Annotated in this window: 109 protein-coding genes, 1 tRNA gene and 3 pseudogenes (2 of these 113 running past the window's edge); 44 read left to right on the top strand and 69 right to left on the bottom strand. The window is 66.7% G+C overall.

The annotated features are described in order from the left end of the window. The 8 genes and pseudogenes from ACOI2T_RS10395 to argS form a co-directional block, all read right to left on the bottom strand. Nucleotides 1-60 carry the 5' end (the start) of a PadR family transcriptional regulator gene (locus ACOI2T_RS10395; protein WP_409506442.1) on the bottom strand. 543 nt of this gene lie to the left of the window's left edge, so only the first 60 of its 603 coding nucleotides appear in the window; its start codon is at nt 58-60; its stop codon lies off the left edge, out of view. Continuing rightward, a complete protein-coding gene (locus ACOI2T_RS10390) occupies nt 48-758 on the bottom strand; it encodes a DUF8817 family protein (protein ID WP_409506441.1) in 711 nt (236 codons plus the stop codon). The genes ACOI2T_RS10395 and ACOI2T_RS10390 overlap by 13 nt, the downstream gene beginning before the upstream one ends. 89 nt (nt 759-847) lie before the next feature. Further along, nucleotides 848-2,881, bottom strand: coding sequence for a transcription termination factor Rho (gene rho, locus ACOI2T_RS10385; RefSeq protein WP_409506440.1), 2,034 nt, complete (start codon nt 2,879-2,881; stop codon nt 848-850). 326 nt (nt 2,882-3,207) lie between these two features. Then, on the bottom strand, nt 3,208-4,155 hold the full coding sequence (gene thrB / locus ACOI2T_RS10380; protein WP_409506439.1) for a homoserine kinase: 948 nt from the start codon (nt 4,153-4,155) through the stop codon (nt 3,208-3,210). 11 nt (nt 4,156-4,166) lie between these two features. Beyond that, a complete protein-coding gene (thrC, locus tag ACOI2T_RS10375; RefSeq protein ID WP_067858684.1) occupies nt 4,167-5,261 on the bottom strand; it encodes a threonine synthase in 1,095 nt (364 codons plus the stop codon). After that, nucleotides 5,258-6,576: pseudogene (locus ACOI2T_RS10370) on the bottom strand (homoserine dehydrogenase). Before ACOI2T_RS10370 ends, thrC begins: the two are co-directional and overlap by 4 nt. Beyond that, complete coding sequence (lysA, locus tag ACOI2T_RS10365) at nt 6,573-7,997, bottom strand: diaminopimelate decarboxylase (protein WP_409506438.1); 1,425 nt, start codon at nt 7,995-7,997, stop codon at nt 6,573-6,575. Before lysA ends, ACOI2T_RS10370 begins: the two are co-directional and overlap by 4 nt. Further along, nucleotides 7,994-9,646, bottom strand: coding sequence for an arginine--tRNA ligase (gene argS / locus ACOI2T_RS10360; protein ID WP_409506437.1), 1,653 nt, complete (start codon nt 9,644-9,646; stop codon nt 7,994-7,996). The genes lysA and argS overlap by 4 nt, the downstream gene beginning before the upstream one ends. Before the next feature lie 105 nt (nt 9,647-9,751). Here argS and ACOI2T_RS10355 point away from each other — a divergent pair. After that, a tRNA-Arg gene (locus ACOI2T_RS10355) sits at nt 9,752-9,824 on the top strand. A gap of 174 nt (nt 9,825-9,998) precedes the next feature. On the opposite strand, the gene ACOI2T_RS10350 is transcribed toward ACOI2T_RS10355, so the two are convergent. Then, nucleotides 9,999-10,340 (bottom strand): ASCH domain-containing protein, encoded by a 342-nt coding sequence (locus ACOI2T_RS10350; RefSeq protein WP_421876481.1) that lies wholly within the window; start codon nt 10,338-10,340, stop codon nt 9,999-10,001. A 35-nt stretch (nt 10,341-10,375) separates the two neighbouring features. Then, the gene (locus ACOI2T_RS10345; protein WP_409506435.1) at nt 10,376-11,797 is read right to left on the bottom strand and encodes a GNAT family N-acetyltransferase; all 1,422 of its coding nucleotides are present in this window, start codon (nt 11,795-11,797) and stop codon (nt 10,376-10,378) included. A gap of 436 nt (nt 11,798-12,233) precedes the next feature. On the opposite strand from ACOI2T_RS10345, the gene ACOI2T_RS10340 reads away from it, so the two are divergent. Next, nucleotides 12,234-12,380, top strand: coding sequence for a hypothetical protein (locus ACOI2T_RS10340; RefSeq protein WP_409506434.1), 147 nt, complete (start codon nt 12,234-12,236; stop codon nt 12,378-12,380). A 367-nt stretch (nt 12,381-12,747) separates the two neighbouring features. On the opposite strand, the gene ACOI2T_RS10335 is transcribed toward ACOI2T_RS10340, so the two are convergent. From ACOI2T_RS10335 to ACOI2T_RS10310, 6 genes are all read right to left on the bottom strand, one after another. Next, entirely contained in the window at nt 12,748-13,041 is a 294-nt protein-coding gene (locus ACOI2T_RS10335) for a hypothetical protein (protein ID WP_409506433.1), read from the bottom strand. Nucleotides 13,042-13,050: 9 nt separating this feature from the next. Beyond that, complete coding sequence (locus tag ACOI2T_RS10330) at nt 13,051-14,223, bottom strand: WXG100 family type VII secretion target (protein WP_421876478.1); 1,173 nt, start codon at nt 14,221-14,223, stop codon at nt 13,051-13,053. 90 nt (nt 14,224-14,313) lie between these two features. Continuing rightward, nucleotides 14,314-14,619, bottom strand: coding sequence for a site-specific integrase (locus ACOI2T_RS10325; RefSeq protein WP_409506431.1), 306 nt, complete (start codon nt 14,617-14,619; stop codon nt 14,314-14,316). 840 nt (nt 14,620-15,459) lie between these two features. Beyond that, nucleotides 15,460-15,759, bottom strand: a complete 300-nt coding sequence (locus ACOI2T_RS10320; RefSeq protein ID WP_409506430.1) for a methyltransferase family protein — start codon at nt 15,757-15,759, stop codon at nt 15,460-15,462. Nucleotides 15,760-16,003: 244 nt separating this feature from the next. Beyond that, entirely contained in the window at nt 16,004-16,255 is a 252-nt protein-coding gene (locus ACOI2T_RS10315; protein WP_085145927.1) for a hypothetical protein, read from the bottom strand. 116 nt (nt 16,256-16,371) lie between these two features. Next, a complete protein-coding gene (locus ACOI2T_RS10310) occupies nt 16,372-17,583 on the bottom strand; it encodes a hypothetical protein (protein WP_409506429.1) in 1,212 nt (403 codons plus the stop codon). A 255-nt stretch (nt 17,584-17,838) separates the two neighbouring features. On the opposite strand from ACOI2T_RS10310, the gene ACOI2T_RS10305 reads away from it, so the two are divergent. Continuing rightward, nucleotides 17,839-18,996 carry a hypothetical protein gene (locus tag ACOI2T_RS10305; protein ID WP_409506428.1) on the top strand — a complete coding sequence of 386 codons (1,158 nt, stop codon included), beginning with the start codon at nt 17,839-17,841 and terminating at the stop codon, nt 18,994-18,996. 17 nt (nt 18,997-19,013) lie between these two features. Here the strand turns inward: ACOI2T_RS10305 and ACOI2T_RS10300 are convergent, their stop codons facing one another. From ACOI2T_RS10300 to ACOI2T_RS10290, 3 genes are all read right to left on the bottom strand, one after another. Further along, a complete protein-coding gene (locus ACOI2T_RS10300) occupies nt 19,014-19,235 on the bottom strand; it encodes a hypothetical protein (RefSeq protein ID WP_067858739.1) in 222 nt (73 codons plus the stop codon). Between the two features lie 76 nt (nt 19,236-19,311). Then, the gene (locus ACOI2T_RS10295; protein WP_409506427.1) at nt 19,312-19,983 is read right to left on the bottom strand and encodes a DUF899 domain-containing protein; all 672 of its coding nucleotides are present in this window, start codon (nt 19,981-19,983) and stop codon (nt 19,312-19,314) included. 26 nt (nt 19,984-20,009) lie between these two features. Beyond that, entirely contained in the window at nt 20,010-20,891 is an 882-nt protein-coding gene (locus ACOI2T_RS10290) for an LLM class flavin-dependent oxidoreductase (RefSeq protein ID WP_409506448.1), read from the bottom strand. Between the two features lie 298 nt (nt 20,892-21,189). Here ACOI2T_RS10290 and ACOI2T_RS10285 point away from each other — a divergent pair, with 298 nt between their 5' ends. Then, nucleotides 21,190-21,549, top strand: a complete 360-nt coding sequence (locus tag ACOI2T_RS10285; RefSeq protein ID WP_409506426.1) for a hypothetical protein — start codon at nt 21,190-21,192, stop codon at nt 21,547-21,549. An 83-nt stretch (nt 21,550-21,632) separates the two neighbouring features. Further along, a complete protein-coding gene (locus ACOI2T_RS10280; RefSeq protein ID WP_067858747.1) occupies nt 21,633-22,046 on the top strand; it encodes a VOC family protein in 414 nt (137 codons plus the stop codon). Between the two features lie 3 nt (nt 22,047-22,049). Here ACOI2T_RS10280 and ACOI2T_RS10275 read toward each other — a convergent pair whose 3' ends face one another. After that, complete coding sequence (locus tag ACOI2T_RS10275; protein WP_409506425.1) at nt 22,050-22,475, bottom strand: DoxX family protein; 426 nt, start codon at nt 22,473-22,475, stop codon at nt 22,050-22,052. A gap of 140 nt (nt 22,476-22,615) precedes the next feature. Between ACOI2T_RS10275 and ACOI2T_RS10270 the strand changes: the two genes are divergently transcribed. Genes ACOI2T_RS10270 through ACOI2T_RS10260 form a run of 3 tightly spaced genes read left to right on the top strand, consistent with a single transcriptional unit; the run spans nt 22,616 to nt 25,472 of the window. Beyond that, entirely contained in the window at nt 22,616-23,923 is a 1,308-nt protein-coding gene (locus ACOI2T_RS10270) for a sensor histidine kinase (protein WP_409506424.1), read from the top strand. Then, complete coding sequence (locus ACOI2T_RS10265) at nt 23,911-24,555, top strand: response regulator transcription factor (RefSeq protein ID WP_067858756.1); 645 nt, start codon at nt 23,911-23,913, stop codon at nt 24,553-24,555. The genes ACOI2T_RS10270 and ACOI2T_RS10265 overlap by 13 nt, the downstream gene beginning before the upstream one ends. Before the next feature lie 32 nt (nt 24,556-24,587). Then, nucleotides 24,588-25,472 carry a DUF4097 family beta strand repeat-containing protein gene (locus ACOI2T_RS10260; RefSeq protein ID WP_067858758.1) on the top strand — a complete coding sequence of 295 codons (885 nt, stop codon included), beginning with the start codon at nt 24,588-24,590 and terminating at the stop codon, nt 25,470-25,472. A gap of 1 nt (nt 25,473) precedes the next feature. On the opposite strand, the gene ACOI2T_RS10255 is transcribed toward ACOI2T_RS10260, so the two are convergent. Then, a complete protein-coding gene (locus tag ACOI2T_RS10255) occupies nt 25,474-26,223 on the bottom strand; it encodes a sulfite exporter TauE/SafE family protein (RefSeq protein ID WP_409506423.1) in 750 nt (249 codons plus the stop codon). A gap of 82 nt (nt 26,224-26,305) precedes the next feature. On the opposite strand from ACOI2T_RS10255, the gene ACOI2T_RS10250 reads away from it, so the two are divergent. After that, nucleotides 26,306-27,079: an AraC family transcriptional regulator gene (locus tag ACOI2T_RS10250; protein ID WP_409506422.1), complete on the top strand. Its 774-nt coding sequence runs from the start codon at nt 26,306-26,308 to the stop codon at nt 27,077-27,079. Nucleotides 27,080-27,081: 2 nt separating this feature from the next. Here ACOI2T_RS10250 and ACOI2T_RS10245 read toward each other — a convergent pair whose 3' ends face one another. Both ACOI2T_RS10245 and ACOI2T_RS10240 read right to left on the bottom strand, forming a co-directional pair. Continuing rightward, on the bottom strand, nt 27,082-28,098 hold the full coding sequence (locus tag ACOI2T_RS10245; protein WP_409506421.1) for a nitronate monooxygenase: 1,017 nt from the start codon (nt 28,096-28,098) through the stop codon (nt 27,082-27,084). Next, complete coding sequence (locus ACOI2T_RS10240; RefSeq protein WP_409506420.1) at nt 28,098-28,622, bottom strand: GNAT family N-acetyltransferase; 525 nt, start codon at nt 28,620-28,622, stop codon at nt 28,098-28,100. Before ACOI2T_RS10240 ends, ACOI2T_RS10245 begins: the two co-directional genes overlap by 1 nt. A gap of 55 nt (nt 28,623-28,677) precedes the next feature. Here ACOI2T_RS10240 and ACOI2T_RS10235 point away from each other — a divergent pair, with 55 nt between their 5' ends. Beyond that, complete coding sequence (locus ACOI2T_RS10235; protein WP_067858771.1) at nt 28,678-29,061, top strand: VOC family protein; 384 nt, start codon at nt 28,678-28,680, stop codon at nt 29,059-29,061. A gap of 9 nt (nt 29,062-29,070) precedes the next feature. Here ACOI2T_RS10235 and ACOI2T_RS10230 read toward each other — a convergent pair whose 3' ends face one another. The 3 genes from ACOI2T_RS10230 to ACOI2T_RS10220 are packed head-to-tail and all read right to left on the bottom strand — an operon-like array spanning nt 29,071 to nt 31,308. Then, nucleotides 29,071-29,541, bottom strand: a complete 471-nt coding sequence (locus ACOI2T_RS10230; protein ID WP_067858774.1) for an Rrf2 family transcriptional regulator — start codon at nt 29,539-29,541, stop codon at nt 29,071-29,073. Nucleotides 29,542-29,582: 41 nt separating this feature from the next. Continuing rightward, a complete protein-coding gene (locus ACOI2T_RS10225) occupies nt 29,583-30,248 on the bottom strand; it encodes a pyridoxamine 5'-phosphate oxidase family protein (RefSeq protein WP_409506419.1) in 666 nt (221 codons plus the stop codon). 55 nt (nt 30,249-30,303) lie between these two features. Continuing rightward, the gene (locus ACOI2T_RS10220; RefSeq protein WP_409506418.1) at nt 30,304-31,308 is read right to left on the bottom strand and encodes a zinc-binding alcohol dehydrogenase family protein; all 1,005 of its coding nucleotides are present in this window, start codon (nt 31,306-31,308) and stop codon (nt 30,304-30,306) included. A 130-nt stretch (nt 31,309-31,438) separates the two neighbouring features. Between ACOI2T_RS10220 and ACOI2T_RS10215 the strand changes: the two genes are divergently transcribed. After that, the gene (locus ACOI2T_RS10215; protein WP_409506417.1) at nt 31,439-31,819 is read left to right on the top strand and encodes a winged helix-turn-helix transcriptional regulator; all 381 of its coding nucleotides are present in this window, start codon (nt 31,439-31,441) and stop codon (nt 31,817-31,819) included. Here the strand turns inward: ACOI2T_RS10215 and ACOI2T_RS10210 are convergent. Genes ACOI2T_RS10210 through cysD form a run of 4 tightly spaced genes read right to left on the bottom strand, consistent with a single transcriptional unit; the run spans nt 31,816 to nt 35,972 of the window. Beyond that, on the bottom strand, nt 31,816-32,412 hold the full coding sequence (locus tag ACOI2T_RS10210) for a cysteine hydrolase family protein (RefSeq protein ID WP_409506416.1): 597 nt from the start codon (nt 32,410-32,412) through the stop codon (nt 31,816-31,818). The genes ACOI2T_RS10215 and ACOI2T_RS10210 overlap by 4 nt on opposite strands. Before the next feature lie 53 nt (nt 32,413-32,465). Then, a complete protein-coding gene (locus tag ACOI2T_RS10205; RefSeq protein ID WP_085145911.1) occupies nt 32,466-33,194 on the bottom strand; it encodes a 3'(2'),5'-bisphosphate nucleotidase CysQ in 729 nt (242 codons plus the stop codon). After that, nucleotides 33,191-35,041: a sulfate adenylyltransferase subunit CysN gene (cysN, locus tag ACOI2T_RS10200; protein ID WP_207626396.1), complete on the bottom strand. Its 1,851-nt coding sequence runs from the start codon at nt 35,039-35,041 to the stop codon at nt 33,191-33,193. Before cysN ends, ACOI2T_RS10205 begins: the two co-directional genes overlap by 4 nt. Before the next feature lies 1 nt (nt 35,042). Then, nucleotides 35,043-35,972, bottom strand: a complete 930-nt coding sequence (gene cysD, locus ACOI2T_RS10195) for a sulfate adenylyltransferase subunit CysD (protein WP_067858792.1) — start codon at nt 35,970-35,972, stop codon at nt 35,043-35,045. 349 nt (nt 35,973-36,321) lie between these two features. Here cysD and ACOI2T_RS10190 point away from each other — a divergent pair, with 349 nt between their 5' ends. Together ACOI2T_RS10190 and ACOI2T_RS10185 are read left to right on the top strand one after the other, a co-directional pair. Next, complete coding sequence (locus tag ACOI2T_RS10190; protein ID WP_479681027.1) at nt 36,322-37,407, top strand: IS110 family RNA-guided transposase; 1,086 nt, start codon at nt 36,322-36,324, stop codon at nt 37,405-37,407. A gap of 593 nt (nt 37,408-38,000) precedes the next feature. After that, a complete protein-coding gene (locus ACOI2T_RS10185; protein WP_479681027.1) occupies nt 38,001-39,086 on the top strand; it encodes an IS110 family RNA-guided transposase in 1,086 nt (361 codons plus the stop codon). A 426-nt stretch (nt 39,087-39,512) separates the two neighbouring features. Here ACOI2T_RS10185 and ACOI2T_RS10180 read toward each other — a convergent pair whose 3' ends face one another. From ACOI2T_RS10180 to ACOI2T_RS10170, 3 genes are all read right to left on the bottom strand, one after another. Beyond that, nucleotides 39,513-40,844, bottom strand: a complete 1,332-nt coding sequence (locus ACOI2T_RS10180; RefSeq protein ID WP_409506515.1) for an MFS transporter — start codon at nt 40,842-40,844, stop codon at nt 39,513-39,515. A gap of 68 nt (nt 40,845-40,912) precedes the next feature. Further along, complete coding sequence (locus tag ACOI2T_RS10175; protein WP_409506503.1) at nt 40,913-41,929, bottom strand: phosphotransferase family protein; 1,017 nt, start codon at nt 41,927-41,929, stop codon at nt 40,913-40,915. After that, nucleotides 41,923-43,038, bottom strand: a complete 1,116-nt coding sequence (locus ACOI2T_RS10170; protein WP_409506504.1) for an Rv3169 family protein — start codon at nt 43,036-43,038, stop codon at nt 41,923-41,925. Before ACOI2T_RS10170 ends, ACOI2T_RS10175 begins: the two co-directional genes overlap by 7 nt. Nucleotides 43,039-43,111: 73 nt before the next feature. Here ACOI2T_RS10170 and ACOI2T_RS10165 point away from each other — a divergent pair, with 73 nt between their 5' ends. Both ACOI2T_RS10165 and ACOI2T_RS10160 read left to right on the top strand, forming a co-directional pair. Continuing rightward, a complete protein-coding gene (locus ACOI2T_RS10165; RefSeq protein WP_409506505.1) occupies nt 43,112-43,663 on the top strand; it encodes a TetR/AcrR family transcriptional regulator in 552 nt (183 codons plus the stop codon). A gap of 89 nt (nt 43,664-43,752) precedes the next feature. Further along, nucleotides 43,753-44,142 (top strand): PaaI family thioesterase, encoded by a 390-nt coding sequence (locus tag ACOI2T_RS10160; RefSeq protein WP_409506516.1) that lies wholly within the window; start codon nt 43,753-43,755, stop codon nt 44,140-44,142. Between the two features lie 64 nt (nt 44,143-44,206). Here ACOI2T_RS10160 and ACOI2T_RS10155 read toward each other — a convergent pair whose 3' ends face one another. The 5 genes and pseudogenes from ACOI2T_RS10155 to ACOI2T_RS10135 form a co-directional block, all read right to left on the bottom strand. Then, on the bottom strand, nt 44,207-46,123 hold the full coding sequence (locus ACOI2T_RS10155) for an ArnT family glycosyltransferase (RefSeq protein ID WP_409506506.1): 1,917 nt from the start codon (nt 46,121-46,123) through the stop codon (nt 44,207-44,209). A 25-nt stretch (nt 46,124-46,148) separates the two neighbouring features. After that, nucleotides 46,149-47,432, bottom strand: coding sequence for a bifunctional glycosyltransferase family 2/GtrA family protein (locus tag ACOI2T_RS10150; protein ID WP_409506507.1), 1,284 nt, complete (start codon nt 47,430-47,432; stop codon nt 46,149-46,151). A gap of 55 nt (nt 47,433-47,487) precedes the next feature. Then, nucleotides 47,488-49,338 carry a glycosyltransferase family 39 protein gene (locus ACOI2T_RS10145; RefSeq protein WP_409506508.1) on the bottom strand — a complete coding sequence of 617 codons (1,851 nt, stop codon included), beginning with the start codon at nt 49,336-49,338 and terminating at the stop codon, nt 47,488-47,490. Nucleotides 49,339-49,360: 22 nt separating this feature from the next. Then, a pseudogene (locus tag ACOI2T_RS10140) lies at nt 49,361-51,009 on the bottom strand (sensor histidine kinase). Then, on the bottom strand, nt 50,987-51,691 hold the full coding sequence (locus ACOI2T_RS10135) for a response regulator transcription factor (RefSeq protein WP_067859624.1): 705 nt from the start codon (nt 51,689-51,691) through the stop codon (nt 50,987-50,989). Before ACOI2T_RS10135 ends, ACOI2T_RS10140 begins: the two are co-directional and overlap by 23 nt. 188 nt (nt 51,692-51,879) lie before the next feature. On the opposite strand from ACOI2T_RS10135, the gene ACOI2T_RS10130 reads away from it, so the two are divergent. Then, nucleotides 51,880-52,314 carry a hypothetical protein gene (locus ACOI2T_RS10130; protein ID WP_409506509.1) on the top strand — a complete coding sequence of 145 codons (435 nt, stop codon included), beginning with the start codon at nt 51,880-51,882 and terminating at the stop codon, nt 52,312-52,314. Here the strand turns inward: ACOI2T_RS10130 and ACOI2T_RS10125 are convergent. From ACOI2T_RS10125 to ACOI2T_RS10115, 3 genes are all read right to left on the bottom strand, one after another. After that, nucleotides 52,311-52,550, bottom strand: a complete 240-nt coding sequence (locus ACOI2T_RS10125; RefSeq protein ID WP_133060197.1) for a hypothetical protein — start codon at nt 52,548-52,550, stop codon at nt 52,311-52,313. The two genes, ACOI2T_RS10130 and ACOI2T_RS10125, sit on opposite strands and share 4 nt — an antisense overlap. Nucleotides 52,551-52,711: 161 nt before the next feature. Further along, nucleotides 52,712-52,966: a hypothetical protein gene (locus ACOI2T_RS10120; protein WP_067859570.1), complete on the bottom strand. Its 255-nt coding sequence runs from the start codon at nt 52,964-52,966 to the stop codon at nt 52,712-52,714. A gap of 84 nt (nt 52,967-53,050) precedes the next feature. Beyond that, nucleotides 53,051-53,296 carry a hypothetical protein gene (locus tag ACOI2T_RS10115; protein ID WP_067859580.1) on the bottom strand — a complete coding sequence of 82 codons (246 nt, stop codon included), beginning with the start codon at nt 53,294-53,296 and terminating at the stop codon, nt 53,051-53,053. A 123-nt stretch (nt 53,297-53,419) separates the two neighbouring features. Here ACOI2T_RS10115 and ACOI2T_RS10110 point away from each other — a divergent pair, with 123 nt between their 5' ends. Genes ACOI2T_RS10110 through ACOI2T_RS10095 form a run of 4 tightly spaced genes read left to right on the top strand, consistent with a single transcriptional unit; the run spans nt 53,420 to nt 58,891 of the window. Continuing rightward, complete coding sequence (locus tag ACOI2T_RS10110) at nt 53,420-54,397, top strand: oligopeptide ABC transporter permease OppB (protein ID WP_067859583.1); 978 nt, start codon at nt 53,420-53,422, stop codon at nt 54,395-54,397. A 1-nt stretch (nt 54,398) separates the two neighbouring features. Further along, a complete protein-coding gene (locus ACOI2T_RS10105; RefSeq protein ID WP_409506510.1) occupies nt 54,399-55,322 on the top strand; it encodes an oligopeptide ABC transporter permease OppC in 924 nt (307 codons plus the stop codon). Further along, nucleotides 55,319-57,175: an oligopeptide ABC transporter ATP-binding protein OppD gene (locus ACOI2T_RS10100; RefSeq protein ID WP_409506511.1), complete on the top strand. Its 1,857-nt coding sequence runs from the start codon at nt 55,319-55,321 to the stop codon at nt 57,173-57,175. Before ACOI2T_RS10105 ends, ACOI2T_RS10100 begins: the two co-directional genes overlap by 4 nt. 39 nt (nt 57,176-57,214) lie before the next feature. Next, entirely contained in the window at nt 57,215-58,891 is a 1,677-nt protein-coding gene (locus tag ACOI2T_RS10095; protein WP_409506512.1) for an oligopeptide ABC transporter substrate-binding protein OppA, read from the top strand. On the opposite strand, the gene ACOI2T_RS10090 is transcribed toward ACOI2T_RS10095, so the two are convergent. After that, a complete protein-coding gene (locus ACOI2T_RS10090) occupies nt 58,881-60,125 on the bottom strand; it encodes an alpha/beta hydrolase (protein WP_409506513.1) in 1,245 nt (414 codons plus the stop codon). The genes ACOI2T_RS10095 and ACOI2T_RS10090 overlap by 11 nt on opposite strands. Before the next feature lie 102 nt (nt 60,126-60,227). On the opposite strand from ACOI2T_RS10090, the gene ACOI2T_RS10085 reads away from it, so the two are divergent. Then, nucleotides 60,228-61,442 carry an acyl-CoA dehydrogenase family protein gene (locus ACOI2T_RS10085; protein WP_409506514.1) on the top strand — a complete coding sequence of 405 codons (1,215 nt, stop codon included), beginning with the start codon at nt 60,228-60,230 and terminating at the stop codon, nt 61,440-61,442. A gap of 96 nt (nt 61,443-61,538) precedes the next feature. Here the strand turns inward: ACOI2T_RS10085 and ACOI2T_RS10080 are convergent, their stop codons facing one another. Continuing rightward, complete coding sequence (locus tag ACOI2T_RS10080) at nt 61,539-62,735, bottom strand: integrase core domain-containing protein (RefSeq protein WP_409506544.1); 1,197 nt, start codon at nt 62,733-62,735, stop codon at nt 61,539-61,541. A 132-nt stretch (nt 62,736-62,867) separates the two neighbouring features. On the opposite strand from ACOI2T_RS10080, the gene ACOI2T_RS10075 reads away from it, so the two are divergent. After that, nucleotides 62,868-64,220: an LLM class flavin-dependent oxidoreductase gene (locus ACOI2T_RS10075; protein WP_409506517.1), complete on the top strand. Its 1,353-nt coding sequence runs from the start codon at nt 62,868-62,870 to the stop codon at nt 64,218-64,220. Nucleotides 64,221-64,229: 9 nt separating this feature from the next. Here ACOI2T_RS10075 and ACOI2T_RS10070 read toward each other — a convergent pair whose 3' ends face one another. The 3 genes from ACOI2T_RS10070 to ACOI2T_RS10060 all read right to left on the bottom strand — a co-directional run bounded on the left by ACOI2T_RS10070 (nt 64,230) and on the right by ACOI2T_RS10060 (nt 69,746). Further along, a complete protein-coding gene (locus ACOI2T_RS10070) occupies nt 64,230-66,863 on the bottom strand; it encodes an AAA family ATPase (protein ID WP_409506518.1) in 2,634 nt (877 codons plus the stop codon). After that, nucleotides 66,860-68,011 carry a metallophosphoesterase family protein gene (locus ACOI2T_RS10065; protein ID WP_409506519.1) on the bottom strand — a complete coding sequence of 384 codons (1,152 nt, stop codon included), beginning with the start codon at nt 68,009-68,011 and terminating at the stop codon, nt 66,860-66,862. Before ACOI2T_RS10065 ends, ACOI2T_RS10070 begins: the two co-directional genes overlap by 4 nt. A 100-nt stretch (nt 68,012-68,111) precedes the next feature. Further along, on the bottom strand, nt 68,112-69,746 hold the full coding sequence (locus ACOI2T_RS10060) for a PucR family transcriptional regulator (protein ID WP_409506520.1): 1,635 nt from the start codon (nt 69,744-69,746) through the stop codon (nt 68,112-68,114). A gap of 311 nt (nt 69,747-70,057) precedes the next feature. On the opposite strand from ACOI2T_RS10060, the gene ACOI2T_RS10055 reads away from it, so the two are divergent. From ACOI2T_RS10055 to ACOI2T_RS10030, 6 genes are read left to right on the top strand one after another with little or no spacing between them, the layout of a single operon-like run. Next, on the top strand, nt 70,058-71,464 hold the full coding sequence (locus ACOI2T_RS10055; protein ID WP_409506521.1) for an aspartate aminotransferase family protein: 1,407 nt from the start codon (nt 70,058-70,060) through the stop codon (nt 71,462-71,464). A 15-nt stretch (nt 71,465-71,479) separates the two neighbouring features. After that, nucleotides 71,480-72,679 carry a M24 family metallopeptidase gene (locus ACOI2T_RS10050; protein WP_409506522.1) on the top strand — a complete coding sequence of 400 codons (1,200 nt, stop codon included), beginning with the start codon at nt 71,480-71,482 and terminating at the stop codon, nt 72,677-72,679. Nucleotides 72,680-72,687: 8 nt separating this feature from the next. Then, the gene (locus tag ACOI2T_RS10045; RefSeq protein WP_409506523.1) at nt 72,688-73,779 is read left to right on the top strand and encodes a class II histone deacetylase; all 1,092 of its coding nucleotides are present in this window, start codon (nt 72,688-72,690) and stop codon (nt 73,777-73,779) included. Then, a complete protein-coding gene (locus ACOI2T_RS10040; RefSeq protein WP_409506524.1) occupies nt 73,763-75,319 on the top strand; it encodes an APC family permease in 1,557 nt (518 codons plus the stop codon). Before ACOI2T_RS10045 ends, ACOI2T_RS10040 begins: the two co-directional genes overlap by 17 nt. Further along, nucleotides 75,316-76,206, top strand: coding sequence for a pyridoxal 5'-phosphate synthase lyase subunit PdxS (gene pdxS / locus ACOI2T_RS10035; RefSeq protein WP_421876453.1), 891 nt, complete (start codon nt 75,316-75,318; stop codon nt 76,204-76,206). Before ACOI2T_RS10040 ends, pdxS begins: the two co-directional genes overlap by 4 nt. A 13-nt stretch (nt 76,207-76,219) precedes the next feature. Continuing rightward, the gene (locus ACOI2T_RS10030; RefSeq protein ID WP_409503086.1) at nt 76,220-76,726 is read left to right on the top strand and encodes a SixA phosphatase family protein; all 507 of its coding nucleotides are present in this window, start codon (nt 76,220-76,222) and stop codon (nt 76,724-76,726) included. A gap of 3 nt (nt 76,727-76,729) precedes the next feature. Here the strand turns inward: ACOI2T_RS10030 and ACOI2T_RS10025 are convergent, their stop codons facing one another. After that, nucleotides 76,730-77,290 carry a DUF3558 domain-containing protein gene (locus tag ACOI2T_RS10025; protein ID WP_409503087.1) on the bottom strand — a complete coding sequence of 187 codons (561 nt, stop codon included), beginning with the start codon at nt 77,288-77,290 and terminating at the stop codon, nt 76,730-76,732. Further along, entirely contained in the window at nt 77,287-77,880 is a 594-nt protein-coding gene (locus tag ACOI2T_RS10020) for a DUF3558 domain-containing protein (RefSeq protein ID WP_067850982.1), read from the bottom strand. The genes ACOI2T_RS10025 and ACOI2T_RS10020 overlap by 4 nt, the downstream gene beginning before the upstream one ends. Nucleotides 77,881-77,998: 118 nt before the next feature. Between ACOI2T_RS10020 and ACOI2T_RS10015 the strand changes: the two genes are divergently transcribed. From ACOI2T_RS10015 to ACOI2T_RS10005, 3 genes are read left to right on the top strand one after another with little or no spacing between them, the layout of a single operon-like run. After that, a complete protein-coding gene (locus tag ACOI2T_RS10015) occupies nt 77,999-79,735 on the top strand; it encodes an ABC transporter ATP-binding protein (RefSeq protein ID WP_409503088.1) in 1,737 nt (578 codons plus the stop codon). Next, the gene (locus tag ACOI2T_RS10010; protein ID WP_409503089.1) at nt 79,732-81,624 is read left to right on the top strand and encodes an ABC transporter ATP-binding protein; all 1,893 of its coding nucleotides are present in this window, start codon (nt 79,732-79,734) and stop codon (nt 81,622-81,624) included. Before ACOI2T_RS10015 ends, ACOI2T_RS10010 begins: the two co-directional genes overlap by 4 nt. A gap of 36 nt (nt 81,625-81,660) precedes the next feature. Next, a complete protein-coding gene (locus ACOI2T_RS10005) occupies nt 81,661-83,823 on the top strand; it encodes a molybdopterin-containing oxidoreductase family protein (RefSeq protein ID WP_409503090.1) in 2,163 nt (720 codons plus the stop codon). Here ACOI2T_RS10005 and ACOI2T_RS10000 read toward each other — a convergent pair. After that, entirely contained in the window at nt 83,820-84,338 is a 519-nt protein-coding gene (locus ACOI2T_RS10000; protein ID WP_409503091.1) for an ATP-binding transcription factor AbmR, read from the bottom strand. The genes ACOI2T_RS10005 and ACOI2T_RS10000 overlap by 4 nt on opposite strands. 70 nt (nt 84,339-84,408) lie before the next feature. Next, nucleotides 84,409-84,612 carry a hypothetical protein gene (locus tag ACOI2T_RS09995; protein ID WP_067850974.1) on the bottom strand — a complete coding sequence of 68 codons (204 nt, stop codon included), beginning with the start codon at nt 84,610-84,612 and terminating at the stop codon, nt 84,409-84,411. Nucleotides 84,613-84,729: 117 nt separating this feature from the next. On the opposite strand from ACOI2T_RS09995, the gene ACOI2T_RS09990 reads away from it, so the two are divergent. Continuing rightward, complete coding sequence (locus tag ACOI2T_RS09990) at nt 84,730-85,644, top strand: AIM24 family protein (RefSeq protein ID WP_409503092.1); 915 nt, start codon at nt 84,730-84,732, stop codon at nt 85,642-85,644. After that, nucleotides 85,641-87,212 carry a class I adenylate-forming enzyme family protein gene (locus ACOI2T_RS09985; RefSeq protein ID WP_409503093.1) on the top strand — a complete coding sequence of 524 codons (1,572 nt, stop codon included), beginning with the start codon at nt 85,641-85,643 and terminating at the stop codon, nt 87,210-87,212. The genes ACOI2T_RS09990 and ACOI2T_RS09985 overlap by 4 nt, the downstream gene beginning before the upstream one ends. Here the strand turns inward: ACOI2T_RS09985 and ACOI2T_RS09980 are convergent. From ACOI2T_RS09980 to ACOI2T_RS09960, 6 genes and pseudogenes are all read right to left on the bottom strand, one after another. Beyond that, nucleotides 87,209-88,459, bottom strand: a complete 1,251-nt coding sequence (locus tag ACOI2T_RS09980) for an MFS transporter (protein ID WP_409503094.1) — start codon at nt 88,457-88,459, stop codon at nt 87,209-87,211. The genes ACOI2T_RS09985 and ACOI2T_RS09980 overlap by 4 nt on opposite strands. After that, on the bottom strand, nt 88,456-89,553 hold the full coding sequence (locus ACOI2T_RS09975) for a PLP-dependent cysteine synthase family protein (RefSeq protein ID WP_409503095.1): 1,098 nt from the start codon (nt 89,551-89,553) through the stop codon (nt 88,456-88,458). Before ACOI2T_RS09975 ends, ACOI2T_RS09980 begins: the two co-directional genes overlap by 4 nt. Nucleotides 89,554-89,649: 96 nt before the next feature. Then, nucleotides 89,650-90,003, bottom strand: a complete 354-nt coding sequence (gene lpqS, locus ACOI2T_RS36415) for a putative copper homeostasis (lipo)protein LpqS (RefSeq protein ID WP_479681030.1) — start codon at nt 90,001-90,003, stop codon at nt 89,650-89,652. Between the two features lie 17 nt (nt 90,004-90,020). Further along, nucleotides 90,021-92,234 (bottom strand): heavy metal translocating P-type ATPase, encoded by a 2,214-nt coding sequence (locus tag ACOI2T_RS09970; protein WP_409503096.1) that lies wholly within the window; start codon nt 92,232-92,234, stop codon nt 90,021-90,023. Nucleotides 92,235-92,245: 11 nt separating this feature from the next. After that, nucleotides 92,246-93,126: pseudogene (locus ACOI2T_RS09965) on the bottom strand (hypothetical protein). A gap of 8 nt (nt 93,127-93,134) precedes the next feature. Further along, nucleotides 93,135-93,341 (bottom strand): heavy-metal-associated domain-containing protein, encoded by a 207-nt coding sequence (locus tag ACOI2T_RS09960; RefSeq protein WP_067850963.1) that lies wholly within the window; start codon nt 93,339-93,341, stop codon nt 93,135-93,137. Between the two features lie 75 nt (nt 93,342-93,416). On the opposite strand from ACOI2T_RS09960, the gene ACOI2T_RS09955 reads away from it, so the two are divergent. Both ACOI2T_RS09955 and ACOI2T_RS09950 read left to right on the top strand, forming a co-directional pair. Beyond that, complete coding sequence (locus ACOI2T_RS09955) at nt 93,417-94,133, top strand: response regulator (RefSeq protein ID WP_067850961.1); 717 nt, start codon at nt 93,417-93,419, stop codon at nt 94,131-94,133. Further along, nucleotides 94,130-95,230: a HAMP domain-containing sensor histidine kinase gene (locus ACOI2T_RS09950; RefSeq protein WP_409503097.1), complete on the top strand. Its 1,101-nt coding sequence runs from the start codon at nt 94,130-94,132 to the stop codon at nt 95,228-95,230. Before ACOI2T_RS09955 ends, ACOI2T_RS09950 begins: the two co-directional genes overlap by 4 nt. Here ACOI2T_RS09950 and ACOI2T_RS09945 read toward each other — a convergent pair. The 5 genes from ACOI2T_RS09945 to ACOI2T_RS09925 form a co-directional block, all read right to left on the bottom strand. Beyond that, the gene (locus tag ACOI2T_RS09945) at nt 95,227-95,889 is read right to left on the bottom strand and encodes a DUF305 domain-containing protein (protein ID WP_409503098.1); all 663 of its coding nucleotides are present in this window, start codon (nt 95,887-95,889) and stop codon (nt 95,227-95,229) included. The genes ACOI2T_RS09950 and ACOI2T_RS09945 overlap by 4 nt on opposite strands. A gap of 64 nt (nt 95,890-95,953) precedes the next feature. Next, entirely contained in the window at nt 95,954-97,069 is a 1,116-nt protein-coding gene (locus tag ACOI2T_RS09940) for an adenylate/guanylate cyclase domain-containing protein (RefSeq protein WP_409503099.1), read from the bottom strand. A 4-nt stretch (nt 97,070-97,073) separates the two neighbouring features. Further along, entirely contained in the window at nt 97,074-98,357 is a 1,284-nt protein-coding gene (locus ACOI2T_RS09935; protein ID WP_409503100.1) for a GAF domain-containing protein, read from the bottom strand. A 44-nt stretch (nt 98,358-98,401) separates the two neighbouring features. Continuing rightward, nucleotides 98,402-99,181 carry an acetoin reductase gene (locus tag ACOI2T_RS09930; protein ID WP_067850951.1) on the bottom strand — a complete coding sequence of 260 codons (780 nt, stop codon included), beginning with the start codon at nt 99,179-99,181 and terminating at the stop codon, nt 98,402-98,404. Between the two features lie 24 nt (nt 99,182-99,205). Continuing rightward, a complete protein-coding gene (locus tag ACOI2T_RS09925) occupies nt 99,206-100,252 on the bottom strand; it encodes a 2,3-butanediol dehydrogenase (protein ID WP_409503101.1) in 1,047 nt (348 codons plus the stop codon). Nucleotides 100,253-100,392: 140 nt separating this feature from the next. On the opposite strand from ACOI2T_RS09925, the gene ACOI2T_RS09920 reads away from it, so the two are divergent. The 3 genes from ACOI2T_RS09920 (at nt 100,393) to ACOI2T_RS09910 (ending at nt 103,899) form a co-directional block, all read left to right on the top strand. Beyond that, the gene (locus ACOI2T_RS09920) at nt 100,393-102,222 is read left to right on the top strand and encodes a flavin-containing monooxygenase (RefSeq protein WP_409503102.1); all 1,830 of its coding nucleotides are present in this window, start codon (nt 100,393-100,395) and stop codon (nt 102,220-102,222) included. A 488-nt stretch (nt 102,223-102,710) separates the two neighbouring features. Further along, complete coding sequence (locus ACOI2T_RS09915) at nt 102,711-103,418, top strand: polysaccharide deacetylase family protein (RefSeq protein WP_409503103.1); 708 nt, start codon at nt 102,711-102,713, stop codon at nt 103,416-103,418. Then, nucleotides 103,411-103,899 carry a DNA-deoxyinosine glycosylase gene (locus tag ACOI2T_RS09910; protein WP_409503104.1) on the top strand — a complete coding sequence of 163 codons (489 nt, stop codon included), beginning with the start codon at nt 103,411-103,413 and terminating at the stop codon, nt 103,897-103,899. Before ACOI2T_RS09915 ends, ACOI2T_RS09910 begins: the two co-directional genes overlap by 8 nt. Here the strand turns inward: ACOI2T_RS09910 and ACOI2T_RS09905 are convergent. Next, a complete protein-coding gene (locus ACOI2T_RS09905) occupies nt 103,896-104,162 on the bottom strand; it encodes a ribosomal protein L7/L12 (RefSeq protein ID WP_067850941.1) in 267 nt (88 codons plus the stop codon). The two genes, ACOI2T_RS09910 and ACOI2T_RS09905, sit on opposite strands and share 4 nt — an antisense overlap. Nucleotides 104,163-104,216: 54 nt before the next feature. On the opposite strand from ACOI2T_RS09905, the gene ACOI2T_RS09900 reads away from it, so the two are divergent. Next, on the top strand, nt 104,217-104,411 hold the full coding sequence (locus tag ACOI2T_RS09900; RefSeq protein ID WP_409503397.1) for a hypothetical protein: 195 nt from the start codon (nt 104,217-104,219) through the stop codon (nt 104,409-104,411). Then, nucleotides 104,360-105,640 carry an HNH endonuclease signature motif containing protein gene (locus tag ACOI2T_RS09895; RefSeq protein WP_409503388.1) on the top strand — a complete coding sequence of 427 codons (1,281 nt, stop codon included), beginning with the start codon at nt 104,360-104,362 and terminating at the stop codon, nt 105,638-105,640. Before ACOI2T_RS09900 ends, ACOI2T_RS09895 begins: the two co-directional genes overlap by 52 nt. Before the next feature lie 6 nt (nt 105,641-105,646). Here the strand turns inward: ACOI2T_RS09895 and ACOI2T_RS09890 are convergent, their stop codons facing one another. After that, entirely contained in the window at nt 105,647-106,468 is an 822-nt protein-coding gene (locus tag ACOI2T_RS09890) for a DUF6597 domain-containing transcriptional factor (RefSeq protein ID WP_409503105.1), read from the bottom strand. A 26-nt stretch (nt 106,469-106,494) separates the two neighbouring features. Here ACOI2T_RS09890 and ACOI2T_RS09885 point away from each other — a divergent pair, with 26 nt between their 5' ends. After that, nucleotides 106,495-106,962, top strand: a complete 468-nt coding sequence (locus ACOI2T_RS09885) for a VOC family protein (protein ID WP_409503106.1) — start codon at nt 106,495-106,497, stop codon at nt 106,960-106,962. On the opposite strand, the gene ACOI2T_RS09880 is transcribed toward ACOI2T_RS09885, so the two are convergent. From ACOI2T_RS09880 to ACOI2T_RS09860, 5 genes are read right to left on the bottom strand one after another with little or no spacing between them, the layout of a single operon-like run. Further along, nucleotides 106,959-107,693, bottom strand: coding sequence for a sulfite exporter TauE/SafE family protein (locus tag ACOI2T_RS09880; protein WP_409503107.1), 735 nt, complete (start codon nt 107,691-107,693; stop codon nt 106,959-106,961). The genes ACOI2T_RS09885 and ACOI2T_RS09880 overlap by 4 nt on opposite strands. Then, the gene (locus ACOI2T_RS09875) at nt 107,680-108,570 is read right to left on the bottom strand and encodes a polysaccharide deacetylase family protein (RefSeq protein ID WP_409503108.1); all 891 of its coding nucleotides are present in this window, start codon (nt 108,568-108,570) and stop codon (nt 107,680-107,682) included. The genes ACOI2T_RS09880 and ACOI2T_RS09875 overlap by 14 nt, the downstream gene beginning before the upstream one ends. A 10-nt stretch (nt 108,571-108,580) precedes the next feature. Then, nucleotides 108,581-109,276, bottom strand: a complete 696-nt coding sequence (locus tag ACOI2T_RS09870) for a fumarylacetoacetate hydrolase family protein (protein ID WP_409503109.1) — start codon at nt 109,274-109,276, stop codon at nt 108,581-108,583. Further along, nucleotides 109,273-110,520, bottom strand: coding sequence for an MFS transporter (locus ACOI2T_RS09865; protein ID WP_409503110.1), 1,248 nt, complete (start codon nt 110,518-110,520; stop codon nt 109,273-109,275). The genes ACOI2T_RS09870 and ACOI2T_RS09865 overlap by 4 nt, the downstream gene beginning before the upstream one ends. Continuing rightward, a complete protein-coding gene (locus ACOI2T_RS09860; protein WP_409503389.1) occupies nt 110,504-110,908 on the bottom strand; it encodes a RidA family protein in 405 nt (134 codons plus the stop codon). The genes ACOI2T_RS09865 and ACOI2T_RS09860 overlap by 17 nt, the downstream gene beginning before the upstream one ends. A gap of 142 nt (nt 110,909-111,050) precedes the next feature. Here ACOI2T_RS09860 and ACOI2T_RS09855 point away from each other — a divergent pair, with 142 nt between their 5' ends. Genes ACOI2T_RS09855 through ACOI2T_RS09845 form a run of 3 tightly spaced genes read left to right on the top strand, consistent with a single transcriptional unit; the run spans nt 111,051 to nt 112,985 of the window. Further along, on the top strand, nt 111,051-112,070 hold the full coding sequence (locus ACOI2T_RS09855) for a LacI family DNA-binding transcriptional regulator (protein ID WP_409503390.1): 1,020 nt from the start codon (nt 111,051-111,053) through the stop codon (nt 112,068-112,070). 29 nt (nt 112,071-112,099) lie between these two features. Then, nucleotides 112,100-112,537 carry an HIT family protein gene (locus tag ACOI2T_RS09850; RefSeq protein ID WP_409503111.1) on the top strand — a complete coding sequence of 146 codons (438 nt, stop codon included), beginning with the start codon at nt 112,100-112,102 and terminating at the stop codon, nt 112,535-112,537. 4 nt (nt 112,538-112,541) lie between these two features. Next, entirely contained in the window at nt 112,542-112,985 is a 444-nt protein-coding gene (locus ACOI2T_RS09845; protein WP_067850919.1) for a nitroreductase family deazaflavin-dependent oxidoreductase, read from the top strand. Here the strand turns inward: ACOI2T_RS09845 and ACOI2T_RS09840 are convergent. After that, on the bottom strand, nt 112,982-113,085 hold the 3' portion of the coding sequence (locus ACOI2T_RS09840; protein ID WP_067850917.1) for an LLM class flavin-dependent oxidoreductase. 946 nt of this gene lie beyond the right edge of the window; 104 of the gene's 1,050 nt are visible here — the last part of the coding sequence; its start codon lies off the right edge, out of view — the gene reads right to left on this strand; the stop codon is at nt 112,982-112,984. The two genes, ACOI2T_RS09845 and ACOI2T_RS09840, sit on opposite strands and share 4 nt — an antisense overlap.

The raw sequence follows: 113,085 nt of genomic DNA, 5'->3' as shown, positions 1-113,085 counted from the left end.
GCGGGTCCGCACGACGCCGAGCACGAGCAGCCGGACGGTCGGCGCGGCTACCCCAGCCATCGCTCAAGGTCCGTGATCGCTTGCAGTTCGGTCGCCGCACCCTCACGTTCGTCCGGCGTCAGGTGCATCGAATCCAGTTCGGCGCGAACGGAATCCGCGGTCGCACTGTCCCCCAATACGATGGCCAGCTCGATCCGGTCCGCGAGTGCCCTGGCCAGGTCAACCCGCGGTGCGCTGTCCCGGTATCTGCGCAGCGCCGTGTCGAGGGCCCGCGCGGCGAGTACGTCGTCGTCCTTGAAATCACGGAAGATAGCGACATTGTCGAGGGCTCTGGCCAGGCCCGACAGGCTGCGCGCGCCGCCGTAGGTGATATCGGCCTCGTCGTGCCGGATGAACACGAGGCAATTCCCGGACGGGTCGTACAGGTTGAACCTGGACTGCCCGGGGCGCAGGCGGGCGATCCGCGGCAGTCCGGTGATGGGTAGGCGCCCGTAGTGCCTGCGCAGGCCGTCGCTGAAGGTGGCGTGGAAGCCACGCACGTCGTCGACGAAGATCACGCAACCACCGGACAGTTCCTCGGCCGGATTCAGGCTGGGCGCCGGTTCTTTGAAGTGCACGTTGATGTCGGCCAGCGCGAATGCCAGGTACAGGTACGGCTTGGTCTGCTGGTCGGACGTGTCGAAGCCGAGCGCCCGGTAGAACTCGACGGTCTGGTCCCGGTCGGTACAGGGCAGCAGCGGAATCGTCGTGGTGGCCATGAGGTCCATGGTAGTCAATGTTGAGTAGTATGGCTCGGATACGCAAAAGGCCCCCGCCGAAGCGAGGGCCTTGCGTGGCAGTCGACGTGTCAGTCGACGTCCATCGAGCCGGGCGCGGTCTTGGAGACCTGTACCAGGAACTCGTAGTTGTTCTTGGTCTTGCGCAACTGGCTCATCAAGAGATCGATGGCCTGGTGCGAGTCGAGACCCGAGAGAACACGGCGCAGCTTGTGCACGATCGCGAACTCGTCCGGCGACAGCAGGAGCTCGTCCTTACGGGTGCCCGACGGGTTGACGTCGACGGCCGGGAACACGCGCCGCTCGGCGATCTTGCGGTCCAGCTTGAGCTCGGCGTTACCGGTGCCCTTGAACTCCTCGAAGATCACGGTGTCACCGGTCGAGCCGGTCTCGACCATTGCCGTGGCGATGATCGTCAGCGAGCCACCGTGCTCGATGTTGCGTGCCGCACCCAGGAACCGTTTCGGCGGGTACAGCGCGGTCGAGTCCACACCACCGGACAGGATGCGGCCCGAGGCGGGCGACGCGTTGTTGTACGCACGGCCCAACCGGGTGATCGAGTCCAGCAGCACCACGACGTCCTTGCCCTGCTCAACCAGGCGCTTGGCCCGCTCGATGGCCAGCTCGGCGGCCTGCGTGTGGTCTGACGGCGGCCGGTCGAAGGTCGAGGCGATGACCTCACCCTTGACCGAGCGCTGCATATCGGTGACCTCTTCGGGGCGCTCGTCGACGAGCACGACCATGAGGTGGCATTCCGGGTTGTTGCGGGTGATCGCGTTGGCGATGTCCTGCATGATCGTCGTCTTACCGGCCTTCGGCGGGGAGACGATCAGGGCGCGCTGACCCTTACCGATCGGCATGATCAGGTCGATCACGCGGGTCGTGAGCCGCTCCGGAGTGGTCTCCAGGCGCAGGCGCTGGTTCGGGTACAGCGGTGTGAGCTTGCTGAACTCGGGCCGCTTCTTGGCGTCCTCGACCGATCCGCCGTTGACGGTGTCGAGCCGCACCAGCGGGTTGAACTTCTGGCGCGGATTCTGGCCGGTGTTCTCACCTTCGCGGGGCACGCGGACCGCACCGGTGACCGCGTCACCGCGGCGCAGCCCGTTCTTGCGGACCATGTTCATCGACACGTAGACGTCATTCGGCCCGGCGAGGTAGCCCGAGGTGCGGACGAACGCGTAGTTGTCCAGGACGTCGAGGATGCCCGCGACGGGCTGGACGACATCGTCCTCACGAATCTCGGTGTCGCCACCGCCTTCGCCGCCGCGTTCGCCACGGCGCCTGCGGTCGCGGAACCGACGGCCACGCCGGCCCTGGCGGCCCTCGCCGTCGTCATCGGCATTGCCGCCGCCGCGGTTCTGGTCGGACTGCTGATCCGACTGATCGCCCGAGGATTGCCGGTCCTGCTTGTCCTGCCGGTCTTGCTTGCCCTGGTCGTCTTTGCCCTGGTCGTCCTTGTTCCGGTCGCCCTTGGCCTGATCGTCCCGGCGCCGGTCACCCTTGTTGCGGGTCTCCTGCTTGGGCTGATCTTGCGCGACGTCCTGCTTGGCTTCCGGCTCAGCGGTCGCGGCCTTGGCCTCGACGGTCTTGGCCGGCTCGGCCTCCGCGGCCTTGGCCGGCTCCGGCTCGGCGGTCTTGGCCGGCTCCGGCTCGGCGGTCTTCGGCTGCGCGTCGGCGCCCTTCGCGTCCTCCTTGGTGGCCTCGCCACCGGCCGGAGCCCCGGCCTGGCGGGACGAGCCACGCCGCTCACGGCGACGGGGGGCGGGCTGCTCGGCAGCCTCGGCACCGGCGTCTGCAGGCGCATCGGTGGCCGCCGGGCTGCTGGCCTCAGCGGTCCGGCCATTGGTTTCGCCGCGGTGGGCGCGAATGGCTGCGATCAATTCACTCTTGCGCAGACCGGACGCACCTTCAACACCGATTTCCTTGGCGAGCGCGCGCAGCTCCGGCAGCACCATCGTCGACAGCGACGCAGGCCGGGCGCTCGAAGCGCGCGGCGCGGTGTCCGACTTGGTGGCAGCGGGCGCAACGCTGTCTGTTGTCACGGCATTGGACAAGTCACCGGTGTCATTGGCGTTGTCAGCCGTGAAGAGGTCCGTATCTGTCACGGATTTCCTTTCTTTCCCTCGCTGATTTCGTCGTGCGAGGGCTCCCCAAAGGTCAATGCGCATTCAGCCGAACCGCTGAACGCGTGGTTCACGCCGTCGCCTGCGCAACGGCGATCGCCAGGGTTCACCGTCAAACGGCGAACCGTCAGTCCACGAGTGAAACACAAGAAGATTGGGTGGTCGTCCTGGTGTCGACGCAGGCAGAGACCCTGCGATTGCTGGACGAGAGCGAGAATAACCCGCTTCGGTGCAGGAATCAAGCAACGTCAATTGCTCCGCGCGTTGTGTTTGCGCGCACACTCCTCGTGCATACCCACCCCGGGCGGTCAGTTCCGGGCCGCCACACCTGAAGTCCAGCGTACGGCGGAACCGACCGACATCTCACTGACGGTGAACCCGTTGGCGGTGCCGAACTCCAGGGCCTCGGCAGGTAGTCCCACCTGCGCGCTCATCCCCAGAACCGAGGGACCCGCCCCCGAAAGCACCGCTGCAATGCCACAACGACGCAGAATCCCCAGATATTCCGCCGAGGCCGGCATCGCGGCCGCGCGCTGGGGCTGATGCAGGACATCCTGCGTGGCGGCCATCAGCAGATCCGGCCGTTCGGTCAGCGCGACCACGAGCAGGGCCGCACGGCTGACGTTGAACCGCGCGTCGACGTGGCTGACCTGTTCCGGCAGCAGCACCCGGGTTTCGGCGGTCGACGACCGCTGCTGCGGCACGGCGGGGAACAGTCGGATGTCGGGATGCAACCGCACCGGCGCGGCCGAGTAGCGCGCTCCGCCGTCCTCCCCCGCGTCGGTCCACGAGACCACGGCGCCGCCGAGCACCGCGGCCGCGGCGTTGTCCGGATGCCCCTCGAACTCGCCGGCCAACTGGATCAGCTGGGTGTCCGTCATCGGCTCCGAACCAGCTTGTGTCACAAGGCCGTTGACCGCAGCCAAGCCGCCCACCACGGCGGCCGCCGACGAACCAAGGCCGCGCGAATGCGGAATGTCGTTGCGGCAACGCACAATCAGCCCGGGAGCCCAGTACCCCGCCGCCCGCAGGCCGGCCTCGATCGCACGCACCACCAGATGCGTCGCGTCCAGGGGCACCTGCCCGGCACCCTCGCCTTCGACCTCCACCCGGAGTCCGGATTCTGTTGTCTCGACGACGATCTCGTCATACAGGCTCAGCGCCAGGCCGAGGCTGTCGAACCCCGGACCGAGGTTCGCACTGGACGCGGCGACGACGGCGGTGGCCGTGATCCCGACGGGCAGAGTGTGTGTCACCAGACTCTCCGCTAGACCAGGCCGAGCTTGGCGACGACGGCCACCGGATCCACCGGAACCGGCGTGACGGCCGGCATGCCCTTGAGCGCGGTGTCGGGATCCTTCAGACCGTTGCCCGTGACGGTGCACACCACGGTCGAGCCGCGCTTGACCCAGCCGTCCTCGACCGACTTGAGCAGGCCCGCGATGCTGGCCGCCGACGCCGGTTCGACGAACACGCCCTCGGTCCGCGCCACCAGGTGGTAGGCCGCCAGGATCTCCTCGTCGGTGGCCGCGAGGAACCGCCCCTCGGACTGCTGCTGAGCCTCGACCGCCGAACTCCACGAGGCAGGCGATCCGATGCGAATGGCGGTCGCGATGGTCTCGGGTTCCTTGACGGGCTCGCCGAGCACCAGCGGGGCCGCGCCTGCGGCCTGGGTCCCGAGCATGCGCGGCAGCCGGTCGGTGAGGCCGTCGCGGTGGTACTCGGTGTAGCCCTTCCAGTACGCGGTGATGTTGCCCGCGTTGCCGACCGGGAGCGCATGCACGTCGGGCGCGGTGCCGAGCGCGTCGACGATCTCGAACGCCGCGGTCTTCTGGCCCTCGATGCGGTACGGGTTGACCGAGTTCACGAGCGCGATGGTCGGGAAGTCGGCGGTCATCTTGCGCGCGAGTTCGAGACAGTCGTCGAAGTTGCCGTCGATCTGAATGATCTTGGCGCCGTGCATGACCGCCTGGGCCAGCTTGCCCATCGCGATCTTGCCCTGGGGAATCAGCACCGCACACGTGATTCCGGCACGCGCTGCGTAAGCCGCGGCCGAGGCCGAGGTGTTGCCGGTCGATGCGCACAGCACGGCCTGCTGCCCGCGGGCCAACGATTCGGTGACCGCGACGGTCATACCCCGGTCCTTGAACGAACCCGTCGGGTTAAGTCCTTCGACCTTGAGATGCACTGTGCAGCCGGTGTATTCGCTCAACCGCTTGGCGTGGATGAGTGGCGTACCGCCCTCCAGCAGGGTGATCGGCGTCCAGTCGTCACCGACCGGCAGCCGGTCGCGGTAGGCCTCGATCAGGCCGGGCCAGGGCTGGTGCACCCGGGCAACTTGACCGGCCTTTGTTGAACTCATGCGCTCGTTCCTTCCATGCGGAGCACGCTGTTGATGGTCTGCACCACGTCGAGATCTGCCAGCGCCTCGACGGTCTCCGACAGCGCTGCGTCGGTGGCCTCGTGGGTGACCACGACGATGCGCGCGCCACACGGCTGGCCACCTTCGTCGACCATGCCTTCCTGGCGCACCTCGGAGATGCTGACCTCACGCTTGGCGAATTCGGCTGCCACAGCGGACAGGACGCCCGGCCGATCGGAGACGTTCATGTTGACGTAGTAGCGGGTGGGGATGAAGCCGATGGGCGCGATCGGCAGCTTGGCGTACTTCGACTCGCGCGGCCCGCGGCCACCCTGCACCCGGTTGCGGGCGGCCATCACGACGTCGCCGAGCACGGCCGACGCGGTCGGAGCGCCGCCTGCGCCCTGGCCGTAGAACATCAGCGGCCGGCCGCTTCGGCTTCGACGACGACGGCGTTGAACGCACCGTTGACCGCGGCTAGTGGATGCGACAGCGGGACCAGCGCCGGATACACGCGTGCCGAAACCCGTTGCTTGCCTTCGTCGGTGGTGAGCCGCTCGCAGATCGCGAGCAGCTTGATGGTGCAGCCCAGTGCACGTGCCGAGACGAAGTCCGCGGCGGTGACCTTGGTGATGCCCTCGCGGTACACGTCGTCGGCGGTCACGCGGGTGTGGAATGCGATCGAGGCCAGAATCGCCGCCTTGGCCGCGGCGTCGTAGCCCTCGACGTCGGCGGTGGGGTCGGCCTCGGCGTAGCCGAGCGCGCTGGCGTCGGCCAGCGCCGCCTCGTAATTGGCTCCGGTGCTGTCCATCTCGGACAGGATGTAGTTCGTGGTGCCGTTGACGATGCCGGCCACCCGCAGCACGGAGTCACCGGCCAGCGACTGGGTCAGCGGGCGGATGACCGGGATGGCCCCGGCCACCGCGGCCTCGAAATACAGGTCCACACGGGCCTTTTCGGCGGCCTGCGCCAACTCACCGGTCGACTGCGCCATCAGGGCCTTGTTGGCGGTGACGACGGACTTGCCCTGCTCGAGCGCGGCCAGGATGGCCTTGCGGGCGGGCTTGACCGGCCCCATCACCTCCACGACGATGTCGACGTCGTCACGCGACACCAGGCCCGCGATGTCGTCGGTGAGCAGATCTGTTGGCACGCCGCGATCGTCGGAGACCCGACGGACACCGATGCCGCGCAGCTCCAGCGGTGCCCCGATGCGGGCGGCCAGGTCGGCGGCGCTCTCGTTGATGATGCGCACCACTTCGCTACCGACGTTACCCAGGCCCAATACCGCTATGCCGATGGGCTTTTCACTCATTGACCACTCACCTCCAGGCTCAAAAGATCGTCGACGGTCTCCCGTCGCAGTACCAGCCGCGCCTTGCCGTCCTTCACCGCCACCACGGCGGGACGGCACAGCAGGTTGTAACGGCTCGACATCGAGTAGCAGTACGCACCGGTCGCGGCCACCCCGAGCAGATCGCCCGGCGCGATGTCATCGGAGACCCAGGTGTCGCGAACGACGATATCGCCGCTCTCGCAGTGCTTTCCGACAATCCGCGCGAGAGCGGCCGGCGCATCGCTGACGCGCGAAACCAGCCGGGCGTCGTACTCGGCCGCGTAGAGCGACGTGCGGATGTTGTCGCTCATGCCGCCGTCGACGCTCACGTACCGGCGATGTGCGGTCGGGCTCACGGCCACGTCTTTGACGGTGCCCACCTCGTAGAGCGTGATGGTCCCCGGCCCGGCGATCGCCCGGCCCGGCTCGACGACGAGCTTGGGCGCGGGCAACCCGACGGCGGCGGACTCGTTGCGCACGATGGCGAGCAATTTGTCGGCGAGCTCTTGCATGGGCGGCGGGTCATCGTGAGGAAGGTACGAGATGCCCAGGCCCCCACCGAGATCCACGATCGAAATCTGTGCCGTCTTCTCCACGCCGAACTCGGCGACCACGTCGCGCAGCAGACCGATCACCCGGTGCGCGGCGAGCTCGAACCCGGCCACGTCGAAGATCTGCGAGCCGATATGGCTGTGCAGGCCGACGAGCCGCAGGTTGTCGGTGGCGAACACCCGGCGTACCGCGTCCATCGCGGCACCGGTGGCCAGTGACAGCCCGAACTTCTGGTCTTCGTGCGCCGTCGAGATGAACTCGTGCGTATGGGCCTCCACGCCGACCGTGACGCGCACCAGCACGTCCTGCACGACACCGGCCTGCCCGGCGATCGCGTCGAGGCGCTCGATCTCGATCTCGGAGTCCAGCACCACGTGGCCGACGCCGGCCTTGACCGCCATGGTCAGCTCTTCGACGGACTTGTTGTTGCCGTGCACCGTGATTCGCTCCGCCGGGAAGCCCGCGTGCAACGCGACGGCCAGCTCGCCCCCGGTTGCCACGTCGAGCGCGAGACCTTCCTCGTTCACCCAGCGCGCGATCTCGGAGCACAGGAACGCCTTGGCCGCGTAGTGCACGTATTCACCGCCGCCGAAGGCTGCCGCGATATCGCGGCAGCGGGACCGGAAGTCGGCCTCGTCGATGACGAACAGCGGCGTGCCGAACTCGGCCGCCAGATCCGTGACCGAGACTCCGGCGATCGACACCACGCCGTCGGCACCGCGAACCAGGTTGCGCGGCCACACATTCGGCGCCAGCAGCAGGATCTCGTCCGGAGTCTGCGGTTTGGCGGGGGTTGCGGTGTGGTGAACTTCCTCGGCATGCCGGGGACCGGCGGGGTGCGCGTTCACATCCGCTCCGGGGCGGTGACGCCGAGGATCGCCAGACCGTTGGCGATGACCTGACGGGTGGCCTGGCACAGGGCAAGCCGCGCTCCATGCAGATCGCCCGGTTGCTCGTCACCCTGCGGCAGCACCCGGCAGGAGTCGTAGAACCGGTGGTAGTCGCCGGCCAGATCCTCCAGGTAGCGGCACACGCGGTGCGGTTCGCGCAGTGCGGCAGCCGTCTTGAGCACCCGGGAGAACTCGCCCAGGTTGCGGATCAGCGTGCCCTCTTTGTCGTGCGTGAGCAGGTCCAGCTTGTCGGTGCTGGCGGCCACGCCCAGACCAGCGGCATTGCGGGCCAGCGCCGACAGCCGGGCATGTGCGTACTGCACGTAGTAGACCGGGTTTTCGTTGGACGCACTCGACCACAGCGCCAGGTCGATGTCGATCGGGGTGTCCACCGACGAGCGAATCAGCGCGTACCGTGCGGCATCCACGCCGATGGCCTCGACCAGGTCGTCGAGCGTGATGACCGTGCCCGCCCGCTTGCTCATCCGCACCGGCTGACCGTCGCGCACGAGGTTGACCATCTGCCCGATCAGCACCTCGACCGTGTTCGGGTCGTCGCCGAGGGCCGCCGCGGCCGCCTTGAGCCGCGCGATGTAGCCGTGGTGGTCGGCGCCCAGCATGTAGATGCACAGGTCGAAGCCGCGCTGGCGCTTATCCAGGTAGTAGGCGAGGTCGCCGGCGATATAGGCCGGGTTGCCGTCGCTCTTGATGACGACGCGGTCCTTGTCGTCACCGAACTCGGTGGTGCGCAACCAGGTCGCGCCGTCCTTCTCGTAGATGTTGCCGGTCTCGCGCAGCTTGGCGATCGCCTGCTGTACCCGGCCGGACGTGTGCATCGAATCCTCGTGCGTGTACACGTCGAAGTCGGTGCCGAACTCGTGCAGCGACTCCTTGATGTGGGTGAACATCAGGTCGACGCCGATCGCGCGGAACGTCTCGCGCTGCTGCTCGTCGGGCAGGCTCAGCGCGTCCGGCGCCTTGGCCAGCACCTGCTGCGCGATGTCGACGATGTAGGCGCCGGCATAGCCGTCCTCGGGGGTCGGCTCGCCCTTCGCCGACGCGATGAGCGAGTTGGCGAACCGGTCGATCTGCGCGCCGTGATCGTTGAAGTAGTACTCACGCGTGACCTCGGCGCCCTGCGTGGCCAGCAGCCGCCCGAGGGCGTCACCCACAGCGGCCCAGCGGGTGCCACCGATGTGGATCGGGCCCGTGGGGTTGGCCGAGACGAACTCCAGGTTGACGTTCTGCCCCTTGAGCGCGTCCGACGCGCCGTACCCGGCCGCCGCGTCCAGCACGTTCGTGACGATGACGCCCTGCGCGGACGCCTCGATGCGCAGGTTGACGAAGCCGGGGCCGGCGACATCGGCCGCGGCGATGCCGTCGGCGGCGGCGAGCGCGGTCGCCAGCCAGCCCGCGAGTTCACGCGGATTGACCCCGACCTTCTTGGCGACCTGCAGCGCCAGGTTGGTCGCGTAGTCGCCGTGCTCCGGGTTGCGTGGGCGCTCGACCGTCACGGTCGCGGGCAACGCGGCCGTGTCCAGGTCATGTTCGGTCAGCACTGCCGCAGCAGTGGCCTTGAGCAGCTCAGCAAGGTCGGCGGGGGTCACGAGGGTCCATCCTATGGTCTGGGGTGCTCACGCCCCGAATCCGTATTCGCCGCCGAATGCGCTACGCTATCCACGCCCAATCGGCGCAGCTGGTTTATCCATCGCGCCCCCGTAGCTCAGGGGATAGAGCGTCTGCCTCCGGAGCAGAAGGCCGCAGGTTCGAATCCTGCCGGGGGCACTTTCATTTTTGCAGGTCAGGCTACGTTTTTCAGATAATCCGGGTGCCGACCGTGCGATAACGGATTCTTCCCAATGGTCGGCCAGCAAAGCGCGGCGCGTGTAGCGCTCACCCCAGACTGGTCCGACATGCGTTTCGATGAGGTCAACCTGCCGCAACGACAGGTGCACGCCGTCACGATGGGTCAGTTGGCTCGACATAGGCAAAGCTCTGCGGAGGTACGCCGGAGGGCAGAAGCTCACGAATAGGGGCGGGCTCCTCAAGTCGGATCACATTTCCAATTCGGATGCCCGATCCAACGCTGCTTCCCGCGTAGTACCGGTCGAAGTCGGCCCGGTCTATACAACCGACGCTCGCGAATCGACGCCAGAGGTTGCGAGGTGACGCGGTGACAGTTGCATCTACCTCGAAGCAGCCGATTATCCGCTGAACTGGTGCTGTGGCGTACACCCACACCACGGACACGTCGCTGGCTAGCGGCCGTTTGCGAAACTCGACCTTCTTCCGGCCGTCCATGATGGCCTCCGCATACCGCGGATGGACAGACATCACTACCTGTCTGCCAGTTGCTGGTGAACCCATTGGGTGCCATCCTCCCTCACCTTTTGAACAGTTTGTGGTGGTGCCCTGAGCACGCGGTTGGACACTAGTTCGGCCAGTGTCCACGGCGGATCGATAACCCGATCCTGGCGGAACAAGATAACGAGTACTTGCGATGGGTGCCGGGCAAGCGCCTCAATGTCGGTCGCGCTGTAAACCGTCCGTCCACCGACCAGATTCAACGCTTCCTCGGGTGAAGACGTGCGGTGCGTGTCCTCCACAACGCCAATCACCTCGACCGTCTGGAACCCGGAACGGTAGAAGAGAATTACGTCACCCTGCTGTATCTGCTTGGTTGACGCGTTACATAGGTATGCCTTTCGTAAAGCGTTTCCCCAGGGGCGGGTGGTCTGTCCGGTAATTCCGGGTAGCGCGAGCTGACCACCAGCTCCGAATGAAGCGCGTTCGGGGAACAGCTGGTTGTGCCAATTGTTCTGAATCGGTATGACAAACACCGATGCGCCGCTTGCAACCGCTGGCGGCCCATGGCGAACGTGGAAGTCGAGAGGGCTCAGCGACGCCTCTCGCGGCCGGAAGACCTTGACCAATACAACTTCACCCCTCGCCGACTGGCCGCCGTCGAAATATCCAAACAAGCCGAGGAAGTCAATCAAGCGTTGGTGGTGGTCCCAGACCTCAACGTAGGCGCTCCCTACGTCGTGGTCGTGGTGGGACTGCAAGACAGCCTTGAGTAGAAGCTCCCCATAGTGGTTGCCCGAATATGACGGTGCCACTTTGAAAGTAGAGATCTTGGTGACCGGCATGGCCAAGCCGTAGCTACCGTCCTCCTCGTTGATCTTCAGAATTGCTATCGCCGCATAGGTCCCGTCGTCTTCTTCGACGACGTAGCACTCTCGGTTCGCCGAATCCCCCTGCACTTTGGCAATCCAATCGTCGAACTCTGGATAGTCGCCACGGATGCTCTCGAAGATTTCTTGGTCGAGATCCAGCGCGTAGGACGGCACCTCCTTGACCCGGGGCGGAGGAGGGGCGACGGTCGGCTCGAGGCCTTCGAGCATCGCGACAGCATCAGCAAGCGTCAAGACACGCTCGCCAACACCAATACGCTTGGCCCTACGCCGAAGACGGCCATCATCGCTTACTAGAAAGTTGACGGCGTTCGAGTACAGCGCAGCGAGGATTCGGCGGTCGCGATGATCATTACTGTCAGGCACAACAGGGCCGAGCTCAATGTCGATCTGCGAGCTGATCGGTGATTCGACCAGCATGTCGAACTTGTTCAGTTCCGCCATCCGCTGTTGGACGCGGACGGGATCCTTGCCCTCTGCCAGTTCGTCTCGACTAGCAGGGTGTACGAAAACGCGGTGGCCCTGCTTCATCGCCAAGCGCATGAAAGTGGCGGCAGGACCCATGCCCGCTTCCATTTGGCCAGCGAATGGCTCTAACGCGATAAAAGCGTTTGTATCCAGGAGAAAGCGCATGGGTGATGGTGCGCCACCTGCACTGCCGCCCCCATCCGCCACGTTCCGGATTATCACCCCCTGGCGATTCCTTCGTGCGCTGACACGCCCCGCAGCCTGGAAGGCGTTTGCCCGCGTGGAGACAATTACTATTCCAAAACTCAAGTCCTCGTAGCCAGCACAATCTGCTGTGCGTGCCGTGGAAGTGCGCCCCCTGGACGGCTTCCCCCGGGGTACCGCTGTCACACCCAAGTTTCTGGACGGAACGCCGATAGCATTTGCCCCTATTTGCACCGCCCTGCGCGCGATGGGGCGGATGATGGTTTGTGTGAGTTTGAGCCGGAAGGTCTACGCGGAGCTGCCTCGATACCCAAGCGAGAAGGCGTTCGTGGACGCGACGCTGGCGGAACTGGAACCCTATTTCCACATTGACCGGGAGGTCGTGCTCGAGCACTGGACGAGCAAGCGGCTGAAGGTTGACGCCGTAATGCGGCCGCGTGAGCCGCAAGCGTGGAAAGACGAGAGTCCATCTTGATGTCCCTGAAAGCTGAGGCAGTGGCCGACCAGGGGGCGACATTCCAATATCAAGCTTTGGACCCTGGCGCGGGTTCGGCGGCCAGGCGACGGCGACACCGGCATCTGCTTCGAATACGCAAGTCCACGAGGCCGTCGCTCGCACGGGGTCGAAGGTGACAATTCCTTCTCCGTAGCCGGGCCTGTGGCCAGATCGGTGAAAAGACCGCGTTCGACGGCAATGAGGCCGACGCGCGAGGGCCACAAACCAGGGCCGGGCGGGTGCCCTGTACCGCACCAGTGACCCGGCGCAAGCTCAGCAAGAACTACCGACAGCACGCCAAATCCGTACGGAAACGGCGTCGATATCGACGATAAGTCCGATGCGACTAGCGGAACCACATGAACGCGGTTGACGGGCTGTCAAGTATCGCAAGAACAGCCCACGTCACCGAAAAGGACACCAAGCCACCGATAATCGGCCACGACGTGGCATCGCGTTTTCGCACAACGAGATACGCGGCGATGATGATAGAAACGACACCCGCAAGAAGCGCGCCCAAAGTGATGGAGTAGGTCAATCCGCCGAGAATGAGCATCACGAGAACACAAAGAATGTAGAGACCGATACCTGCCAGGACACCCAGACCTAACTGGCCGATGGTCGTCAGTCTGCGCCTCATAGCTCCACCTTAATGCCCGCCCAGCACGACACCTTGGGGCAGCGCTTCATACCCCTTCGATTGCACAACGTGGGTCGCGACTCGATCTATGTACGGTTGCCAAACGACTTCGGCCAGAGCTGTGTAACCCACGCGAGCACCGGCAGAGAACGGATTTTCACCCGATCCCGGCCCCTCGGTGATGTAACCGCGAATATCAAGATGCAACTGTCCGGCTTCTTCCGACCATCGGAAGTGGATCGTACTTCCGTCACCATCAGCATGGCCTGGCAGAGTGGCGAATTCGATGTCTATAGCATCCTCGGTCCGACTTACCTCTGTTACCTTCACGGGAAGATTGGCCGCTTTGACGCCAGCGATTCGCATTTCCAGCGGGTATTCGTCGCCAACCTTCGGGAATTCTTTCGGCGCTCCGCCTATCGGAAAGTTGCAGTTGAAGCACCGATTCAACTCATTCCAAACGTCATCCAACGAAACCAATGTCCCTGCACTAACGATATTTCCGTTTGCGTCTCGCACATTGACATTGGCCGTGTAGTCGTTGTTGTACTCCCACGGCTTCTGCGGCAACGGAAATTGCGGCGACTGTGGCATTGTGTTAAAGCTGACTGCCTGCACCGTGGAGCCGTCGCCTTCACCGTCGAACCGAATCCCGTCCAGCTCAACAGCTTTCGCTGCCAGTCGTTCTCCAACAAGGGCATCAGTGGCAGCGAGCTGCTCGGCGTTCCATCGGATGTCTTCGGCGTGTTCGGTGGTGGCGGTGTGACGAGCCGCCATCGTGAACACGTCAACACGGCGAGTGTCGGTGACAGTGAGATCCTCACCAACCGAAAAGCCATCGGCTTCGGCGTGAGCGATTGCCTCTTGCGCCTTGCGCTGTGCTGCTTGGATGTCTTGGCTGCCGTTTTCAGCGATCGCGGCAGCTTCTCGAAGCACTCCGCTTTGGGTGCGAACTACCGCAACATCGGCGGTCACACGGTCCAGCGCGGCATCTTTCGCGTTGCCCTCCCAGGTTGTCCCGCCCGGTGAGGCAATGTTCTGGCGGTGCTGCTCGAACACGTTCTCTGACTCGGTGGCCGACGCGCGCCAGCTCGCCGCCGCGTTGGTCAAATCGTCGGTATCCCAGTTCTCGATTTCCGAGCGCGACGGCAAACCAGCCGCACCGGTAGGCACAGCGCTCACACGCTTACCCCGGAGTTTGCCTCGAGCTGACCTACCACCGATCCCCCTCGTTCGCAGATTTGCTGAGATGAACGGTACCAAGCCCTACCGCTAGATGTCATCGGTGACAGCAGCGATCGAGTCGGCGGCCTCAGCGACGATGTCAGCAGCAGCCGCGATCTCAGCCAACGCACTGGCGCTCAAGTTCGCCGCAAGCTTTTTGCCACTGTCGTCATAGGAATGCTGATAGAGCAATGCGGCTTTGACTGTCGAATGCCCCAACCGCTTCATGTTCTCAGCCAGCGTCGCACCAACTTGCGCGTGATTCGATCCGGCGAACCGACGTAAGTCGTGTGCGGTCAAGTCCTCGCGACCAACATCTTTCGCGGCCTTCTGAAAGATGTCTTTGCTGAACACAGGTCATTCAAGTGGCACCTACCCCTGGCGGGCTCGAACAACAACGCGTCCGGACTCTTGCTCAGGTACCGGCTCAGGTCGATAAAGTTCCGTTGAATGTGTGGCGGAATGTCGACATGACGCGGTTCTTTTGTTTTCGTCGGCCCTAAGAGACAATTGCCGCCGCGATGAGTGACACCGCCCGCGATGAAAACCACCGTGCAATCGGCATCGAGGTCTTTGCGCCGTAGCTCTGTCGCTTCACGATGCGCAGGCCGCACCAACCCGCCCACAGGACAAGTGCCTTGAATCGCTCATAGCGCGGTCCGGCACCCCAAAATAGCCTCTGACCAGGCCTTAGCGCCCGCTCCCTGGCAACAGAAATATGCCTACTCCCCCGGCTTGAACCCGATAAACCATCGATGTCGGCCCGACCAGATGCGTGACATTGACGTCGCGGAAGCCGGAATCGCCAAGCCACCGCAGATACTCGGCGTCGTAGACCATGAGCGCCCCTCCGTCGACGAACGACAGCCGAGACTGCAATCCGAACGACGAGACGTACTCGGTGAAGACGGGGCCGGCCGCGGCCAGGTCGTAGTGTCGTAGTTACGCCGCTCAGGTGTCGATGGGTCAGCGCGACGCGGACCGCCAGCGCACGCTGCGCCCCCCGATATCGGCGGACGTACTGAAACCTGAAACGCTTCCACGGGGACCGCGCGGCGATCAACGTCGCTTCGGCTGTCGAGATACCGGTCATCCCGGACAGGAATTGCCGAAGCGCATCGGGGTCCCGGTAGAGCGTGGCGAAGAACTCGTTGTCGCTGCTCCCTTCCTCGGCGGCGGGTTTTCCGGTGCTCATCAGTCCGCCGAGCCCCGACCAGGGGTCGTAGAGACGCCTACTCGACAACTCCATGAGCCCACCGATGTAGCTGGGCTGTTGCGGTCCAGGAACAGACTTGCCCGCAACGAGTTCGAGTACCGGCCGTTGCGGTCGCACTTGAGCAGCCCGAGCGCGACGAGACAGTCGAGTAGTGCGGCAGTGGCCCGCGGATGCCAGCCGAGCCTGCCCATCAGTTCCTTGGCGGTGGCCGGGCCCTGGGCCAGATCGGTGAAGAGACCGCGTTCGACGACAACGAGAACGACGCGTGAAGACCACAAACCCGTGCCCCTGCCTCATGACCTGTGCCGACACCGATGACCCGGCGCGAAATAACGCGCGCATACGATCTCCCGGTGAATGACACTGTCATTCAACATGATTCGCGCACTACGAGAAAGCGTTGCTCGCCTTAGGGTTTGAGCAACCTGCGACGTAAACACGCTTCAGCCAAGGCGTTTCGCATATCTCGACCCGCCTTGGTCAGCCGTCAGTTGTCGCCGTGTGAATGTTCACACCCGGCGCTCAGTGCGGTACCGCAAACCCCTCTGGCGTCGTAAAGGTGAACGGCGGCTTGGCCACTGACGTTTCCGGCTCGGTTGCCGCAGTTGATTTCGTTACCGTCGCTCCAGTCTCCATCGGAGCCTGGCTCCAATTCTGCGTTCCGGCAGGTGTCTGGCTCATCAGCACGCCGAGCACCGCCATCGCCGCAGCTGCCGTCAGGCCGATGCCGGCCGACACTGCCCTGAACTGCCTGCGTTTTCTGTTCGAATCCACCTCTGACCACTTCCACTCGGTCTCGGGTCAACCGCACCGGATCGGGCGGTCCCAATGTGTGGAATCAATTACGCCGCGCGGTTATTCCATCCGTGTGGTGAGAAATTTCTCAGCGCCTATGCCGCTTCGTCCAGCATGGCCGTGACATCCGGTTCTCGCGCCGACCACGTTCGTGGGCGCAACAACACCAATGCCCCGCACCGAGCGCTGACTGTCGGCTCCATCGCGACGAAGCGGGCGATGCCGTGCATCTGTATGGCGACCCTGGCCTTGGCCTGACGGTAGCCGAGCCGGACGCCGCCGGCGGTCAGCACCAACAGCCCGGCGAGGCCGGGCAGGGCTGCGATGGCCAGCGCCATCAAGGTCGGGGATTCCAGCAGTTTGCGGGTGATGTCGCCGATGAACGACGACACCCGGGACAGCACCGACTCGCTCGGTTCGTGCGGTGCGACGGCGGGCGGCGGCGTCTCCGCGGCAGGGAATATCGCTTCGGGCGCGGACGCGGCGATCGATGCCGCATCCAACGGGGAAGCGCCGGGCGCCGGTTCGCCGAACTTCGAGGCCAATGCGTCCTGAACCGATGGCGACAGCACGACGCCGATTCGCGCCAGGCTGTCCACCACGGGTTCGACACCGGCGATCGAGAACAACATCGCAAGATCGCGTTGCAGGTGTAGGAGCGGGACGACCACAACCTCGGCGAGCAGGTACGTCACTGCGGCGAGGACATGTGCGATCGGTGCCGCCACTGCCTGGACCCCCAACAAGGCCAGATAGGGCACGGCCATCGCATATGCCGCAGCCGGCACGGTCTCGGTGGCAGGCAGGCTCGGAGTGTCGTCAGGCGGCGCGGCGGTACTGCCCGCGGATTGTGTTTGAGCGGCCGGAGCGGCTCCAGAGCCCTCCGACTCGTTTGACTCCGACGTGGCCGTGTTCGAGTCGGAATCCGAGTTGGCCGAACCCGCGTCCGCATCGGCAGTGACGGACTCCTCGTCCGTCGCGCTGGTGGTCGCCGAAGGCTGTTCGGTTGTCGACGTTTCGGTCGATCCGCCTTCTTCGGCGAGCGGCGGGTCCCCGGGTTCACGACCGGAGCCGACGGTGCTCTCGACACCTTCGACAGCGTTTCGTTCCGCCGCGGCGGCGCTGTCTTCGGCGCTGTCGGCGGCAGTTGGCTCCAGCGATGCTGCGGTTGCATCGGAACCGGTTGTCGATGACGTTAATTCGGGTGAGCCACTGGGGGTTTCACCGCCTGCGGTGACACTGCCGTCAATACTTGGTTCTGCGAACGCGATCGCCGGGGTGCCGATCATGACTCCGACTGCGAGCACGCATGTATACGCGACGACTCGGATATGCGACGGATTCATGATCACTACCCCATCGCTTGACGCACTGCGAATTTCGCCAAGTGTGGCACCACGCGGGTTCGTGAGTGGACGCCTTTTTCGAAATGCCTTTCGGTCGTTTTTCTACGCAAGGACATCGGAGGGCGTCCGTCGCGAATCTGCCCTTTTGTCCATTGCTTTCGTCCCGCGCACTTCGTAGGTTCGGCGTATCCGTCTCGCATGAGGGGGCGAGATCGCATGTTCGAACGGTTGCCGCGCGATACGCGACGCTGCGCCAACACATCACGTCGCGCCGGGGCCATCGGCGTCGATGTCAAGATGTCCGGCGGAATACTCGGGCTGCAGCGCCTGGCCGGAAATCGCGCCACCGCGGACCTGCTGCACGTACAGCGTCAACCGGTGATCGAAGTCGAGGGCATTCTCGATCCCCAGCAGGTCACCGGCGCGATTTTCTACTACAAACAGAAACCCAAGCGCTACACCAAGGAAGTCATCAACCAGATCCAAGTCGCGGTCGGCACCCCGCCGAAGGATGAGATGGATGCCGCCGACGTGCAGGCAGTCGCCGAATGGCAGCGCACGAAAGGCAGCGAATTCGAGCCACACCTCAAGGTCGACGGCATGGCCGGTCCCCGCACCTTGCCGCGCATGTTCCAGGGCGGTCTCGGGGTCAGCGCCCGGATCACCGTCTACGTCGGAGAGATGAAAACGATTCTGGACAAGTGGGACGAACTCAAGACCCCCGAAGCGCGGCGACTGGCGTTGAAGGCTGAGATCAACAAACATCTCGGTGAAGTCGGAGTACCCGACGTCGAGCTGACCACGGGTGAGGGCAACGAGTTCGACAGCACCACGTGGACGATCTTCATCAGGGCGTCGGCCTTCAAAGAACTGCCCACCGAGCCGGCTGAGCGCGATCGTCACACCACCGCACTCACTTCGACCCTCTATCACGAAGCCCGGCACGCCGAACAGGCGTTCCGCATCGCGGCGATGCTCGCCGGCCGCGGGCTGACCGAAGGCCAGATCTATTGGCAGACCAGCACGAAGAAGGACGTCATCAAGGAAGCCCTCAAGCCGGAGAACCAACTCAAGCCAGGCACGATGGAAGCGGCGATCGCCGAGGGCTGGTACGACTCACAGAACGGCGCAGACTCCCCCAAGACCCATCAGGTCTATGCCGAGTTGAACGCTGCGGCAAAGGCATTCGAAGCCGCAGAGGCGGCGAAGGATGCCAACCCCACGCCGGAGAACCAGCGCAGGTACGAGGCAGCCGTCGAACGCTTCAAGGCCGCCGAGGCGGCCTACTACGACCTACCGCAGGAAAACGATGCCTTCCGCATCAGCGACGAGATCGTCATGAAATTCCAGGCGCTGAAGAAGGCGAGCAAGTAACCGGGTTGACGCCGGCCCTACTTGAACCACTTGCCGGGCTTGTCCCAGTGCCCTGGCGGCGGGACGAACGGCAGGTGGCTGATGTGGCCCGGGGACGGCACGAAGTGTCCTGGCGGCGGCACGGGCTCCCACCACCATGGCTCATCGGCATTGGCCTGACCTGCACCGATTCCGACGGCGGCGAAGCCGAGCGCACCGACGGTGGCGGCTGTCGTGGCGATCTTCTTCACGAAATTCATCTCTAGCTCCTCATCAGCCGAATTGCGGCCTCTATCTATCTATCGTTCTACTCCTCGCGAGCGTTAAACAGCCAGGTCAGTAGGAGTCGTGAAGCCGCATCCACTCGTAGGGCGGTTGCTGTGGCCAGCCCTTCGGCGAGTCCTCCCAGGTCTCCTGTCGCCCGTACGGCGTGAGGTCGAGCAGGTCGAACACCACCATGAACGGTTCCTCGCCGCGGTTGTAGGTCGACCAGGTGTGAAACACGCGTGCGCCGTCACGCAGGAACACGCTGATGGCGTGACGTTCCTCACCGTCGACCGTGACGTGGAAATCCTCGTTGAAGGTCGTCGCTCCGGAGGACACCCACGGCAGCGCCCATCCCATACGGTCGCGAAACGCCAGCAGCTTGCCCATCGGTGCCCGCGACACCAGCACGAACGACGTGTCCTTGGCGTGCAGGTGTGACAGCGGTCCGATGTGGTCGGCCATCATCGAGCAGCCGTCGCAGCCTTGGTCCCAGTCGGGCCCGAACATGAAGTGCTGCACGATCAACTGCCGCCGCCCGTCGAACAGATCGAGCAGCGACAGCGGTCCGCTCTCGGTGTCGAACACGTAGTTCTCGGTGATCTCGACCATCGGCAGGCGCCGTCGCGCCGCGCTGACCGCATCCTTCATGCGCGTCAGTTCCTTCTCGCGGACAAGAAGTTTCGCGCGTTGCTCCTCCCACTCGGCGCGGGAGACGATCGGCGGAAGCGGGGTGGCAGCCATGCTCTCAGCCTGCCATCGCCCCACCGTCAGGCGAAGATCTTCACGACGTCGGCGACGCGGCGCAACTGGTCGATGTTGGCGCTCGTGGGGATGAGATGCACCTCGTCGGTGCCGATGTCCTCGAACTTGCCCAGCACCTCGACCAGTTCGTCCTCGCTGCCGGCCCAGCCGGTAGTGAGAGCCATGGCGTCGACGTACTCGGCGGGAATCCAGTTCATGTACCGACGCAGATGGCGGTGCACCTGCGCGCGCGCCTCGTCGGGTGCACCGAGCGCGAACCAGAACGACGTGGCCAGGTGCGGCTTCGGTTTACCGGCCTCGGCCCACGCCGCTCGTGCGATGTCGAACAACTCGCCCTGCTTGTCCAAATCCAGGTCCAGGGTCGTCCCCGCCACGCCGTCCGCCCACGCGGCCGCATCCCGCACGGTCTTGGGTCCGATGGTTCCGATCTGCAGCGGCGGTCCGCCGGTCTGCACGGGCGGTGGGCCCACCGGCAGCGTCGAATCGGTGACCTTCTCACCTGCCCACACGCGCTTCATCACCGCGACCCGCTCGGCCAGTCCCTGTCGGGTCTGCGTGGCGGGGTCGGCTCCGACGGCCCGGTAGTCCTCCTCACGGCCGCCGATTCCGATGCCGACCGTCAACCGGCCGCCGCTCAGCAGATCGCCCGTGGCGAGGCCCTTGGCCAGCATGACGGGGTCGTGCAGCTGGGGCACCACGACCGTCGTCACCAACCGGACCCGATCGGTCCAGGCCGCCAACGCTCCGAGCAGGGTGAGGCTGTCGGGGTTGTCGAACGCGATCCGCTCACCCCAGCACAGCGAGGAGAACGGACCTCCATCGATGACGTGCGCCCAGGCTCGCAAAGTCGCGGCATCCAATTGTGGTTCCATCACCGGCATCGTCATCCCAACCCGCACGAAGTGATTCTGGCACGGCCCGTGACAGGCCACGTGTGGCAAAAGTTAATCGTCGGATCGCGCGGCTGAGACGTCGGCGCGCTCGACGCGGTCGGCCGCAGCCGGGTCACAGATCACAATTTCCCAGGTCAACTCGATCTTTCGAGCCGATGGATGCGTGCCGCCGTCCGCGGCGACGCTTTGTCGGCGCATGACCGGAAAAGACGCGTAGTAAAAACTTCAGCAAACTGGTGTGTTTAGGTATACAGTCCACTCAAGTCAGCTTTTCAGCCGAGGGACACAGACCATGAACAAACTCAGCGTGGGCGCTTTGGCCGCCGGGGCACTCGGGGGCGCTATCGCATTCGCCGCACCGGCTTCCGCTACGGACTGCTCCAAAGTCATCGACAAGATCAACAGCCCGAAGGGCTACACGCCGAACTCGACAGAATCTTGGACTTGCGCGGTCCAGATTCAGGCCAACGCTTGGGAGCAGTTCCCCGGCCAGCTCAGAGAAGACTGGCAGAACTATCCCACTAAACTCGAAACCAGCTGGAAGAGCTTCCCCAGCGAACTCGAGACGAACTGGAGAGAGTTCCCCGACAAGCTCAGGGATGGCTGGACCCCCGGCGATGAAGGCGCCGAGGCCGCCGACGCACCGGAGTAATCCGACCTTTCCCCTCATCAGTGGTGATCCGCCCCTGCGGGTCACCACTGATGCGTTTTGGGGCACGGTGGCAGCATGAGCGGATGGCGATTGCAACGTCTTCCATCGCGCACGTCCGGCTCACGGTCACCGACATCGAACGGTCGCGGCAGTTCTACGAAAGCGTCTTCGGCTGGCCGGTTCTGCTCGAGCTTCCCGAGAACGCCAACGCGACCATCCGGGAGCGGTTGAGCTTCCTGTTCGGCGGCGTGATCTATGACCTCGGAGGCACGTTGATCGGGCTTCGACCGGTCGCCGAGGATCGCTTCGATGAGGACCGAACGGGCTTGGACCACTTGGCCTTCCGGGTCGGAAGCGTCGCGGAACTCAACGACGCCGCACGCCATCTCGACGATCTGGGCGTCGCGCACGGACCGGTCAAGGACATCGGGCCGTCCTACATCCTCGAGTTCCGCGACCCCGACAACATCGCGCTCGAGCTGACGGCGCCGAAATGAGATTCAGCGCCGCAACCCCAACACTTTGAGCAGTTCGGGGCGACGCAGCAGCAGCCCGATCCACATCAGGGTGCCGAGGTAGACCGCGAACAACGTATGGCTGAACAGCGGAGCTTCGACACGCATGTTCGCGGTGACGGCGCCACCGAGGTAGGCCGTGAGGCCCAAGGCCCCGAGCACCGCGGTGCGCGGGACCGCGTAGACGACGACACAGACCGCCAGGACGATGCCCATCACGAGCGCCTGTTCGACCGGGAAGCCGAGCGATGCCGTACCGGCTTCGACCTGCTGAGGCAGGGTGAGTTTGCCGACGGCGTCGAACACGAGAAACGCGCCGACCAGCACGCTGATCCCGATTCCGATTCGACGGCTCGACGACTTGCCTGCACCGACCTTGTCGTCGGCTCGCGGTGCGGTCAGAACGGTCATGGCGTACTCCTAGGGCGTGGTGAAGCTGACGGTGGGTAGACCGGCGACGACGGGGAAACTCATCGGGGGGTGGTTATCCCCCACCAGGTTCGCGGGAAAACGCTGTGTCGCCGGGCGCGCCGACTTCGTAGGTTGAAGGCATGGTCGCAATCAGCGAAACCGGCCCACCGGCCGCTCCCGCCCCTGCCGAGCCCCTGGCGAAGCCCCGCAACATCGGCGTCGTACCGACGGCCTCGCTGATCACGGGAGCCGCCCTGGCCCTGGTGTGGTTCTGGATTCCGTTGTCCATCTTGATCATCGGGCTGTCATCAATCCCCTCAGTGATCGGATTCGTGCTCGCCGCAATCGTCTTCATCTACCTGATGCGGGGTGTCGAGTGGGTCGAGCGGTCTCGCAGTGAGGCGGTTTTCGGCTTGGAGATCGGTATTCCGCCGCGCCGGCTGTCGCACTACACGGGCTTGCAGCGCTGGGCGCATCAACAGTGGCTCGACATCAGTAGTGCACGATTCTGGAAGGGCGTCGCCCACCACTATCTGCGGATGCTCTACGACATGCTGGCCGCCGGTATCGCGTTCGGGTTGCTGTTGTTCGCGTTCGTGGGGCCGGCCGCGGCCACCGCGATCCGCCAGAGTGACGGCGATGCCGGTCTGATGTTCGTCTCACCGCCGATTGCCTGGCTGTTGGCGATCGTCGCAGTCGCGGCTGCCGCGGCCATCCTGGTCTTCGCGCCCGCCCTGGATGCCGCAATCGACCGGTGGCTGCTGTCCCCCTCTCCCACCGCGGCACTCCAATATCAGGTCAGTGCACTCGCCGACGCACGGCAAGGCGCCGTGTCCTCGGCCCAAACCGAACGCCACCGCATCGAACGCGATCTGCACGACAGCGTGCAGCCCCGCCTCGTGTCCCTGGCGATGACGATCGGGCTGGCACAGACCAAGCTGGACTCTGATCTGCCCGCCGCGAAATCGCTGATCGCCGAGGCTCACGACGACGCCAAGAGCGCACTGGTCGAGCTGCGAAATGTGGTGCGCGGCATCGCCCCCACCATCCTGGCCGACCGCGGTCTGGACGCGGCGTTGTCCTCGGTGGTGCAGCGTGCCGAAACCTCCGGAGTGCCAACAACATTGCATGTCGATCTGCCGCGCAGGCTGCCCGACGAGGTGGAATCGGTCGCCTACTTCGTGGTGGCCGAGGCGCTGACCAACATCGCCAAGCACGCCGAGGCCACGCAGGCGGTGGTGACGGTTCGGCTCGACGATGCCGCCAACGTGCTGCACGTGTCGGTGTTCGACGATGGTAGGGGCGGCGCGGTGATCGATGCCGGCGAGAACGCAACCGGCCTGCGCGGTTTGGACGAACGGGTCCGGGCCGCCGGTGGATCGTTCGGGGTGACGAGTCCGGTGACCGGGCCGACGATCGTCACGGCGGTGCTGCCATGCGCGTCGTAATCGCCGAGGATTCCGCCCTGTTGCGGGCGGGTATCGAGCGCATCCTCGCCGACGCCGGCCATGAGGTGGTCGCCGGTGTTCCCGACGCCACCAACCTGCTGCGGCTCGTCAACGAGCACCGGCCCGACCTGGCCATCCTCGACGTCCGGATGCCGCCGACGTTCACCGACGAGGGCATCCGGGCCGCAGCCCTGCTGCGCAGCCAGAACCCCGAATCGCCGGTCCTGGTGCTCTCCCACTACGTGGAAGAACGCTACGCAGCCGATCTGATCGCTTCGGACACCAAGGGATTCGGTTATCTCCTGAAGGATCGGGTCGCGGATGTGCCTGCCTTTCTCGACGCGGTCGAGGTGGTGGGCGGCGGCGGAACCGTGCTCGATCCCGAGGTGGTGTCACAGATCTTGGTTCGTTCCCACCGACGCAGCGCACTGGATCAGCTGACCCCGCGCGAGCAAGACGTTCTGCAGTTGATGGCCGAGGGCAAGACCAACTCGGCGATTGCCACCGCCCTGCACATCTCGGTCGGTTCGGCCGAGAAACACATCGCATCGATCTTCACCAAATTGGATCTCGCCCCCGACGAGAGCGAGAACCGCCGCGTCCTGGCGGTCCTGCGTTACCTCGAGACGTAGCCGAAATCTCCATTCCCGGAAGGATTTCCATCATGACCACCATCACCACCCCGCCGCCTGTCGCCCCGCCGCCTCAACTCACCCCGGGTGGGCGCACCGCGTTCCGGCTGTTTCTGATCGCAGCGGCCGCGCTGGTGGTCGTCGCAACACTGGCCGGGCTCGGCGTCGCGGCGTGGGGCGTCAGCGCCCTGCGTGTCGTCACCGATCACCAGGCCCTGCCTGCCACCATGCGCACGCTGGTCATCGACACCGCGCAGGTGCCCGTCGCGATCCGCATCACGGCCGACCGCGAAACCCGCGAAGCCAAGGCCGATCTGCGTCTGGTCAACACCACCCGCAGTGGCGAGCACCGGCTCGCGGTGAGCACCACCGGTGGCGAAGCCCGAATCAGCATCTCCGGCAACCCCTCTCCCATGCTGGAATGGGCCCGCGGCGGTGAGATCGTCATCTCGCTGCCGCCCGAGCAGGCGCGCAGGCTCACCGTGCGCACCGAACAGGAGATCGGCGCGGTGTTCGCACAGGCCGATGTCGATCAGCTCATCGCGCGCACCACCGACGGCGCGATCATCCTCAGCGGCGCGGCCCGGCGTATCGAAGCCCACACCGTCAACGGTGAGATCGTCTCCCGCGATCCAATCGCGGTCACCGAGGAGTTCAGCGCGACCACATCCGATGCGGACATCACCGTCGATTTCCGCGATGCCGCCCCGCGCACGGTCAATGCGATCAGCCGCGACGGCACCGTCGTGATCGGCCTGCCAGAACCCGGGCCGTACCTCGTGCGCGCCCAGTCGGGATCCTCCACCAGGGTGCGGGTGCCCGAAACCACCAATCCCGACAACGCTGTTGGTGAGATCACCGCGCGCTCCGACAACGGCGAGGTCGTGGTGGAGGAAGTCGGACTCGATCGCGGCTAGGTCAGCTCAGCGCCGCCGCTGCCATCGCGAGGGTCACCGCGGCGATCAGGCCAAGGTAGACCCGAGCGTGGACGGCGTCGGGCATCCCGATTCTCGTCCGTCGCAGGATGACGATGACGGGCGTGGCGCCGAGCAGTAGTGCCGCCGCGGACGTGATGTCGACGGATGCGACCAGTGGCACCACCGCAGGGGCGGTGATCGCGAGCGTGAGCGGATTGGCCAGCGCCGTAGCCGATTCCATCGACCGACCGGCCCGCCGCAGCAACGGCACGGTGAGAACGCTTCCCCCGACGCCGAGAAAGGCTGCGACAGCGCCGACCGGAAGGCCGTAGCGCGCACTGACAGTGCGGGGTTCGGCCCGAGCGGCCGCAGGCCGAACGAAGCCGGGGCGAATAACGGCGTCGGCGAGAGTCAGGGCGAGGTAGGCCACGAAACCCCACTGGGCCACCACGGCGGGCACAAGTCGGGCGGCGATGCCACCGACCAGCCCGCCCACCGCAAGTAATGCCACCAGGCCGCTCCCGCCGCGCAGACCGGCCAGGATCTCTCGGCGGGTGGACGCCGTGGCGATGGCCGCGCCGACGAATACGACGACCGCCGAAGTTGCGACCGCGGTGCGCATCGCGTCGTCTCCGAGTTCGGAATCGGCCCAGACGATCACGGGAACCGTGACGAAGCCGCCGCCGAATCCGAACAGCACGGTGGTCACGCCGGACAGAGCGCCGACCACGGCCAGGATCCAGAAACCCACCACTCGAGTCCACCGGATGCACGAGGGACCGACAATCGAAGGTAGGAATGATCTTTTCGACTTTCGGCCATAGAGTCGTGCCATGCGCAATGTGACGGCCGATGACTACGACGCGGCTGACCGCGCGGTACTACCGGTCGGCACGGACTATCCGGACGGGTTCGTCCTCGACTGGCATTCCCACCGTCGCGCCCAGTTCCTCTACAGCGCCACCGGGGTGATGGTGGTCGAGACACGTGACGGCACCTGGACCGTGCCCACCGATCTCGCTGTTCTCATACCGCCCGGCGTGCGGCACTTGATGCGCACACAAGACGTGAGCACCAGAAGCCTTTACATCGAACCCGCGGCGGTGCCGTGGTGGCCAAGCCGGTGCACCGTGGTGCAGGTGACGCCGTTGCTTCGCGAGCTGCTCCTCGTCGCAGTGGATTTCGACGTGGACTACGACCCGGCGGGTCGCGAAGGCGCCGTCACCAGTCTGTTGTTGCACGAGATCGCCGCCCTGTCACCGCTGGCCCTGCATGTGGCGCTGCCCGCGGCACCGGATCTGGCCCTGCTGTGCCGGGAGTATCTGGGCTCACCGGATGTGCGGATCGGCAACGCGCAGTGGGCCGCCCGGCTGAATCTCAGTGAGCGCGCGTTCAATCGGCGCTTCCGGGCCGAGACCGGCACCAGCCCCGCGATCTGGCGCCGCCGCGCGCGGCTGCTGGCCGCCGTACCGATGCTGCGCAGTGCCTCGGTGACCGATGTCGCGGGCCGGCTCGGTTATGCGACGCCTGCCGCGTTCACGGCGGCGTTCACATCGGAGTTCGGGCTGCCGCCGTCGCGGATGTCGCGGCGGGGACAGCTGGGATGAACTCAGGTGAGTGCGCCGATGATGTCCTTGACCGAACCCGTGCGAATGTTGCGCCACCCGGTACCCGCCCAGACGTTGGTGGCCTGCGGGTCGCCTGCAGTCACGGACGCCTTGCGCACCGGGCTCGTCAAATAGTGGATCTCGGGATAGCCGAACGGCGCCTGTTCCTCGTGCTCGATGACGAACCGGTTGCGCAAGCCGCGCGCATAGCGTCCGGAAAAAGCCCTCGTCACAACGGTTTCGGTGAACTCGGCACTCTGCAGCGCGGCACGGTGCACGGGACTGCTGCCCGCCTCGTCGGCCAGCAGGAACGCGGTGCCGAGTTGCGCCGCCACCGCACCGGCGGCCACTACGCCCGCGACATCGGCGGCCGTCACCAGCCCGCCGGCCGCCGCGACCGGGACGTCCACGGCCGCCAGCACCTCGGCAAGTAGCTGATCCAGCGGCTGCGTCGCAGGCGGCGCGGCCGGGTCGAACGTGCCGCGATGACCGCCCGCCGCGGGCCCCTGGACGGCGAGGGCGTCGACGCCACGATCCACCGCCAGCCGCGCCTCGTCCGGCGTCGTCACGGTGCCCACCGTGGTGATCCCGGCGTCGCGCAGCCGCGAAATCTCCTCGGCCGTCGGCAAGCCGAACGTGAACGACACCACCTCGGGCCGCAGATCCCCGACCACCTCGAGCTTCGCCGACCATGCGTCGTCGTCGTAGCGCGGCTCGCCGAGCGCGACACCGTAGCGGTCCGACTCACCGGCCAATGCGCGCGCGTAGGCCTCGATCCCGTCGGGTGTGCCCGCACTGGGCTGGGGCGCAAACAAATTCACGCCCAACGGCTCGGACGTCAGACCGCGGGCCGCCGAGATCCGATCGGCGAGTGCGTCAGCAGTGAGGTAGCCCGCCGCGATGAACCCGAGCCCACCCGCATTGCTGCCCGCCGCGGCGAGTTCGGGCGTCGACGGCCCGCCGGCCATCGGTGCCACGATCACCGGCCGCGCCAGGCCCCGCAGGTCGAATCCACTCATCACCGCACCGCCTTTCCGAACAGGAGCACATCCTGGGGCTCCTCGCTGATATTGGGAAACACTGCGTAGCGCGCGAGCCTTCCTTCCAGTGACAAACCGCACCGCCGCAGCACACCCGCCGAGCCCGCATTGTCGACATGACAGTAGGCGGACACGCGGTACACCGACGGGTCGCGCCTCTCCTCGTCGAGCACCATCGACACCGCCTCCGTCATCAAACCCTGACGCCAGTACGACCGGGCCAGGCAGTAGCCCAGTTCGACCGCGTACGGCTGCACGCGTCGACTGCCGCACAGGCCGACGACCTCGCCACCGACCTCGATCAGCCACGTCCGTTCCGCACCGACGTTGAACAGCGACGTGATGACCCGCCTGGTCTCCGCGACATCGGGGTGCGGGCGCCACGACAGATAGCGGGTCACCTCGGGGTCGGAGGCGATGCGGGCGAACAGTGCTTCGGCGTCATCGACGACCGGTGCCCGCAGCCTCAGCCGTGGACCGGTCAGGGTTTCGACGGTCGGCATGGCCCTCATCCTGCACCTTGCCGACCGCGACGAGCCAAGGGTTTACTGGCTACATATGGCAATCACCTTCAACCACACCATCGTCGCCGCCAAGGATCGGCAGGAGTCCGCGGTCTTCTTCACCGAATTGTTCGGGCTGCCCAGCCCGCGCGAATTCGGCCCGTTTCTCGCCGTGACGCTCAACCACGGCGTCACCCTGGACTACGCGCAAGCGTCCCCCGACGAGGAGATCCGTCCGCAGCACTACGCATTCCTGGTGTCCGAAGACGAGTTCGACGCGATCTACGGCAGGGTCCGCGACTGGGGTCTGCAGCACTGGGCCGATCCGCGCGGTACGCGGCCGGGCGAGATCAACCACAACGACGGCGGGCGCGGGGTGTACTTCCAGGATCCCTCGGGCCACTACCTGGAGATCATCACCCGGCCGTACGGCGGCTGAGCGAGCGGGCTAACCGTGCCCGCGCTGCTCTTCCTGACTGAGGTATGCACCCGCCAATTTCGCCACGTGCGACGGCAACTTGCCGCATGCCACGTCGGCCAGGCTGGTTTCCTCAAGCACTGAACGCATGCTGGCCCGCAGTGCCCGCCAAACATCGGTCAGTGCCGCGGTCGGGCCCGAATACGGCAGGTCCCCCAGGCCGATGTCGCGCACGCTGGCCAGCGGACCGTCGATGCAGCGCAGCACATCGGCGATGCTGATCTCCTCCGCAGCACGAGCCAGCTCATATCCCCCGTCGCGACCCCGGTGGCTGCGAACCAGCCGATCGGTGCGCAAGTCGGAGAGGATGTCGACGAGGAACTGCGACGGTATGCCCTGAGCCTTGGCCAGATCGTCGGTTTTCACCAGATCGCCGTCGCCGACGGCGGCCAGCTGGACCATGGCTCGGACGGCATACTCCGCCTTCGCCGACATCCGCATAGGCCCGATTCTGCCAGCCGGGCCACGCGGGCAGCCCAGGGCTACCGCGACGGCGTGTTCCGCAGGGGCCCCGTCATGGCTCGCACCGACGCCGGTACCGGCGTCCCCGCCACGACATCCGGCGCCGCCCGAGGTGCTCCGTACTGCACCGTCAACGGCACCACACCGGCCCATGCGCCCGCGGCGATGTCCTCGTCAGGGTCTTCCGGCCACCCGTCGCTGACCTTGAGCGACCAGTTGTCCGCGCCGATCGGCAGGCGCATCGCCATCGTGGCGGCCAACTCCTTGCGGGTGCTGGCCCGCAACTCGGCGACCCGCCCGGGGATGAAGGAGTCGGTGAGGGTTTCGAGGTATCCGACCTTGTGGTCGTCGGGGATGCGCTCGAACGAGCCGAACAGGACGGCACTGCGGTAATGAAACGACGACTCGAAGCTGCTGCGCGCCACCACGACACCGTCGAGCGCGGTCACCGACACCGCGGCGGGCACGCCGTCGGCGAGTGCGCGCAGCCATGGCGAGCCCGTGGACCCGTGGATCACCAATTCGTCTCCGACGCGGGCGAATCCGGTCGGGAACACGACGGGGTGATCGTCGCGCACGAGCGCGATGGTGGCCAGTGGGGTGCTGTCGAGCAGCTCGTCCAGTTGGCTTCGCGAGGTGCTCTGCTTCTCGTCGAGCCGGGTGATGCGCGTGGAAGGCTGCGTCATGAATCGCTCCGCATGGCGTGATTCTGCCAGGCGGGTCAGCCGGCCGCCCACCGGTTTATTTGCCGCGCGTCACCACCACTTTGCCCACCATGCGCCCGGACTCCACCTGACCGTGCGCCTCACGAAGCCCGGCCGCGTCGAAGCCTTCGACCGCGTTGGTCAACGTGCTGCGCAGCGTCCCCGCGTCGACCAGATCGGCGGCCGCGCCGAGCATTCGTTGCTGGGCGATCATGTCGTAACCCGTCATCGGGCGGGTGAACATCAGTTCCCAATGCCAGGCAATGCTTTTGGCCTTCAGTTCGACGAGATCGAGACCCTCCGGCTCGTCGATGGCTGTGATATGCCCGAACGGCCGCATGATGTCGGCGTAGGTGCTGATGTTGCCTGCCGAGTGCGGCGAGAACAGGTAGTCGATTCCGTCCGGTGCCACCTGCAACGCCTGGGCGCCCAGGTCGCGATGGTCGATCACCTCGTCGGCGCCCATACGCAGCGTCCAGTCTCGGGATTCGGTGCGGCTCGCCGTCGCGATCACGCGAACCCCGGTGAGCGCCTTGGCCAGCTGTATCAACACCGATCCCACCCCACCGGCCCCGCCGAGCACCAACAGGTCACCCCGCGACTCCGCCGTGAGGGCAAACCGCTCGAACAATGTCTCCCAAGCCGTGATGGTGGTCAACGGTAGTGCGGCAGAATCCGTGAACGACAACGTTTTCGGCTTCCGCGCGACGATACGCTCGTCGACCGCGTGGAATTCGGCGTTCGTACCGGGCCGCGTGACATCCCCGGCGTACCAGACTTCGTCGCCCACAGAAAGCGTCGTTACCTCCGACCCGACCGCCTCGACGGTTCCCGCCGCGTCGAAACCCAGGATCACCGGATCGGTGCTGGGCGACAGGCCGCGCCTGCGCTTGACGTCGACGGGGTTGACCGAGACGGCCGCCACCCGCACGAGCACGTCATGCGGGCGGAGCTCGGGCACCGGAACCGAGACATCCTTCAGAGCTTCCGGATCGTCGATCGGCAAGGCGGAGTAGGAACCGATCGCGGCCATATCGGGCATAGTGGCCACTCCTCATCTGTTGGCATTGCTGACGACGACGGATGCTAATCGCGCACCGGCAGTTTCCTGCAAGGACGCCTACTCCCCTCAAGGGAATACTTGCAGCTAGACGGAGTGAGGAGAACCAGCTGTGGCCACGACCTGCCCGACCGGTCGGCACGACGAGCACAACGTGTACGCCGAGGCCTGCCCGTGCCGGGCACTGCTGGATCTGCTGGCCAACAAGTGGTCCGCGTTGACCATCGGGCTGCTGGAGCAGGGGCCGGCCCGGTTCACCGAACTGCGCGCCGCGCTCCCCGGCGTCGGGCCGAAGATGTTGACGCAGACCCTGCGCCGGCTGGAGGCCGCGTCACTGCTGCGGCGCACCGTCTATGCCGAGGTGCCGCCCCGCGTCGAGTATGCGCTGACCGAACTGGGCCGCGACGTCGCCGAGCCGCTGGGCCGGCTTCGCGCCTGGGCTGAGGACAACATCGACCGGATCGCTGCGCTCAATGCGAACTGGACGAGTTAGTCGGGGATGTCGACCGTCTGCGGCACGACGACCGCGAACAGGTCCGACAACGCCGCCAGGCTCGCCGCCTGCAGCGCGGAGGCCGGCACGGGCTCCCCGTCCGGGCCTGCGAGCGTGCGGGTGGCGGTGGCAGCCGCCACGACCGTGGGCGCGTAACCGAGGTTGAACGCGCCACGTGCGGTCGAGTTCACGCACATGTGCGTCATGAAGCCCGCAAGCACCAGGTTCGACGCGTCGACCTCTTGCAGCCGCTGTTGAAGATCGGTCTGCACAAAGGAATTCGGGAAGTTCTTGACCACAACCGGCTCACCCTCGCGGGGTGCCACCGACGCGACGATCGCGCCGCTCTCTCCTTCGATGTCGTAGAGCGAGCCCGGCCCGTCGGAGTGCTGGATGTGGATGATCGGGATGCCCGCCGTGCGAGCCCGGTCCAGCAGTTGCGCGGCCTCGACGAGTGCGGCCTGCACGCCTTCGAGTTCCATCGTGCCCTGGGTGTAGGTGTTCTGGCAGTCGATGAGGACGAGCGTGGAGTCGGCGAGCCGGGCCGGCGCGGTCGGCAGACTGGCGAGTTCACGCAGCGTTGGACGAGTCATCAAGCCAGCGTACCCGTTGGGAAACCAGCCATTTCGTTGTTCTCGGTAACGACCTACCCGGTTACGGCAAGTACCCGCTCGGCGAGCTCGGGGCGGCACACCACCAGGTCGGGCAGCAGCGGGTCGGCCGAGTTGTAGACCAGGCGCGACCCGTCGATGCGTGAGGTGTGCAGGCCGGCTGCCCGAGCCACCGCGACCGGTGCGGCCGAATCCCACTCGTACTGACCGCCGGCGTGCACGTACACGTCGGCGACGCCGCGGATCACCGCCGCGACTTTCGCACCAGCGGAGCCCATTTCGACCAATGTGCCGCCGAGCGCATCGCGCACCGCGAGTGCGATCGCCGGTGGCCGGGTACGTGACACCACGATCCGCGGCGGGCCGTCGAACGCGCGGGGCGCGGCGACCTCGGGTGTGGAGAGCGTGGTGTTCTGCGCGGGCAGGGCCACCGCGCCGGCCACCAGTTCACCGTTCTCCCACAGCGCGACGTGCACAGCCCAGTCGTCGCGGCCGAGTTCGGAGAACTCGCGCGTGCCGTCGAGCGGGTCGACGATCCAGACCCGCTCGGAGGTGAGGCGGACCGGATCGTCGACGCCTTCCTCGGACAGCACCGCATCGCCTGGACGCTTCGCCGCGAGTTCTTCCATCAGGAAATCATGGGACTGCTTGTCTCCGGCGGCTTTTCGCTCCTCGGCAGACGCGTCGGCGAAGTCGGCGCGGACGTCGAGCAGCAGATCTCCGGCGCGCGTCGCCAGCCGGGCAGCCAGTTCGTGGTCGTTCACCGGCGACTGTCCAACATCTCGATGACCTGATCGGCGAGTTCGTCGACGTCGCGATCGGGAACCAGCCGCAGGTCGGGGCTCTTCGGCCGCTGGTACGGGCTGTCGATGCCGGTGAAGTGCGTGATCTCACCGGCACGGGCCTTCTTGTACAGCCCCTTGGGGTCACGCCGCTCGCAGTCCTCCAGCGGGGTGTCGCAGAACACCTCGAAGAACTCGAAGCCCTGGTTGGCGTGCACGGCACGGGCCAGCTCACGGTGCTCGGTCAGCGGGCTGATCGCGGGAACCAGCACGGTCAAACCGGAATCGGCCATGAGCGTGGCGATGTGCGCCAGCCGGCGCAGGTTTTCGGCCCGGTCGGCCATCGAGAAACCGAGGTCGGCGTTGAGCCCGTGGCGGAGGTTGTCCCCGTCGAGAACGTATGCCGGGCAACCACGTTCGAGCAGCTTCTGCTCGACGCGCATCGCCACTGACGACTTGCCCGAACCCGACAGGCCGGTGAACCAGATGGTGCGGCCCTTGGACAGGCGGTCGTCGGCGCACACGAGCGACTGGTGACGAACGGTGTTGGGACTCGCCGCGCGGTTCGCGACGGGCGTGGTATCACGCACCATGCCCGCGGCGACCGTTCCGTTGGTGTCGGGATCGATCAGGATGAACGCCCCCGTAGCGGCGTTGCGGGAGTACTCGTCGAGCATCAGCGGCTGCTGGCTGCGCAGCGTGATGCGGCCGAGCTCGTTGAGCTTGAGCGCCGTCGCGGACTTGTCCCGGTGCAACGTGTTGACGTCGAGGCGGTAGTCCAGTGAGGCCACCCGGGCCCGCGTCGTCCGCGTGGTGTGCTTGACCAGGTACTCGCGCCCCGGCTCCAGCGCCGACCCATCGGCCATCCAGCAGACGGTCGCGTCGAACTCGGTCGACACGTGCGGCTGGTTGTTGACCCGCGCGAGCACGTCGCCGCGGGAGATGTCGATGTCGTCGGCCAGGCTGACCGACACCGCCATCGGCGGGAACGCCTCGGTGACCGGACCGGTCGGTGCGTCGATCGCGGTGATCGTGCTGGACTTTCCGCTTGGCAGCACGACGATCTCGTCGCCGACGCGCATCACGCCGCTCGCCACGGTGCCCGCATAGCTGCGGTGGTCGGCATGGTCGACGGTCTGCGGACGGATCACGTACTGGACCGGGAACCGCACGTCGACCAGGTTGCGGTCGCCGGCGATGTAGACGTCCTCGAGATGGCTCAGCAGCGCGGGACCGTCGTACCACGGCGCCTTGTCCGACTTCGTCACCACGTTGTCGCCGTTGAGCGCCGACATCGGGATGGTGGTGACGTCGTGGATGTCCAGCCGGGCCGCAAACGCATGGAACTCGTCGCGAATGTCGTTGAACTTCTCCTGATTCCAGTCGATCAGGTCCATCTTGTTGACGGCGAGCACGATGTGCTGCACACCCAGCAGCGACGCCAGGAAGGCGTGGCGGCGGGACTGTTCGAGCAGCCCGTGCCGCGCGTCGACAAGCACGATCGCCAGGTGCGCGGTCGACGTTCCGGTCACCATGTTGCGCGTGTACTGGATGTGGCCGGGGGTGTCGGCGATGATGAATTTTCGCTTGGCCGTGGCGAAATAGCGGTAGGCGACGTCGATCGTGATGCCCTGCTCGCGTTCCGAGCGCAGGCCGTCGGTCACGAGTGCGAGGTCGGTGTAGTCGTTGCCGCGTTCCTTGGAGGTGCGCTCGACGGCGGCGAGCTGGTCCTCCATGACGGCCTTCGAGTCATAGAGCAGCCGGCCGATCAGCGTGGACTTGCCGTCGTCGACCGAACCGGCGGTCGCGATCCTGAGCAGTGTCGCCATATCAGAAATATCCCTCGCGCTTGCGGTCTTCCATCCCGGCCTCGGAGATGCGGTCATCGGCGCGTGTGGCGCCGCGTTCGGTCAGACGCGAGACGGCGGTCTCGGCGATGATGTCCTCGACCGTCGCCGCGGTCGATTCCACGCATCCGGTGCACGTGACGTCGCCGACGGTGCGGAACCGCACGCTCGTCTCGAAGACCTCTTCCCCGTCACGGGGCTGCATGAACGGGTGCACCGCGAGCAGCATTCCGTCGCGCTGGAACACCGGGCGGGTGTGGGCGTAATAGATTGCGGGCAGCGTGATGTTCTCGGCGCCGATGTAGGCCCAGATGTCGTACTCGGTCCAGTTCGACAGCGGGAACACGCGGATGTGCTCACCCTTGCGGTGCCTGCCGTTGTAGATGTTCCACAGTTCGGGGCGCTGCGCCTTGGGGTCCCATTGCCCGAACTCGTCGCGGAAGCTGAACACCCGCTCCTTGGCCCGCGCCTTCTCCTCGTCGCGGCGCGCACCGCCGAATGCGGCGTCGAACTTGTTCTCGCGGATCCCACGCAACAGCGTCACCGTCTGCAGCGGGTTGCGCGAGGGGCCGTTGTCGACGACCCGGCCCGCGTCGATGTCGTCCTGCACCGACGCGACGACCAGGCGCACGCCGTTCTCGGCCACCAGGCGGTCACGGGTCTCGATGACCTCGTCGAAGTTGTGTCCCGTGTCGACGTGCATTACCGGGAACGGCAGCCGCGCGGGGGCGAAAGCCTTGATCGCCAGATGCAGCATGACGATCGAATCCTTGCCGCCCGAGAACAGCAGCACCGGCCGCTCGAACTCGGCCGCCACCTCGCGGATGATGTGGATGGCCTCGGCTTCCAGCGAGCGCAGATGGCTGAGCTCGTACGTGCCGGGTTGTGTCTCGATCGGCTCTGCCGTGGTCATTGCTTCCCCATTAAGTTGGTAGAAATGGCCAGAATTGCAAGCATGACCTGGAATGTAACCGGCCCGGCGCGGCAGTGTCAACGCTCGGTGTGTGAGCAGTGCAATTGCGTGGGCCGGCGGGGTGATGCCAGCCCGCGTTTGTCGCGCTCGCCCGCGTTTTGTCACGCCAGAGTGACCGCCGGCCCTGACAGCCACGCCAGCGTGACAATCGCGGGCTCAACGCGGGGCAATCCATCCCCACTGTCACGCCAGACGGTATGGGGGGCTGGGGCCTCGCTCACATGTGAACGTGGGTTGCCGACAGGAAACGGGTCCTGGCCGGTAGAGCCACAAGATGTGGGAGGCCCCAGTGATACGTCAGCGTACGAGTGTTGGTTTGGATGTGCACGCACGATCGGTGTTTGGGTGTGGGTTTGACGCTGAGACCGGACAAGTCCTCGAGCGGCGGTTGACCCCTGATCATGGCGAGATCATCGCGTGGATACGGTCGTTGCCACCGCCGGTGATGGTGGCTTATGAGGCGGGTCCGACCGGGTTCGGGTTGGCCCGGGCATTGACCGCGGCCGGGATCGAGGTGGTGGTGGCTGCCCCGTCAAAGCTGCAGCGTCCTGCTGGGGATCGGGTCAAAACCGATGCCCGCGATGCCCGGCATCTGGCCCGCCTGGTGCATCTGGGCGAAGTGGTCGGAGTGGAGGTGCCAAGCCCTGAGCGTGAAGCCGCCCGGGATTTGGTGCGGGCGCGTGAGGATTGCCGTGGTGATTTGATGGCGGCCCGGTTGCGGTTGTCGCACATGTTGTTACGCCACGGCATCGTCTACTACGGCGGCAACGCCTGGACTGGCAAGCATGAACTGTGGCTACGTGCTCAGCGCTTCACCACCCCCGGGCTGCAGGACGCCTACGACAGCGCCTTCGACGCGATGCTGGCCAACGCCGACCGCCGTGACCGGCTTGATGCGGCGATCACCCAGATGGCCGCCGATTCGGAGTTCACCCCGGTGGTGACACGGTTGGGGTGCATTCGCGGGATCTCGACGCTGAGCGCCTTCGGGCTCGCCGTCGAGATCGGCGATTGGCACCGGTTGACCGGCCGCTCGATCGGGGCCTACCTCGGCTTGGTGCCCACCGAATACTCCACAGGCGCCACCCGCTCGCAAGGGTCGATCACCAAGACCGGCAACAGTCACGCCCGACGGTTGTTGATCGAGGCGGCCTGGCATCACCGCAAGCCTTACCGGCCCAGCCAGGTGATGCGGCGACGCTGGGATGCGGCCAGCCCGGCCGCCCGTGCTCGTGGTCAGGCCGCTAACCGGCGCCTGCACACCCGGTGGAAACACTTCGATCAGCGCAAGAAGCGGCCGGTGGTCGCCAACGCCGCCATCGCCCGCGAACTGGCCGGCTGGTCGTGGTCACTGGCCGTCCTCGACGACAACTAAACACCCCTCCCCACGTCCAGGTGGCGTCAGGTCAGTTGCCGGCACACGAAAACACCCGAGTGATCCGCGCCCACTCTGTGAGCAAATCCTTCTGTCCCGCAGGATGATTCACGCTCGTTCTTGCCAGACAAGCGGCCCACTCAGCCGAAAGTACCGTCCTGCTGGTAACCAACCCGCGCATATCAGACTGACCAAACCATTCGCGTCGAGAACCCCCTTCGACACGCCGCAACCCGACCCAATCCTCACCTGGCCGACGAAGCGGCGGGCCGCGACGACGGTTACGGCCCGCCGCTTCACCCTGCCCCCTTGACAAACTGGCCTCCATATCAGAGTGACTGCGGGCTTCGAGAGCCACGCCAGCGTGACAATCACGAGCTCGACCCGCGGCAACCCATCCCCACTGTCACGCCAGAGTGACTGCGGGCTTCGAGAGCCACGCCAGCGTGACAATCACGAGCTCGACCCGCAGCAACCCAGCCCACTGTCACGCCAGACGGTATGGGGGGCTGGGGCCTCGCTCACATGTGAACGTGGGTTGCCGACAGGAAACGGGTCCTGGCCGGTAGAGCCACAAGATGTGGGAGGCCCCAGTGATACGTCAGCGTACGAGTGTTGGTTTGGATGTGCACGCACGATCGGTGTTTGGGTGTGGGTTTGACGCTGAGACCGGACAAGTCCTCGAGCGGCGGTTGACCCCTGATCATGGCGAGATCATCGCGTGGATACGGTCGTTGCCACCGCCGGTGATGGTGGCTTATGAGGCGGGTCCGACCGGGTTCGGGTTGGCCCGGGCATTGACCGCGGCCGGGATCGAGGTGGTGGTGGCTGCCCCGTCAAAGCTGCAGCGTCCTGCTGGGGATCGGGTCAAAACCGATGCCCGCGATGCCCGGCATCTGGCCCGCCTGGTGCATCTGGGCGAAGTGGTCGGAGTGGAGGTGCCAAGCCCTGAGCGTGAAGCCGCCCGGGATTTGGTGCGGGCGCGTGAGGATTGCCGTGGTGATTTGATGGCGGCCCGGTTGCGGTTGTCGCACATGTTGTTACGCCACGGCATCGTCTACTACGGCGGCAACGCCTGGACTGGCAAGCATGAACTGTGGCTACGTGCTCAGCGCTTCACCACCCCCGGGCTGCAGGACGCCTACGACAGCGCCTTCGACGCGATGCTGGCCAACGCCGACCGCCGTGACCGGCTTGATGCGGCGATCACCCAGATGGCCGCCGATTCGGAGTTCACCCCGGTGGTGACACGGTTGGGGTGCATTCGCGGGATCTCGACGCTGAGCGCCTTCGGGCTCGCCGTCGAGATCGGCGATTGGCACCGGTTGACCGGCCGCTCGATCGGGGCCTACCTCGGCTTGGTGCCCACCGAATACTCCACAGGCGCCACCCGCTCGCAAGGGTCGATCACCAAGACCGGCAACAGTCACGCCCGACGGTTGTTGATCGAGGCGGCCTGGCATCACCGCAAGCCTTACCGGCCCAGCCAGGTGATGCGGCGACGCTGGGATGCGGCCAGCCCGGCCGCCCGTGCTCGTGGTCAGGCCGCTAACCGGCGCCTGCACACCCGGTGGAAACACTTCGATCAGCGCAAGAAGCGGCCGGTGGTCGCCAACGCCGCCATCGCCCGCGAACTGGCCGGCTGGTCGTGGTCACTGGCCGTCCTCGACGACAACTAAACACCCCTCCCCACGTCCAGGTGGCGTCAGGTCAGTTGCCGGCACACGAAAACACCCGAGTGATCCGCGCCCACTCTGTGAGCAAATCCTTCTGTCCCGCAGGATGATTCACGCTCGTTCTTGCCAGACAAGCGGCCCACTCAGCCGAAAGTACCGTCCTGCTGGTAACCAACCCGCGCATATCAGACTGACCAAACCATTCGCGTCGAGAACCCCCTTCGACACGCCGCAACCCGACCCAATCCTCACCTGGCCGACGAAGCGGCGGGCCGCGACGACGGTTACGGCCCGCCGCTTCACCCTGCCCCCTTGACAAACTGGCCTCCATATCAGAGTGACTGCTGGCCCCTACAGCCACGCCAGCGTGACAATCGCGGGCCGGCGCGGCGCCCAAAGCCCAAAGCCCAGCACCAAGCGACGGCCACGTCAGCGATGCCCGCTCACATGCGCGCCGGCATTGCGTGGGAGGCGCAGGGTTTCGATGAGGGTGAACGCGAGGAAGGCGCCGAGGACGAGAAACGTCGCTGAATATGAGGTCAGCTGAGTGAGCAACAGCGCGGCGATGGCGATGCCGAGGCCGGCCGCGAGTTCCTGCACGGACGCGTTGAGCGTGTTGGCGTGGGTCAGTTGATCTCCGTCGACGTCGGAGAACGCCAGGCTGTTGTAAGCCGTGAAGCCGATGGACCGCAGTGCGCCGCTCACATAGAGAACGACGGCCATGACGGCGACCGGCATGCCCGGCTGCAACAGCGCCAGCAGTCCGAAACAGCCGACCGACGCGATGCCATTGATCAGCAGGACGTTGCGAATTCCGATGCGCCGCATCATCGGGGTCGTCAGCGGTTTGATGGTGAGGTTGCCCGCGAACAGTGCGGCCACCATGAGACCGGCGGCAAACGGCGTCCAGCCGAACTCCAGCTGGAACTGCAGCGGCAGCAGGAACGGCACGGCGGTGATCACCATCCGGTACAGCGACCCCGCCTGCACGGTGATCCGCAGCGTGCGGACTTTGAGTACACGCAATTGCACGAGCGGGTTCTCTGCCCGCAGCAGCCGCCAGACGGCGGCCGACAACAGCACCACAGCGCCCACCCCGCACAGGCCGACCAGCAGCCGATCGGTGCCGGACACCCGGACGTTCTCCAGTGCGATCAGCGCGGCAGCAATCCCGCAACCGAGTGCCAGGAGCCCGGGCCAGTCCAAGGATCGCGGTGCGGCAGCCGGCTCGCCCCGAATGAGCCGCAGCGCCAGAAGGAATCCGATCAGCCCGATCGGAATGTTGACCGCGAAGATCCACCGCCAGCTGCCGAGCGTCGCGATGGCCCCGCCGAGCACCGGTGCGAGTATCGGCGCGGCCAAGGCCGGCCACGTCAGCAACGCGATTGCCCGCACCAGGTCGGACTTGTCGCTGTAGCGCAGGACCGCGAGCCGGCCGACGGGCACCATCATCGCGCCACCGACACCCTGCAACACCCGCATGCCGACGAGCATGGGCAACGACGCCGAGAGGGCGCAGCCCACCGACGCCAGCGTGAAAACCGCTATGGCGGCGATGAATACGCGACGGATACCGAAACGATCGGCCATCCAGCCGCTCGCTGGGATGAGAACCGCCACGGTGACCAGATACGCCGAGATCGCGACGTTGACGTCGACGGCATCGACACCGAACGACGACGCGATCAGCGGGATGGCCGGCGTGATGATCGTGGCGTCGAGGATCTCCATGAACAACGCGCCCGCCACCAGCAGAGCCATACCGCGGGGAAAGGGTGGATGCTCGGGCGTGGACACCCGAGCAATCTAAAGCAGTTCCCTGAGCTTCCTCAGCTGCCGAGCACGAAGTCGATACGCCGCGCGCAAATGTCGGCGAGGTCCACGCCAGGGAGATCGAACCGGTGATTGAGCCGGATCAGCGCGACAGCCAGCAAAAGCGGCGCGGTGACGTCGCCGAACGCGATGTTGCCGATTTCGTGGCCCACTGCACGTTCGTAGCGGTCGATGGTCTCCTCGCGGCTCGGCGTTCCCGGCGCCGGAGCGTTGTCGGGCAGCGGGCTGCTCACCCAATCGGTCATTAGAAGCCAGCTGACGTCGGCGGCTTGATCACCCAGGTAGGCGATCTCCCAGTCCAGCGCCGCAGCCGGCGACAGATCGGGCCGGTACAGGACGTTGGACATCCGGCTGTCACCCCAGCACAGTCCGACGCGGTCAGGCGTGTAGAGATGGTTATCCAGCCAGTCCAGCGCTCGGCGGAAGGTCGGGTGGATCGGCTTGTCGCCGTAGGCCCAGCCGATCGCATAGCGCAGGAAGTCGCGCAGTGCAGCCGGACTCGACTTGCCGAGGAACCCCAGCCGGTACTCCTGCGGATCGAGCCGGTGCACGGCCGCGATCATGTCCACGCACCCGTTCCACAGCGCGGCCCGGCCCGCGTCGTCGGTCTCGGCGAAGATTCCGGCCCCGTGGTAGGGCGGTACGTCGCTGACGCCGACCACGTCGTCGATGCGATCCATCACGAGATACTGGGTGCCGAGGGCGTCGCCCTCGGCGTCGATCCAGCGCACCGTCGGCACCGGAATGGGCGAAGGCGCCAGCCGTTGCATGACGAGATACTGCCGACGCAGGTCGTAGTCAGGCAGGATCTGAAATTCCGGCGGGCGCCGGAACACCAGGCCGAGACTGCCTCCGTCGTCGAGCCCGTCGAGCTCGAACAGGAACGTCTCGGTGGAAAAGCCGCCCGGGCTCGGGCACCAGTTCTTCACCCGCGCCTGCGCGGCACCGGGAACACGTTGGCGGGCAATGGTTTCGAGGGCTGCGGGGAGCTCCTCGGCAGCTGGCCTCACCACCCGGTGTAACCGTAGTGCGGGTAGGCCCCGACGAACACCATCTCCACCAGGCCATGGCCGGTCTTTCCGTCCATCCGAACCTCGCACAGTGTCTCCGACAGGAAGCTGACGGGCTTGATGACGCTCAGATCCGTGGTGTCGGCTGTGAATCCATCGATGAAATCCTTTCCGCGCCAATGTCCCGATGCGTACCCGCCGACTTCCATGTAGCCGGCGAGCCCGGGCCAGAAGTCGGTGATCGGGGTGACCTCGATGGTGCTCGTGCTGCGGTCCCCACGGTGCACGGTGAAGGTGCCGCCGCTGATGACCCGGAGCTCGTCGCGGAACTTCAGGTCGTGTTCGACGTCGATAATGGTGGCTGCCGGACGTTCGGTCGCAAGCGGGTAGAGAATCTCGCCCTCGAACTGCCACCGCTCCCCTGCGCTGGTCTCGCGCTGCGCGAAATGCACGAGCTGGTCATCGAATTCGAAGATCCCCATGTAGTAGAGGGTGCCGTCGGGAATCTCCTGGGGCTGCAGGTGGGCGCCCTCCGACAAGCCTCCGCCACCCGGTCCGTTGCGGATGCCCCACGAGTGGTCGCGGCCGAACCACCACCGGGACGTGTCGATCTCGATGCGTTCGCCGTCGATCTCGATCCAGCCCTCCAGGTCGCCGTTCTGGTAGAACCGGCGCGCATCCTCGCTGACGCGGCCGCGGCTGCGGTGGAACGCGGGCGTCTGCTCATACGTCGGGAACTGACCGCGCAACCGAAGATCGAGACTCACCCCCTGCTCATTGGGTTCGAGCACGGCTCGCACCGTTCGCAGGGGCTCCTCGACGCTGTAGGTGTACGGGCCAACGGAATATGTTCCGAGAGCGCCCGATTCGGGATTGAGTTCGGTCGACATGCGCACGACGCGGGCCTCGCCGCCGCGCTTGGTGATCATCGCGTACGCGTCGGTGACGTCGCGATTGGGATAGCGCGCCAGGCCCGTCATCACGTTGACCTCGCCCGAGCGGTCGAATCCGTACATCACGATGCGTTCGGTCCACCGCAAGTCGGATTGGGCGACGTGGTCGAACGTGGTCGGCAACTGGTGACAGAGCAGTTCGTCGTGCGGCGTGAGCATGCGGCCTCCCGGAGATAATTACGTTATAGGCCGTAACGTAACAGGCGCGAGCCGATGAGGATAGGTTTTTGCGATGACCACTGCAGCCGGACGGCCCCGCGACCCCGCCAAGGATGTCGCCGTGTTGGCCGCGACCCGTGAGCTGCTGGTCGAGGAGGGCTACCAAGGCACGACCGTGCTGGCCATCGCCCGGCGCGCGGGTGTCGGCGCACCGACGATCTACCGGCGCTGGCCGACCAAAGAGGCCCTGGTGGAAGATGCCGCTTTCGGTCACGCGGCGCCCGTGCCGGTACCCGGCCCGTCCGGCGACCTGCGGGCAGATCTGCGAGGGTGGGTCGCGGTGTTCCTCGACTGGCTGGCCAACCCGGTGACCCGGGCGGCGCTGCCGGGCCTGCTGACGGCCTATCACCGGGACGAGACGATCTACGAACGGCTGGTGTTGCGCGCCGAGACCGATGTGCGGGCGCTGATGGCCGATCTGCTCGGCGACGCCGCGCGGGCCGACGTCGTCTTCGATTTCCTCGTGGCCTCCACCGTGGTGCGGGCGATGACGCGAGGGCTCGTCGACCGCGATGCGTACTGCGACCGCACTGCCGACGCGTTGGTCGTGCTGGCGCGCGGCTGACTCCGAGAAAAGGACTACCCCGGAGGTAATTGAACCGCCGCACGCCGGTGGCCAGACTTCGATGAATGACCACCCAGACCGGATCTGACGTGATGGCGCAATTCCTGCCCCAGTCACCGTTTGTCACAAAGTTGGGCATCGTCGCGGAGTCGCTCGACGGACCCGAGGTGCGACTGCGAATGCCGTGGGATCCGTCGAACGTCACCCTCGCCGACATGGTGCACGGCGGCGCGATCGCCACGCTCGCCGATGTCACCGTGATGGCTGCCGCCTGGGTAGGGGCCGACGTGCCGGGTTCACTTCGGGGCGTGACGGTTTCGATGTCGATCAGCTACCTGGCCCCGGCCCGGGCCACCGACCTGCTCGGCGTCGGCCGGGTGCTGCGTCAGGGCAGGTCGCTCGTGAGTTGCGATGTCGACATCGTCACGCCCGGCGGCGACGCGGTCGCGAAAGCGATTGCGACGTACAAGGTGGGCTGAACCTCGCCAAGGCGACGGCCGTCCTGCTCGGGGGGGTAGCAGGACGGCCGCCGCGGTCTGGGGGTCAGGCGTGCGGTGCTTGCAGGTCGTACACCGCGGTTCCGCCGACCTCGGTCTTCGTGAAGTTCTGCTTGACCCAGTTGGTGATCTCACCGGCACTGCCGCGCTCCTCGCGGGGCGGACCGAAGCCGCCTTCGCGATCCAGGAAGTACCGGACGTCACCGTCGGCGACGTACTGCTGGAACTGCGCGAGGGTCGGTGAGTTGTCGCCACCGGTGAACCCGCCGATCGCCATCAGGGACTCACCGGTCTTGAGCTCGAGGTCACTGACCATCATCGACCCGACACTGGCTGCGGCCCAACGGTTGTCGGCACCGGCGATGAGGTCGGCCAGTGCCGAGTCATCCCGGTTCTCCATGCCCGGCGGAGGTCCGCCCGGGCCGCCGTGCCCACCCGGGCCACCGAAACCCCAGTCGCGCTTGGGGCCCGCCATCGCCATCGGACCACTGCTGTTCCCGTTGAGCACGGTCTCGATCGAGTACGCGGTGGGCGCGCCGAGCCCGAAGACGATCGCGGCGAGCGCCACGGCCGCACCGGCCCGGCCCGGCCGGTGTGCCGCGGCAGCCAGCGCCACCGCGACCACGATCGAGCCGATCAACACGACCCAGCGCAGCGCGGGCAGCCACTCGGGAGTGCGGTTGAGCAATACGAAAGCCCACACTCCGGTGCCGGCCAGCATCCCGGCCATCACCAGTCGGCCGGCGAGATGCTCACGTCGCCGCCACAATTCGACGACCGAGATGCCGACGAGCGCCGCGATCGCCGGGGCCAGCGCCACGGTGTAGTACGGGTGGATGGTGCCGTCCATGAAGCTGAACACGGCCGCCGTCACCAGCAACCAGCCGCCCCACAGCAGCGCCCCGGCACGAACACCCGCGGTGCGCGCGGTGCGGCGGGTCAACCACAACACGGCGACCAGGCCGACCAACGCGGCAGGCAGCAGCCACGAGGCCTCGGTGCCCATGGACAGTCCGAACATGCGGCCGATGCCGGCTTCGCCGCCGAAGAACAGGTTGGGCCCACCGCCGCCCGGGCCGTGGCCCGGCCCGCCACCGGGCTGGTTCTGCCCGACGATGCGGTCGATGCCGTTGTAGCCGAATGCCAACTGCAACAAGCTGTTGTCGGTCGAGCCGGCGATGTAGGGCCGTGAGTCGGCGGGCCACAGCGCCACGAGGGCGAGATACCAGCCGGCCGAGATCGCCATCGCGACCCCGCCGATCAGCACCGCGCCCAAGCGCTTCCACACCGACGCGATGGGCGCGGCGACCAGGAACACCAACGCCAGGCCGGGGATGATGAGGAACGCCTGCAGCATCTTGGTCAGGAACGCGAATCCCAGCGCACATCCCGACAGCGCGACCCACAGCGTGCTGGCCCTTGCCGACACCGGTCCGATCGCGCGCACCATGCAGTACGCGGCCACCACGAGCAGCAACACCAACAGGGCATCGGGATTGTTGTAGCGGAACATCGAGGTCGCCACGGGCGTCACGGCCAGCGCCGCACCCGCGATGAGACCGGCACCCGGACCGCTTGTCCGCTTGACCGTGGCGTACAGCACGGCCACCGCCGCCACGCCCATCAGGGCTTGCGGCAACAGCATGGTGAACTCGTTGAAGCCGAACAGCCGGCCCGACAGTCCCATGGCCCACATCGCGGCGGGCGGTTTGTCCACCGTGATGGCGTTGCCGGCGTCAAGTGAGCCGAACAGCCAGGCTTTCCAGGATTGGGTGCCTGCCTGCGCCGCGGCGGCGTAGTAGCTGTTGGCCCAGCCCGAGGACCCGAGACCCCACAGGTACAGCACCGCGGTGCCGGCCAGCAGCGCCCAGTAGGCGGGCCGGACCCAGCGCGGCTGGGCGGCTCGGGGCGGATCGGCCGACACCACGATGGGGTCGCGGCCGATGTCAGCGATGGTTGTCATGTCAGCAGCTTTCGGTTTCGAAGGTTCAGCGTCGTGTCCGGGAGGGGTGAAAAACCCATCCGCGCAACAACACGAAGCGGACGACGGTGGCCGCCAGGTTCGCTGCCACGAGCACGGCGAGTTCGACGGCTGGGTGCGGCTGCGGCGTCAGTGCGTGCAGCAGACCCAGTGAGCCGCTCGTGATGGTCAGGGCGATCCCGAAGACCGTCAGCCCTTCCAGGTGATGGCGGGTGACGTTGCGGGCTCCGGCGATGCCGAACGTGAATCGCCGGTTGGCGGCGGTGTTGCCGATCGCGGTCAGCAGCAGGGCGACGAGGTTGGCGGCCTGGGCGCCGAGGCCGGACCGCAGTGCGACGAACAACAGCAGGTACGCCAGCGTGGACACCACACCGACCGCGCCGAACCGCACCACCTGCCGCAACAGGGATCCCGGTGCGGCTGAGTTCCGGGACGAGCCGAGTTGCGCGGCAATGGTGTTGACCGGGATGGAGCCGTTGGCGAACCCGCGCAACAGTCGGCCGATGCCTTTGAGGTCGGCCGTCGCGGTGGCGACGATGTCGACGCGGCTGTCGGGGTCGTCGACCCAGTCGACGGGCACTTCGTGGATACGTAGCCCGCTGCGCTCGGCCAGGACCAGCAGCTCGGTGTCGAAGAACCAGCCGGTATCGGCGACGTGCGGCAGCAGGCGCTCGGCCACATCGGCGCGAATCGCCTTGAACCCGCACTGGGCATCCGAGAATCGGGCGGCCAGCGTGGATTTCAGGATGAAGTTGTAGCAGCGGGAGATGAACTCGCGTTTGGCACCGCGGATCACGCGCGAGCCGCGGCCCAGCCGAGTGCCGATCGCGAGATCGGAGTGGCCCGAGATCAGCGGGGCCACGAGCGGCGCGAGCGCCGTCAGCTCGGTCGACAGGTCGACGTCCATGTACACGAGCACCGGAGCGTCCGACGTCGACCACACCGCGTGCAGTGCCCGGCCACGACCCTTCTCCTCCAAGCGGACCACGCGCACGCCGTCCAGTTCCGCCGCCAGTTCGGCGGCGATGCGCGGGGTGGCGTCCACGCTGGCGTTGTCGGCGATGGTGATCCGGGTGGGAAGCCCGAAGTTCTCCTGCAGATAGCGGTGCAGGCGGCGCACCGAATGTGCCAGTGCCGCTTGCTCGTTGTATACCGGCACCACCACGTCGAGCACCGGTACCCCGGCCGCCCTTGCCGCCACCGCGGCATTGGGACGCGATGCGAAATGGAACCGATCCTGTGCGTCGGTGTCAGCGTCTTCGGTGTCGAATCGCTCGGCGATCTCTGTCATATCTCCATCGTTCTGCTGTGGCGTGTGACCGGCGTGGGGCGAAGCTATGCGCCTGCTATGTGTTCGTCGCACGCTGTGTGAGGTCGTAGATGGTGACGTTCTCGATGGTGATCGGGGTGAAGTGAGTCTCGACCCACTGCGCGATCTCGGCGGCCTCGCGGCTACCGCTCGGGGTGTGCCCGCCGAATCCACCCATCATCATCCGGCTGCGGATGAAGTAGTGGATCTGGTGCGACTCGACGTAGCTCTTGAACTCGTCGAGCGTGGGCGCGGGATCGGTGCCGTTGAAGCCTCCGACCGCCATAACCGGTGCGTCAGTTGCCAATTGGTATCCGGCGGCGTTGCTGGATCCCACCACGGCCGCCACCCAGGTGTAGTCCTCCGCGTCGGCGGCCAACGTCGCGGTGAGCATCTTCCCCGGCTCCGGTGCCGCGAACAACCCGCCGAAGCCGCCGCCGCGCGACGGGCCGACCGACGGGATGGCTCCGCTGTGCGGGCTTGCCGCGGTGGCGACCGAGTACGCCGCCGGGGCGGCGAGGCAGACCACGACGGCCATCGCGGCGACGACCCGCTGCACACCATCGCCCAGCCGGGCCGCCAACAGGAGCGGCACCGCGGCACCCACCCCGCCGACCGCCACCGCCGCGCGCAACCACGGGTAGGGATCGTCGTGGCGTGCCAGCAGTACCGCCGCCAGGATCGCGGTCACCAGTACCGCGCCTGCCAGCGCCGTGGCGGCGCGAATGTCCTTGCGCTGCTTCCACAACAACGACGCGCCGATGCCGATCACCGCGCCGATCGCCGGTGCGAGGGCCACGGTGTAGTACGGGTGCACGATGCCGTTCATGAAGCTGAACACCACCGCGGTGACCAACAACCAGCCGCCCCACAGGATGAGCGCGGCCCGCGTGCGGTCGGTGCGCGGTGCGCGACGGGTGAGGTAGAGCCCGGCCGCCAGGCAGATCAGCGCGGCAGGCAATAACCAAGCGATGTCGGCGCCCATCTGCGATCCGAACAACCGCCCCGCACCGACGTCGAAGTTCAGGTTGCCGAGCCCGCCCGTCTCCTCGCCGGTCAACCGCCCGAAACCGTTGTAGCCCAAGGCCAGCTCGACGATGCTGTCGTGCTGAGAGCCGCCGATGTAGGGCCGCGCCGAGGACGGCCACAGCTCGACCAGGACCAGGTACCACCCGCCGCTCACGACGAGGGCGGCACCGGCCGCGACGACGTCGACGATCCGCTTCCCGAGCGGTCGGTCACCCGCCACGAGCGCCGCCGCCGCGAACGCGGGCAGCACCAGGAACGCCTGCAGCATCTTGGCCAGGAAGCCGAACCCGACGGCGGCGCCCGCCGCGACGAACCACCAACGGCTGGCATCCTTTTCGATGCCGCGCTGCACGCAGTAGGCGGCGACGACGAGCAACAGTACGAGCAGGGCGTCGGGATTGTTGAACCGGAAGATCAGTGCCGCCACCGGTGTCAGCGCCAGGACCGCACCGGCCAGCACCGCGGCCCAGGGGCCGGCGGCCCGGCGCACGGCGGCGTAGAGCACTGCGACCGCGGCGACGCCCATGAGGGCCTGCGGCACCAGCACACTCCACGGGTTCAGCCCGAACACCCGCACCGAGATGTCGATGATCCACAGCGCTGCGGGGGTCTTGTCCACGGTGATCGCGTTCGCCGGATCGCTTGACCCGAACAGCATCGCCGTCCAGTCCTGAGCCCCCGCCTGCGCCGCAGCCGAGTAGAAGGCGTTCGCCCATCCGCTGATCGAGAGATTCCACAGGTACAGCACGGCGGTGCCGGCCAGCAGTGCCGCCAACGCGATGCGTTCGGCCATCGGCTTCGCCGGTCGAGGCGCGGCCGCGTCGACCCGCACGACAGGTTCGGCGGCTACCAGAGTCACCACTTCATCGTCGCGGCGGTGACTAGGTGCCGGATTGGGCCGAACTGTGTGTCAGCTGTGAGGCTTGCCCGGCAGCCGCACGACGAACTCGGTGGCGCCGGGCTTGCTGCGGACGTCGATGGTGCCGCCATGGGCCTTGACGACGGCCGCGACGATCGCCAAACCGAGCCCCGTGCTGCCCTCGCGCCGCGAGCGCGACGAATCACCGCGGGCGAATCGCTCGAACACCTCGGGCAACAGCGTCTCCGGAATTCCTGGACCGTCGTCGGCGACGGTGAGCGTCACCGCACCCGTATCGTCGGTGCCCAGCGCGACCGTCACCGACGTGCCCGCCGGGGTGTGCGTGCGCGCATTGGCCAGCAGATTGGCCAGCACCTGATGCAGTCTGGCCTCGTCGCCGTCGACGACCACCGGATCCTCCGGCAGATCCAGTGCCCACTGGTGCTCCGGACCCGCGACGTGCGCGTCGCTGACCGTGTCCACGACGAGCCGGGACAGGTCCACGGTTTCGCGTTCCAGCGGACGGCCGGCGTCGAGTCGCGCCAGCAACAGCATGTCCTCGACCAGCTGGGTCATCCGCGCCGTTTCGGACTCGACGCGGTTCATCGCGTGGGCGACGTCGCCGGGTAGTTCATCGCTCTTGCGCTGCGCCAGTTCGGTGTACCCGCGGATCGCGGCCAGCGGGGTGCGGAGCTCGTGGCTGGCATCGGCGACGAATTGGCGTACCCGGGTCTCACTGGCGTGCCGGGCGGACAGGGCGCTGGCGATGCGGTCCAGCATCCGGTTCAGCGAGGTGCCGAGCTGGCCGACCTCGGTGTGCGCGACGGCCGGGTCGACCCGGACGATGGGCGTCGGCAACCGCACCTCACCGCGGTCGAGCTCGAGGTTGGCGACCTCCCGCGCTGCCGCCGAAACCCTTGAGAGCGGCGCGAGTTGGCGGCGGATGATGAGTATTCCGCCGGTGGTCGCGGCGATCAACGCGACCGCGGCCAGCACGCAGAACATGCCGAGCACCCACAGCAGCGTGTCGTCGACCACCGCCGTCGGCAGTCCGGTCACGATCGTCTGCGCGCCGCCGTGCCGCGGGTGCAACCCGATCACGCGGTACCGCCCGAGCCCATCGAGGTCGACCGTTTCGGGCGTACGGTCGGGAGCTATCTGTGCGAGCTGTTCGGCCGCGGCCGCACTGACTACCTCACGCTCGCCGTCCGCGGTGATGACGCCCGCATCGACCGGGCGGCCCGGGACGATCACCGCGCCGACGGTGCGCGCGGCCTGGCCGGGTGCGTTGAGAAAGCCTGGCCCTGGGCCTTGTTCGGGGTCGAACAGCACGCGCACGTGGTGGCCGGGCGGCATGCCATCGGACGGCCCCGGCGCGATTATCACGCGCGTCGGCCCTCTATCCGGCCCGGCCATCGGCGGCGGGAAACCCATTGGCGGGGGCGGTAATTCGAATATCGCCGCCGATCGACGCCCCGCCTCGAGGACCTGATCGTCGAGCTGGTGCATCAAGAAGCGTTGCAGCGCAAACTCTGTCGCCACGCCGATGCTGGCGCACACCACCGCCAGGAGGGCGACTTGCGTGACCACGAGACGGGCCCGCAGCGTCCAGGTGCGCGGCGCCCACCACCGGGTGCCGCCGGGCGCGTCAGCGCGGAGGTCGAAGGACATACCCCGCACCGCGCAGCGTGTGGATCATCGGCTCGCGGCCGCTGTCGATCTTCTTCCGCAGATAGGACACGTACAGCTCGACGATGTTGGAGCGGCCGCCGAAGTCATAGCTCCACACCCGGTCGAGGATCTGGGCCTTGCTCAGCACGCGCTTGGCATTGCGCATCATGAACCGAAGAAGTTCGAACTCGGTTGCCGTCAGCGAGATGGGATCGCCGCCACGGGTCACCTCATGGCTGTCCTCGTCGAGCACGAGATCGCCGACGACGATTTTGGCGCCGCCGTCCTCACTGGTCACCCCGGTACGCCGCAGCAGGGCACGCAAACGCAGGACCACTTCCTCGAGGCTGAATGGCTTGGTGACGTAGTCGTCGCCACCCGCGGTGAGCCCCGCGATCCGGTCTTCGACCGAATCCTTGGCGGTCAGCAACAGCAACGGCAGGCCGGGGATCTGTTCGCGGAGTTTGTGCAGAACGTCCAGGCCGCTCATATCGGGCAGCATGACGTCCAGCACGACCACATCCGGCGGGTTCTCGCGGGCCGAGGCGATGGCGCTGGCCCCGTCCCCGGCGGTGGCGATATCCCAGCCCTCGTACCGCAGCGCCATCGACACGAGTTCGGCGAGCACGGGTTCGTCGTCGACCACGAGAACCCGGATGGGATTTCCGTCCGCCCGACGCATGATTGCGCGCCCGGACTCGGTCTCGGAGCTGTTGGTCGTCACCACGACACCGATTATTCGCCCAGCCGATGGGCTCAGGCTGTGCCGTTTCTATGTGCGGGCTGTGAAAAACCCGCAGGCTGCCCGACATATCGCATGCTGACCGGATACACAGCGGGTTCACAGGCGACATCGGCACCGTTGGTCACATGAGTATCCGACAGACCCTCGCAGCGGTGGGTGTGGCGGTCGCGATCGCCGGACTGGGCGGCGCAGCGATCTACGCCGCCACCGACACCCCGGGGATGGGTGGGCACGGCGGCCCACCCGGCGGCCACGGCGGCCCACCGCCGATGGCGGCCGCCGGACACGACGACGCCGATCCAGCAACGGTGCACAGCGAGGCCGTGCTCGCCGACGGAAGTGGCGGTTACACGACCTCGCTGACCCAGACCGGGACCATCACCGCGCTGTCGACCGCGTCGATAACCGTCCGCAGCGCTGACGGTTTCAGCCAGACCTATGTGCTGCCCGCGGCCGCCGCACCACCGTTCGCGGTGGCCGACCAGGTATTGGTCAGAGCCACCCGCACCGGCACGACGGCCACCGTGACAAGCATCGGTGAACCCCTCGAAAGGGGCTAGCCCATACCGTAGCCGTCAGGCAGCTCGACCTCGACCGGCGGTGTGGCCACCGACGTCTCAAGCTCCGTCGGAGCCGTTGTCTCCGTTATGGTTTCGCCGATCTCACCGCCCGGCTCCGCACCGAGGCCCGAGGCTTGGCCAAACAGCGCACCGAACGCGCCCATGGCCACCACGGCGGCCGCGCCGACACCTGCCAGCACAAGCCGATATTGCTTTTTGCGTTGTTCTCCAGTCACTCTGACCACCCATTTCGGATTCCGGTCAGGGCCCCCCGTTCAGCGGGATGGCCCGTCGAACAGTTTCACGCCGAGCGCGGTATCCCCCCGGGCGCTCGGCCGCCACCATAAGCAGGCCGAGCGCGGGCTGTCCAGCCCACACGAGTCCCAACTCGACATGATCAGTGCGGTTCAGCAAACCCGGAGGGCGTGGTGGCGCTGACCGACGGGGTGGCCACTGACGTTTCCGGCGAGGTCGGGGGAACCGTCTCCGTGACAGTCTCACCCGTGGTGAGTGCGGGGGGCTCGACCTCGTTCTGCGCGCCGGCCAAGCCGCCGCTCAGCCCGACACCCACGACGGCCATCGCCAACCCCGCGGCGGCCCCGACACCGGCCGATGCCACTTTCAGTTTCCGACGATTCTTTGCTGAATTCACCTGAGATTCACCTCCGGCAGTTCGTCTTCGGCTTTTCGCCCTGGTCTGGTGACCGGGTAGCCGCAACCGCCGGAGCTGAAACCGTTACTCGGCGGCCTTTTCCTCGGACGGCAACGGCGCCGGACCCTTGATCTTCGGTACTGCCATCGAGATCATCGGCGCCGTCGGTGGCGTCGACTCGACGCTTGTCTGCCCGATGTTCATCTTGGAACCGGCCACGTTTGCCGCCGAGCCGCCGGCGGCGGCGCCGAACACGCCGAGCGCGACGATCGCCGCACCGCCCGCGGCCGCCGCGAGCAATTTCACGTTGTTGCGTTCGAAGACGTTCATGGCATCAGTGAACGTGGGCTTTCTCCGCCCGACCTGGGTGTCGGCTGACAATTGCCCAGCACGCCGTTGCCAGCCGGCGACAACCGGCTGCTCTACCCTGTCTCCCATGGCAGGACCGACCGCATGACGCGTTTCCTGGCGCGTCGGCTGCTCAACTACCTCCTGCTGCTGGCGCTGGCATCGTTCCTCACGTTCACGCTCACCTCGTTCTCGTTCGAACCCCTCGACAGCCTGCTGTCGCGCAATCCGCGGCCACCTCAATCCGCGATCGACGCGAAGGCCGCCGAGCTGGGCCTCGACAAACCGATCCCCGTCCGTTATCTCGATTGGGCGTCCGGGGCGATCCGCGGTGATTTCGGCACCACGGTGACCGGCCAGCCGGTGGCCGACGAACTGTGGCGGCGGATCGGCGTGAGCCTGCGGCTGTTGGTGCTCGGTTCGGTGGCGGGCACCGTGATCGGTGTCGTCGTCGGCGCGTGGGGCGCGATCCGGCAGTACCGGCTCTCGGACCGCGCGGTCACCGTGGTGTCGTTGCTGGTGTTGAGCACCCCGACGTTCGTGATCGCCAACCTCCTGATCCTGGCCGCGCTGGACGTGAACTCGATCCTCGGTTTTCGGCTGTTCGAGTACACAGGCGAGACGTCGCCCGATGCGATCGGCGGTAGTTGGCCGCGGTTCGTGGACCGGCTGCAGCACTTGGTGTTGCCGACGCTGACGCTCGCCCTTGGTGCCATCGCCAGTTTCAGCCGCTACCAGCGCAACGCGATGCTCGACGTGCTGAGCCAAGATTTCATCCGCACCGCTAGAGCGAAAGGCCTGACCCGGCGCCAAGCGCTGTTCAAGCACGGCCTGCGCACGGCGCTCATCCCGATGGCCACGCTCTTCGCCTACGGGGTGGCCGGTCTGGTCACCGGTTCGGTGTTCGTCGAGAAGATCTTCGGCTGGCATGGCATGGGTGAATGGGTGGTTCAGGGCATCGCCACCCAGGACACCAACATCATCGCCGCCATCACGGTCTTCACCGGCACCGTCGTGCTGCTGGCCGGTCTGTTGTCCGACGTCATCTACGCGATGCTGGACCCACGAGTACGGGTGGGCTGACATGACCGATGCCTCCACCACGTCGGCCCGCTCCGGCCTGAACACCGAGGAATTCGCCACGCGTCGCACGCTGGTGCTGCGCCGCTTCCTGCGCAACCGGCCCGCGGTGGTGTCGCTCATCGTGCTGGCGGTGATGTTCGTCAGTTGCTATGCGCTGCCGCCACTGCTGCCCTACAGCTACACCGACCTCGACTATTACGCGCTGCAACAACCGCCTTCGGCCGACCACTGGTTCGGCACGAACGCCCTTGGTCAGGACATCCTGGCCCAAATCCTGCGTGGCATGCAGAAATCCATGCTCATCGGCGTGTGTGTGGCCTTCATCTCGACCATCATCGCGGCCACGGTCGGATCGATCGCCGGATACTTCGGCGGCTGGCGCGACCGGACCCTGATGTGGATCGTCGACGTACTGCTGGTGGTGCCCAGCTTCATCCTGATCGCGATCGTCACGCCCCGGCTGAGTCAGTCCGATCGGGTTTTCTGGCTGATCATCCTCCTCTCGGTGTTCAGCTGGATGATCAGCTCGCGGATCGTGCGGGGCATGACGATGAGCCTGCGCGAGCGCGAATTCGTCGTCGCGGCACGGTATATGGGTGTGAGCAGCTGGCGGATCATCGTGCGCCACATCGTTCCGAACGTAGCGTCCCTGCTGATCATCGACACCGCCCTCAACGTCGGTTTGGCGATCCTCGCCGAAACCGGCTTGAGCTTCCTGGGTTTCGGTATCCAGCCACCCGACGTGTCGTTGGGCACGTTGATCGCCGACGGCACGAAGTCGGCGACGACGTTCCCGTGGGTGTTCCTGTTCCCGGCCGGCGTGCTGGTGTTGATCATCCTGTGCGCCAACCTGGTCGGCGACGGCCTGCGTGACGCGCTCGACCCGGGCAGCGGCCAGTTGCGGCGCAAGAGGCGGCGCTCATGAGCCGGCTGCTCGAGGTCGCCGACCTGCGCGTGACGTTTCCCACCGACGCCGACGCAGTGCATGCCGTGCGGGGGGTGAACTTTCACGTCGACGCCGGCGAAGTCGTCGCGCTCGTCGGCGAATCCGGCGCCGGGAAGTCGGCCAGCGCGATGGCCGTCGTCGGTCTCCTGCCCGAGTTCGCCGAGGTGTCGGGGTCGATCCGGCTGCGCGGCGAGGAACTGGTGGGCCGCTCGGATCAGGAGATGTCGCGGATTCGCGGCCAGGCCATCGGCACGGTGTTCCAGGACCCGATGTCGGCGCTGACCCCGGTCTACACCGTGGGCGACCAGATCGCCGAGGCACTCCAGATCCACAACCGCGAACTCGGCAAGCGCGCGGCGCAGACCCGGGCCGTGGAACTGCTCGAGCTCGTCGGCATCGCACAGCCGGAGAAGCGCGCCCGCGCGTTCCCGCATGAGCTGTCGGGAGGCGAACGTCAGCGCGTCGTCATCGCGATCGCGATCGCGAACGATCCCGATCTGCTGATCTGCGACGAACCCACCACCGCACTCGATGTCACGGTGCAGGCGCAGATCCTCGAAGTGCTCAAGACCGCCCGGGATGTGACGGGCGCGGGCGTGCTGATCATCACCCATGACCTGGGCGTGGTCGCCGAGTTCGCCAACCGGGCGCTCGTCATGTACGCCGGGCGGGCAGTCGAGGACGCGACCGTTGCCGAGATGTACCGGCACGCCCGAATGCCTTACACCGTCGGGCTTCTCGGCTCGGTACCGCGACTCGACGCGCCGCAGGGCGCCCGGCTGGTGCCGATACCCGGATCGCCGCCCGCCCTGACCGCCCTACCGCACGGGTGCCCCTTCGCACCACGCTGCCCGCTGTCGATCGAGGAGTGCGAGGCCGGCGAACCGCCGCTCATCGAGGTCTCACCGAACCACCATGCCGCGTGCATCCGCACCGACGAGGTGGCCCGGCACACCGCTGCCGAGATCTACCAGGTGCCCGCGGCCGAGGACGAAGACCGCAGGCCGCCCGCAGACACCGAGGTGGTCCTGCGGGTTCGTGACCTGGTCAAAACCTACAAGCTGACCAAGGGCGTGGTGTTCCGCCGTCAGGTCGGCGAGGTCAAAGCGGTCGACAACATCAGCTTCGAACTGCGCCAGGGCCGCACGCTGGGCATCGTCGGGGAATCGGGTTCGGGCAAATCCACCACGCTGCATCAGATCCTGAACTTGACCGCGCCGCAGGCTGGTTCGATCGAAGTGCTCGGCGCTGACGTCGCCGCCCTGGACCGGCGCTCTCGTCAGAATCTGCGCACCGACCTGCAGGTGGTGTTCCAAGATCCGGTGGCGTCCCTGGATCCCCGGCTCCCGGTCTTCGATGTGCTGTCAGAGCCGTTGGCGGCCAACGGTTTCGGCAAGACCGAGATCCGGGACCGGGTGGCCGAGCTGTTGGACGTGGTAGGCCTGCGCGCGACCGATGCCAGCCGCTATCCGGCCGAATTTTCCGGAGGTCAGAAACAGCGCATCGGCATCGCCCGCGCGCTGGCCACCCGACCAAAGATCATCGCCCTCGATGAACCGGTGTCGGCGCTCGACGTCTCGATCCAGGCCGGCATCATCAACCTGCTGCTGGATCTGCAGGACAAATTCGGACTGTCTTACCTGTTCGTCTCCCACGATCTGTCGGTGGTCAAGCACCTCGCGCATGACGTCGCGGTCATGTACAAGGGGGCGATCGTCGAGCACGGTTCGGGCGACAGTGTTTTCGTCAACCCGCGCCACGAGTACACCCGGCGGCTGCTGGCCGCGGTGCCGCAACCGAAGCCCGGCGACGGCGACTCCACGTCCGGGTAATGCCGCACGCCGGCCGCGGTTGCCTCTAGCATCGGCGGAATGAACGGGATCAAACTCCGTCGCATCGCCGTCGCGGCCCTCGTCAGCGCACTCACCCTGACCGCGTGTACGGGCGGCAACCAGGAGGTCCCGTCCGCCGGCGGCGAGGCCGAGGTGGGCGCGACCAACGACATCAATCCGCAGGACCCGGCGAACCTGCGGCAGGGCGGCAACCTGCGCCTGGCACTGCCCGCGTTTCCGCCCAACTTCAACACCCTGCACATCGACGGAAACGAAGCCACCCTCGGGGCGCTGATGCGCGTGACCCTCCCCCGCGCCTTCCGCGTCGGACCGGACGGCTCGACCACGGTCAACACCGACTACTTCACCAACATCGAACTGACGAGCACCAACCCGCAGGTCGTGACCTACACGATCAACCCCAAGGCGGTGTGGACCGACGGCACCCCGATCACGTGGGAGGACATCGCCTCGCAGATCCACGCCACGAGCGGTAAGGACAAAGCCTTCATCTCCGCCGTCCCGCTCGGTGCCGATCGAGTCGCCTCGGTCACCCGCGGGGTCGATGACCGGCAGGCGGTCATGACGTTCGCCCAGCCGTACTCGGAGTGGCGGGGCATGTTCGCCGGCAATGCCATGCTGTTGCCCAAGAGCAGCACCGCCAACCCGGAGGTGTTCAACAAAGGTCAGCTGAACGGCCCCGGCCCGTCGGCAGGCCCGTTCATGGTGTCCAATCTCGACCGGGGTGCACAGCGAATCACTTTGACCCGCAACCCGAAATGGTGGGGCAACCCGCCGCTGCTGGACAGCATCACCTACTCGGTGCTCGACGATGCGGCCCGAGTTCCCGCACTGCAGAACAACGCACTCGACGCGACGGGCGTGGCCTCGCTGGACGAGTTGACCATCGCTCGCAACACCCCGGGAATCTCGATCCGGCGGGCCCCCTCACCGAGCTGGTACCACTTCACGTTCAACGGCGCGCCCGGTTCGATCCTCGCGGACAAGGCGCTGCGGCTCGCGGTCGCCAAGGGCATCGACCGCCAGGCCATCGCGAACATCAGCCAGCGCGGATTGGTCGACACCCCGACGACGCTCAACAACCACATCTACGTCGCCGGGCAAGAGGGCTACCAGGACAACAGCGAGGTGGTGGCGTTCGATCCGGAGAAGGCGAAAGCCGAACTCGACGCGCTCGGCTGGAAACTCAACGGGCAGTTCCGCGAGAAGGACGGCAAGCAGCTCGTGATCCGGGATGTGCTCTACGACTCGCTGAGCACCCGCCAGATCGCGCAGGTCGCCCAGAACGGGCTCGCGCAGATCGGCGTGAAACTGGAGATCGACGCCAAACCGGGCGCGGGCTTCTTCACCGACTGGATCATTCCCGGGAACTTCGACATCGCCCAGTTCTCGTGGGTCGGCGACGCGTTCTCCCTGTGCTGCCTCAACCAGATCTACACCACCGGCGCGGAGAGCAACTTCGGCAGGATCAGCAGCCCGGAGATCGACGCGAAGGCCGAGGAGACGTTCAACGAACTCGATCCGGCGAAAGCCCGGACCCTGGCCAACGAGATGGACCAGCTGATCTGGGCCGAGGGTTTCAGCCTCCCGCTGTTCCAGTCGCCGGGCAACCTCGCGGTGCGCAGCAACCTGGCCAACTATGGGCCGGCAGGCATCGGCGACCTCGACTACACCAAGATCGGGTTCATGAAGTAGCGGACCGCCGGACGGGCAGCATCGATTCGAGTGCGGTCGCCGCGGAGATCGCTGACACGAGCAGCCGTACCGGGGTGCGCCCCGGCAGGGCGTCGAGTTCGGGGGCCGTGGCCGGAAGTTGTTCTGCGGCGTCGTCGTATATCGCGCGCAGCACTGCGAAGGCGGCCCGTTCGCGCGTGTCGAGAATGCTGTGCGCGGCGGACGGCAGGCGCACCAGCACGGCATCGGGAATCAACGACGCGACCCGCTCGGCGACCGCAGGTGGCGTCGTGAGATCGCGCCCACCGGACACGATCACCGTGGGCCAGGCGAACTTCGGCATCTCGGCGATCAAATCGTAGGGCTCGGTGTCGAACGGCTCGTAGAACTTTGTGCTGCTAGCCATCTCACCCAACTCGATCGCGGGGTCGAGCGGCAGCCCATCCGGCACGCCGGCATAATTCAACTCGCGGAACGCAATCCGTCCGACGAGATCGGCCTCGTTGCGATATGGGGCCTTGCGCATCGACAATCGGCCCAACCGGCGCAAGGCCGACCACACCAGTGTGTGCCCATACAACAGCAGATCGAGCTGGCGGTCGAGCAGCCGCGCACCGCCGTAGCCATACAGCAACCCGGCGAGCTGACCACCCGACGACTTGAACACTCCGTCGGCAACCAAACGGCGGACCTTGGGCGCCATCCTCGCGGTCTGCGGATCGCACCCGTCCCACAACAGATCGCGTATGGCGGTGCGCATCTCCTCGATATCGTCGGTCGACAGCAACGGCGAATCCAGCACCATCGCGGCGACCCGCTCACGATGACGCACGCCGAAGCCGGCGGCGATGTACGTGCCGTAGGAGGTGCCGTAGACGACTGCCGTCCGCACCCCGGCATCGTCGAGCACCGCGGCGACATCGTCGACGACCTGATCGATCGTGATGGCCGCAGGCGGCAGGTCCGAACCGGAATCGGTGTGCCGCGACATCCCGATCCCGCGGTGCTCGACCATGATCACGTCGAGGCCGGCGGTCGCGGCACGGCGCCGCAGCCCCCGGTACTGCTGAATGGACGCGACGCCGGGACCACCGGGAATGATGACCACGGGCCGCGCGGACTTACGGCCGGTGCGGACGTAATACAGGTCGAACTGCTCGTCGGATCCCGGCGAAACCGGCCGACGTACCGCCCGCACCCCCGGTAGCGCGGCGAGTTTGTCGTGCCTTCGCCTGCGCTTGGCGTTCATCGTCATCGCGCTCCATTCTGCCCGCGCGGGGCAACCTCGGGCGAGAGCCTTTCGTTCGAGCTGATCCAAAGCAGTGCTCGGTGTACCCGGGGTCGATACAACGTTGCTATGACGACCGTTGAGAACGTGATACGAATCCTGCCCGGCACCCCGGAGTGGTCAGATCTGCTGGCCAAGATCGCCGCGGGCGCAAAGGACCGAGACCTCAACGACGAGAATCCCTTCGACCAGGTCAACGCGCTCAAGCGAGCCGGCTTCGGCGCACTGCGCCTGCCGGAATCCCTTGGCGGCGCGGGATTCACCGTGCCGCAGCTGTTCTCGGCCGTGATCGACGTGGCGCAGGCCGACCCGATTGTCGCCCACATCTTCCGAACCCACTTCTGGTTCACCGAGGAGCGGCTGCGCACAGCTGACGACCCGATCTCGGCACACTGGCTTCGCAAAGTTTCCGAGGGCAAGATCTTCGGCAATGCGTTCAGTGAGAAAGGCTCCTTGGCCGTCGGCAGCCTGGTGTTCAACACTCGCCTGCTGCCCGACCCGGCCGGCGGCTTCCGGCTCAATGGCGAGAAGTACTACAGCACCGGAACGCTGTTCTCGGATTATCTGACCGTGGCCGCGACCACCGACCATGACTCGGTGGCCAGCGTCCTCGTGCCGACCGACCGCGACGGCGTGCGGCTCGTCGACGACTGGGACGGCTTCGGGCAGCGCCGGACCGGAACCGGCACCACGACGTTCACCGACGTCGCGGTCGCGGCCGACGAGGTGCTGGTGGACACGCCCTACGACGCCGAGCCGACGCCGACCGTCCAGTACGCATCACTGCAGCTGTTCATCCATGCCGTGGTCGCTGGCATCCTGGCCAATGTCGTCGACGACGGCGTGGCCCTGCTGCGCTCGCGCGCCCGCAACTTCAACCACGCGATTGCCGAGAAGCCCACCGAGGATCCGCTGCTGCAACGCCAGCTCGGCGTGCTGGCCAGCACGGCCTATGTGGCCCGCGCGGCCGTGCTCGACGCGGCCGCCGCGATCGGCGCGGCGACGGACTCGGCGGTCGACGGGGTGCCCGACGCTCAGCTCGCGGCGGAGGCGCAACTCAAGGTGGCCAAGGTCAAGGTCCACCTCGACGACGTCGCGCCCGAGGCCGCCACGCGGCTGCTCGAGCTCGGGGGTGCCAGCGCGGCCAGCAGGCAGCGCAATCTCGATCGGCATTGGCGCAACATCCGCACCATCACCCTGCACAACCCCGTGGCATACAAGGCCCGCGTGATCGGGCAGAACCTGCTCCACGGCACCCCCGTTCCCGCCAACGCCTACTTCTGATCACCACCCAGCGATTTGTGCACCTCCGGCGGCGGTCAGCGCCGTGTGGTGTCTCGGGACATCGCTGACACTTATGTCTCGGGACATCGCTGACAGTCATGGTGCCGGTTTGGGTTCACGTGTGCGATAGGTGCGGGTGGCTTTGTCGCCGCGTTGGTGTCTGCGGGTGGGGTCGGCGGTGAGTTCGCGGACGAGTCGGTTGCCGCTAAAGATCGTGATGTGGTTGCCGTCGCGGATGCTGACGCATTCGTGGCCGGCCCATCGGAGTCCGACGTTGACGCGGTAGGGCGGCACGTAGAGGTTTCCGCTCACCTCGTCGACGGTGTGGCGGGATATGAACACCGGGGCTGGCAGTGGACGGTCGGCTGGGCGGGCCCTAACGGTGGCGTGGAATGCCTCAGCGGGGGTGGCTCCGCGTAGCGCTCGGTGGGGTCGGTGCTGGTTGTAGAAATTGCGGAACTGCTCGAGGAGGTCGTTGAGTTCGGCGATGGTGGAGACCGGGTCGCGGGCGGCCAGCCACTTCTTCAGCGTCTGCCAGAACCGCTCGATCTTGCCGCAGGTCTGCGGATGAAAGGGCGCCGAGTTGATGGTGTGCACACCGAGCGCGCGTAGGTTGATCTCGAACGCCGATTCATGTGCGTGGAATCTGCCTGTGTAGACGATCCCGTTGTCCGACAACGACATCGATGGTATTCCGCACTCGTCGACACCGGCCAGTATCACCGACCAGACCAGCTCACCGTCGGCATCGCCGGCCGCCGCACGCAAGCTGACTGCATAGCGGGAGTGGTCATCGAGGCTGCCCGCGATGGCCACCGGCGTCCCGTCGGCCAGCGACCATCCAGTCCAATCCGACTGCCAGCACTCGTTGGGCCGATCGAATACGAAACGCTTCGTCGCTGACTTCGGGCGTTTCTGTGGTTGCGGCGTGATCGCTCCGCGGCGGGTCAGAATCTGCCACACCGTCGACGGTGAGGGCACGGCCTGCAGGCCGTCGTGTTGCAACGACCACACAATCGATTGGGCGCCGTGATCGAGCCCCTTCTCGATCAACTGCTTGCGCCGGCGCACCACGATGTCCTCGACGTAGGCCGAGGTCTGCCCCGGCGAGGTCAGCGGGCGGCGGGAACGATCCTGCAGCCCGGCGATCCCCTCGTCCCGGAAGCGCTGGCGAAACTTGTAGAACGTCTGCCGACTGATCTGCTCACGACGGCAGAACTCCGCCACGTTGTTCACCTGCCCGGCCAACGCCGCAGCCATGCGAATGTCCATCGCCGTCACCTTCTGGGCCATGAACCATGCTGGTCTAAGCCCTACTCAGGTGTCAGCGATGTCCCGAGACATCCATGTGTCAGCGATGTCCCCAAACAGCACACGGCGGTCAGCGCCGCTGGAGGTGCACAAATCACAAGAAAGGGAACGACTTTGACACGGCAACTGCACCTCGGCGGGTTCCAGATCGCCTCGCAGGTCACCCACAGCCACGCCGCCTGGCGTCATCCGGGCAGTGACACCGCGTTCACGACGCCCGAGTACTACCACCGCATCGGGCGGATCCTCGAACGCGGCAAGTTCGACTTCGTGTTCTTCGCCGATCTGCTGGCCGCCCCGGTCCGGTTCGGTGACGACATCAGCGAACCGCTGCGGCGCGGCACCCAGGCCACCGCGACGCTCGACCCGTCGATCGTCGCGGCCAGCATCGGCGCCGTGACCTCGAAGCTGGGTGTGGCGATCACCAAGTCCGCCACCTATTTTCACCCGTATGAACTGGCCCGCATCTTCGCGAGCCTCGACCACATCACCCGCGGGCGGGTGGCGTGGAACATCGTGACTTCGTTGACGCAGGGCGAGGCGCAGAATTTCGGGCACGATGAGCACCTCGACCACGAGTTCCGTTACGAGCGGGCCGAGGAGTTCGTCCGCACGGCACTGGAACTGTGGTCCAGCTGGGATCCTGACGCGTTGGTTCTCGACAAGGCCGACGGGGTGTTCGCCGACCCGTCGCGGGTACGGCAGGTCGACCATGACGGTCAGTACTTTCGCAGCCGGGGCCCGCTCAACGTGCCGCACTCACCGCAGGGCAGGCCGGTTCTGATCCAGGCCGGGTCGTCCAACACCGGGCGCGACTTCGCCGCCAGATGGGCCGAGGCGATATTCGAGATCGACCCGACGCCGGAGGGCCGGCGAGCCTATTACGACGACATCAAATCCCGTGCAACGAATTTCGGCCGCAACCCGGACGGCGTGCTCATCTTCCCGGCGTTCATCCCGTTCATCGGTGAGACCGAGTCGATCGCCCGCGAGAAGCAGGCCTTCCACAACGAGTTGGCCGATCCGATCTCCGGGCTCATCACCTTGAGCGTGCACACCGACCACGACTTCTCCCGATACGACCTGGATGCCCCCGTGGAGAACATTCAGGTGACGGGTACGCAGGGCCTGTTCGACACTGCCCGCCGGGTGGCCAACCGCGACAATCTCACGTTGCGCGATGTCGGCAACTGGTACGCCCAGGGCGTGCTGCTGCCGCAGTTCGTCGGTACCGCCGCACAGGTGGTCGATCAGATCGAGGAGTCGTTCCGGGCAGGCGAGGCCGACGGGTTCATGGTGTCGGCGGCTCAAACCCCGGGCACCTTCAACGATTTCGTCGACTACGTGGTGCCCGAGCTGCAGCGCCGCGGCCTGTACCGCACCGAGTACACCGGTGACACCCTTCGGGATCACCTGGGCTTGACGGACCTCTCACAACCCCACGGCGTCGCGCACGCAGTGGCGTAACCGGCCCCGCTAGGCGATCAATTCGATGTGGTGGGCACCGCCGACGCTTGCGTAACGCTCAGGGCTGCAGGTCAAAACGATCACCTGACCGTCACCGCCCACCGCGTCGAACACCGCGCCCATCTTCGTCAGCCGGTCGGCGTCGGTGAAGCCGAGCGCATCGTCGATGATGACGGGCACGCTGTCCTCCTTGGCGACCAGTGACGCACCGGCCAGCCGTGCAACGATCGCGAGCTGTTCTTTGGCACCGCCCGACAGAGATTCATAGGGCACGGTGCGACCGGACACCGTGCGTGTGCAGATGCGCAGATCGCTGTCGACGTCGACCTCGAAGTCCTCGCCGAACACCAGGCGGCCCAGGCGCTGCACCTCGAGCCGGAACGGATCGGCATAGCGCTGGCGGGTCGCGTCACGGTGCCGAGCCATCACCGACCGCAACAGTTCAGCCGCGCGCGCCCGGCGATGAGCCTGCAAATACTCGGATTTCGCGCGCTCGCGTTCGGTTTCTGCGGCGTCGAGAAGCCCTTTGCGTCCTTGAGTTCCGTACACCTTCAGCTGTGCCGTGACGTCCCGCAGGCCCTCGAGGGCCGCCTCGTGCCGGATTTTGAGCACCTCGGCACTGCGCGTGGCGTCGTCGAGCTCGGCGGTCACCGAATCCGGTGCTGTGCAGGACAATTCGTCGCGTAGCGCGGCGACCCGACCCGCCGTGGCTTTGGCCTGCTCGTCGTCGGCCTGGGCCTTGACGGCCAGGTCGTCGTCGGTGGTCGTGGCTCGCTGCACCTCAAGGCGGCCGCTGCAGACCGTCAACTCGGCCCGCGCGGCAGTCAGCTTCTCGCGCAGCACACTGAGCCGAGTGTTCTTCTCGGTCAGCCGCCGGGCCGCGGCGGCGACCACCTTGCGGCTGGTCTCGCAGTCCGCGACGGCTTGGCGGTGCGCTGCCACCGCAGCATCGAGTTCGGTTCGGGCCGAGGCGATGTCGGCCGGCCCGTCCAGTTCGAACAATCCGGCCTCAGCCGGTTGGTCCTCACGCAGCACGGCCAGCCGTGACCGCAGCGCCGCCACGTCGTCATCGCCCGTCAACGCGTCCAGCGTGGCACGCAACCGGTCCAGGCTTCCGAGCAGCTCGCGGCGGCGGGTGTCGAGTTCACGTGCGCCTTCGACACTTTCGGCGCCCACCGATGCCAGCGCGGCGGCCAACACACCCTGCGCCTTGTCGAGCTTGGCGCGCGTTTCGGCCGCCGGCGTGCCGGGCAGCACCCGCACGGTCAGTACGCCAGGCACGTCGACCTCGGTCTGGGCGGTGGTGGCCACCGACCACGCCACCCCGCCCTGCAGGGCCACCTCGGTGTCGCCCACCCGAACATCGAGGTCGGCCTCGGCGACGAGTTCGATATGCGCCGAGGCAAGTTCGGCCTGACCGGCCGCCCGGTCGACCGCTGCGGCGGCCGCTTCGATGGCCCGCATCGCCGTGTCGTCGATCGTGATGTGATCGAGTTCGGCGTCGACCCACTCGAAATCTCTTGCCGCGGCGTCGATCTTGGCAAGGCGAGCTGCGAGCCGGTCCGCCTCGTCGCGGTCGGAAAGCCGTTGTACAGCCGCGCGAGCCGCATCGACGCGGTCCGCATGGGCGTGCACCGCGGCCTGCGCCTCCTCGACCGCGGTTTCGGCTGCCTCGTGCACCTCATGCGCGGTCTCGGCATCCGAACCGGCCGTGACGAGTTCGGCCTCCAATGCGGCGATCGACGCCGTGCGTTCGTCTATGTCAGCGCGGAGCCGGCGACGCTCGGTCAGTGCGGCGACCGACGCGGTGTGGGCGACCTGTGCCGCGTCGGCAACGACCTCGGCCTCTTTGAGCCGTTGGACCAGTGCGGCGACCGCCTCGGCTGCGGTGCGCGCGGCCGTCAACCGCACCACCGCCTGCTCACGTTCCTGCGCCAGTCCGGTCACCTCGGTGCTGAGCTCCTGGTGACGGCGCACCGCGTCGTCGACCTCGGCGACCGCGGCCGCGCACCGTGCCACCTCGGCATCGGCAGCTTGCAGTCGTTTGACCGCGGCGGCCCACTCCCCCGTTGGCCTGCCGGTCGCGGTGAAGTACCGCGAATACTCGGCCTCGATGCGCTCGACGAGGAGCGGTTCGTCACCGGACAGCGTCACCGCCTCACCGGCCGCGACGTCCAGGGCGCGGGCCAGCGCATCGGAGCCCGACAGATCGACCGGCGCGGTCGACGACGCCTGCAGCACCCGTTGCGCCTGCCACAGATCGGTGTCCACGGTCTCGGCGAGCATGGCCAGCACGCGCTCATGCGCCTCGTCGCCGCTGAGCTGTTCACGCGCCGGAGCCAGCACGGTCAACTGTGTCTCGGCACGCTTGTGGAAGCGCTTGCGGTACACGAAACGATAAGGGCCGGTGGAGATTTCCGCGGTGACCTCGGCGCCGACATCGGCATGGGTCGGCTTGACCTGCTTGACGTCCTTCTTGGTCGAGCGGTCCTTGGCCTCGAGCAGCAGATCGAGCGCCTCGATCATCGACGACTTGCCGATTTCGTTGGCACCACTGACCACCACCACGCCGTGATCGGGAAACTCGATCTCGCGGTGCGTGATACCGCGGTAGTTGGTCAAGACGAGCCGGTGCAGTTTCATGCCGCGCTCCCCCGGTCGACCAGCCGCAACAACAAGCCCAGTGCTGCGCGCGCATCGTCGGCGTCGTCGGCGTCCGAGCGCGCCGTGGCCACCAGCTCGTCGACTGCCGCCGCCGCGAATCCGCCGATACCGAGATCGTCGAATTCCCCGTCGGCAGGCAGAACAGCGATCTCGGTGTGGCGTTCCCACAGCGTGAGCGCCGCGAACAACCGGGAGTACTTGTCCAGGCATGCGTCGAGGGCGGCCTTGTCGGTGACGGTCAGCGAACCCGTCAGCGCAAGCCGCACCACGGTGCGCTCCTTGTCGTCCAGCAGGTCGAGGTTGATGTCGAGGTCGGCGACGTCGCGGTCGTTGTCGACCGAGCGGCGCAGCGTCACGAACCGCCAGCGGCCAACCCGTTCCGAGCTCACGCGGACCTCACGACGCGGATCCGCCTCGTCGATGTCGACCACGAGCACATGCCCAGGATCGGACTCGATGTCGTCGTAGTTGGTCACCTCGGGCGAACCGGAGTACCAGACCCGGCCGCTGCTGCCGACCTTCATGCGAGAATGCTTGTCCCCCAAGGCCACATAGTGCACCGCACCACGGGCCAGGGCCGCCTCCACCGGCGCCAGCCGGATCAACGACGGCTTGTCCTTGCCGGGGTCGAGGATGTCGACGCCGCCGTGCCCGACCACCACCCGCGTGACGCCGTCGGCGGGCAGATCGGCCAGCACGTCACCGACCAGGTCGGTAGTCGGAGCCTTCGAACGCCACGGCGCGGCGACGATCTGCAGACCGGGCCGCACATCGTGTACGCCTGCTCGATCGAGGACGACGACGTTGTCCGGGCATTCGGCGACGAACAGCGCGCTGGTGTAGACCGACGACGCGTCGAGCGGATCGTGGTTGCCGGGCAGGAGGTAGACCGGGACCCCGATGGCCCGCATGGCCTCCAGCGACTGGCTGACCTCACGCGGCGCCAACTGGTTGTGCTCGAACACGTCACCGGCCACCACCACGAACTCCGCGTCGGTCCGGCGCGCCAGTTGACCCAGGCCGGCGACGGCGTCGCGGCGCGCGGCCGAGTACCGGGGCTGCGCTTCACCGTTGAGAAAGTGACGGGTCATACCGAGCTGCCAGTCGGCGGTGTGCAGAAATCGCATCGCGGGCCCGTCCTCTCCGTGCGTTGTATCAGGCAAGGCGAGTGTAGGTCTGGGCCCCGACAAGTCCGGGGACCTGCGTCGGCGCGTGGGCGGATGGCAGTCAGCTGGCGGAGGCTTCGACCGACTCCGATCGCACATAGTCGCGGGCTCGCAGGGCCAGGTGAAGAGCGAAGATGTTCGAACCGTCCGAAAGGTCCATCCCCAGCAGGGCCTCGATGCGGGCCAGCCGGTAGTACAGCGTCTGCCGTTCGACGTGAAGCTTGCGGGCGGCCTCGCTCTTCTGACCAGGGTTGTCGCACAGAGCCCGCAGGGTGGCCACCAGCTGGGTGCCGTGCGCTTGATCGTGCTCGATGAGCGGATCCAGGCTGGTCCTGACGAATGACCTGAGCGCCGAATGGTCGCGGATCGACCACAGCAATCGGTCCACATCGGCCCGTGCCGCGTCGTGCCACGGCCGCTTCGGGCCGTGCGCGGCGGCCAACGCGGTGTCCTGGGCCTCGGCCAGGCTGTGGCGCACCTGGTTCCACGTGCGCGCGATGCGGCCCACCGCGATGACGGCGAGCCCCGGCGCCCCGAAACGCTGCTTGGCGAACCGTTCGATGGTCTCCGCGATCGAATCGGCTTCGTCTGTGCGGGACGTATTTTCGTCGACTGCCACCAGGGCGACAGTCAGCCCGCCGTCACCGCGGGCGCCCACCACCATGGACCGGCCGCGCTGACCGACAGTCTTGCGGACGTCTCGCCAGACCAGCGCCCAGGCCGCTTCTTCGCCGGCAAGCGGATTCGCCGACGACGCGTGGGCGATCGCGATCGGGAGCACGGTGCCCATCCGGCGGGGAAAACCCATGGCGGCCAGCCGAATACTGGCCTCGGCATCGTCGATGTCCCTGGTGATGACCCGTTCCAGGAAGTCGCCGCGCTCGCGGAGCGCGAGGACGGTCTCGGCCTGCTGCTGCCGCAACGCCAGGGCGAGCAGTCCGACGGCCCGGTCGGTGGCCACCGCATCGAGTTCGGCGAGCGGGGAATCCAGACCCATCGCGGTCAGCGTGCCCCAGGTCTCGCCCGTACCCATCGGGATGGTCCGCCTGATGGTCTCGAACTCGATATGGGCCCCGCGCCGGAACGACTCCCACGATGCCAACACGATGGAGTCGCTGCTGCAGTAACTCACATGCGAAATTGCGCCCGTACGAGCATTTTCCAGCACCACGGGGTTGCCGATGGCCTCCGACAGCGCCTCGAGGATTTGCGCCACCCCGGCACCGTTCAGCATGAGTTCGGTGAATCGGCGGTGGAATTCGTTGCCCTGCTCCATGAGTCGAAGCTGATGGCTCATGATCTCCTGATGGGCCGCCTCGGTGACCTCGACGAACGGCAGCTCACGGTGCAGCGCGATCAGGGGCAGGTTGCGGCGCTGCGCCTGATCGATCAGCTCGGGCGGAAGGCTGTCGAAAACCCGGCCCAATTCGATCGCCAGACCAGCGACATCCCGGTTGGCCAGATCGTCGACGAACTCGCGCAGACCGGCGGGCGTCCGATCCATGCCCATACCCGTCGTCAGCAACAATTCCCGGCCCTTCAGCAGGCTGGCGATGTTGGGCACTTCCCCGGCGTGCACCCACCGCACCGGGCGGTCGAGCGCCGGGTCGTCACCGGCCAGGATCTCCGGCGCGCCGCGCTGTAGCGCGGGCAGGTGCAACACCGTCCAGACGGTGACACCGAGATGGTCGCTCATCCCACTGAATCTGTGGGAAGTGCCCCGAACCTGTCAAGACGAAAGCCCGACTGTTGTGACAGTCCGTCGGGTCACTCAGGAGCGCACCAGCTAGATCGTCGTCCGACGGGCGCGCCGGAACCGCGAGTCCGGCCTCGGGCACACGTCGAGGGGCTGCCGACAACCTGTCAAAACCATCGGCCCGAAACCAGACAGTTGGCGTATGGCTCCGGCTGCGGTCCGGCGCACATGATCGATGCGTACGCACGGCAGGGCCCACCACAGCTCAGGGCTCGTGACCGGCTCTCACCCAACCCCACCGACGGAGGACCATGCTCGACCACGCCCGCACGGCCGAAGCCACCTTGCCCCGGCAAACACGTACGGCCGACCGCGACCAGATCCGCGCCATCCGGCAGCGCGAAGAGGAACGGTTCGCGCACGACCGGCCGAAGTCGTTCGAGCTCGTGCAGCGCGCACGGCGCTCACTGCTCGGCGGCGTGCCGATGAACTGGATGACGAAATGGCCCGGCGGCTTCCCGCCGTTCATCGCCAGTGCCCGCGGCGCCCGCCTGGTCGACGTGGACGGCAATGCGTACATCGACTTCTGCTATGGCGACACGGGCGCGATGGCCGGGCACGCACCTGCCGGTTCGGTCGGCGCCATCGCCGACCGCGCTGCCGACGGCATCACCTTCATGCTGCCGACCGAGGATGCGATCTGGGTCGGTGAGGAGATGACCCGCCGATTCGGGGTGCCGTTCTGGCAATTCGCCCTCACGGCCACCGACGCGAACCGTTTCGTGCTGCGGCTCGCGCGGATGATCACCGGACGCCGAAAAGTGCTGGTGTTCAACCATTGCTACCACGGCAGCGTCGACGAATCCCTCGCCACCCTCGTGGCAGGCACAATCCACCCACGACGTGGCAACATCGGCCCGGCCGTACCCCCGAGCGAGACCACACAGGTGGTGGAGTTCAACGACATCGCCGCGCTCGAGCGGGCACTCGCCGAGGGCGACGTGGCCTGTGTGCTGGCCGAGCCCGCGCTGACGAACATCGGAATCGTGCTGCCGGAACCCGGCTTTCACGATGCACTGCGCGAGCTCACCCGCCGGTACGGTGCGCTTCTGGTAATCGACGAGACCCATACGATCTGCGCGGGCCCCGGTGGTTACACCAAGGCACACGGTCTACAGCCCGACTTCGTCACGATCGGCAAATCGATCGGAAGCGGCGTGCCTTCAGCGGCTTACGGTTTCACCGCCGAGATCGCCGAACGGATCGAACACCAGGTGTCGGTGGAAGATGCCGACGTCAGTGGGGTCGGCGGAACCCTGGCAGGTAATGCATTGTCCCTGGCGGCTATTCGCGCAACACTCGCGAACGTGCTGACCGAGCAGGCGTTCGTCGGCATGACCGATCTGGCGGTCCGGCTGGAACAGGACGTCAACGACCTCATCGAGTCCAACGACCTGCCGTGGCACGTCACGCGGCTCGGCTGCCGCGTCGAGTATCTGTTCAGCGCCGAACGCGCCCGCAACGGCACGCAGGCCGCCAACGCCGGGGATTTCGAACTCGACCAGCTCATCCACCTCTACATGCTCAACCGTGGCGTGCTGTTGACCCCGTTCCACAACATGACGCTGATGTCACCGGCGAACGTCGCCGAGGACGTCGAACGACACAAGGAAATCCTCACCGAGGCGATCGCCGAACTCTACCCAGCCCCCCGGTAACCAAAGGAGACCACGATGTACTTCCCCTATGACGAATACGAAAGCCGTTGGAACACCGTGCTGGACGCCATGCGGCAGCGCGGCTTCGATTGGGCGCTGATCTGGGGCCGCAGCGGCGGAACGTTCGAGCGCTGCAACGACATTCTCTACCTGTCGAACTACTACTCCAGCCAGTCGGGTCACGAGTACGACAGCAGCGAGTGGATGGGTGTGAGCTTCTCGGCCATGCTGCTCGGCGGCCAGGACCTGCCCGAGATGATCGTCGATGAACCCGACTTCCCCGCCGACCTGCTGCCGCTGCCGGCCAGCAACGTCACGTGGGAGCCGCAGCTGATCGAGGGTGTCGCCAAACTCATTCGCAGTAAACCGATCTCGCGCATCGCGATGGTCGGAACCGACTTCCTGCCGGTCAAGTACGCGCGACTGCTGGAGGCCGAGCTTCCCGGGGTGGAGTTCGTCGAGGCCGACGACCTGGTCCGGGAAGTGCGCAAGCACAAGAGCCCACGAGAACTGGACTGCTACCGCGAGATCGGCGTGAAGGTGACCGCCGCGATGGACGTCATGGTGCATGCCGCCACCAAGGGCGGTGTCACCCAGGCCGAGGTCGCCGCACTGGGCGCCGCCGAGCTCATGCGGCACGGCGGGGTGCCGCACATGGTGCCGGTGTCCAGTGGGCCGACGATGTTCCAGCATTGTGGCGACCCGATCCTCGGGTTCTCCCCGAACGTCATGCTGGAGAAGGGCGACATGGTGCGCATGTGGATTTACGGCCCCGCCTTCCAGGGCTACTGGTCCGACCCCGGACGTACGGTGATCGTGGGCGGCCGCGGTACAGCACGGCAGCGGCAGCTGATCGATAATGCCAACCACATCATCACCACGTTGATGAACGAGATCCGGCCGGGCCGGAAGTTCTCCGAGATCGCGGCGCTGGGCAACGAGTTGCGGGCCTCGATGGACACCGAAGAGGATCAGCCGGGCAAGATGTGGCCGATCTACGGGCACGGCGTCGGCCTGTTCTGGGAGGATCCGTGGCTGACCGCCGCGGCGGCCAACCCGACCGGTCCGGACCCGGTCTTCCACGAGGGACAGACCTACAGCACCGAGACCTTCCTGCACTGGTCGGATGTCGGCAGCGCGGGCGTCGAGCAGAACTTCATCGTCTGGGAGAACGGCAACGAACTGCTCACCACCACCGACCTGGTGAACTGGTAGGCGACGACATGGCAACCGGTTTCTGGTACGACGAGCGGTGCCTGGCCCACGACAACGGCTCGATGATCCTCGATGAGCGGGCCGCATCCTGGCTCCGGGTGACCCACGCCGAGAACCCGCAACGGTTGGCGCGAGCGGTGACGGTGCTCGAAGCGTCGGGCGTGGCCCGCGAGCTGGACTGGTTCCCGCTGCGGGAGGCCGCTGTCGACGATCTCGCTCTGGTGCACACCCGCGCGCACATCGACCGCGTCCGTGCCGCATGCGATTCGGAGGCAACGGTTTTCGTCGGCCCGGAGGCGCGGGCCGGCCGCGGTAGTTGGGAACCGGCGCTGCTGTCGGCCGGCGGCTCGGTCGCCGCGGTGGACTGGGTGCTCGACGGGGTCGAACGCAACGCCTATGTGCTGGCCCGCCCGCCCGGCCACCACGCGTCGTCCGATACCGCCATGGGGTTCTGCCTGTTCAACAACGTGGCGATCGCCGCGCGCCACGCCCAGCGCCGCCACGGCCTCGGCCGGGTCGCGATCGTGGACTGGGATGTCCACCACGGCAACGGAACCGAGGACGTATTCTACGAAGACCCTTCGGTGCTCTACCTCTCACTGCACCAGGACGGGCTCTACCCGCCCGGCCGAGGGCTGGTTCAGGACAGGGGCCGCGGCGCGGGCTCCGGTACGACGGTCAACATCCCGCTGCCCGCGGGCATGGGCGATGCGGGGTATCTGGCCGCCGTCGACCGAATCGTCGTGCCGGCCCTGCGCTCTTTCGCACCCGACCTGATCCTCATCTCGGCCGGTCAAGACCCGTCGGCGGCGGATCCGCTCGGCAGGATGAGTGTGACGACCGAAGGGTTCCGCGGCATGACCCGCCGCCTGGCCGACGTCGCGAACGATGTCTGCGAGGGCAGACTGATCGCCGTGCAGGAAGGCGGCTACAGCGTCGACCACGTGCCGTTCTGTGTGTTGGCCATCGTCGAGGAACTCGCCGGGCTCATACCGCAGTTCAGCTCCGACCCGATGGAACTCGATACGCCACAGGCCATCCGGGACTGGGAGATCGAGGCCATCGATTCCGTGAGGATTTGTGATGACAGCACAATCTGAGATCAATGACGGGGGTGACGCCTACGGCTACACCCAGACGCTGCAACGCAGTATCGGTCAGTTCGCGAGTTTCGCGGCGGGTGTCAGCTACATCTCGGTGCTCACCGGTGTGTTCGGGCTCTTCTACTTCGGATTCGCCACCGGCGGTCCGGCCTACGCGTGGTCATGGCCGATGGTGTTCGCCGGTCAGATCATGGTGGCGTTGTGTTTCGCCGAACTCGCCAGCCGGTATCCGGTGGCGGGCTCGGTGTACAACTGGGCGAAGAAGCTGTCCGGCCCGACATCCGCGTGGCTCGCGGGCTGGCTGATGGCAGTGTCCTCGATCGTCACGGTGTCCGCCGTCGCGCTCACGTATCAGGTCACCCTGCCCCAGATCTGGTCGGGTTTCCAGATCATCGGCGACGGCACCGGCCCGCATGACTTCGCGCTGAACGGAGTGCTGCTCGCCGGGATCCTGATCGCGGTCACCACCATGGTCAACGCGTTCGGCGTACGACTTGCGACGCTGATCAACAGCATCGGCGTGTTCGTCGAGCTCGTCGCCGCCGTGCTGTTGATCATCATCCTGGCCCTCCATGTCGTGCGCGGACCCGGTGAGCTGTTGAACACCCACGGTTTGGGATCGGACCATTCGTTCGGCTACTTCGGCGTCTTTCTCATCGCGGCCATCGCATCGGCTTGGGTGATGTACGGCTTCGACACGGCCAGCACCCTGGGCGAGGAGACCAAGGACCCGAAGCGAACCGCGCCGCGGGCCATCATCCGTGCCGTCACCGCATCGTTCATTCTGGGCGGCCTCATCCTGCTGTTCGGGATCCTTTCCGCCCCAGATCTTTCCGACCCTGCGCTCGGCTCATCGTCCGGCGGGTTGCAGTACGTCGTGTTGTCCGTGCTCGGCGGCACGCTCGGCAAGCTGTTCCTGATCTCGGTGGCGGTGGCGATCACGGTGTGTGTCATCGCACTCGAGGCCGCGGCGATCCGCATGGTGTTCGCGATGGCCCGCGACAACCGAACACCGATGGCGGCCAAGCTCGCTTATGTGCATCCGACGCGGCGGACGCCCACCAACGCCTCGATCGCGGTCGGCGTGATGGCGATACTCATCCTCGTGGTCATGCTGACCCAGCCACAGATCTACCTGATGCTGGCCAGCGTCGGCGTGGCGCTCATCTACTGCGCCTATCTGCTCGTCACCATTCCGATGCTGCGGCAACGTATCCGTGGCGGATGGCCGGGCAAAGACGCCGGCCCGCAAGACTATTCATTGGGGCGCTGGGGTACGGCGATCAACGTGATCGCGATCGCGTGGGGTATCGCCATGGCGATCAACCTGCTGTGGCCCCGCCGCGAGGTGTACAACCCCGAGCCGCCGTTCCACTGGTATTACGCGTGGTCGGGGATTCTGTTCCTCCTCGCGGTGACGGTGGGCGGTCTGCTTCTCTATCACTTCCGGCTGCGCCATCGGCCCGGAACCCTCGGCCAGCACGTCGAAGCCGGCCCCTCCCACCAAGCACGCAACCTGGAGCCTGATGCGGTATGAACACTGACCAGACCGGTACCGCGCGGGTGAAGCGGGGTATGGCCGAGATGCTCAAGGGCGGCGTGATCATGGACGTCGTCACCCCCGAACAAGCCCGCATCGCCGAAGGCGCCGGCGCCGTGGCGGTCATGGCCCTCGAACGCGTCCCCGCCGACATCCGCGCCCAAGGCGGCGTCGCACGCATGTCCGACCCCGACATGATCGAAGCCATCATCGACGCCGTCACCATCCCCGTGATGGCCAAAGCCCGCATCGGACACTTCGTCGAAGCCCAAATCCTGCAAAGCCTCGGCATCGACTACATCGACGAATCCGAAGTCCTCACCCCCGCCGACTACACCCACCACATCGACAAATGGCACTTCACCGCCCCCTTCGTCTGCGGAGCCACCACCCTCGGTGAAGCACTACGCCGCATCACCGAAGGCGCGGCGATGATCCGCTCCAAAGGCGAAGCCGGCACCGGCGACATCTCCAACGCCACCACCCACATGCGCCACATCGGCGCCGAAATCCGCCGACTCACCACCCTGCGCGACGACGAACTCTACGTCGCCGCCAAAGAACTCCAAGCCCCCTACGAACTCGTCGCCGAGGTCGCCCGCGCCGGCAAACTACCCGTCACCCTGTTCACCGCCGGCGGCATCGCCACCCCCGCCGACGCCGCCATGATGATGCAACTCGGCGCCGAAGGCGTCTTCGTCGGCTCAGGCATCTTCAAATCCGGCGACCCCGCCCAACGCGCCGCCGCCATCGTCAAAGCCACCACCTTCCACGACGACCCCGACGTCCTCGCCAAAGTCTCCCGCAACCTCGGCCAAGCCATGGTCGGCATCAACGTCGACGACATCCCCACCCCACGCCGCCTCGCCCAACGCGGCTGGTAGTTACCGTTACCTCATGACCACCCGCACCCTGCTGCTCCTGCGTCACGCCAAATCGGACTATCCCGATGGGGTCGTCGACCACGACCGTCCGCTGGCGCCGCGCGGGGTGCGGGAAGGTGCGCTGGCCGGTGACTGGATCCGCGCGAACGCTCCGAAGGTCGACGCGGTGCTGTGCTCGACTGCGACCCGGACCCGCGAGACGCTGGCCCGCACCGGGATCGACGCACCGGTGGAGTACGTCGAACGCCTCTACGACGCGACACCCGGCACGGTCATCGGCGAGATCAACGCCGTGCGATCACATTTCGGCACCGAGCCGGCCACGGTGTTGGTGATCGGTCATGAGCCGGCGATGTCGGCAGTGGCGCTCGGCCTGTCCGATGGGACGAATACCGCGGCGGCCGAGAACATTTCGCTGAAGTTCCCGACGTCGGCGATCGCCGTGCTGCGCCCGTCGGGGACGTGGGAGGACCTGACGCTCGGCGGCGCCGAGTTGGTCACCTTCCACGTGCCGCGCTAGCAGCTAGGCGTTGGTGGCGAGCGTGAGCTCCATGAGCTTGATCGCCATCGAGCACGCGTCGATGCCCGGCGCCTGCGGGTTGACCCACCAGCCGACGACACCGGCGGCATCGCTGGCCACACCGCATGCCCCGTTGAGCCCGTTGGGCTTCATCACGATGGACTCGACGCCCTGCACGCGGCGCTGCTCGATCTGGTACTGAAGCTGCTGCGCGGTCTGACGTTCGTTGTCGAGGCTGCCCTGCTCGTACCAGAACCGGGTGATGTCCACGAGGCCCGCCGGATTGGCGGCCTGCCAGCGGCACACCGCGCCGACGAATGTGCTCTGGATGTCGAGCGGGTCGGCACCGACCGTCTCGGCGAGGATGTCGTCGGTCAGCACGTCGCACTCTTTGAGCAGGTTCGGGTATTGCTTCTCCGAGTTGTTGTTGCTCGGTCCGCCGCCCGTACCTTCTCTGGCCGCGGTGCCGTCGACCGTGCGCGTACAACCGGTCAAGCCGGCAAACACCGCCAGCGCCGCGGCAACGGTCGCGATCCCCCGCCCCACCTTGTTCTGCGAGCTCATTTCGAATTCACAATCGACTGACGGGTGAGCTCCTTGGCCACCTCGCACGGATCGGGATACGGCTTCTGGTTGAAGCTGATCGACCATTCGATGAAATCGTCGTCGAACTGGATGCCGATCTCACACAGGTTGATGTCGCCGGGCCTGCCCAACGGGTCTTCGCCGGTTGCGATGAAGCCGCTGTGCCCTTCGATGTTGATGTCTTCCACGCTGGTGCGCGACAGTTCCTCGGTCTTGCGTTCGCGGCCGATCGGGCTGCCGCGGAACCACGTGAACGAGAAGTGCGGGCCCAGGATGCTGCCGCCCTGCAGCCACTGGCAGCCCGACGAGTTGGTCGCGGTGTTGACGAGCCCCTGAACCTGGGTCAGCTCCGACACGGTCTGATCGGTCACACCCCCGCATTGCGGGAAGAACGGGCCGTGCTTGGCGTCGGCCGCGGCCGGCGCCCCGGTCTGCGGTACCTCCGGGGAAGCGGGCTCGTCAGTGGAGCACGCAGCGAACACCGGAACCATTGCGGTGGCCAACACCGCCAGGGTTCTGGCGCCGCGCGTGCGTGCGATGGCGGCCGTGCTGACAGTCACGCCATGCACTGTAGCGGCAGCGTGACAGCCCAACCACCGACATGCCGACTGACCTGGACTTTCAGCCCTTCCGACACGTCAGCGGCCGAACATGAGCCGACACAGTCTGGTGTGCGACAGTAGCGGGATGCTCTGGGCGCTGCTGCGACAGTACGTGCGGCCGTACCGGCGGCTGCTGGCCGTGGTTGCCACGCTGCAGGTGATCAGCACCCTGGCCTCGCTGTACCTGCCGACGGTCAACGCCGCGATCATCGACGACGGCGTGGCCAAAGGAGACACCGGTCGGATCGTCGAACTCGGCGGCGTGATGCTGGCCGTCACCGCACTGCAGGTGGTGTGCGCCGTGGGGGCCGTCTATTTCGGGTCGCGGGCCGCGATGAGCTTCGGCCGCGATCTGCGGTCGGCGATCTTCAACCACGTCACGACGTTCTCGGCGGCCGAGACTGCGAGGTTCGGCGCGCCGTCGCTGCTCACCCGCACCACCAATGACGTCGGGCAGGTGCAACAGCTGCTGCAGTTGACGTGCACGATGCTGATCACCGCGCCGATCATGTCGATCGGCGGCATCTTCATGGCCTTGCACCAGGACGCCGGGCTGTCCTGGCTGCTGCTGGTCAGTGTGCCCGTGCTCGCGCTGGCCAACTATTGGATCATTCGCCATCTGATGCCGATCTTCCGCCGCATGCAGCGCCTCATCGACGGCATCAATCGCGTCATGCGCGATCAGCTGTCGGGCATCCGGGTGATCCGGGCCTTCGCGCGTGAACCGCTCGAACGGCAGCGGTTCGCCGAGGCCAACCAGGCACTGTCGGACACCGCGCTCGACGCCGGCCGGTGGCAGGCGCTCATGCTGCCGGTCACGACGCTGGTCATCAACATCTCGAGCGTCGCCCTGATCTGGTTCGGCGGTCTGCGCATCGACGCCGGTCACATGCAGGTCGGATCGCTCATCGCATTTCTGGCCTACTTCATGCAGATCCTCATGGCCGTGCTGATGGCGACCTTCATGTTGGTGATGTTCCCGCGCGCGTCGGTGTGCGCGGACCGCATCACGCAGGTGTTGACGACGCGGGCCGAGATCGCGAGTCCGCCGCAACCCGTGCGCCTGCCCGCCATCGCGGGTGACATCACGCTCGACGGCGCGACCTTCAGCTATCCCGGCGCCGACCGCCCGGTGCTGCAAGATGTTTCGTTCACCGTGCCGCGCGGCACCACGACCGCGGTGGTCGGCTCAACCGGTTCGGGCAAGTCGACGCTGCTGGCGCTGATCTGCCGGCAGTACGACGTCACATCCGGCACCGTCCGGGTCGACGGGACCGACGTGCGCGATCTCGACATCGAACAGTTGTGGTCGGCCATCGGCCTGGTACCCCAACGTGGATATCTGTTCTCGGGCACGGTCGCCGAAAACCTGCGGTATGGGAAGGCCGACGCCACCGAGGACGACATGTGGGAGGCGCTGCGGGTCGCCGCGGCCGACGACTTCGTCCGTGCCCACGCCCTCGGCCTCGACATGCCGGTGGCGCAGGGCGGCAACAACTTCTCCGGAGGACAACGCCAACGACTCGCGATCGCGCGGGCCGTGATCCGCCGGCCGGCGATCTATCTGTTCGACGATGCGTTCTCCGCGCTCGACGTCCACACCGACGCGCAGGTGCGGGCTGCGCTGCGTGACGTGTCAGCCGACGCGACCAAGGTCATCGTGTCGCAGCGGATCTCGACCGTCGTCGAGGCCGACCAGGTGATCGTCGTCGAGGACGGACGCGTCGTCGGCATCGGAACCCACGACAGCCTGCTGGCCGACTGCCCCACCTACGCCGAGTTCGCCGAATCACAGTCGATCGCCGCCGGAGATCACCGATGACGGGCCCGATGCTGCGGCGCGGCGCCCTGCCGCAGGCCCCGCCCGAACGCACGCGCGATTTCAAGGGTTCGGCACTGCGACTGGTCAAACGGCTGCTGCCGCAACGTGCGCTGGCGATCACGGTGATCCTGCTCGGTGTGGCCGGTATCGCGATCGGCGTCATCGGCCCGAGAATCCTCGGGCACGCCACCGACCTGTTGTTCAACGGCGTCATCGGGCGCGAACTGCCCGCGGGGCTCACCAAAGAACAGGCGATCGATGCGGCGCGGGCACGGGGCGACTCCACGTTCGCCGACCTGTTGTCCGGCATGAACGTGGTGCCGGGGCAGGGCGTCGACTTCGGTGCGGTGGCGCGCACGCTGGCCCTCGCGCTCGGCCTGTATCTGCTTGCCGCACTCTTGGTGTGGTTGCAGGCCCGCCTGCTCAACGTCACGGTCCAACGCACCATGGTGGCGCTGCGGGCCGAGGTCGAGGACAAGGTGCACCGACTGCCGTTGTCCTACTTCGACTCCCGCCAGCGCGGTGAAGTGCTCAGCCGTATCACCAACGACGTCGACAACATCCAGACGTCGGTGTCGATGACGATCAGCCAGCTGCTGACCGCGGTGCTGACGGTGTTTGCGGTGCTGGTCATGATGCTGACCATCTCGCCGCTGCTGGCCCTGCTCGCCGTGGTCACGGTGCCGCTGTCGCTGTGGGTGACCAGATGGATCACCCGGCGTTCGCAACGACTGTTCGTCGCGCAGTGGCGCAACACCGGCCGGCTGGCCGCCCACGTCGAGGAGACCTACAGCGGCTTCACGATCGTGAAGACCTTCGGTCACCGCGCGGCCGCACAGCAGCGGTTCGCCGAGCTCAACGACGAGGTCTATCAGTCCAGTTTCGGCGCGCAGTTCTTCTCCGGTCTGGTGGGCCCGGCGACGATGTTCATCGGCAACCTGAGCTACGTCGCGGTCGCAGTCGTGGGCGGATTGCAGGTGGCCACCGGACAGATCACGCTGGGCAGCATCCAGGCGTTCATCCAGTACGTCCGCCAGTTCAACCAGCCACTGTCCCAGGTTGCCGGGATGTACAACACGCTGCAGTCCGGGATAGCCAGTGCGGAACGGGTTTTCGACCTGCTCGACGCCGACGAGCAGACCCCCGACGACCCAGCCGAACTCGACAATCGCACGGGAAGAGTCGAATTCGAACGCGTCAGCTTCAGTTACCTGCCGAACACCCCGGTGATCGAGGATCTGTCGCTGGTGGCCGAACCGGGCAGCACCGTGGCGATCGTCGGGCCCACCGGCGCGGGCAAGACGACCCTCGTCAATCTGCTGATGCGCTTCTACGAGGTCGATTCCGGGCGCATCCTGGTCGACGGCGTCGACATCTCCACCGTCAGCCGCCAATCGCTGCGCTCCTCGATCGGCATGGTGCTGCAGGACACTTGGCTGTTCGGCGGGACGATCTACGACAACATCGCCTACGGCCGGCCGGATGCCACCGAGGACGAGGTCATCGAAGCCGCGAAGGCGGCCTACGTGGACCGGTTCGTGCACACATTGCCCAACGGGTACGAGACGCGCGTGGACGACGACGGTGGCAGCATCAGCGCCGGCGAGAAGCAGCTGATCACGATCGCCCGGGCGATCCTGGCCCGGCCCCGCCTGTTGGTGCTCGACGAGGCGACCAGCTCGGTCGACACCCGCACCGAGCTGTTGATCCAGCATGCGATGACCGAGTTGCGCCGCGACCGCACGAGTTTCATCATCGCTCACCGGCTTTCGACGATCCGCGACGCCGATCTGATCCTCGTGATGGTCGCCGGGAAGATCGTCGAACGCGGGAGCCACGAGGAACTGATGGAGCGGCACGGCCGATACTGGGAAATGACGCAGATATAGCACCCACGAGCCGTTACAAACCGTAGTGTCGGTGTAATGACGCCCCGGACCGTGCACACGTTCTGCCGGTACTGCCTGGCGTCGTGCGGCCTGGAGGTGACGGTCGAGGACAACCGGGTGCACAAGATCTCGGCCGACAAGCTCAACCCGCACAGTTGGCACGACTTCTGCGCCAAGGGTCGCACCGCGGCTCAGGTCGTCGAGCATCCGCGGCGCATCCTGCGCCCGATGCGCCGGGTCGGCGACACCTACGTCGAGGCCGGCTGGGACGATGCGCTCCGCGACATCGCCGACCGGATGAACGCGATCATCGCGGCGGGCGGTCCGGACGCGGTCGGCGCGTACTACGGCAATCCCGCGGGCTACTCGGCGTCGAATCTGGTGTTCATGAACGGTTGGCTGGACGCCATCGGCACCCGCAACCGTTACGCGGTCGGGTCGGTCGACCAGAATGCGCTGCACGTGGTGGCGCAGGCGATGTACGGCTCGCAACTCATGGTCCCGGTGTCCGACGTCGACAACTGTGATTACTTCCTACTGGTCGGTGCCAATCCCGCGGTCAGCGCGTGGAATTGGGTGGAGTCGGTGCCGGGCGGCTGGCGCCGCGCGCTCGCGCGACAGCAAGGGGGCGCACGCATCGTCGTGGTCGACCCGGTCCGCACCGAGACGGCCGACAAGGCCGATCTGCACATCGCGGTGCGGCCGGGCCAGGACTGGGCGCTGCTGCTGGGGATGGTGAAGGTGATCCTCGACGGAGGGCTCGAGCACCGCGCGGACTGCGCGGAGTTGGTGACGGGGATGGATGCGCTGCGTGCGTTGGCGGGCGAGGCCGACCTCGACGACCTCTCGGCGCGTTGCGATGTCGCTCGCGACGTGATCGAGCGGGTGGCAAGGGAGTTCGCCGCGGCGCCCGCCGCGATGGCGATCACGCGCACCGGGATATCGCTGCACGCCGCGGGGACGGTCGCGGAATGGCTGGGGCACGTGCTCAACGTCATCACGGGCCGGATGGACCGGCCGGGTGGACGCCGGTTCGAGCCCGGATATGTCGACACGTTACGGCTCGCGAGCCTGGCGGGCGGCAAGCCGCACCGCAGCCGGGTGGCCGGACGCGAACTGGTCGCCGGGGCCCATGCGCTCGCCGAATTGCCCGACGAGATCACCACTCCGGGCCGCGGGCAGATCCGCGCCCTGGTGCTCAACTGCGGCAATCCGGTGATCTCGGGACCCGACGGCGCCCGGCTCGACAAGGCGCTCGCGCAACTCGACCTGTTGGTGGCCATCGACCTCGTCCAGCGCGAAAGCCACCGCCACGCCCACTGGCTGCTGCCCGCCGCCCATTGGCTGGAACGCGACGACCTGCTGGCGTTCACCAGCAGCATGCACGACGAACCGTACGTGCAATACGGCGCCAAGGTCGTCGAACCACCTGCCGAAGTCCGCGAGGAATGGCGTGTTTTCACCGATCTCGCGTTGGCGATGCGCCGGCCGTTGTTCGGCGTGAAAGGTCTCAACACGTTCATCCGGGCCAGCCGGCGGCTGGCGCGGTTGACCGGAAGGCCGGGCCTGGAATTCGGGCCCAGGTGGATCGACCGGATCATCGTCGCGACATCGCGAAAGGTCAACGGCCACAAACTCACGTGGCGCGAGCTGATGGCCAACCCGCACGGCCTCGTCCTCGGGCCGCGCGAGTTCGGCCATTTCCGCGCCGCACTCCGGACCGCGGACAAGAAAGTCCACGCCGCCCCCGAGGAATTCGTCGCGCGTGCCCGCGAATTACTGGCAGCGCCACGGCCGTCCGCGCCGTCGGGTTACCCGTACCAACTGGGCAACCGTCGCCACCGGCACTCGATGAACTCCTGGCTCAACGAACTGCCGGGACTGCACCCGGCCGGTAAGGGAAACGACGTCCTGATCCATCCCGACGACGCCGCCGATCTGGGTGTGTCCGGCGGCGACCGGGTGCGGGTGTTTTCCGCCGTCGGGGCGGTCGAGCTGACCGTGGCGATCAGCGACCGCCCGCGCCGAGGCGTCGTGGTGATCGACCATGGCTGGGGTTCAAGGGTTTTCGATCCGTACTGCGGTGCACCGCAGTCCTACGGGGTGAACCGCAACGTGCTCGCCGACGGCACGTCGGTGGATCCGCTGTCGCAGACCTCCACGCTCGGATCGGTCTACGTCGGCGTCGAGCGCGTTTAGACTTCCGGCCCTTCGGCACGCAGGTCGTCGACGGTCTTCATCGCCTCGCGCAGCTTGGCCAGCCACTCTTCGGTGTGTTCGCCGACCAGTCGCACAGACCAGGCCAGCGCGTCGGACCGCGACCGTGCCACACCGGCGTCGACCAGGGTGTCGAGCACCTGGCGTTCAGGCTGCCGTAACCGCGTCATCACCGGAACGGCGATGTGGGTGAACAGGATTCGTTCCGGCGGCGTCCCGACCTCGACACCCCAGGAGACCTTGCGGCCGAACCGGTCCTGTGCCTCGTCGGCGATGCGCATCCGTTCACCGCGGGTCTCTTCACGGAATCGGGCGGCCCGCCCAGAGGCGCGGGCCTCGCTTTCACCGTCGGCAGGCTCGGGTAGGCGGCCGATGACGGTGATCTCTTCACGGTCGACGATCACGGTGGGATCGCCGGCGAACCAATTTTCGGGCAGGCGTCCGGCAAACCACTCCGCCGCTTCGCCCGCGTCGTGGCGATGATGTTGACGCTTCATGATTACATGATTACACCGTTACACCGCTGGTAGGGTGACGTTCGCCATGAGCGAACACGATGGTGTCCGGTCAGCCTCGCTTCATCAACAGCGCTGCGCCGCCGGCCAGGATGAGGGCCACCAGCAGCAGGCCCGCCCAGCCCGCACCGAACACCCACCACACCACGCCCAGTGCGACGAGCACCGGTGAAGCGGCGAACAGCACCATGCCGGGGTGCTGCTTGAAGACCGCGAGCGCGCCTTGAGCACGGATCGGGTCGATTTCCTTTGCCATGCCACCAGAATGCCAGCGTTCGGCACGCCCTGGGCACGGATGAAGGGTGTTCGCACCGGCGCCGGTGGCCTAGTGTCGATTCCGGTCCCGTCGTACCCCAACCCAAGGAGTGAATCCGTGAACGGTCCCCGCCCTGGTAGCTGGCTGCCGGATCCCGAAGGCCGCTACGAGTACCGCTGGTGGGACGGGCAGGCCTGGACCGACCAGGTGTCACACCAAGGCCAGGTCGGCCGGGCGCCGCTGGGCGGGCCCCCGCCGGGAAGCGGCGCGCCCGCGTCGCCGGCCGCACCCGAGCAGCCTCAGCACCAACCTCAGCACCAGGCCCAGCATCAGGCCCAGCCGCAGCCGCAGGGCGGCGACGGATTCGCCGGGATCACCGGCGATCTCATCGACGGCCGGTTCAGCGAGAAAGAGTCGGCCGCGATCGCGAACCAGAACGACCGGATGCTGCGGGTCCGCCTCGGTGAGCCCTTCATGGCCCGCCAGGGCTCGATGGTGGCCTACCAGGGCAACGTCGACTTCGCGTTCGAAGGTGGCGGCGCGAGCAAGTTCCTCAAGAAAGCCCTCACCGGCGAAGGTCTGCCGCTCATGCGCTGCCAGGGGCAGGGCGACGTGTTCCTCGCCGATCAGGCCAATTACGTACACCTGCTGCACTTGACCAACTCAGGCCTGTCGATCAGCGGCAAGAACGTCCTCGCGTTCTCGTCGAGCCTCGACTGGAACATCGAGCGCGTCAAGGGCGGCAGTATCGCAACGGGTGGTCTGTTCAACACGACGTTGCGCGGCAGCGGCTGGGTCGCGCTGACCACCGACGGTCCCCCGGTGGTGCTCAACGCCGGCGAGGCGCCCACGTTCGCCGACACCAACGCCGTGGTGGCATGGTCGTCGCACCTGCAGACCCAGCTGAAGACCAGCTTCAAGGCAGGCGCGCTGATCGGGCGCGGCTCGGGCGAAGCACTGCAGGTGGCATTCCATGGCAACGGCTTCGTGATCGTCCAGCCTTCCGAGGGATTGACCATCCCGGTTCAGTGACGACGTCCGCCTGGGACACCGGCGTCGAGAGCGACGGCTATGCCGGGCATCCCGGCTTGCGCTACCGCGGCGCACCGGGCTCACCGGCCGAGTTGATCGGCGCCACTGCTCATTTCACCGATCGCACGTTCTTGGTGCACGGTGCCCGGCGAATCACCTACAGCGGGTTTCGCCGGGCACTCGGGCCTGCCGCCGAGTACTTGACGGGCCTGGGCGTCCGGCCCGGCGACCGAGTACTGCTGTTCGGCTTCAACAGCCCCGAATGGGTTGTCTCGCTGTGGGCGCTGTGGCTCACCGGCGCGATCCCCGTGCTCGGTAACCGGTGGTGGGGCGCCGCGGAGATCGAGCACGCCGTGACGCTGTTGCAACCACGCCACGTGCTGACCGACAGCGGGTCTGTGTTCACCGCGCCGACGAGCGCGCTGAGCGACCTCGCGGCGGCCATCGACAATCCCACCGAACAGGAACCGGAACCGGGACCGCAGCCCGATCCCGACGACCCCGCCCTCATCCTGTTCACGTCCGGCAGCTCGGGCATGCCGAAAGCCGTTGAACTGAGTGGTCGTTCGGTGATCTGCAACCAGCAGAACATTCTGGGCCGTACCAATCGCTTTCCGGATCTGATTCCAGCCGACGCCCCACAGGTGGTCAGCCTGGCCACCACGCCGATGTTCCACATCGGCGGGCTGTCGAGCCTCGTCACGCACTTCCACACCGGCGGCCGGATCGTGTTGGGGCAGGGCCGCTTTGACCCCGGGCAGATCCTGCGGCTGATCGAAGCCGAGAAAATCCAGATCTGGGGCGCGGTCCCGACCATGGCCGTACGCCTGCTGGAGCACCCGGACTTCGATCGCTTCGATCTGACGAGCCTGCGCTCGTGGCCGCTGGGCGGCGCCCCGGTGTCACCAGAGCTCCTGGATCGGATCCGGGTCAAGCTGCCCAACCTGCGCCGACGCGGCCTGAGCAACACGTGGGGTATGACCGAGGCCGGCGGGTTTCTCACGGTCGCCGACGGGCGCGATCTCCTGGACCGGCCCGGAACGGTCGGCAGGCCGTACCCGGTCGTCGAGCTGCGGATCGACGCGCCTGACGAGACCGGGACAGGTGAGGTGCTGGCCCGCTCCCCCACCGTCATGCGCGGCTACGTGGGCGGATCCGAACCCATCATCGACGCCGAAGGTTGGCTGCACACCGGCGATCTCGGCCATCTCGACGCAGACGGCTATCTCTACATCGACGGTCGACGCAAGGACATCGTGATACGGGGCGGCGAGAACATCGCCTGCCCGCACGTCGAAGCCGCGCTGACGACACATCCCGCGGTGGTCGAAGCGGCGGCGATCGGGCTGCCACATCCCGACCTCGGGGAGGAGCTCGCGGCCGTCGTCGTCTACCGGGACGGCGACACGCCGCCCACCGAGGATGTGTTGCGCCACCATCTGTCCGGCCTGTTGTCGTCCTTCGCCATCCCCACTCGTTGGCTCATCCGTACCACGCCGCTGCCCACACTGGCCGGTGAGAAGATCGACAAGAAGTCCTTGGCGGCCGAATTCCCTTCCGCCGGTTAGAGTCTCGCCGCGAGTCGAGCGTCCAGGTGTCGCCCACGGTCGAGCGCGTACAGCGCCAGGGCAGAAGCCACGCCGACTCCCATCAGGCCGAGCCACACCAGCTCGGCCAAACCGGCCGCACGGGCGGCGCCGATGACGGTTCCGGTCGCCACGTTGCCGAGCAGGATTCCGACGCCGACGATCGTGTTGTAGAAGCCGTAATGCGTGGCGACCAGACGGTCACCCGAAAGCGCCACGACCGTGTCCATCTCGAACGGGAACACCGCCGCCGAACCGAGCGCCAGCAGCGCGGCGGCGAGGATCAGCGCCGCCACGGCCACGGGTGAACCGAACCGCCCCGCATCGGGCACCACCGCCAGGGGCACGAATGCCACGGCCAGCAGCAACAACCCGACCACGAGGCTGCGGCCACGCCCCCAGCGGGCCGAGAACCATCGCGTGATACGCAACTGCCCTGCCACCGCGACCAGACCCGACACCACGAAGAGCGCTGCGACGAGGCCGGATTCGGATCCGGGCCACAGCACCGCGGCCTGCAACGGCAACGCGAGGTACACCTGGAAGGACAACACGTACGACCCGATCATCGCGACGGCGAACAGCAGGAAGGATCGGTTCGCCACGACACTGCGCCAATCCTGCAGGACCGAGCTGCGCTCAACCACAGGTTCGGCCCGGTGCCCCGGCAACGCGAACAACTGTGCCACCGTAAGGATCGCGAAAACCCCGGCAGCCACACCGGCTGTCGCGCGGAAATCGAACGCCAGCAGTGCCATTCCGACCAAAGGGCCGAGCAGGATGCCGGCTTGATAGAAGACATTGAACGTGGCGAATGCCTGCAGGCGGCGCTCGCCTGCGTCGGCCGCGAGGTAGGCCCGCACCGCCGGATTGAACAGCGCGCCGGCGAATCCGGTTGCCGCTGACGCGATCAGCATCGCCGGTAGCGTGTCGGCCACCACGAGCAGGCCGAATCCACCGGTGCGCAGCAGGCAGCCGGCCACGATCAGCGGCTTGTACCCCAGCCGGTCGGCCAAGGTTCCCCCGACGATGAACATGCCCTGCTGGGAGAAGTTACGCACGCCCAGGACCAGCCCCACCGCCCACGCGGCCAGCCCGAGCGGACCGGCGAGGTAGCCTGCCAGGTAAGGCATCAGCATGTAGAAGCCGAGGTTGATGCCGAACTGGTTGACCATCAACAACCGGCTGGGCAGGTCGAAGCTGCGGAACTGGGTGATCAGACCGGTCATCGCGGCACCGCCATGGGATCCACGACCGTCGTGCATCGCGTCCACGATCCGACCACCCGGTCACCCGGCCGGTCGATCACCTCGGGCTCCCGCGGCGGCGGACCGTCCAGCAGGCCGTGTTCGCGGCAGTAGTCGTCGTTGTAGACGGTGTCGAAATAACGTTGCGGGCCATCCGGGAAGACCGCGGCGATCGTGGTGTCGGCCGGGTGGTTTCGCGCGGCCCAGCCGGCGACCACGCTGACCGCGCCGACACTCCAGCCACCGCTCGCGTAGTAGGTCGACGCGAGGGTTCGGCATGCCCACACCGCCTCGGCAGGCGCGATCCAGTGCACTTCGTCGAACGCCGCATAGTCGACGTTGCGGGGATAAATGCTCGAGCCGAGGCCGCGCATGATCCGCGTGGCCGCCGGCTGGCCGAAGATCGTCGAACCGATCGTGTCGACGCCGATCAACTTGAGCCGTGGGTTGGATTCCCGCAACACGCGGGCCACCCCGGCGGAATGACCGCCGGTGCCCACCGAGCAGACCAGCACATCGATCCGGCCGAGTTGCGCGGCGAGCTCGAGCGCCAGCGGGCGATATGCGTCGACGTTGTCGGGGTTGTTGTACTGATCGGGATACCACGAGCCCGGGTGTGCCGCGAGCAGCTCGGCGACCCTGTCGCGGCGGGCCTGCTGCCATCCACCCGTAGGGTGTGGCCTGGTGACCGGCTCGATGTCGGCGCCGTAGGCGGTCAGCATGCGCGCGATGATCGGCTCAAGACCCGGATCGGTCACCAACGTCACCGGATGGTGGTAGACGGTTCCGGCGAACGCCAGGCCGAGTCCGAGTGTGCCGCTGGTCGATTCGATGATCCTGGCGCCGGGCTTCAGGTCGCCGCGGCTACGGGCGCGTTCCACCATGTGCATGGCGGGCCGGTCTTTCATGCCGCCGGGGTTGTAACCCTCCAATTTGGCCCAGAATCCGCGGCCGTCGCCGGTGAAGGGCGCGGAGATCCACAGGGCCGGAGTGTGTCCGACCATGGTGTTGGGGCCGCGGTTTCGCCGCAGGCCGGCATGTGTTGTGCGGTGGTCTTTGAACAGGACGTGGTTCATGCGTCATCGTTTCTGTATTCGTGCCACGGCGCGCGTGGCAGCCCGTCTGGACAGCGTTGGGCGGTGTGCCGCTTGGCACGTGCCCGGCGCTGCCGATCAGCGGCGCGAGATACAGAACCGGACGAGTCGCGCTCGGCCGGTGAGGGTGGGGGCCTGGCGATCGGGCGGCCCCCGTGACGGTCCTACGGCGAGGCAACCCGTAAGCAGAGCGCAACCGATACCGATGGCCACCAGAACGAGCAGCGACAGAACCGTCGCCGCACGTGGAAGTACGACATTGGCGAACGTCTCCGGTGCGTGTGGAGCACTGTTGTCGTCAGCGTGCGGGTGGTCGACGACGACTGCTAGATGATCGCCGATGGCTGCCGCAACGGCGTGTGGATGGTGTACCGCATGTTCATGCGACGCAGGCTTCCACTCTCCTGCGATGGCCAGGATCAAGCACGCCATCGCCGCCACGACCGCGATCATTTGAATCGACGCAACCGCAAGCTGTTGCTGACCACGAACACCGACGAGAAGGCCATCGCGGCACCCGCCAGCATCGGGTTCAGCAGACCGGCCGCGGCCAGCGGCAATGCGGCGACGTTGTATGCGAAGGCCCAGAACAGGTTGCCCTTGATGGTGGCCAAGGTCTTGCGCGACAACCGAATCGCGTCAGGGGCGGCGCGCAGGTCACCACGCACGAGGGTGAGATCGCTGGCCTCGATGGCGACGTCGGTTCCGGTTCCCATGGCAAGGCCGAGGTCGGCCTGTGCCAACGCCGCGGCGTCGTTCACCCCGTCGCCGACCATCGCGACCACGTCGCCCTCGGCCTGCAACCGCTTGACCACATCGACCTTGTCCTTGGGCAGCACCTCGGCGTAGACCTCGTCGATGCCGACCTGGCCGGCGATGGCCTTGGCCGCCGCTTCGTTGTCTCCGGTCAGCATGATCGGCTTGAGCCCGAGTGCGCGCAGTTGGCTGATCGCCTCTGCCGAGGTCGGTTTGACCGCATCGGCCACCACGAGGACACCGCGCGCCTTGCCGTCCCACCCCACGGCGACAGCGGTGCGGCCCTGCGCCTGCGCGTCGTTCAGCGCGTCGGTGAGCTTCGGCCCGAGCGGTTGTGACCAGTCGGACAGCAGGCGGCTGCGGCCGACCACGACACCGTGTCCGTCGACAACCCCTTGCACGCCAAGGCCTTCGACGTTGGTGAAGCCTTCGACCTGCGGCAGGTCACCGACTTTGTCCTTGGCGCCCTTGGCGATCGCGCGGGCGATGGGATGTTCGGAGGCGTCCTCGACGGCACCGGCCAGGCGGAGAACCTCGCCGGGTTCCTCGTCGTCGGCGACGATCACGTCGAGCAGTGTCATCGTGCCGGTGGTGACGGTTCCGGTCTTGTCGAGCACGATCGTGTCGACCCGGCGAGTCGATTCCAGGACCTCGGGCCCCTTGATGAGGATGCCGAGCTGCGCGCCGCGGCCCGTGCCGACCAGCAGCGCGGTGGGTGTGGCGAGTCCGAGCGCACATGGGCAGGCGATGATCAGCACGGCCACCGCCGCGGTGAACGCCGCGGCGACCGATCCCCCGGTGCCGATCCAGAAGCCCAGGGTGCCCACTGCGAGCGCGATGACGATCGGCACGAACACGCCCGAGATCCGGTCGGCCAGCCGCTGCGCCTGGGCCTTGCCGTTCTGCGCGTCCTCGACGAGGCGGGCCATCTGCGCGAGCTGGGTGTCAGACCCGATCCGGTTGGCGCGCACCACGAGCCGGCCGCCGACGTTGACGGTCGCCCCAACCACCTGATCGCCGGGCGCCACCTCGACGGGCACGGATTCGCCGGTGAGCATCGACGCATCCACGGCTGATGACCCGTCGACCACCACGCCGTCGGTGGCGATCTTCTCACCGGGCCGCACCACGAACTCGTCGCCGACGGCCAGTTGGTCGATCGGGATGCGTTGCTCCGCACCGTTTCTGCGCACCGCGACGTCTTTGGCGCCGAGTTCGAGCAGTGCCCGCAGCGCGGCACCCGCGCGGCGCTTTGATCTGGCCTCGAAGTACCGGCCGGCCAGGATGAACGTGGTGACGCCCGCGGCCACCTCAAGGTAGATGTTGCCGCTGCCGTCGGTACGCGATATCGCCAGGGAGAACGGATGTGTCATACCGGCGACACCCGCGGTTCCCCAGAACAACGCATACACCGACCACCCGAACGCCGCGATCGTGCCCATCGAGATCAGCGTGTCCATGGTGGCCGTACCGTGGCGCAGGTTGAGCCACGCCGCGCGGTGGAACGGGAGCGCGCCCCACACCACCACCGGCGCAGCCAGCGTCAGCGAAAGCCACTGCCAGTTGGTGAACTGCAGCGCCGGAACCATCGCCATGGCGATCACCGGCACGGTCAGCACAGCCGACACGACGAGCCGGGTCCGCAGTGCCCGCAATGCCCCGGTGGGGTCGTCCTCGTCAGCCGCCTCGGCGGTTGTCTCCGCTTCGGGCAGTTGCGCGGTGTAGCCGGCGGTTTCGACGGCCTCGATCAGCTGCTCGGGGGTGATCTCGCCCGCGACGTCGACGTGCGCCTTCTCGGTCGCGTAGTTCACGGTCGCGGTGACCCCGTCGAGCTTGTTGAGCTTGCGCTCGATGCGGGCCGCGCACGAGGCGCAGGTCATCCCACCGATCTGCAGTTCGACCGTCATGGCGACTCCTCTCAGTGGCTGTGGTCGTGCCCGTCGGGCGCGGTCTCCTGCTGCCCGGTGGCCGGCACGGATACGGTGAATTCGGCCGTTCGCACCACGTCGCGGTGCTTGAAGTCCAGATAGAGCCGGTACTCACCGGCGCTCGGGAAACTGGTGTGGAACCCGATCCCCGGACCGGCCGGGGTGGCCGGGTCGGCGGGGTCACCCATCGGATGCACGTGCAGGTAGTCGAGGTCTGCGGCGCGCAGCGCGACGAGGTGACCGTACGCCCCGAGATAAGGCTGCAGGTCGGTGACGGGCTTTCCGTCACGGCTGACCGAGAGCGTGAGTTCGGACGACTCGCCCGCCGTCGGCGCACCGGCGAGGGACACGGTATAGCCGTCGACGGTCGTCGTCGTGGCCGGCGGCGGCAGCGGACGCGGCCGATAGTCGCCTGCGACACGCAGATCGGCACCGAGGGTCGTCGCGTCGCCGCCCCGCGGGACGAAATCGGCGAATACGCGATAGTCGCCGGCCTCGGAAAAGTTCAACGGGATGCTCCAGGTGCCGGTGTCATCCATGGTCGGGTGTACGTGTTGATACCCGGCGAGGTCGCGTCGCACCACGATGAGGTGCAGTTGTTTTTCATGGCTTTCGACGTATTCGGTCACCGCGGCGTTCGAGCCGTCGGTGATCCGGAACCGCACCGGCACCTGCTTGCCCGCTTGCACGAGCGGTTGCGCGAGTTCCAGCGTGTAGGCATCTTGCGCGTCGGTGGCCACCGGCTCGGGGTGATCGGCCGGTGTGCTCACCGGTGCGTCGACCGGCCCCCACAGCGTCCCGAGCCCGAGTGCGACGGCAACACCACCGCGAGGGCCGCGTTGTACGCGGCGATCTTCTGGGGCGCGTTCATGGCGTGACTCAGCTCGCTACCTGGTAGCCGGCTTCGGCGACGGCCTCGGCGATCGCGCCTTCGTCCAGCTCGGTGTCGCTGGCGATGGTCACGAGGCCGGTTGCGAGGTCGACGTCGACCGTGGTCACGCCGGGGATGCTGCCGACCTCTTCACGCACCGAGCTTGCGCAATGTCCGCAGGTCATGCCGGTGACGGTGACGGTCTGGGTGCTCATGCGGTTCCCTTCTGCAGTCCGATCTTCGTTGTCCAATTCATACTATACCCCCCTAGGGTATTAACGTGGGCTCTCATGCACCATAAGGGAGTGGATCGAATACCGGGCGGCTACCGTGCCCTCGTCGTCGACGACGAGGTCCCGCTCGCCGGAGTCATCGCGAGCTACCTCACGCGCGAACAGTTCGAGGTCAGCATCGCCCACAACGGACATGACGCCGTGCGGCTGGCGCGTGAAGTCGACCCTGACGTCGTGGTGCTCGACCTCGGCCTGCCCGGCGTCGACGGCGTCGAAGCCTGCCGCCAACTGCGCACGTTCTCCGACGCCTATGTGGTGATGCTCACCGCGCGCGATACCGAGATGGACACGATCGTGGGCCTGTCCGTCGGCGCCGACGACTACATGACCAAACCGTTCAGTCCGCGTGAGCTCGTCGCCCGCATCCGCGCGATGCTGCGCCGGCCCCGCACCACGACGCCGGCCGCCGACGCCCGCGTGTTCGGACCCCTGCGCATCGACGTGGCCGGGCGTCAGGTGTTCATCGACGACGAGCCGATCATGTTGACGCGCACCGAGTTCGATGTGCTTGCCGCGTTGTCGGCCCGGCCCGGCGTGGTGCTCAGCCGTCGTCAACTCCTCGAAACCGTCTGGGAACCGACCTATGTCGGCAACGAGCACCTCGTCGACGTTCATATCGGTCACCTGCGCCGCAAACTCGGTGACGATCCGGCCGCGCCGCGTTTCGTGACGACGGTCCGCGGCGTCGGGTACCGCATGGGTAGCGGGCAATGACCGCCAGACACCGCCCCGGCCTCGGTGCGCGGCTGTTGCTCGCGCAGGCGCTGGTGCTGGCCATCGGGGCTGCGACGATCGGGCTCGTGGCCGCGATCGTCGGGCCGCCGCTGTTCCGTGAACATCTGCACCGGGCCGGCGTCTCGGGGCCGTCCGCCGAGCAGATGCACGCCGAAGAGGCCTACGTCTACGCCACGCTCATCTCGGTCGGCGCCGCCCTGTGTGTATCGGTACTCGCCGCGCTCGTCGTCACCTGGTACTTCAGTCGGCGGCTGCAGCGGTCGGTCACCGACGTTGCCCGCGCGGCGACCGCCGTGGCCGACGGGCACTTCGACTCGCGGGTGCCACCCCCACACCTCGGTGACGACTTCGACACCCTGGCGCGTGCGTTCAACCAGATGGCCGGCCGCCTCGAGGCGGTCGATGCCGGCCGTCGGCAACTGTTCAGCGATCTGGCGCACGAGATACGCACTCCCATCTCGGTTTTGGAGGCTTACTTCGAAGCGGTCGAAGACGGGGTGAGAACGCTTGACCCCGAAACTGTTTCGATGCTGCGGGCACAAACCCACCGACTGGTCCGATTCGCCGACGATGCCGCCGCGCTCGCGCACGCCGAGGAGAGCCAGGCCACCTTCACCCCCGTCGCGGTTTCGGTACACAGCGTGGTGGACAGTGCGGTGACCGCAGCACATGACCGGTTCGACACCAAGGGCGTGACACTCGAGTCTCACATCGCACCGGAAGTGCCACGGCTGTGGGCAGATCCACATCGGCTCGGGCAGGTGCTGGGCAATCTGCTCGACAACGCCCTGCGGCACACCCCGCCCGGCGGCCGCGTCTCGATCGAAGCCCGCGGCCACGACGGCACCGTCACGCTCAGCGTCGCCGACACCGGCGAAGGCATACCCGCCGAACACCTCCCACACATCTTCGAGCGGTTCTACCGGACGGACACCGCACGCGACCGCGACCACGGCGGCTCAGGCATCGGCCTGGCCATCGCCAAGGCACTCGTCGAAGCCCACCGTGGCCGCATCAGCGTCGAAAGCACGGGTGCTGGAACCACATTCACCATCACCCTGCCCGCCGACGGCTAAAGCGAGCCGAGCAGGCCACGCATGGTGTCGATCTCCTGCTGCTGCGTGGTGACGATCGTGCGAGCCATCTCGACGGCATCAGGGAACTGACCGCCGTCGATTTCGTCCTGCGCCATGGTGATCGCCCCTTCATGGTGCGCGATCATCTGCGTGAGGAACAGCTTGGCGGCCTCGACACCCTGCGCGTTCTGCAACGCGGTCATGTCGGCCTCCGACATCATCCCCTGCATGCCGGCCATTCCCCCGGACATGTTGCCGTGGTCCATGTTCCCGTGGCCCATATCGCCCGACGACGGTGACATGGGCGGCATCGGCGGGTTGCCCCACTCGTCGAGCCAGCGCTGCATCTGCTCGATCTCGGGACCCTGCGCGCCCTTGATCTGGGTCGCCAGGTCTGTCACCCGCGGGTCGATGCCTTGCTTGGCCAGCAGCATGTCGCTCATCTCGACGGCCTGCTGGTGATGCGGAATCATGTGCTGGGCGAACATCACGTCGGCGTCGTTGTGCGCCTGGGACTGCGCGCTGACCTCGCTGGACGCGGTGACCGATGCCGAGGGACCGGCCGCCGTCGGTTGGGTTTCGCTGGTGTTGCTACAGCCGGCTGCCACGGCGACCGCGACGAGTGCGCCTGCGCCGACCAAAGTTGTTCGTTTCCACATGACTCCGAGCCTGCCGACTGTCGATGTGGCTGCCCTCGTCGTTCTGTGAAGATTCGATAAAGGCTCAGGTCTGCGATCGCGCGCGGAAGAGCTTGACGTCGCCCTTGATGCCCTTCAAATGGCGCGCGCCGGCGAAAGACCAGGTGAACCGGTCGGGATCGCCGATTGCTTCGCGCGTGGACTCGGCCACCAGCACCGTGCCGGGCCGGGCCACACCCGTGACGCGGCTGGCCAGGTTCACCGGGCTGCCGAACCAATCGCCGGCCCGGCTCACCGCGAGCCCCGATGCCACACCCACGCGCAGCCGCGGGAAATCCTCATCGGTTTCGGTGGCGTCCACGAGCGCCAGCACGGCATCGAGCAGCGCGGCCGGACGGGGGCTCACGAGCATGACGGCATCCCCGATCGTCTTGATCAACCGCACCGGCGGCACGGCAACCTCCCGCGCGGCCTCTGCCAGCCGATTGGCCAGTCGCTCAAGGTCTTCCGGTGGGACCACCTCGCCGAGCCGCGTGAACCCGACGATGTCGGCGAACGCGACGGTGACCAGCCGCGCGCCGGGCAGCGGCATGCCCTCCTCACGCTCGGTCGCGTTGACGGCCTCGGTCTCCATCGCGTGGCGCAGCTGGACGAACAGCAGATCCTGAATCATCGGCCCCAGCAGCGGAGCCGCCTCGGCCACCAGGGCTTCCGACGCCTGCGCGGTCTCCAACTCCGTGGCCCCCGGCTCCAGCACGGCTGCCAGCGCGGCATAGCGCATCACCTCGGCGGCGCGGCTCAGGCCTTCGGAGAGCACGCGGTTGATCAGGACGATCTGGTCGGGGTCGACCCCGAGTTCGATGAATCGCTGCGCGAAGGCCACCGCCTCCGCGTCCGCGCGCAACAACACCGCGGCGTCCGGATCCTCGACCGTCGGTAATCCCATCGCCCGCTGCAGCCGCTGCAACAGTTCGAGGTCGATGCCGCTCTGCTCGCTGATCTCGCGCGCCGAGACATAGCTCCCGTCATCGCCTGCAACTCGTCGTGATGCCAGCAGCATCGGGTTGATGGCGTCGCGGATCTGGTCGGCGCATATGCCGCGGGCCAGAAGCCAGTCGATCAGCTCGGCGCGTTCGGCACGCGCGTCGCCCTCCAGGCCGTCGAGCAACCCCGCCGTATCGAGCTCGGTCTGTTCAGACACCCCGTCACGGTATCCCGCGGGTCGCCCGCACGGCCGGCGCCGTCGAAGAGGTGAGAAGCGTTGACAGGTCTTGGGGATAGCGCACGTCGACGGCCACCGAATCCCCGAAGCGGTACGGCTTGCCTGCCACCAGACCGACGAACTGCTTGCGCAGGCGCGACATCTCGGCGCGGACCGTCACCACGCGCGACCGGTCACCGTAGAGGTCCTCGGCGAGTTCGGGCGCCGACCGCCCTTGCGGACAGGTGGCCAGCACCAGCAGGATCTCGGCGTGTCGCGTGGAGATGCCCCGCCGCCAGCTGCCGAACTGGCCCACCATCTCCAGCGACGGTTCGTTCCCGTCCCGTAGATCGAGGGTCACCCGCGACACCATGGGGCTGGATTCGGCGTCACTGGTGACCCGCACCAGCCAGCCGTCCGGCAGCGACTCCACGTCACACATGCCCAGCGGCGGGATCCACACCCGCCCCGGCATGCCGTTCTCCGGCAAGAGGATTCGGTTGTGCAGCGGTAGTGAGTCCACCGCCGCGACCCACCCGTGCGGATCGACCGCGAGCGCGGGACTGCCCATCCGGGCGAGGATTGGCGCCGACACCGTACGCAACCGGTTGAGGGTGCGGTCGTGTGCTTCACGCAGTTTCGACTCGGCCAGCCGGGCCACCAGATCGACGAGTGCGACCGTCGTCGGGTGCACTGTCGCGGCGGGGCCGGACACGTCGACGATCCCGATCACATGACCGGTGCGCGGATCGCGGATCGGCGCACCCGCGCACGTCCAGGGGTGGTGGCTGCGCAGGAAATGCTCGGCGGAAAAGATCTGTACCGCGCGGTGGGAGGCCAGCGCCGTTCCGATGCCATTGGTACCGACCGAGCTCTCACTCCACGACGCGCCCTCGATGAAGCCGAGCCGGTCGGCGAAATTGAGCACGCGCGGCGAGCCGGAACGCCACAGCACCCGGCCCCTGGCATCCGCTATGACCAGGATGTTGTCACCCTCCTCGATCACGGACTCCAGCCCGCGCGAAACGTCGTCGAGGACCGTCAGCAACCCCGAGGACTGCCGCAGCATGTCCAGCCCGCTCGTGTCGATATCCGGCGGAGAATGATGCTCGGGATGAATACCCTTGCCCAGCAGCCGATTCCACGAGTCGGCGATCAGCGCGCGCGGCCGCGCCGGCGCCCGGGCTCCCGACATGGTGGCGTCGTACACCTCGGACAGCAGCATGGCGTAGCGCCGCGGGTCGTCGCCGGGCGCGACCGCGGGCTCAGGTACTGATGAACCGGCCATCACCCACGATTGTGCTCCACGTCACAAGTTAATGCCGACTCGCCCTACCGGTACACCAGGCCGCCGTCGATCAACCCGGCCTGCCCGGTCATGTACGCCGCATCGGGCCCGGCCAGATAGGAGACGAATCCGGCGACGTCATCGGGGGTTTCCGGCCGACCGAGCGCAATGCCGCCGACGTACTGCTTGAACGTCTCGCCGACCTCGGCGCCGGTCAGTTCGGCGAACCTCTTGTCGATCTCCACCCACATGTCGGTGCCGACGATGCCCGGGCAGTACGCGTTCACCGTGATGCCCGCCGACGCGTACTCCTTGGCCGCGGCCTGGGTCAGCCCGCGCACCGCGAACTTGCTCGCGCTGTACACGCCGAGCATCCCGAAACCGTCGTGACCGGCGATCGACGACGCGTTGATGATGCGGCCGGGTCGGCCGAGCTCGATGAACTTCGCCGCGGCCGCCTGGATGCCCCACAGCACGCCGTCGACGTTGATCGACCACACGCGCGCGACCTCGGCCGGTGTGACATCGGCGATCGGCCCGACCAGGGCGATGCCTGCGTTGTTCACCATCACGTCGAACCCGCCGAGTGCGTTCGCGGCGTGCTCGACCGCGGCATACACGGCGTCGCGGTCGCTGACGTCGGCGACGAACGTCGTCGCCTTGGAACCGATCGCAGATACCTCGTCGGCCACCGCATCGATGCCGTCGCTCGCCACGTCGACCAGCGCGACGTCGGCGCCGTCCCGAGCCAGCCGCAGCGCGATCCCGCGTCCGATCCCCCGGCCCGCGCCGGTGACCAGCGCGACCTTGCCCTCAAGTGACATGTGTTCTCCTATTTGGTTTCTGGATCAGTTGGCGGGATCGACGAGAACCTTCATCTTGGTTCCCGCATGCAGGGCCTCGAACCCTTCGTCGATGACGTCGTCGATGCCGATCGGCGTCACCCAGCCCGTGGTGTCATACACGCCTTGCGACATCAGCTCGATGACGGCTTCGAAGTCGGCGGATGTGTAACACAGCGAGCCTTGGATCCGGGACTCGTTCATCACGAGGTTCAGCAGCGGGGTGGTGAGCGGTTTCTCGTAGATCGCCACGCTGATCGTGGGCTTGCGGGCACCCACACTGGCCGTCGCCGCCTCGATGGCCGGCGCGACCCCGGCGGCGTCGAACGCCGCGTCGGCCCCGCGGCCATCGGTGTGGTCGGCGATGAAGGCGGGGACGTCGATCTGGGTGGGGTCGAGGGTCTTGGCTCCCAGCGCCTCGATCGCCGCGCGCCGGGTGGGCGACGGCTCGGACACGAACACCGAGTCGAGACCCTTGCCGCGCAGTGCGAACCACAGTCCGATGCCGATCGGGCCGGCACCGAAGATTACCGCGGTGTGCAGCGGACCCACCTCGCCGAGGGTGGCCGCGTGATAGGCCACCGACATCGGTTCCACGAGCGCACCGAGCTCCAACGACACGTTGTCCGGCAACCGGTGCAGCATGTTGGTGGGCACGACGGTGTATTCGGCCATGCCGCCGTCGGACATGAGCCCGTGAAAGCCGATCTGCTGGCAGATGTTGTACGTGCCGGCCCGGCAAGGTCCACACTTTCCGCACCGGTAGATCGGTTCGACGGCGACCCGGTCCCCCGGCGCGAAGTCGGTGACGCCCGGGCCGACGTCGGTGACGGTGCCCGAGAATTCATGCCCCATGGTCAGCGGTAACTGCTGGCCGGTCAGTGGATGCGGCTCGGTCGGCACAAAGATCGGGCCCGCATAATATTCATGCAGGTCAGTGCCGCAAATCCCATTGAATCCGACCTTGAGTTTGACGGTGCCCGGCCTCGGTTGCGGCTCGGGAACGTCGGCGACCTCGACCTTGTTCGGTCCGTAGTACACGGCTGCTTTCATGTGGCTGTTCTAGGTGACGGGCAACACACGCCGTAAGAGTTGCAACCCGTTGCGCCTTGTTTCCGCAAGCAAACAGACGTCTCCCTGCAACCCCGTGCAACCCTTGTCGCAACCTTGCCGCGCAGTGTGCGCTAGGCCACATGACTCAGACCACCGTTGCACCGCTGGCCACACTGTCACCGCAAGAGCGGGTCGACGCCTGGCTGGCCGAATTCGAGGCCGCGCTCGCCGCACGGGACATCGACCGTGTCGTCGACAAGTTCGCCACCGACAGCTTCTGGCGGGACCTCGTCGCGTTCACCTGGAACATCAAGACGGTCGAGGGACACGAGGGCATCGGCGACATGCTGACGGCACGCCTGCACGACACCGACCCGTCGGGTTTTCGCACCAGGGAGACCCCGACCGAGGATTTCGACGGCGACTCCGTCATCACGTCGGCGTTCATCGAGTTCGAGACGGCAACCGGCCGCGGCAACGGACATCTGCGGCTCCGTGACGACAAGGCCTGGACGCTGCTGACGACGCTGCAGGAACTCAAGGGTCACGAGGAGCGCAAGGGCGCCACCCGCCCGCTGGGCGCCGTGCACGGCTCCGACCCCGACACCCGGTCGTGGGCCGAGAAGCGGCTCGACGAAGAACTGACGCTCGGCTACACCGAGCAGCCCTACATCGTGGTGATCGGCGGCGGCCAGGGCGGTATCGCGCTCGGCGCCCGGCTCCGTCAGCTCGGCGTGCCCGCGATCGTCGTCGACAAGCACGAGCGGCCCGGCGACCAGTGGCGCAAGCGCTACAAGTCGCTGTGCCTGCACGACCCGGTCTGGTACGACCACCTCCCCTATCTGCCGTTCCCGGCCAACTGGCCGGTGTTCGCGCCGAAGGACAAGATCGGCGACTGGCTGGAGTTCTACACGCGTGTCATGGAGGTGCCGTACTGGAGTTCCACGACGTGCCTGTCCGCGTCCTACGACGAGAAAGAGCAGCGCTGGACGGTCGAGGTCGACCGCAAGGGCGAACGCGTCACGCTGCGGCCCGTCCACCTCGTGCTCGCGACCGGCATGTCGGGTAAGCCGAACATCCCGGTGCTGCCCGGGCAAGAGCTGTTCCGCGGCGATCAGCACCATTCGAGCCACCACCCAGGTCCCGATCGGTACGTGGGCAAACGCGCCGTCGTCATCGGTTCCAACAACTCCGCACACGACATCTGCAAGGCGCTCTACGAGAACGACGTCGACGTCACGATGGTGCAGCGGTCCTCGACACACATCGTCAAGTCGGACTCACTGATGGAAATCGGCCTCGGCGATCTGTACTCCGAGCGCGCAGTCGCTGCCGGGATGACCACCGAGAAGGCCGATCTCACGTTCGCGTCACTGCCCTACCGCATCATGGCCGACTTCCAACGGCCGATCTACGACGCAATTCGCCAGCGAGACAAAGACTTCTACGCACGCTTGGAAGCCGCCGGCTTCGACCTCGACTTCGGCGACGACGACTCCGGGCTGTTCATGAAATACCTGCGCCGCGGCTCGGGCTACTACATCGACGTCGGCGCCTCGGACCTGATCGCCGACGGCAGCATCAAACTGGCGCACGGGCAGGTGGACCGGCTCACCGAGAACTCGGTGATCCTCGCCGACGGCACCGAACTGCCTGCCGACGTCGTCGTCTACGCGACGGGGTTCGGCTCGATGAACGGCTGGGCCGCCGACCTTATCGGTCAAGACGTGGCCGATAAGGTCGGTAAGGTCTGGGGGCTCGGCTCCGGAACCACCAAGGATCCCGGCCCCTGGGAAGGCGAACAACGCAACATGTGGAAGCCGACCCAACAGGAAAACCTGTGGTTCCACGGCGGCAACCTGCACCAATCACGCCACTACTCACTGTATTTGGCGTTGCAGCTCAAGGCCCGCCATGAAGGGCTCGCGACGCCGGTGTACGGCCTGCAGGAGGTCCATCACCTGAGCTGACGACCACACGACATGGCGCCCCGGACGTGACACCCCCACTCCGTTCGGGGCGCCCGCGTGTGTGGTGGGTTGTGGTGGGTGGTTGTGTTGGCCGCCGATTGTCGGGCGCGCGATTGTCACGCCAGCGTGGCAATCGCAGCCCAGCGCCACTCCCACGTGACAAACGCGCACCACACCCAAAGCCAAACCCCCGCCACACCGCCGTTTGTCACGCTAGCGTGGCTATCGCGGCCGAGCGCCACTCCAACGTGACAAGCGCGCACCACACCCACAGCCAACCCCCCGCCACACCGCCCACTGTCACACCAGCGTGGCTATCGCGGCCGAGCGCCACTCCCACGTGACAAACGCGCACCACACCCACAGCCAAACCCCCGCCACACCGCCCACTGTCACACCAGCGTGGCTGTCGCAGCCGAGCGCCACTCCAACGTGACAAGCGAGCGCCACTCCAACGTGACAAACGCGCGCCCGGGTATACAGACAAGGTGCGTCGTTGGTTGTGGGGTGTGGCCCTGGTTCTGGTCGTGATAATCGCGGTGACGGCCGGCGGGTATTGGGTGTCGAATGCGCGGACGTTCCAATTGGCCGGCCGACTGGTGGACCGGGTCGATACGACGGACAAGGTGGTGGCGCTGACGCTCGATGACGGCCCAACCGATCTGACGCCCGAGGTGTTGAAGATTCTTGCCGACGCCCATGTGCCTGCGACGTTCTACCTCACCGGCCGTGAATTGGAAGCAGCACCCGCGCAGGGCATGGCCATCGCTGCCGCCGGCCATGAAATCGGCAATCACAGTTATTCGCACCGGCGCATGGTGTTGATGTCACCGGGCACAGTGGCAGACGAAGTCGAACGCACCGATGCCGCGATCCGGGCCACTGGCTACAAAGACCTCATCACGTTCCGGCCGCCATACGGCAAGAAGCTCTGGGCCCTACCGCATTATCTGTCCGAGCACGGTCGTATTTCGGTGACCTGGGACGTCGAACCCGATTCTGCAACCGGGGCTGACGCGGACGCGATCGTGGCGCAGACACTCAAGAAGGTTCGGCCCGGGTCGATCATCCTTCTGCACGTCATGTACGGCAGCCGCGAAGCCTCGCGAGCCGCGATTCCCCGCATCGTCGACGAATTACGCTCCGACGGTTACCGATTCGTCACCGTGTCCGAATTGCTGAAGTCCGGTGGCTGACATTCTGTACGGGCTGGCGCCCATTGCCGACGCGCGATCGCGCGTGCTGATCCTCGGCAACATGCCGAGTGCGATGTCGCTGGCCAGTCAGCAGTACTACGGCAACCCGCGCAACGCGTTCTGGCGGATCACCGCCGATATCCTCGGATTCGATCACCAGGCACCATATTTGGAACGTGTTGCGGCGTTGCAGAACCACGGCATCGCCGTCTGGGATGTCCTGCGATCCTGCCGGCGGGTCGGCAGCCTGGACTCGGCGGTCGAGCGGGACAGCATGGTACCCAATGACTTTGACGCCTTCTTCGCGAAACATGACCGAATCACAAGGCTGGTGTTCAACGGCGCCGCTGCCGAGGCGAACTATCGTCGCCTGGTGGCCGAGCCGTCGATGCCGACGGTGCGGGTTCCGTCGACGAGCCCAGCTCAGACCATGCGGTATGCGGACAAGCTGGCCGCATGGCGCGCCGCGCTCGCAACTTAGGCAAGGCCGTCGACGACGTCCTTCGCTTCCTTGAGACCTAACCCGGTCTCGTCACGCAGCAGCTTGATCGCCGCGATCTTGTTGCCCTGCAGTGCAAGCTGGCGCACCATGTGGCTGGCCACCACCTCGGTAGACCCTCCGACGGGCGTCGGCGCGACCGGATGACCCGCGGCTGAGGCGGCACGTTCGAGCGCGGCGACTCGCCGCTCCAATGCATCTATACGGCGCTGCAGGTCGCCGTCGGAGCTTCCGAAGAGTCCCATTGAGGAAGTGTGACACGAATCGACTTGTCGGCGCCTCGTGGAATAATCGCACATATGTTCGAATCATTCTCCGATGCCGACCTGATCGACGGGATGGGCGAGACATCGCGGGGTGAATCAGCCCAGATAGCGTGGCGGCTGGAAATGATCGGCGAGCTCGATGCCCGCAGGGCGGTGGAGCTGGCGGAAATGAAGCTCTGGCGCACCGATCCGTTCGAGCCGTCGCCGCCGAGGTATCGGCCGCACTAAACATCAGCCGGGCGCGCTCCCGGACCCTCATCCACTACGCGCGCGTGCTGCGCGACAAACTCCCCAAAGTCGCAGCCGTGTTCGCGGCCGGCGGCATCGATTTCCGGCTCCTGGGCACGCTGATCGCCCGCACTGATCTCGTCGACCCGGCAGTCTGGCCCGACCTCGACGAGGCCCTGGCATGTAACGCTCCGAAGTGGATGAAGCTGTCCGAACCCAAACTGAAAGACCGGATCGATGAATGGGTAGCGACCCACGATCCCAACGGCGTGCGTGTCGCCCCCAAAGTCGACGAGGGTCGCCACGTGACCATCCAGCCCTTCTGCCCCGGCGTGGCCACCATATGGGCAACGGTCCGCGCGGATGTCGCCGCTGCCATCGACCAACGCCTGGACGCCATGGTCGACACCGTCTGCGAGAACGACCCGCGCACACGCGACCAACGCCGCTCGGACGCGCTGGGACCGATCGCGCACATGCAAGACCAATTGGCCTGCCAATGCGGGCAACCCGACTGCCCCGCCGCCGAACGCCACGCCGGCGCGGGCACGGCGGTGATCCATGTGCTGGCCGAACAAGCCACCATCGACGGAACCAGCGATGCACCCGGCTACCTGCCAGGTTTCGGCATCCAGCCCGCCGAGACGGTGCGCGAGCTCGCCAAGACGGCGGCACTCAAACCGCTGACCGTGCCCGGCGATACGCCAGAACCGGGGTACCGGCCGTCGGTGGCGTTGGCCGAGTTCGTGCGCTGGCGCGACCTGACGTGTCGATTCCCTGGCTGCGATGCGCCGGCCGTCAGGGCCGACATCGATCACACCGCGCCCTACCCAGCCGGGCCGACCCACCCATCCAACACCAAGCTGTATTGCCGTTCCCACCACCTGCTCAAAACCTTCCACACCGGACCGAACGGCTGGACCGACCGCCAATTGCCCGACGGCACAATCGAGTTCACCGCTCCCACCGGCCACATCTACACAACCGAACCCCACGGCGCGGCACTCTTTCCTGCCCTCGCCAGGCCCACCGGCGAACTCCACATCCCAGAGACCACAGCACCCGATGCCAACCGGGCGATCATGATGCCCACTCGCAAGCACACTCGCGAACACGACCGCCAAACCCGCATCGCCGCCGAACGGCGTCAACGCGCCGAGCTCAATGCCGAACGGCAACGCCAACACCAAGCCTGGCTTGCCGACAACTACGAACCGCCACCGTTCTGAGTCGGCTCACGCCCCGTGCCTGGTGGCGTACTCTCCCGGCGTCCAGCCCAACATGGACCGGAAGTCGTTGATGAAATGGGCCTGGTCATACCAGCCCAGACGCACTGCCAAGTCGGCGAAGTCGACATCGGGGCTGCTTTCGATCTCCAAAGCCGCCTGCTGCAACCGATACCGGCACAAGACCCACTTCACCGGCACTCCGACATAGCGGCGGAACACCCGCTGCGTGGTACGAACGCTCCACGGCGAATGGTCCATGACCTGCTCGACGCGATGCAGGGTGCCGTCGTCGCGCATGCGCTCGATCAACGGGGTCAGCCGATCAAAGACCTCATCCGTCGGGCCGGAGTAGGCCGCGATCGCGGCGTCGAGTCGCGCTCCGACCGTGGTCACGTCCTCCCCGAGAGAAATTGGCGCCCCCAACAACTCGTCGTCGACGGGCACGACGAGTCCGGTGATGGCACCGGCGTCCCTCCCGAACCGGGCCGTATAACCGCCCGGCAGAAACCGAGCGCCCACGACGGTGCCGCGCTGACTGATGGTGGTCCGGAATACCCGTTGCACCACGCCGTGCACAAGCGTGTTCGGCAGTGGATGGCCGTGGCGCGCGTCGTCATCGCCCCACTCGCGGGTGAGGTGTACCGAAGGGAAGGTGATGACGGTGCTGTCGAACGGCCCGTCCTCGCGGCGGTCCCAACTGACCGACCAGAAGTGCTCGACGAACCGGGCACTGTCCTGCGACGGCAACCAGCGGTGTAGGTCGAACGCCGACGTGCTGCCCGCGCGGCCGACCACGCCGCGCACTGGCGCGTTTTTCCAAGCGGCCACGAGATCCAGGCTACGAAACTGGCCACATGAGCGTTAAACCGATTCCGGAGGGCTACACGAGCCTGACCCCATTCATCTGCGTCGACGGGGCCGCCGCGGCCATCGAGTTCTACGAGCGGGTGTTCGGCGCGAAGGTCGTCGAACGGATGGACGGTCCCGACGGCACGGTCGCGCACGCCGAACTGGACTTCGGCGCGGGCCGACTGCAGCTCGGCGATCCCCAGGAGGCATTCCAGATCGCCGCACCGACCCCGGGCGCCGCCGCGACACACTCGATCGGCCTGTACTGCCCCGACGTCGATGACGTCGTCGCGCGGGCCGAACAGGCGGGTGCCATGATCCGTGAGCCGGCCCAGACCTTTGTCACCGGTGATCGCTTCGCATCGATCCTCGACCCGTTCGGCCAGCGCTGGACCGTGATGACCCGGGTCGAAGATCTGTCAGCCGAGGAGCGGGAACGCCGCGTGGCCGAATGGGCGTCCTCGAACGCTTAGCCCCTGAGCAAGAACACGATGGCCGCCGTCGCGCCGAATGCCGCCACGCCGATCCGGAAGACGTTCGGTGAGATGTGGCGCACCAGCCGGATACCGAGCGGTGTACCGGCGGCGGATCCGGCGGCGAGGATCAGCGCGGTCTTCCAGTCGATGGCCGAGGTCATCAGGAAGAAGATGCCCGCCACCAGGCTGACGAGACCCTGCATAACGTTCTTGATCGCGTTCTGCTCAGGTACGGAGGTGTCGAGGCACAGGCCTACCACTGCCAGCAACAGAATGCCTTGTGCCGCACTGAAAAAGCCGCCGTACACGCTCACCGCGAACACGCACGGATAAAGCCACCCGCCATTTCCGGTGCGGCGTAGCCGTTTCACCAGCACGGGTTGCGCGGCCACCAGAACCGCGGCGCCACCGATGAGGTACGGCACAGCGGCGTGGAACAGGTCCGGCGGGGCGATTCGCAGCAAGCCCGCGCCGCACACCGCCCCCAGGACACCGATCGGCAGTAGCCACACCAGGCCGGCGATGTCGCGAAGCACGCGGCGGTCGGTCCACGCGGCGAGCATCATTCCGGGTGCGAGTCCGACGGTGTTGAGCATGTTCGCGCCGACGGGTGGCAGCCCGGCCGCCACCAGGGCGGGAAAAGTGACGAGCGACCCTGATCCGGCCGCTGCGTTGACGGCACCGGCCACCACCGCAGCGGCCACCACCAGAAGGTCAGCTGCCTGCATGTGAGACGGGTCTGCGGCTCTCGAGGTGCCAGTCGAGGATCTGCTCGCCGGTCCAGAACACAACGTCGTCACGGCGGCGCATGTACGCGAGTGCGTCGGCGAAGTACTTGGCGCGGTGCGGGACTCCCATGATGTACGGGTGGACGACCAACGCCATCACCCGCGCCGAGTCGGCGCTGTCGGCGTAGAGCTGATCGAATTGATCGATGGCCCGTTGGTAGTACTCCTGTGCGGGATGATGCTGGATGAGCATCATCGCCACGTCGTTGCACTCCTGCGTGTAGGGAATGTTGACGAGCGGACCGCGCTCGGTGCGTAGCTCCACCGGCTGGTCGTCGAGCACCCAATCGCACACATAGCTGTAGCCGGCGTCGACGAGAAGCTCTGGTGTTTCCCATGTTTCGGTGAGACCGGGCCCCAGCCATCCGCGCGGCGGGCGGCCCCACGCGCGTTCGATGGCCTGTGTCGTGAGCTGGATGTCGACGCGCTCGTCGGTCACCTTCTGCATGTTCTTCTGTGTGTAGCCGTGGCCGATCGGCTCCCACTTGCGTGCGATCGCGGCCTGTGTGATCTCGGGATAACTCGCGATGGCACTGCCGTTGATCGCCAGGGCCGCGGGGACCTCGTGCGCGTCGATCGCCTGCAGCAGGCGCCAGAACCCCACGCGGTTGCCGTATTCGTGCCACGCCCAGTTGGGCACGTCCGGCGTCGGCGTGCCCCCGGCGGGCGGGGTCAGAACCGTGCGGGGCATCGGTTCGAGCGGCGACCATTCCTCGACGTTGACGATGATCCACACGGCGAGGCGGGCTCCGCCGGGCAGTTGAAGGCGTGGCCGGTCGGTGATGGCGCTGTAGTCGATTCGTTCGTTGGGCAACATGGCGTACTCCTCAGACAATCGTGATGGTCAGGTCATGCAGGCCGCTGATCGCAGCCCGCACACGGTCCCCGGGTACCAGCGGGCCGACGCCGGCCGGGGTTCCGGTGTAGATCAGATCGCCGAATTCCAGCCGGTACTGAGCGGACAGGTTCGACACGATTTCGGGCACCTTCCAGATCATTTGGGCGAACCGGCAGTGCTGACGCAACTCGTCGTTGACCCAGAGCGACAGTTCGCCGTCGGCCACCAGCGAGGCTGGCAGATCGGCCAGCCTGGTCACGGTCCCCACCGGCGCGGACTGATCGAACGATTTCCCGGCCTCCCACGGCCGCCCGGCACGGGCCAGCTCGCGTTGCAGGTCGCGGCGGGTGAGATCGATGCCGACCGCGAACCCGAAGATGTGGTCGACTGACGCCTCCACTGGAATGTCTTGTCCGCCTTCGCCGATCACGATCACAAGCTCACCTTCGTATTGAAAGTCACTCGTGGCGGACGGGTAGCTCACCGCCGCGCCGTCGCCGACGACGGCGTCGGTCGGTTTCTGGAAGAAGAACGGTGCGTCCCGTTCGTCCCCTTCTTTCATCTCCCGGATGTGGTCGACGTAATTGCGTCCCACGCAGTAGATTCGACGCACCGGCAACGACGTGGGCTGCCCAGCCACGGGAATCTGTACGGGGTTACTGGTCGGGGCGGTGGGAATGGTCATGTCGTGGCTTCCTGTGGTTGGTGGACGAAGGCGGAATCGGCTGGGCGGCTGAATTCTTGGGGCCGCAGCAGGAGAGCGAGCGCCGCGCCGATCAGCGACAGCGCGGCGAGCTGGATGAGGCCCGCACCCTGCCAGCCGGTGACCTCGACCAGCACGCTGAACACGTAACCCGCGAGGCCTGCCGGTACGTAAACGGCCGAGACGAAGAGCCCGGCCGCCCGGCTGGCGTGCCGTACATCCACCGACTTCACCAGGCAGCCGGCGAGGATGACATAGCTGCCCGCACTGGCGAACAGACCGAACAAGAATGCCCAGACGGCATGCCACCACAGCTGATCCGGCCCTACGAACAGGGCGACGGCGCAGACGGCGACGAGCGTCTGCGCGCCGCCGATCGCCAAGCGGGGATCGATCCGGTCGACCAGGTGGCCGCCGACGATCGAGGCGAAGGCCGCGAGGCCGGACAATCCGACGACGAGCCCAGCCGCGCCGGTGGTGTAGGCGAGCTGGTCACGCAGATAGCTGGCGTACATGCCGATGAAGCCGAAGTCCGCCAGCCCGAAAAGGATCGTGATGACCATGAGCACCATCGGGTTTCGGCTCAGCAGCCGCGTCGCACCGCCGACCTGGGTGGCCGCCGCGCCGACAGCGGTGACGGCTTCGCTGAACCACGGCCGGACGGCGACGATCACCAAGGCTGCCAGGGCGAGGCCGATCAGGCCGAAGGCGATCATCGGCGCACGCCACGTCTCGTAGTGCGACACGAGGGCACTGCCGAGGGTCGGCCCGATCAACGAGCCCATCGCGAAGGCCATGTTGACGCAGCCGACGGCGGCACCGCGGTGCCGGGTGAATGCGCTTGCCGCGATGGCGAATATCGCCGTCAGCTGCAGTGCTTCACCGACGCCGGACAGGACGCGCCACACCAACATGTCGGCAAAGCCGACCGACACGACGGTGAGCAGTGTCGCCGCGGAGAAGATCACCGTGCCGAGCACCACGACGTCCTTCCGGCGCATCCGCTCGACGAGCAGTCCGGCCGGGATCCCGGTGAGCCCCATGCCGAGTGCGAAGAGCGTGGACTGCAGACCTGCCTCGCCCAGGGTGAACCCGTACTCAGCGCGAACGTCGAGCAACAAGACCGGGAAAACCATGCGGTCCATGGCGTTCACGGTGTAGGCGGCCAGCAGCGCCGCGAACATCGCGACGGCCCAACGTGTTCCGGTTCTAGGCGATGACGGCATGTGCGCTGATCTCGATCTTCAACTGGGAACCGACCAGGCGGTCGACGCCGATGTGCGTCCGGCACGGGCGGTGGTCGCCGAAGAACTCCATGTACGCCTCGTTGACCGCGTCCTGCGCGTCCATGTCGGTGTTGTAGATCGTCACCTCGACGATGTCGGTGACAGTGCCACCGGCGGCCTCCAGCGCGATCTTCAGGTTCTTCAGGCAGGCCCGGGTCTGATCGGCGATGCCATCGGGCACGCGCAGCTCGTCCTCGTCGTGCGGGTGCTTGTGCACGAGCGGAAAGGCGGTGGCGCCCGACAGCCAGATGTGGCGCCCGCCGCTCGTGACGATCGCCGGCATGAACGGCATTTCGGCCGGGTCCGCTCCCGCGGTGATGAATTCCATGGCTTTCACAACCTCCTTGTGCAATCGATTGCAGGAATCGTAAGGCGGGTCCCACGGCACGTCAATAGGGGTGGATGCTTGAACCGCGGGCAGCGAGATGCCACGATCTATGCAATCGACCGCCAAGGAGGGGCAGGTGACGATGACGCCGAACGTGACGATGCAGGATGTGGCACGCGCCGCAGGCGTCCACACCGGCACCGTGTCGCGCGCACTCAACGAGGCAACAAGGGACCGCGTCAGCGCAGACACCCTTCGCCGCATCGACAAGGCCGTGCGCGATCTCGGCTATGTCCCCAATCCCATCGCCCGCAGCCTTCGAACCGCGACGTCGAACACCGTCGGCGTGGTCATCCCCGACCTCACCAACCCACTGTTTCCGCCGATGATCCGCGGCATCCAATCAGTGCTCGACAGCCGCGGATTCAGCCCGCTCATCGTCAGCACCGACTACGACCCCCAGCGCGAAGCCGCGGCCATCTCGGCGCTATTGGCCAGGCAGGTCGACGGCCTCATCGTCGCGACCGCACGGCTGAACGACCCGACTTTCGAGCGGCTCGCCGATCAGGGCACCCGGATCGTGATGATCAACCGGCGTCTGGGCGGACGAGATCTCGACTCCGTGACGGCCGACGACGAAGCAGGAATGGGCTTGGTCATACGCCATCTCGCCGAATTGGGCCACGAGCGCATCCTCTGTCTGGCCGGCCCACAAGACACCTCCACCGGCGTGGCGAGATTGCGCGGATTTCGCTCCGCGGTCGAATCGCACGGGCTGGACCGGGACCAGAAGCTCATCCGGATCTGTGAATCGTGGACGACCGAACAGGGCGCCATCCAGCTCACGTCGGCGCTCGACGAGAACATCTCGTTCACCGCCGTCGTCGCGGCAACCGATCTGATCGCGCTCGGCTGTTACGACGCCATGGCCGAACGCGGCCTGTCCTGCCCCGCCGACCTCAGCGTTGCCGGTTACAACGACATGCCGTTGATGGACCGGTTGGCTCCCCCGCTGACCAGCGTCGCCGTTCCGCAATTCGACATCGGGCGGGAGGGCGCCCGGTTGTTCCTCGCGGGCATGGACGACAGCGACCGCCTGCCCCGGACCATCCTGCTACCCGTGTCACTGAGCATTCGGGGTTCGACCGCTCCACCGGTTTAACCGCCCGCGCCAACGGCTAACGTGACGGAATGTCATGTGTGTTCTGCGCCATCGTGTCCGGTGAGGCTCCCGCGATCCGGGTGTATGAAGACGACGAGTATCTGGGGATCCTCGACATCAGGCCGTTCACGCGTGGCCACACCCTGGTGATTCCGAAGCAGCACACGGTCGATCTGACCGACACTCCCGCGGCCACCGTCGCCGACATGGCCGCGATCGGCCAACGCATCGCGCGCGCCGCCCGCACGTCGGGTCTGCATGCCGACGGCAACAACATCGTGATCAACGACGGCAAATCCGCGTTCCAGAGCGTGTTCCACATCCACCTGCACGTGGTGCCGCGGCGCGCCGGTGACAAGTTCTCGTTCGCGAAGGGCATGGTGCTGCGGCGCGACCCCGACCGCGAAGAGTCCGGGCGCCTGCTGCGGGCGGCGCTGGCACAACTCGACAGCGCCGAGCAGGATTGAGCCCATGAGCCTTCGGTCCCAGGTCGAGTTCGTCGGCCTCCGGTTATTGCACATCCACGATCTGATCTATCAGAAGACCGGCGGGCGCATCGGGCATCGGATGCCCGGGGTGCCGCCGAGTCTGCTGTTGCACACGACGGGCGCCAAGACCGGCCAGGCGCGCATCAACACGCTGAGTTACGCACGCGATGGCGAGAACTACGTCGTCGTGGCGTCGATGGGCGGCGCACCCCGGTCACCGGGCTGGTATCACAACCTAAAAGCGAATCCCAATATCGAAATCAATGTGGGCACAAAGCGTTTGAAGGTTACCGCGAAGCCGATCCTTCCGGACGATCCGGATTACGCGCGGCTGTGGAGGATCGTCAACGAGAACAACTCCCACCGCTATGAGGCGTATCAGAAGAAGACCTCGCGGCCGATCCCGATCGTGGTGCTGACGCCTTAGAACAGCTCTTTGGCCAACAGCTCGAGCGTGGTGTCACGTGCGGTCGCGGTGGCCGGGTCGGCACCGCGCCGAGCTGACGCGACGGGGTTGACCATGACCT

The sequence above is a fragment of the Mycolicibacterium wolinskyi str. Jessa 2025 genome (genome assembly GCF_049241375.1).
Taxonomy (GTDB): domain Bacteria; phylum Actinomycetota; class Actinomycetes; order Mycobacteriales; family Mycobacteriaceae; genus Mycobacterium; species Mycobacterium wolinskyi.
Note: the sequence above shows the minus strand (reverse complement) of the source record. Positions and strands in the feature narration are given on the sequence as shown.

Bases quoted from the DNA above. Each gene is read 5' to 3' on its own strand.
- ACOI2T_RS10390 (WP_409506441.1), bottom strand. From the start codon at position 758: ATGGCCACCACGACGATTCCGCTGCTGCCCTGTACCGACCGGGACCAG.
- thrC (WP_067858684.1), bottom strand. From the start codon at position 5,261: ATGAGTTCAACAAAGGCCGGTCAAGTTGCCCGGGTGCACCAGCCCTGG.
- ACOI2T_RS10350 (WP_421876481.1), bottom strand. From the start codon at position 10,340: ATGGACGGCCGGAAGAAGGTCGAGTTTCGCAAACGGCCGCTAGCCAGC.
- ACOI2T_RS10345 (WP_409506435.1), bottom strand. From the start codon at position 11,797: ATGGGTCCTGCCGCCACTTTCATGCGCTTGGCGATGAAGCAGGGCCAC.
- ACOI2T_RS10335 (WP_409506433.1), bottom strand. From the start codon at position 13,041: ATGAGGCGCAGACTGACGACCATCGGCCAGTTAGGTCTGGGTGTCCTG.
- ACOI2T_RS10305 (WP_409506428.1), top strand. From the start codon at position 17,839: ATGTTCGAACGGTTGCCGCGCGATACGCGACGCTGCGCCAACACATCA.
- ACOI2T_RS10300 (WP_067858739.1), bottom strand. From the start codon at position 19,235: ATGAATTTCGTGAAGAAGATCGCCACGACAGCCGCCACCGTCGGTGCG.
- ACOI2T_RS10295 (WP_409506427.1), bottom strand. From the start codon at position 19,983: ATGGCTGCCACCCCGCTTCCGCCGATCGTCTCCCGCGCCGAGTGGGAG.
- ACOI2T_RS10290 (WP_409506448.1), bottom strand. From the start codon at position 20,891: ATGACGATGCCGGTGATGGAACCACAATTGGATGCCGCGACTTTGCGA.
- ACOI2T_RS10285 (WP_409506426.1), top strand. From the start codon at position 21,190: ATGAACAAACTCAGCGTGGGCGCTTTGGCCGCCGGGGCACTCGGGGGC.
- ACOI2T_RS10280 (WP_067858747.1), top strand. From the start codon at position 21,633: ATGGCGATTGCAACGTCTTCCATCGCGCACGTCCGGCTCACGGTCACC.
- ACOI2T_RS10275 (WP_409506425.1), bottom strand. From the start codon at position 22,475: ATGACCGTTCTGACCGCACCGCGAGCCGACGACAAGGTCGGTGCAGGC.
- ACOI2T_RS10270 (WP_409506424.1), top strand. From the start codon at position 22,616: ATGGTCGCAATCAGCGAAACCGGCCCACCGGCCGCTCCCGCCCCTGCC.
- ACOI2T_RS10265 (WP_067858756.1), top strand. From the start codon at position 23,911: ATGCGCGTCGTAATCGCCGAGGATTCCGCCCTGTTGCGGGCGGGTATC.
- ACOI2T_RS10260 (WP_067858758.1), top strand. From the start codon at position 24,588: ATGACCACCATCACCACCCCGCCGCCTGTCGCCCCGCCGCCTCAACTC.
- ACOI2T_RS10250 (WP_409506422.1), top strand. From the start codon at position 26,306: ATGCGCAATGTGACGGCCGATGACTACGACGCGGCTGACCGCGCGGTA.
- ACOI2T_RS10245 (WP_409506421.1), bottom strand. From the start codon at position 28,098: ATGAGTGGATTCGACCTGCGGGGCCTGGCGCGGCCGGTGATCGTGGCA.
- ACOI2T_RS10240 (WP_409506420.1), bottom strand. From the start codon at position 28,622: ATGCCGACCGTCGAAACCCTGACCGGTCCACGGCTGAGGCTGCGGGCA.
- ACOI2T_RS10235 (WP_067858771.1), top strand. From the start codon at position 28,678: ATGGCAATCACCTTCAACCACACCATCGTCGCCGCCAAGGATCGGCAG.
- ACOI2T_RS10230 (WP_067858774.1), bottom strand. From the start codon at position 29,541: ATGCGGATGTCGGCGAAGGCGGAGTATGCCGTCCGAGCCATGGTCCAG.
- ACOI2T_RS10225 (WP_409506419.1), bottom strand. From the start codon at position 30,248: ATGACGCAGCCTTCCACGCGCATCACCCGGCTCGACGAGAAGCAGAGC.
- ACOI2T_RS10220 (WP_409506418.1), bottom strand. From the start codon at position 31,308: ATGCCCGATATGGCCGCGATCGGTTCCTACTCCGCCTTGCCGATCGAC.
- ACOI2T_RS10210 (WP_409506416.1), bottom strand. From the start codon at position 32,412: ATGACTCGTCCAACGCTGCGTGAACTCGCCAGTCTGCCGACCGCGCCG.
- cysN (WP_207626396.1), bottom strand. From the start codon at position 35,041: ATGGCGACACTGCTCAGGATCGCGACCGCCGGTTCGGTCGACGACGGC.
- cysD (WP_067858792.1), bottom strand. From the start codon at position 35,972: ATGACCACGGCAGAGCCGATCGAGACACAACCCGGCACGTACGAGCTC.
- ACOI2T_RS10180 (WP_409506515.1), bottom strand. From the start codon at position 40,844: ATGGCTCTGCTGGTGGCGGGCGCGTTGTTCATGGAGATCCTCGACGCC.
- ACOI2T_RS10170 (WP_409506504.1), bottom strand. From the start codon at position 43,038: ATGCTCACGCCGCACGACGAACTGCTCTGTCACCAGTTGCCGACCACG.
- ACOI2T_RS10165 (WP_409506505.1), top strand. From the start codon at position 43,112: ATGACCACTGCAGCCGGACGGCCCCGCGACCCCGCCAAGGATGTCGCC.
- ACOI2T_RS10155 (WP_409506506.1), bottom strand. From the start codon at position 46,123: ATGACAACCATCGCTGACATCGGCCGCGACCCCATCGTGGTGTCGGCC.
- ACOI2T_RS10150 (WP_409506507.1), bottom strand. From the start codon at position 47,432: ATGACAGAGATCGCCGAGCGATTCGACACCGAAGACGCTGACACCGAC.
- ACOI2T_RS10135 (WP_067859624.1), bottom strand. From the start codon at position 51,691: ATGCGTCGGGCGGACGGAAATCCCATCCGGGTTCTCGTGGTCGACGAC.
- ACOI2T_RS10130 (WP_409506509.1), top strand. From the start codon at position 51,880: ATGAGTATCCGACAGACCCTCGCAGCGGTGGGTGTGGCGGTCGCGATC.
- ACOI2T_RS10115 (WP_067859580.1), bottom strand. From the start codon at position 53,296: ATGAACGTCTTCGAACGCAACAACGTGAAATTGCTCGCGGCGGCCGCG.
- ACOI2T_RS10110 (WP_067859583.1), top strand. From the start codon at position 53,420: ATGACGCGTTTCCTGGCGCGTCGGCTGCTCAACTACCTCCTGCTGCTG.
- ACOI2T_RS10105 (WP_409506510.1), top strand. From the start codon at position 54,399: ATGACCGATGCCTCCACCACGTCGGCCCGCTCCGGCCTGAACACCGAG.
- ACOI2T_RS10100 (WP_409506511.1), top strand. From the start codon at position 55,319: ATGAGCCGGCTGCTCGAGGTCGCCGACCTGCGCGTGACGTTTCCCACC.
- ACOI2T_RS10095 (WP_409506512.1), top strand. From the start codon at position 57,215: ATGAACGGGATCAAACTCCGTCGCATCGCCGTCGCGGCCCTCGTCAGC.
- ACOI2T_RS10090 (WP_409506513.1), bottom strand. From the start codon at position 60,125: ATGACGATGAACGCCAAGCGCAGGCGAAGGCACGACAAACTCGCCGCG.
- ACOI2T_RS10085 (WP_409506514.1), top strand. From the start codon at position 60,228: ATGACGACCGTTGAGAACGTGATACGAATCCTGCCCGGCACCCCGGAG.
- ACOI2T_RS10080 (WP_409506544.1), bottom strand. From the start codon at position 62,735: ATGGCCCAGAAGGTGACGGCGATGGACATTCGCATGGCTGCGGCGTTG.
- ACOI2T_RS10070 (WP_409506518.1), bottom strand. From the start codon at position 66,863: ATGAAACTGCACCGGCTCGTCTTGACCAACTACCGCGGTATCACGCAC.
- ACOI2T_RS10065 (WP_409506519.1), bottom strand. From the start codon at position 68,011: ATGCGATTTCTGCACACCGCCGACTGGCAGCTCGGTATGACCCGTCAC.
- ACOI2T_RS10060 (WP_409506520.1), bottom strand. From the start codon at position 69,746: ATGAGCGACCATCTCGGTGTCACCGTCTGGACGGTGTTGCACCTGCCC.
- ACOI2T_RS10055 (WP_409506521.1), top strand. From the start codon at position 70,058: ATGCTCGACCACGCCCGCACGGCCGAAGCCACCTTGCCCCGGCAAACA.
- ACOI2T_RS10050 (WP_409506522.1), top strand. From the start codon at position 71,480: ATGTACTTCCCCTATGACGAATACGAAAGCCGTTGGAACACCGTGCTG.
- ACOI2T_RS10045 (WP_409506523.1), top strand. From the start codon at position 72,688: ATGGCAACCGGTTTCTGGTACGACGAGCGGTGCCTGGCCCACGACAAC.
- ACOI2T_RS10040 (WP_409506524.1), top strand. From the start codon at position 73,763: ATGACAGCACAATCTGAGATCAATGACGGGGGTGACGCCTACGGCTAC.
- pdxS (WP_421876453.1), top strand. From the start codon at position 75,316: ATGAACACTGACCAGACCGGTACCGCGCGGGTGAAGCGGGGTATGGCC.
- ACOI2T_RS10030 (WP_409503086.1), top strand. From the start codon at position 76,220: ATGACCACCCGCACCCTGCTGCTCCTGCGTCACGCCAAATCGGACTAT.
- ACOI2T_RS10025 (WP_409503087.1), bottom strand. From the start codon at position 77,290: ATGAGCTCGCAGAACAAGGTGGGGCGGGGGATCGCGACCGTTGCCGCG.
- ACOI2T_RS10015 (WP_409503088.1), top strand. From the start codon at position 77,999: ATGCTCTGGGCGCTGCTGCGACAGTACGTGCGGCCGTACCGGCGGCTG.
- ACOI2T_RS10010 (WP_409503089.1), top strand. From the start codon at position 79,732: ATGACGGGCCCGATGCTGCGGCGCGGCGCCCTGCCGCAGGCCCCGCCC.
- ACOI2T_RS10005 (WP_409503090.1), top strand. From the start codon at position 81,661: ATGACGCCCCGGACCGTGCACACGTTCTGCCGGTACTGCCTGGCGTCG.
- ACOI2T_RS10000 (WP_409503091.1), bottom strand. From the start codon at position 84,338: ATGAAGCGTCAACATCATCGCCACGACGCGGGCGAAGCGGCGGAGTGG.
- ACOI2T_RS09995 (WP_067850974.1), bottom strand. From the start codon at position 84,612: ATGGCAAAGGAAATCGACCCGATCCGTGCTCAAGGCGCGCTCGCGGTC.
- ACOI2T_RS09980 (WP_409503094.1), bottom strand. From the start codon at position 88,459: ATGACCGGTCTGATCACCCAGTTCCGCAGCTTCGACCTGCCCAGCCGG.
- ACOI2T_RS09975 (WP_409503095.1), bottom strand. From the start codon at position 89,553: ATGAACCACGTCCTGTTCAAAGACCACCGCACAACACATGCCGGCCTG.
- lpqS (WP_479681030.1), bottom strand. From the start codon at position 90,003: ATGGCGTGCTTGATCCTGGCCATCGCAGGAGAGTGGAAGCCTGCGTCG.
- ACOI2T_RS09970 (WP_409503096.1), bottom strand. From the start codon at position 92,234: ATGACGGTCGAACTGCAGATCGGTGGGATGACCTGCGCCTCGTGCGCG.
- ACOI2T_RS09960 (WP_067850963.1), bottom strand. From the start codon at position 93,341: ATGAGCACCCAGACCGTCACCGTCACCGGCATGACCTGCGGACATTGC.
- ACOI2T_RS09955 (WP_067850961.1), top strand. From the start codon at position 93,417: ATGCACCATAAGGGAGTGGATCGAATACCGGGCGGCTACCGTGCCCTC.
- ACOI2T_RS09950 (WP_409503097.1), top strand. From the start codon at position 94,130: ATGACCGCCAGACACCGCCCCGGCCTCGGTGCGCGGCTGTTGCTCGCG.
- ACOI2T_RS09945 (WP_409503098.1), bottom strand. From the start codon at position 95,889: ATGTGGAAACGAACAACTTTGGTCGGCGCAGGCGCACTCGTCGCGGTC.
- ACOI2T_RS09935 (WP_409503100.1), bottom strand. From the start codon at position 98,357: ATGGCCGGTTCATCAGTACCTGAGCCCGCGGTCGCGCCCGGCGACGAC.
- ACOI2T_RS09930 (WP_067850951.1), bottom strand. From the start codon at position 99,181: ATGTCACTTGAGGGCAAGGTCGCGCTGGTCACCGGCGCGGGCCGGGGG.
- ACOI2T_RS09925 (WP_409503101.1), bottom strand. From the start codon at position 100,252: ATGAAAGCAGCCGTGTACTACGGACCGAACAAGGTCGAGGTCGCCGAC.
- ACOI2T_RS09920 (WP_409503102.1), top strand. From the start codon at position 100,393: ATGACTCAGACCACCGTTGCACCGCTGGCCACACTGTCACCGCAAGAG.
- ACOI2T_RS09905 (WP_067850941.1), bottom strand. From the start codon at position 104,162: ATGGGACTCTTCGGAAGCTCCGACGGCGACCTGCAGCGCCGTATAGAT.
- ACOI2T_RS09900 (WP_409503397.1), top strand. From the start codon at position 104,217: ATGTTCGAATCATTCTCCGATGCCGACCTGATCGACGGGATGGGCGAG.
- ACOI2T_RS09885 (WP_409503106.1), top strand. From the start codon at position 106,495: ATGAGCGTTAAACCGATTCCGGAGGGCTACACGAGCCTGACCCCATTC.
- ACOI2T_RS09880 (WP_409503107.1), bottom strand. From the start codon at position 107,693: ATGCAGGCAGCTGACCTTCTGGTGGTGGCCGCTGCGGTGGTGGCCGGT.
- ACOI2T_RS09875 (WP_409503108.1), bottom strand. From the start codon at position 108,570: ATGTTGCCCAACGAACGAATCGACTACAGCGCCATCACCGACCGGCCA.
- ACOI2T_RS09870 (WP_409503109.1), bottom strand. From the start codon at position 109,276: ATGACCATTCCCACCGCCCCGACCAGTAACCCCGTACAGATTCCCGTG.
- ACOI2T_RS09865 (WP_409503110.1), bottom strand. From the start codon at position 110,520: ATGCCGTCATCGCCTAGAACCGGAACACGTTGGGCCGTCGCGATGTTC.
- ACOI2T_RS09860 (WP_409503389.1), bottom strand. From the start codon at position 110,908: ATGGAATTCATCACCGCGGGAGCGGACCCGGCCGAAATGCCGTTCATG.
- ACOI2T_RS09855 (WP_409503390.1), top strand. From the start codon at position 111,051: ATGACGCCGAACGTGACGATGCAGGATGTGGCACGCGCCGCAGGCGTC.
- ACOI2T_RS09850 (WP_409503111.1), top strand. From the start codon at position 112,100: ATGTCATGTGTGTTCTGCGCCATCGTGTCCGGTGAGGCTCCCGCGATC.
- ACOI2T_RS09845 (WP_067850919.1), top strand. From the start codon at position 112,542: ATGAGCCTTCGGTCCCAGGTCGAGTTCGTCGGCCTCCGGTTATTGCAC.